This is a genomic window from Salipiger sp. 1_MG-2023, assembly GCF_030547555.1.
Classification (GTDB): domain Bacteria; phylum Pseudomonadota; class Alphaproteobacteria; order Rhodobacterales; family Rhodobacteraceae; genus Salipiger.
In genome coordinates, this window is record NZ_JAUOQN010000012.1 from 1 (window position 1) to 96,026 (window position 96,026).

The 96,026-nt window shown below is 64.1% G+C and carries 97 protein-coding genes, 1 tRNA gene and 1 pseudogene; 52 read left to right on the forward strand and 47 right to left on the reverse strand.

The genetic code is table 11. The features are described from left to right. Nucleotides 1-127 precede the first annotated feature (127 nt). Nucleotides 128-232, reverse strand: a pseudogene (locus Q4543_RS07905) (IS5/IS1182 family transposase); the annotation flags it as partial. Nucleotides 233-404: 172 nt separating this feature from the next. Here Q4543_RS07905 and Q4543_RS07910 point away from each other — a divergent pair. Together Q4543_RS07910 and gap (Q4543_RS07915) are read left to right on the forward strand one after the other, a co-directional pair. Continuing rightward, nucleotides 405-548: a hypothetical protein gene (locus Q4543_RS07910; protein WP_303437289.1), complete on the forward strand. Its 144-nt coding sequence runs from the start codon at nt 405-407 to the stop codon at nt 546-548. 93 nt (nt 549-641) lie between these two features. Continuing rightward, nucleotides 642-1,643 (forward strand): type I glyceraldehyde-3-phosphate dehydrogenase, encoded by a 1,002-nt coding sequence (gap, locus tag Q4543_RS07915; protein WP_216004686.1) that lies wholly within the window; start codon nt 642-644, stop codon nt 1,641-1,643. A 67-nt stretch (nt 1,644-1,710) separates the two neighbouring features. Here the strand turns inward: gap (Q4543_RS07915) and Q4543_RS07920 are convergent, their stop codons facing one another. Next, the gene (locus tag Q4543_RS07920; RefSeq protein WP_303437291.1) at nt 1,711-1,926 is read right to left on the reverse strand and encodes a hypothetical protein; all 216 of its coding nucleotides are present in this window, start codon (nt 1,924-1,926) and stop codon (nt 1,711-1,713) included. A gap of 262 nt (nt 1,927-2,188) precedes the next feature. On the opposite strand from Q4543_RS07920, the gene Q4543_RS07925 reads away from it, so the two are divergent. Further along, nucleotides 2,189-2,356 carry a hypothetical protein gene (locus Q4543_RS07925; RefSeq protein ID WP_216004684.1) on the forward strand — a complete coding sequence of 56 codons (168 nt, stop codon included), beginning with the start codon at nt 2,189-2,191 and terminating at the stop codon, nt 2,354-2,356. Between the two features lie 59 nt (nt 2,357-2,415). Beyond that, nucleotides 2,416-2,562, forward strand: coding sequence for a glyceraldehyde-3-phosphate dehydrogenase (locus tag Q4543_RS07930; RefSeq protein WP_216004683.1), 147 nt, complete (start codon nt 2,416-2,418; stop codon nt 2,560-2,562). On the opposite strand, the gene coaD is transcribed toward Q4543_RS07930, so the two are convergent. The 3 genes from coaD to Q4543_RS07945 form a co-directional block, all read right to left on the reverse strand. Next, nucleotides 2,563-3,054: a pantetheine-phosphate adenylyltransferase gene (gene coaD, locus Q4543_RS07935; RefSeq protein ID WP_216004682.1), complete on the reverse strand. Its 492-nt coding sequence runs from the start codon at nt 3,052-3,054 to the stop codon at nt 2,563-2,565. It abuts the gene before it with no gap. 78 nt (nt 3,055-3,132) lie between these two features. Then, on the reverse strand, nt 3,133-3,567 hold the full coding sequence (locus Q4543_RS07940; RefSeq protein WP_303437294.1) for a CBS domain-containing protein: 435 nt from the start codon (nt 3,565-3,567) through the stop codon (nt 3,133-3,135). A 57-nt stretch (nt 3,568-3,624) separates the two neighbouring features. Further along, the gene (locus Q4543_RS07945; protein ID WP_303437296.1) at nt 3,625-4,521 is read right to left on the reverse strand and encodes a LysR family transcriptional regulator; all 897 of its coding nucleotides are present in this window, start codon (nt 4,519-4,521) and stop codon (nt 3,625-3,627) included. A gap of 124 nt (nt 4,522-4,645) precedes the next feature. On the opposite strand from Q4543_RS07945, the gene Q4543_RS07950 reads away from it, so the two are divergent. The 12 genes from Q4543_RS07950 (at nt 4,646) to Q4543_RS08005 (ending at nt 17,186) form a co-directional block, all read left to right on the forward strand. After that, nucleotides 4,646-6,145, forward strand: a complete 1,500-nt coding sequence (locus Q4543_RS07950; RefSeq protein WP_303437398.1) for a CoA-acylating methylmalonate-semialdehyde dehydrogenase — start codon at nt 4,646-4,648, stop codon at nt 6,143-6,145. A 238-nt stretch (nt 6,146-6,383) separates the two neighbouring features. Further along, nucleotides 6,384-6,821: a hypothetical protein gene (locus Q4543_RS07955; RefSeq protein WP_303437298.1), complete on the forward strand. Its 438-nt coding sequence runs from the start codon at nt 6,384-6,386 to the stop codon at nt 6,819-6,821. Between the two features lie 95 nt (nt 6,822-6,916). Further along, nucleotides 6,917-7,336 carry a hypothetical protein gene (locus Q4543_RS07960; protein WP_303437300.1) on the forward strand — a complete coding sequence of 140 codons (420 nt, stop codon included), beginning with the start codon at nt 6,917-6,919 and terminating at the stop codon, nt 7,334-7,336. A gap of 49 nt (nt 7,337-7,385) precedes the next feature. Continuing rightward, nucleotides 7,386-8,516, forward strand: a complete 1,131-nt coding sequence (locus Q4543_RS07965; RefSeq protein WP_303437302.1) for a carboxylate-amine ligase — start codon at nt 7,386-7,388, stop codon at nt 8,514-8,516. 60 nt (nt 8,517-8,576) lie between these two features. Then, the gene (locus Q4543_RS07970; protein WP_303437303.1) at nt 8,577-9,707 is read left to right on the forward strand and encodes a glycosyltransferase; all 1,131 of its coding nucleotides are present in this window, start codon (nt 8,577-8,579) and stop codon (nt 9,705-9,707) included. A 109-nt stretch (nt 9,708-9,816) separates the two neighbouring features. Further along, nucleotides 9,817-10,956 (forward strand): acyl-CoA dehydrogenase family protein, encoded by a 1,140-nt coding sequence (locus Q4543_RS07975; RefSeq protein ID WP_303437304.1) that lies wholly within the window; start codon nt 9,817-9,819, stop codon nt 10,954-10,956. A gap of 19 nt (nt 10,957-10,975) precedes the next feature. Continuing rightward, nucleotides 10,976-12,007 carry an enoyl-CoA hydratase/isomerase family protein gene (locus Q4543_RS07980; RefSeq protein ID WP_303437306.1) on the forward strand — a complete coding sequence of 344 codons (1,032 nt, stop codon included), beginning with the start codon at nt 10,976-10,978 and terminating at the stop codon, nt 12,005-12,007. A 22-nt stretch (nt 12,008-12,029) separates the two neighbouring features. Next, on the forward strand, nt 12,030-12,899 hold the full coding sequence (gene mmsB, locus Q4543_RS07985) for a 3-hydroxyisobutyrate dehydrogenase (protein ID WP_303437308.1): 870 nt from the start codon (nt 12,030-12,032) through the stop codon (nt 12,897-12,899). 174 nt (nt 12,900-13,073) lie between these two features. After that, nucleotides 13,074-13,715 carry a Crp/Fnr family transcriptional regulator gene (locus Q4543_RS07990; RefSeq protein WP_303437309.1) on the forward strand — a complete coding sequence of 214 codons (642 nt, stop codon included), beginning with the start codon at nt 13,074-13,076 and terminating at the stop codon, nt 13,713-13,715. A 60-nt stretch (nt 13,716-13,775) separates the two neighbouring features. Continuing rightward, nucleotides 13,776-14,411: a DsbA family protein gene (locus tag Q4543_RS07995; protein ID WP_303437310.1), complete on the forward strand. Its 636-nt coding sequence runs from the start codon at nt 13,776-13,778 to the stop codon at nt 14,409-14,411. A 173-nt stretch (nt 14,412-14,584) separates the two neighbouring features. Continuing rightward, nucleotides 14,585-15,793, forward strand: coding sequence for a multidrug effflux MFS transporter (locus Q4543_RS08000; RefSeq protein ID WP_303437311.1), 1,209 nt, complete (start codon nt 14,585-14,587; stop codon nt 15,791-15,793). A gap of 178 nt (nt 15,794-15,971) precedes the next feature. Further along, entirely contained in the window at nt 15,972-17,186 is a 1,215-nt protein-coding gene (locus Q4543_RS08005) for an NADP-dependent isocitrate dehydrogenase (RefSeq protein WP_216004669.1), read from the forward strand. Between the two features lie 96 nt (nt 17,187-17,282). Here the strand turns inward: Q4543_RS08005 and Q4543_RS08010 are convergent, their stop codons facing one another. Further along, nucleotides 17,283-18,398 carry a Ppx/GppA phosphatase family protein gene (locus Q4543_RS08010; RefSeq protein ID WP_216004935.1) on the reverse strand — a complete coding sequence of 372 codons (1,116 nt, stop codon included), beginning with the start codon at nt 18,396-18,398 and terminating at the stop codon, nt 17,283-17,285. Between the two features lie 32 nt (nt 18,399-18,430). Continuing rightward, complete coding sequence (locus Q4543_RS08015) at nt 18,431-19,129, reverse strand: sulfotransferase family 2 domain-containing protein (protein WP_303437312.1); 699 nt, start codon at nt 19,127-19,129, stop codon at nt 18,431-18,433. 212 nt (nt 19,130-19,341) lie between these two features. Here Q4543_RS08015 and Q4543_RS08020 point away from each other — a divergent pair, with 212 nt between their 5' ends. Continuing rightward, complete coding sequence (locus Q4543_RS08020; protein ID WP_303437314.1) at nt 19,342-20,004, forward strand: HAD family phosphatase; 663 nt, start codon at nt 19,342-19,344, stop codon at nt 20,002-20,004. Here Q4543_RS08020 and Q4543_RS08025 read toward each other — a convergent pair. Beyond that, nucleotides 20,001-21,083: a PA0069 family radical SAM protein gene (locus Q4543_RS08025; protein WP_303437315.1), complete on the reverse strand. Its 1,083-nt coding sequence runs from the start codon at nt 21,081-21,083 to the stop codon at nt 20,001-20,003. The two genes, Q4543_RS08020 and Q4543_RS08025, sit on opposite strands and share 4 nt — an antisense overlap. Before the next feature lie 145 nt (nt 21,084-21,228). Between Q4543_RS08025 and Q4543_RS08030 the strand changes: the two genes are divergently transcribed. Continuing rightward, the gene (locus tag Q4543_RS08030) at nt 21,229-21,402 is read left to right on the forward strand and encodes a hypothetical protein (RefSeq protein WP_216004665.1); all 174 of its coding nucleotides are present in this window, start codon (nt 21,229-21,231) and stop codon (nt 21,400-21,402) included. 9 nt (nt 21,403-21,411) lie between these two features. Here Q4543_RS08030 and Q4543_RS08035 read toward each other — a convergent pair whose 3' ends face one another. Continuing rightward, on the reverse strand, nt 21,412-22,881 hold the full coding sequence (locus Q4543_RS08035) for a polysaccharide deacteylase family 2 protein (RefSeq protein ID WP_303437316.1): 1,470 nt from the start codon (nt 22,879-22,881) through the stop codon (nt 21,412-21,414). Nucleotides 22,882-23,067: 186 nt separating this feature from the next. Between Q4543_RS08035 and Q4543_RS08040 the strand changes: the two genes are divergently transcribed. The 7 genes from Q4543_RS08040 (at nt 23,068) to lexA (ending at nt 28,525) form a co-directional block, all read left to right on the forward strand. Then, nucleotides 23,068-23,649, forward strand: coding sequence for an aminodeoxychorismate/anthranilate synthase component II (locus Q4543_RS08040; RefSeq protein ID WP_303437317.1), 582 nt, complete (start codon nt 23,068-23,070; stop codon nt 23,647-23,649). Then, nucleotides 23,646-24,668: an anthranilate phosphoribosyltransferase gene (gene trpD, locus Q4543_RS08045; RefSeq protein WP_303437318.1), complete on the forward strand. Its 1,023-nt coding sequence runs from the start codon at nt 23,646-23,648 to the stop codon at nt 24,666-24,668. Before Q4543_RS08040 ends, trpD begins: the two co-directional genes overlap by 4 nt. After that, entirely contained in the window at nt 24,665-25,315 is a 651-nt protein-coding gene (locus Q4543_RS08050) for a uracil-DNA glycosylase (RefSeq protein WP_303437319.1), read from the forward strand. Before trpD ends, Q4543_RS08050 begins: the two co-directional genes overlap by 4 nt. Next, nucleotides 25,312-26,115 (forward strand): indole-3-glycerol phosphate synthase TrpC, encoded by an 804-nt coding sequence (gene trpC, locus Q4543_RS08055; RefSeq protein ID WP_303437320.1) that lies wholly within the window; start codon nt 25,312-25,314, stop codon nt 26,113-26,115. Before Q4543_RS08050 ends, trpC begins: the two co-directional genes overlap by 4 nt. Further along, nucleotides 26,112-26,588: a cyclic pyranopterin monophosphate synthase MoaC gene (gene moaC / locus Q4543_RS08060; RefSeq protein ID WP_303437321.1), complete on the forward strand. Its 477-nt coding sequence runs from the start codon at nt 26,112-26,114 to the stop codon at nt 26,586-26,588. The genes trpC and moaC overlap by 4 nt, the downstream gene beginning before the upstream one ends. Next, on the forward strand, nt 26,585-27,751 hold the full coding sequence (gene glp, locus Q4543_RS08065; RefSeq protein ID WP_303437322.1) for a gephyrin-like molybdotransferase Glp: 1,167 nt from the start codon (nt 26,585-26,587) through the stop codon (nt 27,749-27,751). The genes moaC and glp overlap by 4 nt, the downstream gene beginning before the upstream one ends. A 78-nt stretch (nt 27,752-27,829) precedes the next feature. Continuing rightward, nucleotides 27,830-28,525 (forward strand): transcriptional repressor LexA, encoded by a 696-nt coding sequence (lexA, locus tag Q4543_RS08070; protein ID WP_216004657.1) that lies wholly within the window; start codon nt 27,830-27,832, stop codon nt 28,523-28,525. On the opposite strand, the gene Q4543_RS08075 is transcribed toward lexA, so the two are convergent. Continuing rightward, nucleotides 28,519-30,561, reverse strand: a complete 2,043-nt coding sequence (locus Q4543_RS08075) for a ComEC/Rec2 family competence protein (protein ID WP_303437324.1) — start codon at nt 30,559-30,561, stop codon at nt 28,519-28,521. The genes lexA and Q4543_RS08075 overlap by 7 nt on opposite strands. 81 nt (nt 30,562-30,642) lie before the next feature. Here Q4543_RS08075 and gltX point away from each other — a divergent pair, with 81 nt between their 5' ends. Together gltX and gltA are read left to right on the forward strand one after the other, a co-directional pair. Next, on the forward strand, nt 30,643-32,049 hold the full coding sequence (gene gltX, locus Q4543_RS08080) for a glutamate--tRNA ligase (RefSeq protein ID WP_303437325.1): 1,407 nt from the start codon (nt 30,643-30,645) through the stop codon (nt 32,047-32,049). Nucleotides 32,050-32,154: 105 nt separating this feature from the next. Then, nucleotides 32,155-33,453: a citrate synthase gene (gene gltA / locus Q4543_RS08085; RefSeq protein WP_303437326.1), complete on the forward strand. Its 1,299-nt coding sequence runs from the start codon at nt 32,155-32,157 to the stop codon at nt 33,451-33,453. 320 nt (nt 33,454-33,773) lie between these two features. Here gltA and Q4543_RS08090 read toward each other — a convergent pair whose 3' ends face one another. From Q4543_RS08090 to Q4543_RS08110, 5 genes are all read right to left on the reverse strand, one after another. Beyond that, nucleotides 33,774-34,550, reverse strand: coding sequence for an enoyl-CoA hydratase-related protein (locus Q4543_RS08090; protein ID WP_303437327.1), 777 nt, complete (start codon nt 34,548-34,550; stop codon nt 33,774-33,776). An 84-nt stretch (nt 34,551-34,634) separates the two neighbouring features. Beyond that, nucleotides 34,635-35,093, reverse strand: a complete 459-nt coding sequence (locus Q4543_RS08095) for a cytochrome c-type biogenesis protein (protein ID WP_303437328.1) — start codon at nt 35,091-35,093, stop codon at nt 34,635-34,637. Beyond that, nucleotides 35,090-37,057, reverse strand: a complete 1,968-nt coding sequence (locus Q4543_RS08100; RefSeq protein WP_303437330.1) for a heme lyase CcmF/NrfE family subunit — start codon at nt 37,055-37,057, stop codon at nt 35,090-35,092. The genes Q4543_RS08095 and Q4543_RS08100 overlap by 4 nt, the downstream gene beginning before the upstream one ends. A 175-nt stretch (nt 37,058-37,232) precedes the next feature. Next, nucleotides 37,233-37,799, reverse strand: a complete 567-nt coding sequence (locus Q4543_RS08105; protein ID WP_303437332.1) for a holin family protein — start codon at nt 37,797-37,799, stop codon at nt 37,233-37,235. Further along, nucleotides 37,790-38,407, reverse strand: coding sequence for a holin-associated N-acetylmuramidase (locus tag Q4543_RS08110; protein ID WP_252737631.1), 618 nt, complete (start codon nt 38,405-38,407; stop codon nt 37,790-37,792). Before Q4543_RS08110 ends, Q4543_RS08105 begins: the two co-directional genes overlap by 10 nt. 123 nt (nt 38,408-38,530) lie before the next feature. On the opposite strand from Q4543_RS08110, the gene Q4543_RS08115 reads away from it, so the two are divergent. Then, nucleotides 38,531-38,959 (forward strand): cupin domain-containing protein, encoded by a 429-nt coding sequence (locus Q4543_RS08115; protein WP_303437333.1) that lies wholly within the window; start codon nt 38,531-38,533, stop codon nt 38,957-38,959. Between the two features lie 76 nt (nt 38,960-39,035). Here Q4543_RS08115 and Q4543_RS08120 read toward each other — a convergent pair whose 3' ends face one another. From Q4543_RS08120 to zwf, 4 genes are all read right to left on the reverse strand, one after another. After that, a complete protein-coding gene (locus Q4543_RS08120) occupies nt 39,036-39,761 on the reverse strand; it encodes a PRC-barrel domain-containing protein (RefSeq protein ID WP_303437334.1) in 726 nt (241 codons plus the stop codon). A 116-nt stretch (nt 39,762-39,877) separates the two neighbouring features. Continuing rightward, the gene (pgi, locus tag Q4543_RS08125) at nt 39,878-41,458 is read right to left on the reverse strand and encodes a glucose-6-phosphate isomerase (protein WP_303437335.1); all 1,581 of its coding nucleotides are present in this window, start codon (nt 41,456-41,458) and stop codon (nt 39,878-39,880) included. Between the two features lie 33 nt (nt 41,459-41,491). After that, the gene (pgl, locus tag Q4543_RS08130; RefSeq protein ID WP_303437336.1) at nt 41,492-42,169 is read right to left on the reverse strand and encodes a 6-phosphogluconolactonase; all 678 of its coding nucleotides are present in this window, start codon (nt 42,167-42,169) and stop codon (nt 41,492-41,494) included. Beyond that, nucleotides 42,166-43,629 carry a glucose-6-phosphate dehydrogenase gene (gene zwf / locus Q4543_RS08135; protein ID WP_216004645.1) on the reverse strand — a complete coding sequence of 488 codons (1,464 nt, stop codon included), beginning with the start codon at nt 43,627-43,629 and terminating at the stop codon, nt 42,166-42,168. The genes pgl and zwf overlap by 4 nt, the downstream gene beginning before the upstream one ends. 221 nt (nt 43,630-43,850) lie before the next feature. On the opposite strand from zwf, the gene Q4543_RS08140 reads away from it, so the two are divergent. The 3 genes from Q4543_RS08140 to Q4543_RS08150 all read left to right on the forward strand — a co-directional run bounded on the left by Q4543_RS08140 (nt 43,851) and on the right by Q4543_RS08150 (nt 46,767). Continuing rightward, on the forward strand, nt 43,851-44,786 hold the full coding sequence (locus Q4543_RS08140) for a nucleoside hydrolase (protein ID WP_303437338.1): 936 nt from the start codon (nt 43,851-43,853) through the stop codon (nt 44,784-44,786). Continuing rightward, nucleotides 44,783-45,229, forward strand: coding sequence for an N-acetyltransferase (locus Q4543_RS08145; protein WP_303437340.1), 447 nt, complete (start codon nt 44,783-44,785; stop codon nt 45,227-45,229). Before Q4543_RS08140 ends, Q4543_RS08145 begins: the two co-directional genes overlap by 4 nt. A gap of 119 nt (nt 45,230-45,348) precedes the next feature. After that, a complete protein-coding gene (locus Q4543_RS08150) occupies nt 45,349-46,767 on the forward strand; it encodes a YdiU family protein (protein WP_303437342.1) in 1,419 nt (472 codons plus the stop codon). On the opposite strand, the gene Q4543_RS08155 is transcribed toward Q4543_RS08150, so the two are convergent. After that, a complete protein-coding gene (locus Q4543_RS08155) occupies nt 46,764-46,946 on the reverse strand; it encodes a hypothetical protein (RefSeq protein ID WP_303437343.1) in 183 nt (60 codons plus the stop codon). The two genes, Q4543_RS08150 and Q4543_RS08155, sit on opposite strands and share 4 nt — an antisense overlap. Before the next feature lie 97 nt (nt 46,947-47,043). Here Q4543_RS08155 and Q4543_RS08160 point away from each other — a divergent pair, with 97 nt between their 5' ends. Then, a complete protein-coding gene (locus Q4543_RS08160) occupies nt 47,044-47,742 on the forward strand; it encodes a DUF533 domain-containing protein (protein WP_303437344.1) in 699 nt (232 codons plus the stop codon). Between the two features lie 38 nt (nt 47,743-47,780). Next, nucleotides 47,781-48,701: a DMT family transporter gene (locus Q4543_RS08165; protein WP_303437345.1), complete on the forward strand. Its 921-nt coding sequence runs from the start codon at nt 47,781-47,783 to the stop codon at nt 48,699-48,701. Between the two features lie 14 nt (nt 48,702-48,715). Here Q4543_RS08165 and Q4543_RS08170 read toward each other — a convergent pair whose 3' ends face one another. The 11 genes from Q4543_RS08170 to Q4543_RS08220 all read right to left on the reverse strand — a co-directional run bounded on the left by Q4543_RS08170 (nt 48,716) and on the right by Q4543_RS08220 (nt 61,623). Further along, on the reverse strand, nt 48,716-49,432 hold the full coding sequence (locus Q4543_RS08170) for an alanyl-tRNA editing protein (RefSeq protein ID WP_303437347.1): 717 nt from the start codon (nt 49,430-49,432) through the stop codon (nt 48,716-48,718). Beyond that, nucleotides 49,429-51,867, reverse strand: a complete 2,439-nt coding sequence (locus Q4543_RS08175; RefSeq protein ID WP_303437348.1) for a DUF3772 domain-containing protein — start codon at nt 51,865-51,867, stop codon at nt 49,429-49,431. The genes Q4543_RS08170 and Q4543_RS08175 overlap by 4 nt, the downstream gene beginning before the upstream one ends. Next, complete coding sequence (locus Q4543_RS08180; protein WP_216004637.1) at nt 51,867-52,892, reverse strand: cysteine synthase A; 1,026 nt, start codon at nt 52,890-52,892, stop codon at nt 51,867-51,869. Before Q4543_RS08180 ends, Q4543_RS08175 begins: the two co-directional genes overlap by 1 nt. 94 nt (nt 52,893-52,986) lie before the next feature. After that, a complete protein-coding gene (locus tag Q4543_RS08185) occupies nt 52,987-54,102 on the reverse strand; it encodes an NUDIX domain-containing protein (protein WP_303437349.1) in 1,116 nt (371 codons plus the stop codon). A 36-nt stretch (nt 54,103-54,138) separates the two neighbouring features. Continuing rightward, nucleotides 54,139-54,579, reverse strand: coding sequence for a TrgA family protein (locus tag Q4543_RS08190; protein ID WP_303437350.1), 441 nt, complete (start codon nt 54,577-54,579; stop codon nt 54,139-54,141). A 121-nt stretch (nt 54,580-54,700) separates the two neighbouring features. After that, nucleotides 54,701-56,119 (reverse strand): deoxyribodipyrimidine photo-lyase, encoded by a 1,419-nt coding sequence (locus tag Q4543_RS08195; protein WP_303437352.1) that lies wholly within the window; start codon nt 56,117-56,119, stop codon nt 54,701-54,703. A 53-nt stretch (nt 56,120-56,172) separates the two neighbouring features. Then, nucleotides 56,173-57,372 carry an aminotransferase class V-fold PLP-dependent enzyme gene (locus Q4543_RS08200; protein WP_303437353.1) on the reverse strand — a complete coding sequence of 400 codons (1,200 nt, stop codon included), beginning with the start codon at nt 57,370-57,372 and terminating at the stop codon, nt 56,173-56,175. Nucleotides 57,373-57,496: 124 nt separating this feature from the next. After that, entirely contained in the window at nt 57,497-59,140 is a 1,644-nt protein-coding gene (locus Q4543_RS08205; protein ID WP_303437355.1) for a BCCT family transporter, read from the reverse strand. Nucleotides 59,141-59,233: 93 nt separating this feature from the next. Then, nucleotides 59,234-59,647 carry a universal stress protein gene (locus Q4543_RS08210; RefSeq protein ID WP_303437357.1) on the reverse strand — a complete coding sequence of 138 codons (414 nt, stop codon included), beginning with the start codon at nt 59,645-59,647 and terminating at the stop codon, nt 59,234-59,236. A 415-nt stretch (nt 59,648-60,062) separates the two neighbouring features. Further along, nucleotides 60,063-61,052, reverse strand: coding sequence for an acryloyl-CoA reductase (gene acuI, locus Q4543_RS08215; RefSeq protein ID WP_303437400.1), 990 nt, complete (start codon nt 61,050-61,052; stop codon nt 60,063-60,065). A gap of 55 nt (nt 61,053-61,107) precedes the next feature. Continuing rightward, nucleotides 61,108-61,623, reverse strand: a complete 516-nt coding sequence (locus tag Q4543_RS08220; RefSeq protein WP_303437358.1) for a DinB family protein — start codon at nt 61,621-61,623, stop codon at nt 61,108-61,110. A gap of 75 nt (nt 61,624-61,698) precedes the next feature. Between Q4543_RS08220 and Q4543_RS08225 the strand changes: the two genes are divergently transcribed. From Q4543_RS08225 to Q4543_RS08240, 4 genes are all read left to right on the forward strand, one after another. Beyond that, nucleotides 61,699-62,439 (forward strand): FadR/GntR family transcriptional regulator, encoded by a 741-nt coding sequence (locus Q4543_RS08225; protein WP_303437359.1) that lies wholly within the window; start codon nt 61,699-61,701, stop codon nt 62,437-62,439. A 190-nt stretch (nt 62,440-62,629) separates the two neighbouring features. Continuing rightward, nucleotides 62,630-63,691, forward strand: a complete 1,062-nt coding sequence (locus Q4543_RS08230; protein WP_303437360.1) for a TRAP transporter substrate-binding protein — start codon at nt 62,630-62,632, stop codon at nt 63,689-63,691. 78 nt (nt 63,692-63,769) lie between these two features. Further along, nucleotides 63,770-64,567, forward strand: coding sequence for a TRAP transporter small permease subunit (locus Q4543_RS08235; protein ID WP_303437361.1), 798 nt, complete (start codon nt 63,770-63,772; stop codon nt 64,565-64,567). A gap of 1 nt (nt 64,568) precedes the next feature. Further along, nucleotides 64,569-65,996 carry a TRAP transporter large permease subunit gene (locus Q4543_RS08240; protein WP_303437362.1) on the forward strand — a complete coding sequence of 476 codons (1,428 nt, stop codon included), beginning with the start codon at nt 64,569-64,571 and terminating at the stop codon, nt 65,994-65,996. A gap of 32 nt (nt 65,997-66,028) precedes the next feature. Here Q4543_RS08240 and Q4543_RS08245 read toward each other — a convergent pair whose 3' ends face one another. Next, nucleotides 66,029-67,627 carry an NAD(P)H-hydrate dehydratase gene (locus Q4543_RS08245; protein WP_303437364.1) on the reverse strand — a complete coding sequence of 533 codons (1,599 nt, stop codon included), beginning with the start codon at nt 67,625-67,627 and terminating at the stop codon, nt 66,029-66,031. A gap of 174 nt (nt 67,628-67,801) precedes the next feature. Here Q4543_RS08245 and Q4543_RS08250 point away from each other — a divergent pair, with 174 nt between their 5' ends. The 3 genes from Q4543_RS08250 to Q4543_RS08260 all read left to right on the forward strand — a co-directional run bounded on the left by Q4543_RS08250 (nt 67,802) and on the right by Q4543_RS08260 (nt 70,590). Then, nucleotides 67,802-68,140 (forward strand): P-II family nitrogen regulator, encoded by a 339-nt coding sequence (locus Q4543_RS08250; RefSeq protein WP_216004623.1) that lies wholly within the window; start codon nt 67,802-67,804, stop codon nt 68,138-68,140. Nucleotides 68,141-68,194: 54 nt separating this feature from the next. Then, the gene (gene glnA / locus Q4543_RS08255; RefSeq protein ID WP_216004622.1) at nt 68,195-69,601 is read left to right on the forward strand and encodes a type I glutamate--ammonia ligase; all 1,407 of its coding nucleotides are present in this window, start codon (nt 68,195-68,197) and stop codon (nt 69,599-69,601) included. A 179-nt stretch (nt 69,602-69,780) separates the two neighbouring features. Further along, nucleotides 69,781-70,590, forward strand: a complete 810-nt coding sequence (locus Q4543_RS08260; protein ID WP_303437366.1) for a lytic transglycosylase domain-containing protein — start codon at nt 69,781-69,783, stop codon at nt 70,588-70,590. A gap of 173 nt (nt 70,591-70,763) precedes the next feature. Here the strand turns inward: Q4543_RS08260 and Q4543_RS08265 are convergent, their stop codons facing one another. Next, nucleotides 70,764-71,519 (reverse strand): DUF3445 domain-containing protein, encoded by a 756-nt coding sequence (locus Q4543_RS08265; RefSeq protein WP_303437368.1) that lies wholly within the window; start codon nt 71,517-71,519, stop codon nt 70,764-70,766. 703 nt (nt 71,520-72,222) lie between these two features. Between Q4543_RS08265 and Q4543_RS08270 the strand changes: the two genes are divergently transcribed. The 4 genes from Q4543_RS08270 to Q4543_RS08285 all read left to right on the forward strand — a co-directional run bounded on the left by Q4543_RS08270 (nt 72,223) and on the right by Q4543_RS08285 (nt 73,395). Then, nucleotides 72,223-72,414 (forward strand): hypothetical protein, encoded by a 192-nt coding sequence (locus Q4543_RS08270; RefSeq protein ID WP_303437369.1) that lies wholly within the window; start codon nt 72,223-72,225, stop codon nt 72,412-72,414. Next, nucleotides 72,411-72,749, forward strand: a complete 339-nt coding sequence (locus Q4543_RS08275; RefSeq protein WP_216004619.1) for a TfoX/Sxy family DNA transformation protein — start codon at nt 72,411-72,413, stop codon at nt 72,747-72,749. The genes Q4543_RS08270 and Q4543_RS08275 overlap by 4 nt, the downstream gene beginning before the upstream one ends. 65 nt (nt 72,750-72,814) lie before the next feature. Next, complete coding sequence (locus tag Q4543_RS08280) at nt 72,815-72,985, forward strand: YqaE/Pmp3 family membrane protein (protein WP_216004618.1); 171 nt, start codon at nt 72,815-72,817, stop codon at nt 72,983-72,985. Further along, nucleotides 72,982-73,395: a DUF4112 domain-containing protein gene (locus Q4543_RS08285; RefSeq protein ID WP_303437372.1), complete on the forward strand. Its 414-nt coding sequence runs from the start codon at nt 72,982-72,984 to the stop codon at nt 73,393-73,395. Before Q4543_RS08280 ends, Q4543_RS08285 begins: the two co-directional genes overlap by 4 nt. A 643-nt stretch (nt 73,396-74,038) precedes the next feature. Here the strand turns inward: Q4543_RS08285 and ndk are convergent. Then, nucleotides 74,039-74,461, reverse strand: a complete 423-nt coding sequence (gene ndk / locus Q4543_RS08290) for a nucleoside-diphosphate kinase (protein WP_216004615.1) — start codon at nt 74,459-74,461, stop codon at nt 74,039-74,041. 251 nt (nt 74,462-74,712) lie between these two features. On the opposite strand from ndk, the gene abc-f reads away from it, so the two are divergent. Beyond that, complete coding sequence (gene abc-f, locus Q4543_RS08295; protein WP_303437374.1) at nt 74,713-76,563, forward strand: ribosomal protection-like ABC-F family protein; 1,851 nt, start codon at nt 74,713-74,715, stop codon at nt 76,561-76,563. 171 nt (nt 76,564-76,734) lie between these two features. Here abc-f and Q4543_RS08300 read toward each other — a convergent pair whose 3' ends face one another. After that, nucleotides 76,735-77,895 (reverse strand): mechanosensitive ion channel family protein, encoded by a 1,161-nt coding sequence (locus Q4543_RS08300; RefSeq protein ID WP_303437375.1) that lies wholly within the window; start codon nt 77,893-77,895, stop codon nt 76,735-76,737. Between the two features lie 198 nt (nt 77,896-78,093). On the opposite strand from Q4543_RS08300, the gene eno reads away from it, so the two are divergent. Next, complete coding sequence (gene eno / locus Q4543_RS08305) at nt 78,094-79,368, forward strand: phosphopyruvate hydratase (RefSeq protein WP_303437376.1); 1,275 nt, start codon at nt 78,094-78,096, stop codon at nt 79,366-79,368. Between the two features lie 123 nt (nt 79,369-79,491). Here the strand turns inward: eno and Q4543_RS08310 are convergent, their stop codons facing one another. Both Q4543_RS08310 and Q4543_RS08315 read right to left on the reverse strand, forming a co-directional pair. After that, nucleotides 79,492-79,965, reverse strand: a complete 474-nt coding sequence (locus Q4543_RS08310) for a cell division protein ZapA (protein ID WP_303437377.1) — start codon at nt 79,963-79,965, stop codon at nt 79,492-79,494. Then, complete coding sequence (locus Q4543_RS08315) at nt 79,962-80,537, reverse strand: hypothetical protein (RefSeq protein WP_303437378.1); 576 nt, start codon at nt 80,535-80,537, stop codon at nt 79,962-79,964. Before Q4543_RS08315 ends, Q4543_RS08310 begins: the two co-directional genes overlap by 4 nt. Nucleotides 80,538-80,795: 258 nt before the next feature. Here Q4543_RS08315 and tkt point away from each other — a divergent pair, with 258 nt between their 5' ends. Further along, entirely contained in the window at nt 80,796-82,814 is a 2,019-nt protein-coding gene (gene tkt, locus Q4543_RS08320; RefSeq protein WP_303437379.1) for a transketolase, read from the forward strand. A 97-nt stretch (nt 82,815-82,911) separates the two neighbouring features. Here the strand turns inward: tkt and Q4543_RS08325 are convergent, their stop codons facing one another. Beyond that, nucleotides 82,912-83,886 carry a DUF808 domain-containing protein gene (locus Q4543_RS08325; RefSeq protein ID WP_303437380.1) on the reverse strand — a complete coding sequence of 325 codons (975 nt, stop codon included), beginning with the start codon at nt 83,884-83,886 and terminating at the stop codon, nt 82,912-82,914. Between the two features lie 216 nt (nt 83,887-84,102). Here Q4543_RS08325 and gap (Q4543_RS08330) point away from each other — a divergent pair, with 216 nt between their 5' ends. Then, nucleotides 84,103-85,110, forward strand: a complete 1,008-nt coding sequence (gene gap / locus Q4543_RS08330; protein ID WP_303437382.1) for a type I glyceraldehyde-3-phosphate dehydrogenase — start codon at nt 84,103-84,105, stop codon at nt 85,108-85,110. A gap of 86 nt (nt 85,111-85,196) precedes the next feature. Here gap (Q4543_RS08330) and Q4543_RS08335 read toward each other — a convergent pair whose 3' ends face one another. Next, nucleotides 85,197-85,748 carry an NADPH-dependent FMN reductase gene (locus Q4543_RS08335; RefSeq protein ID WP_303437384.1) on the reverse strand — a complete coding sequence of 184 codons (552 nt, stop codon included), beginning with the start codon at nt 85,746-85,748 and terminating at the stop codon, nt 85,197-85,199. Between the two features lie 203 nt (nt 85,749-85,951). Here Q4543_RS08335 and Q4543_RS08340 point away from each other — a divergent pair, with 203 nt between their 5' ends. Further along, nucleotides 85,952-86,506, forward strand: a complete 555-nt coding sequence (locus tag Q4543_RS08340; protein WP_303437386.1) for a hypothetical protein — start codon at nt 85,952-85,954, stop codon at nt 86,504-86,506. Here the strand turns inward: Q4543_RS08340 and Q4543_RS08345 are convergent. Genes Q4543_RS08345 through Q4543_RS08360 form a run of 4 tightly spaced genes read right to left on the reverse strand, consistent with a single transcriptional unit; the run spans nt 86,503 to nt 90,760 of the window. Then, the gene (locus Q4543_RS08345; protein WP_303437387.1) at nt 86,503-87,714 is read right to left on the reverse strand and encodes a beta-ketoacyl synthase; all 1,212 of its coding nucleotides are present in this window, start codon (nt 87,712-87,714) and stop codon (nt 86,503-86,505) included. The two genes, Q4543_RS08340 and Q4543_RS08345, sit on opposite strands and share 4 nt — an antisense overlap. Beyond that, complete coding sequence (locus tag Q4543_RS08350; protein WP_216004603.1) at nt 87,711-87,971, reverse strand: acyl carrier protein; 261 nt, start codon at nt 87,969-87,971, stop codon at nt 87,711-87,713. The genes Q4543_RS08345 and Q4543_RS08350 overlap by 4 nt, the downstream gene beginning before the upstream one ends. Nucleotides 87,972-88,012: 41 nt before the next feature. Further along, entirely contained in the window at nt 88,013-89,104 is a 1,092-nt protein-coding gene (gene lpxD / locus Q4543_RS08355) for a UDP-3-O-(3-hydroxymyristoyl)glucosamine N-acyltransferase (RefSeq protein ID WP_303437389.1), read from the reverse strand. A 30-nt stretch (nt 89,105-89,134) separates the two neighbouring features. Beyond that, nucleotides 89,135-90,760, reverse strand: a complete 1,626-nt coding sequence (locus Q4543_RS08360; RefSeq protein WP_303437391.1) for a murein L,D-transpeptidase — start codon at nt 90,758-90,760, stop codon at nt 89,135-89,137. Nucleotides 90,761-91,093: 333 nt separating this feature from the next. Between Q4543_RS08360 and Q4543_RS08365 the strand changes: the two genes are divergently transcribed. After that, nucleotides 91,094-91,663: a DUF882 domain-containing protein gene (locus Q4543_RS08365; protein ID WP_303437392.1), complete on the forward strand. Its 570-nt coding sequence runs from the start codon at nt 91,094-91,096 to the stop codon at nt 91,661-91,663. A gap of 68 nt (nt 91,664-91,731) precedes the next feature. On the opposite strand, the gene Q4543_RS08370 is transcribed toward Q4543_RS08365, so the two are convergent. The 4 genes from Q4543_RS08370 to Q4543_RS08385 form a co-directional block, all read right to left on the reverse strand. Continuing rightward, complete coding sequence (locus Q4543_RS08370; protein ID WP_216004599.1) at nt 91,732-92,301, reverse strand: GNAT family N-acetyltransferase; 570 nt, start codon at nt 92,299-92,301, stop codon at nt 91,732-91,734. Between the two features lie 114 nt (nt 92,302-92,415). Then, a complete protein-coding gene (rpmA, locus tag Q4543_RS08375) occupies nt 92,416-92,685 on the reverse strand; it encodes a 50S ribosomal protein L27 (protein WP_303437393.1) in 270 nt (89 codons plus the stop codon). A gap of 19 nt (nt 92,686-92,704) precedes the next feature. Then, nucleotides 92,705-93,250 carry a 50S ribosomal protein L21 gene (rplU, locus tag Q4543_RS08380; protein ID WP_303437394.1) on the reverse strand — a complete coding sequence of 182 codons (546 nt, stop codon included), beginning with the start codon at nt 93,248-93,250 and terminating at the stop codon, nt 92,705-92,707. A gap of 230 nt (nt 93,251-93,480) precedes the next feature. Beyond that, the gene (locus tag Q4543_RS08385; protein WP_303437395.1) at nt 93,481-94,302 is read right to left on the reverse strand and encodes a DUF2059 domain-containing protein; all 822 of its coding nucleotides are present in this window, start codon (nt 94,300-94,302) and stop codon (nt 93,481-93,483) included. A gap of 167 nt (nt 94,303-94,469) precedes the next feature. Between Q4543_RS08385 and Q4543_RS08390 the strand changes: the two genes are divergently transcribed. Both Q4543_RS08390 and Q4543_RS08395 read left to right on the forward strand, forming a co-directional pair. Then, a tRNA-Ser gene (locus Q4543_RS08390) sits at nt 94,470-94,559 on the forward strand. Nucleotides 94,560-94,727: 168 nt separating this feature from the next. Then, entirely contained in the window at nt 94,728-95,888 is a 1,161-nt protein-coding gene (locus Q4543_RS08395; protein WP_303437396.1) for a site-specific integrase, read from the forward strand. Nucleotides 95,889-96,026: the final 138 nt, after the last annotated feature.

The window sequence follows — 96,026 nt, forward strand, 5'->3', positions numbered from 1 at the left end:
TCACACCCGGCCGCGCGCTGCGCTACGCCGGGGGCTCCGCGCGCGGCCTCCTACACCAAGCGTTGGGACACTACCTGCCATGCAAATCGCCCGCCGGGCGGTGGACAGTCCGAACCTCAAGCGTTTATTCATCGTTTCCTATGTATATCTTTCGCCAGCTGCGCGGTTTGGAGCCGCCATGCTTGCGGGCATGCCACTCGCCTTCACCCACGGATGTGATGCCCGTGCGGTCATTGTAAGACGAGCTGTGCGTGATCTTGTATGTTGCGGGGGACCAACTGCGCATGCCTTCCAGCTATCTTGCTGGATTTACGCAGTGAATCCCTGACGGGATTTGGGCAACAAAGCCTCCGGGCGCTGCACAAGGCGCGTGACAGCCCCCGCGGGCTCTGGCATCAGGGGGCATGACCAATCGGATCGCCATCTGGCTTGCCCTGCTGATCGTCGCGCTGCTGGCGCTGGACACGTGGTTTTTTGGATCGGATCACTTGCTGTTCCTTGGCCGCAAGTTGTTTGCCCTGCTCGATTGGGTTGCGTTCTGGCGCTAGCCCGCGCCGCGTCGATACGGCAGGTTGACTTGTCACCGCGAACCTGATGACTTGCCCGCAAACACCAAATTCACCATAGCGAGGAGTCTCCCAATGACCGTCAAAGTCGCCATCAACGGCTTCGGGCGCATCGGCCGTAACGTGCTGCGCGCCATCATCGAGTCGGGCCGTACCGATATCGAGGTCATCGCCATCAACGATCTGGGGCCGGTCGAGACCAACGCCCACCTGCTGCAATTCGACAGCGTCCATGGCCGTTTCCCGCAGACCGTGACGGTTTCGGGCGATACCATCGACGCCGGGCGCGGCCCGATCAAGGTCACCGCCGAGCGCAACCCCGCCGACCTGCCCTGGGGCGACGTCGACGTGGTGCTGGAATGCACGGGGATTTTCACGGCCCGCGACAAGGCTGCGCTGCATCTTCAGAACGGCTCGAAGCGCGTGCTGGTATCGGCCCCTGCCTCGGGTGCGGACAAGACCATCGTCTTTGGTGTGAACCACGACACGCTGACCGCGGACGACATCATCGTGTCGAACGCCTCTTGCACCACCAACTGCCTGTCGCCCGTTGCCAAGACCCTGAACGACACGGTCGGCATCATCAAGGGCTTCATGACCACGATCCACAGCTACACCGGCGACCAGCCGACGCTGGACACGATGCACAAGGATCTCTACCGCGGACGCGCTGCGGCGATGTCGATGATCCCGACCTCGACCGGCGCGGCCAAGGCCGTCGGCCTCGTGCTGCCCGAGCTGAACGGCAAGCTTGACGGTGTCGCCATCCGCGTGCCGACGCCGAATGTGTCTGTTGTCGATCTGGTGTTCGAAGCCAGCAAGCCGACCACCGTCGAAGAGATCAACGCCGCGATCAAGGCCGCCGCAGACGGCCCGCTCAAAGGCGTTCTGGGCTATACCGAAAAGCCGAATGTCTCGATCGACTTCAACCACGATGCGCATTCGTCGATCTTCCACATGGATCAGACCAAGGTCATGGACGGCACCATGGTCCGCATCCTGACATGGTATGACAACGAGTGGGGGTTCTCGAACCGCATGAGCGACACTGCTGTCGCCATGGGCAAGCTGATCTGATCCCTCGCCGGGCGCGCGCCCGGCAAATTGGATGCTTTCAGGGGCGGGGCCGGCAGCGGCCTCGCCCTTACTCGTCTTGCATCAAGGTCCTTGCAAGGACATAGCCGCGCGTTGCGCCATGATCTCGCGCGCGCGCCGCTTTCCACGATGGCAGCATATCGGTGGTGACGGGCGCCGGTGGCGGCAGCCTGCGGTGCACGGTAACGGCGCTTGGCGGCGCGGCGGCGGGCACGGCATGAATGGCGTGACGGCGCAGCGATGGTGTTCCCGAACGAATTTCCATGAATTGTCTCCTTGAGCGGCACCCTACTCCTGTCTTTCATGGGCGTAAGGTTAACGCCGAAGGATGAACAATTCCCTTACGCCCTTGCATACAAGGGCGATCCGGCCGTGTGCGGCAAAAACGTCTTAACCAGAGCCCGCGAAACCCCGTCGTGCCATGCAGTTTTTGCAAGGCGGGAAGACCTTCTCGGAAGTTGTGCTGCACCGCAGCAAACCCTAAGTTAGCGCCAACAGCAACGAGGGAGGAGCCACGGAGCAATACCATGAACCACCTCTTGAAAACCCTCGGATCCCGTCTGGAACGTCGAGTCAAATACCTGCGCACCCTGCGAGAGCTTCGCAGCATGCCGCTGGATGTGGCGCTCGATCTGGACATCAACCCGGGCGATGCACGCCGCATCGCCGCATTGGCCGTCTACGGCCGCGCCTGACACATAGGCACCCGGCCGGTGCCCGATGCATCGGCCATTGGACTTAAAGGAAAACACCCATGTCCGTACTGAACGCACTTTTTCGCCGCTATGCCTACCACCGCACGCTGCACACGCTCAACACCCTGCCGGCCAAGACCCGGTTCGATTGCGACATCGTCGGCCACGAGGCCGAACTGGCGCATCGCGCCGTCTACGGCAACTGATCAGGCAAACCGCTCCTGCAGCGCGGCATAGACCGGCGGCGTCACGAATTTGCTGACGTCGCCACCCAGCCGGGCGATTTCCTTGACCAGCTTCGAGGCAATCGCCTGGTGACGGGCTTCGGCCATCAGGAACACGGTCTCGACGCTGCTGTCGAGCACCCGGTTCATCCCCACCATCTGGAATTCATATTCGAAATCCGCGACCGCTCGCAGGCCGCGAATGATGATCTGTGCGCCGACATCGCGCGCACAATCGATCAACAGGTTCTCGAACGGGTGGACCACGATCTCGGTTCCGGTCCGCTCTGACAGAACGGCGCATTCCGCCTCGATCATCGCGACCCGTTCTTCCAGCGAGAACAGCGGCCCCTTGTCGCGGTTGATCGCGCAACCAATCACCAGCCGGTCGACCAGAACGGTGGCCCGGCTGATGATGTCGATATGACCGATCGTGATCGGATCGAAAGTGCCGGGATAAAGACCGATACGCATGGGGTGACCCTCCGCCGTTTTGCGGCACGCAACAATATTGCGTCAAAGATTGCAACCCCTTCCGGGTGCCTTCGCCGTTCAGTGGCCCATGATCATTCCCTGAAGCGCGTCCTTCTCCATCGACAGTTCGGAGATCTGCGCCGCAACCACGTCGCCGATGGTGATGATCCCGACCATCACCCCGTCTTCGACCACCGGCATGTGGCGGAACCGCCCTTCGGTCATGCGCCGCAGCACCTCGTCGCTGTCATCCGTGCGGGTGCAGCTCTTGAGCTCTTTCGTCATCAGCGACTCGACCGACTGTCCCAACACAGCCGCACCTTCGGCTGCAAGGCGGCGCACGATGTCGCGTTCCGACAGGATGCCAAGCGGGGTCAGACCGTCTTCGGAGATCACGACGCCGCCGATACGCCGCTCGGCGAGCACCTGCGCCGCGTCGGCCACGGTGGCCTTGGGGCCAACCGTGAACACGCCATCCTCGCGCTTGTCCTTGAGAATCTGCTGAACCTGCATGAGCACTCCTCCATCGCTCTGGTATTGATGGAAGGCTCGGCTCCCGGGGGAAGTTTGTCAACTCAGACCTTCAAGCCGGGTCAACTCGCGGCGCACGCCATGCAGCAAAGCCTTGGCAAATCTATCGAGCCGCCCCAGCCTCTGGTCATCAGCGTGGCGCACGAGGTAAAAGCTGCGGCTGAGCGAGATGTCCTCTGCCAGGATCTTTCGCAGCCCCGGCGCCGCGGGCAGCGCGAAGTCATGCACCATGCCGATCCCTGCCCCAAGGCGCAGCCAGTGAAACTGCACCGACACCGAATTCGATGCGAGACCGACCCGGTCGATGCCGATTTCCGACAGGTAATCCAGTTCCTTGTCGAAAATCATATCGGGGATGTAGCCGATGATCCGATGCGCGCTCAGATCCGCCTTGCTGCGGATCGGCGGGTGCTGGGCAAGGTAGTCTTCGGACGCCGCGAGATGCAGGCGGTAATCGGTCAGCTTCTGCACCACCAGCCGGCCTGCGGTGGGGGCCGACACGCCGATGGCCAGATCCGCCTCGCGGCGCGACAGGTTGACGATGCGCGGCAGCGCGACGATCTGAATTTCCAGATCGGGATTTTCGACGCCGATCTGCGCGCAGACCTGCGGCAAAAGGAAATTCGCCAGCCCGTCCGGGGCCCCGATGCGAATCTGCCCCGACATGCCGGTCCCGGCCCCGCGCACGGCTTGCGTGCCCTGCCCCAGCGCCGCCTCCGCGCTTTCGGCATGGCTCAACAGGCGCGCTCCGGCTTCGCTCAGCGCATAGCCCTGCGGGCCTTTCACGAACAGCGGCTGGCCCAGCGTTTCCTCGAGCCGCGCCACCCGCCGCCCCACGGTCGCCGGGTCCATCCGCAGCACCCGGCCCGCGCCCGAAAGCCCGCCCCCGCGCGCCACGGCAAGGAAAATCCGCAAATCGTCCCAGTTGTCCCGCATTGCCTCACCTTTGCAAAAACGCAAAACCCTTTTGCCTGATTACCCCTGTACGCTGCAATTTCGCAAGACTAGTCTATGGCCAGATCCAATACCGCAGGAGCCGACCATGAAAGACCATCAGGACGTGAAAGAGCTTACCCATTTCATCAACGGCCAGCATGTAAAGGGCACCTCGGGCCGCTTTACCGACGTGTTCAACCCCGCCACCGGGGAAGTCATCGCCAAGGTGCCGCTGGCCACGGTCGAAGAACTCAACGATGCCGTCGCCAAGGCCGCCGAGGCGCAGAAGGCATGGGGCGCGACCAACCCGCAGCGCCGGGCCCGCGTGATGATGAAATTCGGCGCCCTGATCAACGAGCACATGGACGAACTTGCCGAGCTGGTGTCGATGGAGCACGGCAAGACCCTGCCCGACGCGCGCGGCGATGTGCAGCGCGGGCTTGAAGTGGTCGAGGTCTGCATGGGCGCGCCGAGCCTGCTCAAGGGCGAATACACCGACAATGGCGGGCCGGGCATCGACCTGTATTCCATGCGCCAGCCGCTGGGCGTGGTCGCGGGCATCACCCCGTTCAATTTCCCCGCGATGATCCCGCTGTGGAAAATGGCCCCGGCACTGGCCTCGGGCAATGCGATGATCCTCAAGCCGTCCGAGCGCGTGCCCTCGACCGCGCTGCGCCTTGCCGAGCTGATCATCGAAGCGGGCCTTCCCGAAGGCGTGCTGCAGGTGGTCAACGGCGACAAGGAAACCGTCGATGCGATCCTCGACAATGACACCGTGCAGGCGGTGGGCTTTGTCGGCTCGACTCCGATCGCGCAGTACATCTATGGCCGCGCCGCCAACAACGGCAAGCGCGCCCAGTGCTTTGGCGGCGCCAAGAACCACATGATCATCATGCCCGACGCCGATCTTGACAAGGCCGCCGATGCGCTGGTCGGGGCCAGCTTTGGCGCGGCGGGCGAGCGTTGCATGGCGATTTCGGTCGCGGTTCCTGTCGGCAAGGAAACCGCCGACAAGCTGGTCGAAAAGCTGCTGCCGCGCATCGACAAGCTGAAGGTCGGCCCCTACACCGGCGGCGAAGACGTCGATTACGGCCCCGTCATCACCGCCGCGTCGAAGTCGCGGATCGAAGGGCTGATCGCCTCGGGCGTCGATGCCGGCGCGACGCTGGTGGTCGATGGACGCGACTTCACGCTTCAGGGCTATGAAAACGGCTTCTTCGTCGGCCCGTCGCTGTTCGACAATGTCACCCCCGACATGGAGATCTACAAACAGGAGATCTTTGGCCCGGTGCTGACGCAGGTGCGCGCCGAAACCTACGAAGATGCGCTCGAGCTGGTGATCGACAATGAATACGGCAACGGCACGGCGATCTACACCGCCGATGGCGACACCGCGCGCGATTTCGCTCATCGGGTGAACGTCGGCATGGTCGGTATCAACTTCCCGATCCCGGTGCCGCTGAGCTACCACACCTTCGGTGGCTGGAAGAAATCGGCCTTTGGCGATCTCAACCAGTACGGCCCCGACGCGTTCCGTTTCTACACCAAGACCAAGACCGTCACGGCGCGCTGGTTCTCGGGGATCAAGGAAGGCGGCGAGTTCAACTTCAAGGCGATGGACTGACCGCGCTGCGCGCCTGATCGACAAGACATTCAAAGGGGCGGCCGGTCGGTCGCCCCTTTTTGCGTTGCCCCGGCCAGACAGCGCAGTGCGCATCGGCAACGCCCGGAACTTTCCGTAAGTCCTTCAAACGAAACACTTGCAAATTACGAAACCCGCGCCAAAGCTTTGGCCATCGGATGCACCGGAGCATGATGCCCTGGCCACCGACTTACCTGTGTTCACCGGTGCGATTTCACATATGTCGATCGACTTTCACATCCTCGCCGACCGGGGACTGGTCTATGTTCGTTACGAAGGCTTCGCGCTGATCGACGATACGATGAAGGCGTTCGGCCGCTACATGCAGCACCCGCAGGCGCGCCCGGGGCAAAAGCAATTCGTCGATCTGTCCGGCGTCACCGGATATGAACGTGACTTCACCCGGCTGATGGCCATTCAGGCCCGCAAGGCCGACCAGTTCGGCAGCGGCGGCACCCAGACATTGATGGTGTACTATGCGCCGTCGCGCCTTGGCCTTGAACTGGCGCAGCTGGTCCTGAGATCCTGGGAGGGGTTCGATGCCGTTGTCGCGCTGATCCAGCAATCCGAGCAAGAGGCACTGTCGCTGCTCGGACTGCCCGAAACCTGTGTCGCAGACCTTCTGGAAAACACCGGGCGCAGTCGGCCCGACAGCTGAACCTCTTGACTTTCGCTAGGCGCCACACAGCTTGGGCGAGTGTGAAATACCAACAAATACCACCTTAGCGTGCTATAGAGATCTCAAGACCACATATGTCAATTGAACTCACCCTCTATCCACGACGAAACCTCGCCTACCTTCGTTTCGCCGGGATCGCGACCCCGTCCGAATATATCTCGGTGGTCGAGCGCCTTCAGGGTGCCGGCGAAGTGCACCCCGGCACGGCAATCCTTGCCGACCTGTCGCGGGTCGAGGACATGGTTTTGGATTTCCTTCAAACGCTGTCGATGGTCGGGGTTGAATCGCGGCTGTGCAGCCGCGTGCTTCCGGGAACGCGCTATGCCTGCTATGCGCCCGACGATCTCGCCTATGGTGCGTCGCGCATGTATCACCAGATCGCCGACAACGCGCTGCCCTACCAGATGGATGTGTTCCGCCTAGAGGGTCCGGCGCTTGAATATATCGAACAGCCCGAGCGCACCATCGCCGAATTCCTGCGCGCCGCGCGCTAGGCTTGCCGCAACGGCTCCCGGATGGTCTTCTGACACCGGGAGGACCGCCATGCCACAAAAAACCCGAGACCCCGCCTTCAGGATCGGCATCGAGGAAGAATACCTGCTGGTCAATGCCGAGACGCTGGCGCTGGCCGAAGCGCCCGAGGCGCTGCTGGATGCCTGCCGGGCCGATCTGGGCGCTCAGGTCAGCCGCGAATACCTGCAATGTCAGGTCGAGATCGGCACCCTGCCCTGCGCCAACGTGGCCGAGGCCCGCAGCGATTTGCAAAACCTGCGCCGCACCGTCTCCCGTCATGCGCAAAGCTTTGGCCTGGCCCCGATTGCCGCCTCCTGCCATCCGCTGGCCGACTGGAAGCAACAATCGCACACCGACAAGGACCGCTACAACGATCTGCGCCGCGCGCTGGCGGCGGTGGTGCGCCGGATGCTGATCTGCGGCATGCATGTGCATGTCGAGATCGACGACGACTCCCTGCGCGCCGACCTGATGCGGCAGGCGGTGTATTTCCTGCCGCATCTGCTGGCGCTCTCGACCTCCTCGCCGTTCTGGCAGGGGCAGGACACCGGGCTGGCCAGCTATCGCCTGACGGTGTTCGACAACCTCCCACGCACCGGTCTGCCGCCGCATTTCTCTGGCTGGCAGGATTACGAACGCTCGGTGCAGACGCTGATCGACCTCGGGCTGATCGAGGACAGCTCGAAGATCTGGTGGGACATGCGCCCCTCGTCGCGCTTTCCCACGCTGGAAACCCGGATCATGGATGTGCAGCCGCGCATCGAGGATACGCTGATGCTGGCGGCGCTGGTGCAATGCATTCTGCGGATGCTCTGGCGGTTGCGGCGGCGCAACCAGCGCTGGCGGATCTACGAGAATTTCCTTGTTGCAGAGAACCGCTGGCGGGCGCAGCGCTATGGTGTCACCGAGGGGCTGATCGATTTTGGCGCCGGGGCGATCGTGCCCTTTGCCCAGCTTGCCGAGGAACTGCTGGCGCTGATCGGCGAAGATGCCGAGGCGCTTGGCTGCACCGCCGAAGTGCAGCGCATCCACAGCGTCGTGCAGAATGGAACCTCGGCCAGCCGACAGCGCGCCGTCGCCGCGCCCTATCCCGAAGGCAGCGAAGCGCGGATGCGCGCGGTGGTCGCCCATCTTGTCGCGGAATTCCACGACGGGCTCTGACCCTTGCGCGCCCCGCCCTGGCACGGCATGAACGGGGCGCGCCAGACAGGGGACAACCACATGAAGACCTGCATCGTCACCTCGGATTTTCACGTCCCCGGCGAGACCTTCATCAACCGCCATATCGAACATGCCTTCGGCGGCAATACCTGCGTGCTGACCGGGCGGTTCAATGGCGCCGACCCGTTCGGCAAGCCGCTGTTCGTGCGCCGCGCACCGCTCAGCACCGCCGACAAGCTGCGCGCGCCCTTTGCCATGGGCTGGAACGCCGCAATCGAAGGCACGGGCCGCCTGCCCTTTGGCGACAATCGCCAGCGCCTTGCCGATTGGCTGCACGCGCAGCAGGTTCAGGTGATCCTTGCGGAATTCGGCACGCAGGCGCTGGTGGTGGCCAAGCTCGGGGCCGCACTGAACATCCCGGTCTTTACCTATTTTCGCGGCACCGATGCCAGCTTTGCCCTGCGCTCAAAGCAGATCGTGCGGGCCTACAAGCGGATGATGCCGCGCCTCGCGGGGGTGTTTTCGGTCAGCCAGTTCCTGCTCGACAATCTGGCCGCCCATGGGGTGACGCACCCCAACGCCCATGTGGTGCCCTCGGGGGTCGATATCCGCCGCTTCACCCCGGGGCCAAAGACGCCCGGCTCGTTCCTTGCCGTCGGGCGCATGGTGGAAAAAAAGGCGCCGCAGGTGACGCTGCGAGCCTTTGCCAGCGCCGCGAGGGGCCGCGAGGCGCATCTGACCTTCATCGGCGGTGGCCCCTTGCTCGAAAGCTGCAAGGCCATGGCCGCCGATCTTGGCATCGCCGCGCAAGTGACCTTTACCGGCGCTTTGCCGCATGATCAGGTGCGCGCGCATCTGACCACCACCGAGACCTTCCTTCAGCATTCGGTCACCGCCAAAAACGGCAACACCGAAGGCCTGCCCACAGCCATTCAAGAGGCGCTCGCCTGCGGCTGCATCACCCTGTCGACTTGGCACGCCGGCATCCCCGAGGCGGTCGAGCACGGCATCAACGGCCTGCTGGTCGATGAATGGGACGAGCAGGGCTTTGCCAGCGGCATCACGCAACTGCTGAACATGAGCGATCGCAGCGCCATGACCGCCGCCGCCCGCGCCACCGCCGTGGCGAAATTCGACAATGCGGTTCTGCTCGCCAAGGTCGAAACCGTGATCCGCGACACCATCGCCTGAGGAGCGCAAATTTCGCAGCGTCCGCCGCCGCATCGCCGCTTGCATTCCGCCGCAACTGCCGACATGATCTGAACAAACGTTCAATTTCCATGAGAAAGGGAGGAGTCCCATGGATTTTGCGCTGAGCGAAGAGCAATCGGCGATCTTCGACATGGCCCATGCCTTTGGGCAGGAGCACATCGCCCCCCATGCGCGCACGTGGGAATCCGACGGCACCATTCCCCGCGAGCTGTGGCCAAAACTGGCCGAGCTTGGGCTTGGCGGCATCTATGTCAGCGAAGACTCCGGCGGCTCGGGCCTTGGGCGGCTGGACGCGACGCTGGTGTTCGAGGCGCTGTCGATGGCCTGCCCCGCCGTCGCCGCCTTTCTGTCGATCCACAACATGTGCGCCCGGATGATCGACAGCTATGGCTCGGAGGATCTCAAGGCGCGCTACCTGCCCGGCGCGCTGAGCATGGAAACCGTGCTGTCCTATTGCCTGACCGAGCCCGGCTCTGGCTCGGACGCCGCCGCGCTGCGCACCAAGGCGCAGACCACCGCAACCGGCTACAGCCTGACCGGCACCAAGGCGTTCATCTCGGGCGGCGGCTATTCCGACGCCTATGTCGTGATGGCACGCACCGGCGCGGATGGCCCGCGCGGCATTTCGGCGGTTCTGATCGATGACGGCACGCCGGGGCTGTCCTTTGGCGGGCTGGAACAAAAGATGGGCTGGAAGGCCCAGCCCACCCGGCAGGTGCAGATGGACGGCGCTGAAATTCCCGCAGCCAACCTGCTGGGCAAGGAAGGCAAGGGCTTTCGCTACGCCATGGCGGGGCTGGATGGCGGGCGGCTGAACATCTCGGCCTGCTCGCTTGGCGCGGCGCAGGCGGCGCTGGATGCGACGCTGCAATACATGTCGGAACGCCGCGCCTTCGGGCAAAGCATCGACCAGTTTCAGGCGCTGCAATTCCGCCTTGCCGATATGGAGATCGAATTGCAGGCCGCCCGCGTGTTCCTGCGTCAGGCGGCGTGGAAGCTCGATCAGGGCGCGCCGGATGCGCCGAAATACTGCGCCATGGCCAAGAAATTCGTCACCGAGGCCGGATCGAAGGTGGCCGATCAATGCCTGCAACTGCACGGCGGCTATGGCTATCTTGCGGATTATGGCATCGAAAAGATTGTCCGGGATCTACGCGTGCACCAGATCCTCGAGGGGACCAACGAAATCATGCGCCTGATCGTGGCGCGCGGCCTCGTCTCCGCCTGAACCTCACAAGGGAACCACCATGCCCGACATCCACGCCCGCATCGAAGGTTGCGCCGGCCGCATCACCCTGACGCGGCCCAAGGCGCTGAATGCGCTGACCCACCAGATGTGCCTTGAGATCGAAGCCGCGCTGATCGCCTGGGCGCAGGACGATGCCGTGGCGCTGATTATCCTTGATGCCGAGGGCGAGCGCGCCTTTTGCGCTGGCGGCGACATCGCCGATGTCTGGCGCGCTGGCAAGGCGGGCGACTTCGATCTGGGTCGCAGGTTCTGGGCCGATGAATACCGCATGAACGCCCTGCTGGCAGAATTCCCCAAGCCGATCGTCGCCTTCCTGCATGGCTTTGTCATGGGCGGCGGTGTCGGGCTGGCGGGGCATGTCTCGCACCGGGTGGTCGGGCAAAGCGCCCAGATAGCCATGCCCGAATGTGGCATCGGCTTTGTACCCGACGTTGGCGGCTCGCTGCTGCTGTCGCGCGCGCCGGGGCGGGTTGGCGACTATCTTGGCCTGACCGCCGCGCGCATGGGGCCGGGCGATGCGCTCTACGCAGGCTTCGCCGATCTGTTCATCCCCGAATCCGACTGGCCCGCGCTCAAGGCCGCGCTGTGCGACAGCGGCGACACCGCAGCACTTGGCGCGGCGGCGGCTTCGGCCCCGGAAAGCCCGCTGGCCGCATCGCAGGCCGAGATCACCGCGCTGTTCGGAGGCGAGAGCGTGGCTGCGATCCTGTCCGCACTCGAGTCGGCAAGCAGCGATCTTGCCGCCACCGCACTCAAGGCGCTGCGCCGCAACGCGCCGCTGTCTATGGCGCTGACCATCGAAATGCTGCGCCGCCTGCGCGCCGATCCCAGCGACATTCGCGCCGCGCTGGTTCAGGAATACCGCGTCTCGCACCGCGCCGTCGAAGAGGGCGATTTCCTCGAAGGCGTGCGCGCGCAGATCATCGAAAAGGATCGCGACCCGCACTGGCGGTTCCAGCCAGCGGACGTGACGCCGGACCAGATCGCAGCGATGCTCGCCCCGCTGGGCGCGGCCGAGCTGGCGCTGTGACATCCAAGCGGAGGAGAAACCCATGAAAATCGCCTTTATCGGGCTTGGCAACATGGGCGCGCCCATGGCCGCCAACCTTGCCGCAGCCGGGCATGACATCGCCGGCTTTGACGTTGCCGGCGCCAGCGCGCCGGGGGTTGCCCCCGCGCCATCGGCGGTGGAGGCCGTGCGCGGCGCCGAGGTGGTGATCACCATGCTGCCCAATGGCGCCATCCTGCGCGCCGTCGCCGCCGAGGTCATTCCCGCGATGAGCAGCGGCGCGGTGCTGCTCGATTGCTCAACCGTCGATGTGCAAAGCGCCCGCGAGGTCGCCGAACAAGCGCAGGCGGCGGGGCTTGGCGCGCTGGATGCGCCGGTTTCGGGCGGGATTGGCGGCGCGGCGGCAGGCACACTGACCTTCATGGTCGGGGGCGGTGATGCGGCCTTTGCCACTGCCAGACCGCTGTTCGAGATCATGGGCCAGAAGGCCGTGCATTGCGGCCCCTCGGGCAATGGTCAGGCGGCCAAGATCTGCAACAACATGATCCTTGGCGTGACGATGATCGCCACCTGCGAAGCCTTTGCGCTGGCCGACAAGCTGGGCCTGTCGCGCGCCGCGATGTTCGATGTGGTGTCGACGTCCTCGGGCTATTCTTGGTCGATGAACGCCTATTGCCCCGCGCCCGGCGTCGGCCCGACCTCGCCCGCTGACAACGGCTACAAGCCGGGATTTGCCGCCGAGCTGATGCTGAAGGATCTCGGCCTCGCGCAGCAGGCTGCCGAGGCTGCCGACGCCGACACCCCGATGGGCGCGCGCGCGCTGGAGCTTTACCGGACCTTCGTCGAAGATGAATCCGGCCGCGGCAAGGATTTCTCGGCCATGCTGCCAAGGTTCGAAACGCGCGGACGTTGATCAGGGCGCTACGGACGCTTTGTGCCGCATCGCTGGCCGCGCATGGTGCCCACGAGAGCTGCGAGAAATTGGCGCAGGTCGCGTCATATGGATGGCAATGGGCGGCAGCGTCGTGGCAGATGATGTGGGCAGACCGCAATCGGGCGTTTTGCGGCCAAGCTTCGAAAGGCCCGCATGAGCTGGACACAGACCGCCGCCTTTACCGCCGCCACCCGCAGCGCGCTGAACGCGCTGACGCCGTTCGATGCGCCGCGCGGCACCGTGCTGTTTCGTCCCGGTGATGCGGTGCAGGGGTTTGTCATCATCCTGTCGGGGCAGATCGATGTTTTCCTGACCGGCCCCACCGGGCGCGAGATCCTGCTTTACGCGGTCGAGCCGGGGCAAAGCTGCGTGCAGACCACGCTGGGCCTGCTCGGCGACGAACCCTACAGCGGCGAGGCGATCACCCGCGATGATGCCCGCCTCGTGCTGATCCCGCGCGGGCTGTTCCTGCGCCTGATGGACGAAGACGCGGGTTTTCGCAGCTTTGTCTTTACCGCCTTCGGGCAGCGCATGCAGGGGATGATGCACCTGCTTGAGCGCGTGGCCTTTCAGCGCATCGAATGCCGCCTTGCCGAAACCCTGCTGAACCGCGCCGAAGGCGGCAGCCTGCACGCCACCCACGCCGAAATCGCCAGCATGATCGGCTCTGCGCGCGAGGTCGTCTCGCGCCGGCTTGACGCGCTGGCCCGGCGTGGCATCGTCGGGCTGGACCGCGGAACCGTGCGTATTCTCGACGCTGCCGCGCTGCAAAGCCTTGCCGAGGCCGATCGCTGACATCCGCTGTCGCATCCGGCGAGCAGCCCTGCTAGAACGCTTGTAAAAAGGACGTTTGCCATGGTTACGCTCGATATATTCTCGGATCCTATCTGCCCTTGGTGTTACATCGGCAAGGCCCGGCTTGACGCCGCGCTGCTGGCCACGCCCGGGCACCCGTTCACCCTGCGCTGGCGCCCGTTCATGCTGAACCCCGACATGCCGGCAGAGGGCATGGATCGGCGCACCTATCTCGAAACGAAATTCGGCGGACGGCAGGGCGCGATCAACGCCTACATGCCCGTCGCGCAGGAAGCCGAGGCCAGCGGCCTGACGATGCACCTCGATGCGATCAAGCGCACGCCCTCGACGGTGGATGCGCATCGCCTGATCCTCTGGGCCGGGATCGAAGGCGTGCAGACCGCGGTGATCTCTTCCCTGTTCGCCGCCTATTTCACCGAAGGGCGCGACATCGGCGACCGCGAGGTTCTGGGCGATATCGCCGATGCCTGCGGGCTGGACGCCAGCGTGGTGATGCGTCTGCTGAACAGCGATGCCGACAAGCGCGAGATCTTCGAGATGGACGCGGCAGCGCGCGGCATGGGGGTGACCTCGGTGCCGACCTTCGTCGTTGCGGGCAAGCACGCGGTGCCCGGTGCCCAGCCGACCGAACTGTGGATGAAGGTGCTTTCCGAAATCGCCGCGCAAGAGGCCTGAGCGGCCCCTCCTGCCATCTCCGATCACGGGGATGTGAGGCCGGCGGGGAGGTTGCGACTTGTTTGTATACATATTTTTCCGTTAGCCCGGAGCAGTCTTTTCCCGTCGCCCGTCAGGGCGGTCTGCCCGGCGGCGGGGATCCTCCCTAAAGCACCCGAATCCCGAGGCCCCCCTTGCGCACCATATCTGCCCCCGGACGCGTGGAGTTCATCGCCCTGTTAGCGACGCTGTTCGCCACCATCGCCTTTTCCATCGACGCCATGCTGCCCGCGCTGCCGGACATCGGGGCCGAACTGACACCGGATGATCTCAACCGGGCGCAGCTGGTGGTGACCAGTTTCGTTCTGGGCATGGGCATCGGCACGTTGTTCACCGGGCCGCTGTCGGACAGTTTCGGGCGCAAGCCGGTGATCGTGTGCGGCGCGGCGCTGTATATCGCGATGTCGCTGCTGGCGGCATCAGAAGATTCACTTGAAGGCCTGCTGTTCGCGCGCATGCTTCAGGGGCTGGGCGGAGCCGCGCCGCGGGTTGTGGCGCTTGCCATCGTGCGTGACCTGCATTCAGGCCGGTCCATGGCGCGGATCATGTCCTTTGTCATGATGGTCTTCACCCTGTTCCCGGCGGTTGCGCCGTCGATCGGGGCGCTGATCATCGACCTGAGCGGCTGGCGGGCGATCTTCTGGGCCTTCGTGCTGCTGGCGACGGTCTCGTCACTCTGGCTGATCCTGCGCCTTCCCGAGACGCTGCCGCGCGAAAAACGCCGACCGTTCAGCATTGCCTCTCTGAGGGCGGCGGTGAAGGAACTGCTCGGCAACCCGGTGGTGCGCATCGCCATCCTGATTCAGGCGCTGATCTTCGGGATGATGTTCGCGATGATCTCGTCGGTGCAGCAAGTCTACGACGTCAGCTTCGGCATGGGCGAGAGCTTTCCAATCTGGTTTGCAGTGGTCGCCCTGTGTGCCGCGTCGGGCAGCCTGCTGAACGCGTCGATCGTGATGCGCTTTGGGATGCGCTCGGTGATCCGCTCCATGTTGTGCGCTGGCGTCATCATGTCTGCGTTGGCGCTGACCGCCTTTCTGGTGGGCTTGCCGCGGTACTGGGGCTTCGGGATCTTCCTGTTCTGGCAGTGGTCGGTGTTCTTCCAGTTGGGGCTGACCGTCGGCAACATCAACGCCATCGCGATGGAGCCGGTCGGCCATATCGCCGGGCTTGCCGCCTCGCTGATCGGCGCGATTGCAACGGTTATCGCGGTGATCATCGCGGCGCCGGTCGGGCTGCTGTTCAACGGCACGCCCCTGCCCCTCGCCGCCGCGATCCTCATTCTCGAATGTCTGGCCCTTTCCGGCATGCTCTGGCTGCTTCGGGTCGAAGCTCGGCAATAAAAAGCAGCATTCATCGACTTCATCTAGCCCCGGTTTCCTTTCCAAATGGTTACATCGTGACCATGAATATCACCGCCGCGTGATAATTCGGTATGCAAATGCATACAGAGCTTTTTCTTCACTTGATTCTGCTCTACAGCGCGCAACATGCCCCGCATGCAAAAGGAAAGGATTCCGCATGTCGAAGATCAAGGTCGACAATCCGATCGTCGAGATGGACGGCGACGAGATGACCCGTATCATCTGGGATTTCATCAAGAAAAAACTGATCCTGCCCTATCTCGACATCGACTTGCTTTATTACGATCTCGGTATCGAAAGCCGCGATGCGACGAATGACCAGATCACCATCGACGCCGCCGAAAAGACGCTCGAGGTCGGCTGCGCAGTGAAATGCGCCACGATCACGCCGGACGAAGCGCGGGTCGAAGAATTTGGCCTCAAGAAAATGTGGAAATCCCCCAACGGGACCATCCGCAACATCATCGGCGGCGTGGTCTTCCGCCAACCGATCATCTGCCGCAACGTGCCGCGCCTCGTCCCCGGCTGGACCCGCCCGATCGTGATCGGCCGCCATGCCTTTGGCGACCAGTACAAGGCGACGGATTTCGCTTTCCCGGGCGCTGGCAAGCTGACGATGAAATTCGTCGGCGAAGATGGCACGGTGATCGAGAAAGACGTCTACGATGCCCCGTCCGCCGGCGTCTATCAGGCGATGTACAACCTCGACGCCTCGATCATCGATTTTGCGCGGGCCTCGCTGAACTACGGCCTGTCGCTGGGCTGGCCGGTGTATCTGTCGACCAAGAACACCATCCTCAAGGCCTATGACGGGCGTTTCAAGGATCTCTTCCAGCAGGTCTTCGAAGAGGAATTCGAAGAGAAATTCAAGGCCAAGAAGATCTGGTACGAACACCGCCTGATCGACGATATGGTCGCCTGCTGCATGAAGTGGAACGGCGGTTTTGTCTGGGCTTGCAAGAACTACGACGGCGACGTTCAGTCCGACACCGTGGCGCAGGGCTTTGGCTCGCTCGGGCTGATGACCTCGCAGCTGATGACCCCCGATGGCATGATTGTCGAGGCCGAGGCAGCGCATGGCACCGTCACCCGCCACTATCGCCAGCATCAGGAGGGCAAATCGACCTCGACCAATTCCATCGCGTCGATCTACGCTTGGACGGGCGGGCTCAAGCACCGCGCCAAGCTCGATAACAACACCGCGCTGATGGCCTTTGCCAGCACGCTGGAAAAGGTGATCGTCGAAACCGTCGAAGATGGCTGGATGACCAAGGATCTTGCCCTGCTTGTCGGCCCCGATCAGAAATGGCTGACCACGATGGGCTTCCTTGAGAAGATCGACGAAAACCTGAACAAGGCGCTGCACGGCTGAGCCTCTGCGCATCGCATAGATCTTTCATAGCAAAGATCTATGCGCCACCTGTCCCGGGATGTTTTGATTAAGACTTCCCGGGGCAGGCTTGCCGCATCAGAGCGGGCCGTCCTCCAGAACGCCATCCGCCGACATTTGCGCGTAAAGCAAACCTTCGCGCAACCCGCGATCCGCGACCGACAGCCGGTCGGTCGGCCACAGCCGCAGCAAGGCCTGAAGGATCGCCGCGCCGGACATGATCAGCGCCTGACGGTCCTGCCCGATGCGTGGATCCTTGCGCCGCCCCACCGGTCCCATTTCAAGATACCTGCGGATCACCGCCTCGATCTGATCAGACGACATACGCAGCCCGTCAACCTTGGTGCGATCATAGCGCCGCAGCCCCAGATGCGACGCGGCCACGGTGGTCACCGTTCCCGAGGTGCCGACGATCTGAAAGCCCTCACGCGATTGCGCATCCTTGTAAGGCGCAAATTCCGAAAGGTTTTCCTCGAAGAACCAGCTCATCAACGCATAGCGGGCGGCGTCGTCCTCGACATCGGAAAACTGATCCCGCAGCGTCGCGACGCCCAGAGGAACCGAAATCCAGTCAACCACCTTGGCAGCCGGGAATGGGCTTTCGGGCGGGTGGAACCCGGCGTGCAGCCGCATGATCGCCCGTGGCCGCTCGCGCGCGGGCACAGAGCTGAGGTCGATCCAGACCAGCTCGGTCGAGCCGCCCCCGATGTCCACGACCAGCAATTGCTCGGTGCGGGTCGAGACCAGCGGCGCGCAGGAAATCACCGCCAGCCGCGCTTCTTCCTCGGGCTGGATGATCTCGAGCGTCAGCCCGGTCTCGCGTCGAACCTGACGGATGAAATCCCGGGCGTTCTTGGCGCGTCGACAGGCCTCGGTCGCGACGAGACGCATCCGCAACACCTCATGGCGGCGGATCTTCTGCTGACAGACGCGCAGCGCGCCGATGGTGCGCGTCATCGAGGCACGCGAAAGCCTCCCGGTCCGTTCCAGCCCGTGACCGAGCTGGACGGATTTCGAGAAAGAATCAACCACATGAAACTGGCTGCCCTTGGGATGGGCAATCAGCATGCGACAACTGTTCGTGCCCAGATCCAGCGCTGCATACAACGCATTTGGATCGGGCGAGTGCGGCTCGGGGCTCTCGACCGGTTTCGGGAATGCTGCGCCCGTGCCGTCTGGACGCGTTGGCGCCATTTCCATGCGCCTTTCCGAATATCAACTTGGTGTCAGGATACGCGGCGCAACGCCGCCACGCAAGCGCGTTCCCGCCCGGTCACAAAGGGATTATCGAACATACCCGAGAAATACAGGTATTCAGGCGCAAGCCTCTCGCGCAGGGCCGCCTGCGTGTCGGGGCGCAGATCGTCAAGGCCAAGCCGCAGGCACGAGCTGTTCTCATGTCGTATATCGACTCGCAGCCCGGTGCGCGCCGACAGATCCCGCCCGAGCTGCGCCAGTTCGGCGGTTCGGTAGATCTGATCGTAGCGCGCCAGATCCGGCCCGAGAAACAGCCACGCCGGCAGCATGTGATGCCGGATCGCCGACGCCGCATCCATGTAGGCCGCGATATTGCAAAAGAAGAAATCCGGGTCCGGGTCCATCGGCAGATCGACCCGGCCACGCAAGAGCTTGCGGGAATTGCGTAATTCACCCAGTTCGACCACGCGGTTGACATAAGCCGACAGCATCCGCCGCAACGGGTCGCGCACCACGCAAAAGCGCCACCAGCCATGATCATAGGCTTCCCAGCGATGCGGGCGAAAGCGCCGGGTGGGGTAGATCTGATGCCACTGCATCACCTCGGCAGGCTCGGGCGGCAGCGCGACGGCTGGATCAATCTGCGCCAGCGCCGCCTTGACGGTGGAACACCCCGCCTTCGGCAGCGCCATGTAGGCGATCCTGTGCGCGTCTATCGCGATGACCATCGGCTGCCCTGCCCCTTGCTGTCTGCCATTCGCCCGACGCCCGACGCCCGACGCCCAAGGCACACTCGCAGCACATCCCTAAGCAACGGTAAACACTTCCCCAAAAGCGGTCGGGCAGCCGTGCGGGAAACGGGTGCATCCGAGCCGTTTTGCCGCTATCAGTGCCACGAAAGGGCCGCGCGACGCGCCCTCAAGACGCACAAGGACCAACCATGGCGATTGCTGGCAGCAAGGCACTTCTGTTTGATCTCGATGGCACGCTTTTGCTGTCGGACCCGCTTCATTACGAGGTCTTCGCCGAGATGTTTGCCGAGCGCGGCAAGACCCTGACCCAGCAGATCTACGAGACGCAGATTCACGGCAACCACAACCTCGACAGCTTTCCCAAGCTGTTTCCGGGCGAAGACCCGCAGGCGCTCTCTGACGAAAAAGAGGCGCGGTTTCGCGACCGCCTTGGCCTTGGGACACCGCCGATGCCAGGGGCCGAGGCGCTGCTTGACCGGGCGGACCGCGAGGGCTGGCGGCTGGCGGTGGTGACCAATGCGCCGCGCGAAAACGGCGAATACATGCTGGAAGCCATTGGCCTGCGTATGCGGTTCGAGCTGCTGATCATCGGGGATGAATGCGCCCGCGCCAAGCCCGACCCCGAACCTTATCTGCTGGCCATGCGCGAGCTGGGCGTGCGCCCGCAGGATTGTATCGTCTTCGAGGACAGCCCGAGCGGCATGCGCGCCGCCGCACGGTCCGGGGGCTATGCGGTCGGCATCCGGTCTGGCCTTCCCGAGGATCGCCTACGCGAAGCCGGTGCCAAGATCACCATCGCCGATTACGAAGATCCGGCGCTGGAGGGCATTCTAGCCCGGCTGAGCGCCTAGAACAGGCTCAACTGGTCGCCCGCCCGTGCGGGGGGCGCGAACAGGTCGGTGCGCAGCGGCGGCAGTTTGCGGTCCAGCCCCAGCTTGCGGCTTGCCAGCGCGAAACGGCGGGCGATCAGCTCCGCGTAAGGACCTTCGCCGCGCATCCGGTGGCCCCAGTCGGCGCTGTAATCCTGACCTCCGTGCATCTCGCGCAAGCGCGCCATGACGCGCGCGGCGCGATCCGGGTAATGCTCGGCCAGCCATGCCTGCCACAGCGGCGAGACCTCGCGCGGCAGGCGCAGCATGATCCAGCTCGCCGCCACCGCACCGGCCTTTGCCCCGGCCTCGAGAATGCGTTCCAGTTCCGGATCGGTCAACGCCGGAACCACCGGCGAAGCCATCACCCGCACCTCGATCCCGGCGGCGCTCAGCCGCTGGATCGTCGCCAGTCTGCGCCTCGGAGACGGCACCCGCGGCTCCATCCGCCGTGCCAGAGTCGCGTCCAGCGTGGTAACCGAGATCCCGACCCGCGCCAACCCTCGCCGCGCCATATCCGCAAGAATGTCGATGTCGCGCTCGATCAGCGTGCCCTTGGTGACGATGGCGACCGGGTGATTGAAATCGCGCAGCACCTCGAGACAGGCGCGCATGATGCCGCGATCACGCTCGATGGGCTGATACGGATCGGTGTTGGTGCCGATGGCGATGGTCTGCGGACGATAGCGCCGCGCCCGCAATTCGCGCGCCAGCACCTCGGGCGCGTCCGGCCGCGCCACCAGTTTCGTCTCGAAATCGAGGCCCGGCGACAGGCCAAGATAGGCGTGGCTCGGGCGGGCAAAGCAATAGATGCAGCCATGCTCGCAGCCGCGATAGGGATTGATGGTGCGATCAAACGGCACATCCGGCGAGCGCACATAGTTGATCAGGCTGCGCGGCCGCTCTTGCGCGACCTCGGTGCGCAAGGGCGGCAGCTCTTCGGGCAGATCCCAGCCATCATGTGCATCTTCATAGCGGTGGCGTTCGAACCGCCCGCAATCGCGGCTGGAGGCGCCGCGCCCGGCGCGGCGCTCTGCGTTGATGGATCTTTCTGCACTCATGCCGCAAGAATAGGAACGTTATACGAACATTCGCAAGGCTGAACATGACAGGCGGCGCGTTTGCAAAGAATTCACCGATCCTGAAGAAATCTGCTTTATTCCCAAGGGTGCGAGACCTATCTTTAACAGTAGATAGGAGGCGAACATGCCGGTGACCCACCTGGTTTTCCTGATCATAACCGTTCTCGCCCTTGGCGGGCTGACGGTCTGGGCCGTTCTGTCCTGGGGCGCGGGAACCGTGATTCCGCTGCTTTTGGGGCTGGGACTGCTGGCGCGATGGGGCATGGCCCCGGTCGGGCGCGATGATCGCTCGGCCTGATCTTTCGGCTCAGCCCGGCGCCTCGCCCTGCGTCATGATGGCCGATACCGGCACCAGCGCGACGCTGCTCGCGCGGTCCTGAATGCCCCAGATCACCAGCGCCGTCAGCGTATCGGCGCGCAGCCGTCCAAGCATGACGACCGATCCCTCCTGACGGGCGCGGAACGCCGCCTGATCGAGGAAACGGCGCATGACGCGCGGGTCCTGTCCGGCGCCGTCGAAATCGCGGAACACCTGCGCCGTCGGCACCCCCACTCGCTGCGCCAGCGCCTCGCCGGTGCCCATGCCCTTGGGCATCATCAGCAACCCATGTCCGGTGTCGCGCAGGAATTGCGCCGCCTGTTCGGAGACGGAGCGCGTCTCCTGAAGACCGCTCGCCGGATCTTCGAGCACGCCGATGGCCTCGGGCACCGCCCCAAGCGCACCTTCGAGGCTGACCTCGACATCGCTCGCCTGCGCGCCCTTCGGCACACCGGCCATCGCCAGCACTTCGAAGCCAGCGGCGCGATAGGCGTGCGCCGCCGCAGCGGCATTCGGATGCGAGGACGAGACCGCAAAGCTGACCGGGAACGGCAGATCCCCGACCATATCGGGGCCGAGCGGTCCAGCGCCGTCATCGATGAGCACCACCGACATCAACGGCTCTCCCTCGGCAATGTCAGCGGCGGCGGCATAGCGCACAAGCGGTGGCAACGGACCGGTTTCGGTATCTTTCGTATCGGCAAGCGGCGCGCTGCCAATGCTAGGCAAGCGCCGCTTCGGCACGGGACCATCGCGGTGAACAAGCGATTGCGCCGGGGCGCCGATCGACGGCGCGCCCGTGTCAGGGCTGACCTGCGGGGCGGTTTCTGCGGTTCCGACAGGGGCGGCGCCAATGGTCGGAAGATCGACGGGGGACGGCATCGGCGCGGGCATCGGCAAGGGCGGCTCGGGCGTTGCGGTGGAAAGCTCGGCCCCCGGCTCGGCCTGCGCCTCGTCTGTCGCCGACACCATCTGCTCAGGTGCCGCAGGACGCGTTGCCACCGGCGCGGGAACCGCCAGCTCGGGCCGTGGCGCAGACGGGATTTCGGGGCCGGTGTCATCGACGGCGGGCGCCGACATATCAAGCGCAAGGGCGTCGTCTATGGGCTTTGCCACCGGGTCTGGCTGGATCGGCGCGGCCGGAGCGCTGGATTCGGCGCTCATCTGCGGGCCAGTCTCTGGCTCGGGGGTGTCGAGGACCGGCTCGGATGGCAGCTCTGGCGCGGCCACACTTGCGGGCGGCGTCTGCGCGGTTTCGGGCGCAGCGAGCCCGGGTTCGCCGACATCAGGCTGGCCGGGCTCGATGCTCTGCGGCGCAACCGAAGGCAGCTCCGAGATCTCGACATCCGGTCGGGGCGTCACGGCTTGCGGCGGACCGATCAGCAAAGACAGCGCCGCAGCCCCGGCCCCCGACACCACCAACCCGACCATCGCCCCTGCGACAAAGCTCTTCGCCATCGCCAATCGTCCCCTGACCTGCCTGTCCCCGCGTCGCCGATCCCGGGCGCGGGCTGTCCTTGCCCATCCATCAATGCCATCCGTTCGCCGGACGGTCGCTTGCGGCGCATGCCCTTGACGCTGCACCTTCTCCGGGCGCATGTATACCCCGGACCAACCCAATCCTACCAGCCCGAGATTGCCCCAATGCTTCTGCTCATCGACAACTACGACAGCTTCACCTGGAACCTTGTTCACTATGTGGGCGAGCTTGGGGTCGAAACGCAGGTCTGGCGGAACGATGCGCTGAACGTGCAAGAGGCGATGGCGCTGAAGCCTTCGGGCATCCTGCTCAGCCCCGGCCCCTGCGATCCCGATCAGGCGGGCATCTGCCTTGCGCTGACCGAGGCGGCGGCGGAAACCGGCATTCCGCTGTTCGGCGTCTGCCTTGGCCATCAGACCATCGGGCAGGCCTTTGGCGGCAAGGTCGTGCAGCATTCCGAAATCGTGCATGGCAAGATGGGCACGATGCATCACGACGACACCGGCGTGTTCCACGGGCTGCCCGACCCGTTCGAGGCCACACGCTATCATTCGCTGGTGGTCGATCGCGCCACCCTGCCCGACTGCCTGATCGCCAATGCCTGGCTCGAGGATGGCACCATCATGGGCCTGCGTCACCGCGATCTGCCGATCCACGGCGTACAGTTCCACCCCGAGAGCATCGCATCGGAACATGGCCACGCGCTGATCAAGAATTTCCTGGATACGATGAAAGTCCCTGCATGAGCGACCGCCTCAAGCCGTTGATCGGCACCGCCGCCACCCGCCCCCTGACCCGCGCAGAGGCCGGCGCGGCCTTCGAGGTCCTGTTCGAAGGCGAAGCGACCCCGGCGCAGATGGGCGGCTTTCTCATGGCGCTGCGCACCCGCGGCGAGACGGTGGATGAATACGCCGCCGCCGCCGGGGTGATGCGGGCGAAATGCAACGCGGTGGCCGCCCCCGAAGGCGCCATCGACATCGTCGGCACTGGCGGCGATGGCAAGGGCACGCTGAACATCTCGACCGCCGCGGCCTTTGTCGTCGCGGGCGCCGGTGTGGTGGTGGCCAAGCACGGCAACCGCAACCTGTCGTCGAAATCCGGCTCTGCCGATGCGCTGTCGGAAATGGGCGTGCAGGTGATGCTGCCAGCGTCGGCCATCGCACCGATCCTGTCACAGGTCGGCATCTGCTTCATGATGGCGCCGATGCATCACCCCGCGATGAAGCACGTCATGCCGGTGCGCACCGAACTGGGCACCCGCACGATCTTCAACATCCTCGGGCCGCTGACCAACCCCGCCGCGGTCAAGCGCCAGCTCACCGGCGCCTTCTCGCGCGAGATGATCCGCCCGATGGCCGAAACGCTGGGCCAGCTTGGGTCCGAGCGGGCATGGCTGGTGCATGGCTCTGATGGCACTGATGAGTTGGCGATTTCCGGCATCAGCTGGCTGGCCGCGCTTGAAGAAGACGGCACAGTGCGCGAGGCCGAAATTCACCCCGAAGACGCCGGACTGCCCGTGCACCCATTCGAGGACATCATTGGCGGCACCCCTGCCCAGAACGCGGTCGCCTTCCGCGCCCTGCTGAACGGGGCAAAGACCGCCTATCGCGATGCGGTGCTGCTGAACGCGGCGGCGGCGATCGTGGTCGCGGGCAAGGCCGCCGATCTGCGCGCCGGGGTGGAGCTGGCGCGCGAGAGCATCGACAGCGGCGCCGCGCTTGGCAAGGTGACAGCGCTGGCCGAGGCCACGCAAGCCGCCGCATGACGCCCAAGGCATGGGCCTCGCTGGCCTTTTTCACCGAGGATCTGCCGCGCATCGCCGCGCTGACCGCTGCCGATGACATCCTGCCCCCGGTCGCGCAGCGCTTTGCCGCGCTCGATGCGGTTGCGCCCGAAGAGGTGCGCGTGGTGATCCTTGGGCAGGATCCCTACCCGACGCCGGGCCATGCGCATGGCTTTGCCTTTTCGGTCGAACCAGATGTGCGGCCGCTGCCGCGCTCGCTGGGCAACATCTACAAGGAGCTTCAAGCGGAATTCGGCGCCTGCCCGCCCAATGGCGATCTGCGGTTCTGGGCCGATCAGGGCGTTCTGCTGCTCAACAGTGCGCTGAGCGTTCCGGCGGGAAATGCTGGCGCGCACGCCAAGCTTGGCTGGTCAAAACTGACCACCCAAGTTCTTGAAACGCTTGGGGACCATCCGCGCGCCTTCATTCTGTGGGGCAACCATGCACAGGGGTTTGCCTCTGCCATTCAGGGCGACGACCATCTGATCCTGCGCTCGGCGCATCCCTCGCCGCTATCGGCGCGCCGGGGATTTTTCGGCTCGCGCCCCTTTTCCCGCGTCAATGACTGGCTTATTGCAAGGGGCGAAAGCCCCATCAACTGGACAACGCCGCAGGGAGGCCGCCCGTGACCCAGACGATCCTCGACAAGATCAAGGCCTATAAACTCGAGGAAGTGGCCGCCGACAAAGCCGCCCGCCCTCTGGCTGAAATCGAGGCACAGGCGCGCGATGCATCGCCCGTGCGCCCCTTCGCCAAGGCGCTGCGCAAGGCCAGCGAGACGGGCTATGGCCTGATTGCCGAAGTCAAGAAAGCCTCTCCCTCCAAGGGCTTGATCCGCGAAGATTTCCATCCCGCGACATTGGCCGCCGCTTACGAGCGTGGCGGCGCGACCTGCCTGTCGGTCCTGACCGACACACCGTCTTTTCAGGGCGCCAAGCAGTTCCTTGTCGAAGCCCGCGCTGCAACGTCTTTGCCGGCGCTGCGCAAGGATTTCATGTATGACACCTATCAGGTCGCCGAGGCCCGCGCCCTCGGGGCCGATTGCATCCTGATCATCATGGCCAGCGTCTCGGATGCTCAGGCCGCCGAACTTGAAGACGCGGCGACCTCCTGGGGCATGGATGCACTGATCGAGGTGCACAACGCCGCAGAACTCGACCGGGCGCTGCTGCTGAAGTCACCGCTGATCGGCATAAACAATCGCAATCTCAATACCTTCGAGACCAGTCTTGCGACAACGCGCCTGCTGTCGAAAACCGTGCCGCCCGAGCGTCTTCTGGTCTCGGAGAGCGGCCTGAACAGCCCTGCGGACCTTGCGGACATGGCTGCCTATGGCGCGCGGAGCTTTCTCATCGGCGAAAGCCTGATGCGCCAGCCCGATGTCGAAACCGCAACACGGCAGCTGCTGCGCGATCCGGTGGCAGCATGAGCGGGCTGACCCATTTCGACGCCAGCGGCAATGCCCATATGGTGGATGTCTCTGACAAGCCGGAAACCGCGCGCGTCGCCACCGCCGAGGGCTGGGTGAAGATGGAGCGCGAAACCTTTGAGATCATTACCGAAGGACGCGCTGCCAAAGGCGATGTGATCGGCATCGCCCGGCTTGCCGGGATCATGGGGGCCAAGAAGACCCCGGATCTGATCCCGCTGTGTCACCCGCTTCCGGTCAGCAAGGTGTCGGTCGATCTGCGGCCCGATCCGTCACTGCCGGGTCTTCGCATCGAGGCGACGGTCAAGACCACCGGGCGCACCGGTGTCGAGATGGAGGCGCTGACAGCGGTCTCGACCGCAGCGCTCACCGTCTATGACATGGCCAAGGCGGTTGACCGCGGCATGCAGATCGGCGGCATCCGCGTGATCCTCAAAGATGGCGGAAAATCAGGCCTCTACGAGGCACCATGATCACTGTATCCGACGCGCTCGACCGGCTTTTTTCCCTTGCCGGACAGATGCCCTGCGAAGAGGTGCCACTGCTTGAGGCGAACGGACGGGTACTGGCCCAGACGGTCTATGCCCGCCGTGAGCAGCCGCCCTTTTCCGCCTCGGCAATGGATGGCTACGCCGCATGTGCCGCTGCGCCGGGGATGCGCTTGAAGGTGATCGGGGAATCTGCCGCCGGGCTGGGCTTTGACGGCTCTGTCGGGCCGGGTGAAGCGGTTCGGATCTTTACCGGCGCGCCGGTACCGACAGGCGCAAATACCGTTATCATTCAAGAAGATGTAGATCGTTCCGGAGACGAAATCCTTGTCACCGACAGGCTTGGAGTTGGCGATAACATCCGCCCCGCGGGCTGCGATTTTCATATCGGAGACACCATACAGGCACCGCGCCGCCTGACCCCGCAGGATATCGCGCTGCTGGCCTCGATGAACATCGCGATGGTGCCGGTTGCGAGGCGTCCGAAGGTCGCGCTGATCTCGACCGGCGACGAGCTGGTCATGCCGGGCGAAAACCCCGGCCCTGACCAGATCATCGCCTCGAACACCTTTGCGTTGCATGCGATGCTGCTCGCCGCCGGAGCCGAGCCGCGCCTGCTGCCGATCGCCCGTGACAGCGACAGCGCCCTGCGCACGGTTTTCGGCCTGATCGACGACGCCGATATGGTGGTGACCATCGGCGGCGCCTCGGTTGGCGATCACGATCTGGTCGCGAAAGTCGCCGCAGATCTTGGCCTTGAGCGCGCCTTTCACAAGGTCGCAATGCGCCCCGGAAAGCCTTTGATGTCGGGCCGTCTTGGCGGCAGCATGATGATCGGCCTGCCGGGAAATCCCGTTTCGGCAATCATTTGCGGGCATATCTTCCTGCTTCCAGTGATCCGCGCGATGCTTGGCCTTCCACGCGCCGCCGCGCCGCGCAAACAGGCGCCGCTGGCCAGTAATCTGGGCGCGAACGGTCCGCGAGAGCATTATATGCGGGCGCGGTTGGGGCCGGATGGGGTGCGCGTGTTCGACCGTCAGGACAGTTCTCTTCTCAGCATTCTGGGCGAGGCAAACGCACTGGTGGTCCGCCCGCCGCACGACCCCGCTCGCCCTGCGCGAGACATCGTGGAGTACGTTCCTCTCTGACGAGAAGTGGCCCGCAGGCCATTGACACAAATAGGGAACATGGCTAGAACAAAGGGGCATCAGGCAGGGAAACCAAGAATGCTGACCAAGAAACAGCTCGACCTTCTCGATTTCATCAACAAGCGGCTGCAACGCGATGGTGTGCCGCCCAGTTTCGACGAGATGAAAGAGGCGCTCGATCTGCGCAGCAAGTCCGGTATCCATCGCCTGATCACCGCTCTGGAAGAGCGCGGTTTCATCCGTCGCCTGCCCCATCGCGCCCGCGCTATCGAGATCGTGAAACTGCCCGAAACGCTGGGCGGGGCGTCAACGACCTTCACCCCCGAAGTGATCGATGGCGACCGTCCCGACAAATTGCCAAGCGGCGCGCGCCCGGTTGCCAGCATTGATGCGGTCGAATTGCCCGTCATGGGCCGGATCGCGGCCGGTGTGCCGATCCAGTCGATTTCCGACAATCCCGCTGGCATTGCCGTACCCGGAGCGATGCTGGCGTCGAATTCACATCATTACGCGCTTGAGGTGAAGGGCGACTCAATGATCGACGCCGGGATCAATGACGGAGATGTCGTCATCATCCGAGAGACATCGGCGGCCGAAAATGGCGATATCGTTGTTGCTCAGGTCGATGGCTACGAGGCAACGTTGAAGCGCTTCCGTCGCAAGGGCGAGGTGATCGTTCTCGAAGCCGCGAACCCTGCCTATGAACCGCGGGTCTTGCCGATTGGATCGGTCAAGGTTCAGGGCAAACTTGTGGGATTGATCCGCAGCTATTGACGCCTGCGCGGCGGTGCGTGCCACAGGCGCGCACCGCGCGACGTGACGATACGCGGCCCGGCTGACCCGAGCCAGACCGCAATGGTGCCCGTGGTTCTCAACCGCTTGGGATCATAGACTTCGCAGCCGGGCAGATCGGGCAGATCGACGCTGGACACCACGATCTCGCGAACTTCGCAGCCGGTATAGGCCGATGCAGCCCGTTTTCCCTGAAGATGGGTGATGCGCAGCCCGGCCAGCTCGATCCGGGCGACATTGCCGGGGGCTCCGCCGGGCCAAAGCGCCGCCGCCTGTTCCTGCGTGCGCGCAGCGCCGTCGTTTTCCAGCCAGATCCCGGCGAGGAACCCCGCGCCCCTCGGGCGCGACAAGGCCCGCCCGTCGTCCGTCATCGCGCCGACAAGCGCACCGGTATCGGCGATCAGCAGGTCCGGGCGCTGTGACAGCGGCCAAAGCGTTGTCGCAATCGCCAACGGCAGCACGCCAAGCCAGCGCCCGCGCCCCCGCCAGAGGCTGAGCGTCAAGCCGCCGAGCGCGAGCAACGGCAAAACCGCAGGCCCCGGCGCGACGATATGGCCAAGCGAGCCTTCCCACCCCGACACGGTGCGCGCGACAAGCAAGATCCAGTCAAGCCCAAGCCGCATCACCCACATTGCCAGCGCTTCCAGCCCCAGCGGCATCAGCAAGGCCGCGACCACCGCCATCGGCATCACCAGCACCCCCATCACCGGCACGGCGACAAGATTGGCGACCAGCCCGTAATGCGACAACAGGTTGAAATGCGCCATGGCGATCGGCGCGGTGGCCATGGAGGCCGTTGCCGAGGACACCACAAGGGTCAGAACCGGTCGTGCCCAGCCCGGTGCCCCGCGTTCCGTGCCGCGATCCCGCAACACTGCGAAGACGGCGACAAGCGCCACCGTCGCAGCGAAGGACATCTGGAACCCCGGACCCAACAACGCCTCGGGGCGCAGCAGCAGCACGATCATCGCCGCCAGCGCCACGGCGCGCAGCGACAACGCCCGCCGATCAAAGATCACCGCCAGCAGCATCACCGCCACCATGATGAAGGCGCGCTCCGTCGCCACGTTGCCCCCGGACAGCGCCAGGTAGCCCGCCGAGGCGACAAGCGCGATGCCTGCGGCAATTTTCTTGCCGGGCCAATGATGCCGTGCCCGAGGTGGCAGCAGAAAGGCAATCCGCGCCGAACCAAAAACGAATCCCGCCAGCAACCCCATGTGCAGGCCCGAAATTGCCAACAGATGCGCTAGGTTGCTGTGGCGCAGCGCCTCGATGCTTTGTTGCGACATGGCAGAGCGATCGCCGGTCATCAGTGCGGCGGCAAAGGCCCCGGTCTCATCCGGCAGAGCCGCCTGCACCCGCGCCGACAGCACCATCCGCGCCCGTGAAATCCATTGCCCGCCGGTCGCAGGTTCGAGCAGCAGCACGGGGGTGCGAGTATAGCCGACCGCGCCCAGCTTCAGGAACCATGCATGGCGGCGAAAATCAAAGCCGCCGGGTTCGGCAGCGCCGCCGGGCGCGCTGAGATGCCCGGTCATCATCACCCGCATACCGGGGCGCGGCTCAAGAAACCCCTGCTCGCCGTGCAGCGACACCCGCACCCGGTAGGGCGTGCGCGCCGGGTCCATCCGGGCCAGCATCACCCGGTCAAGCGTCAGCCGCAGCGCATCCGAGGCAGAGCGGTCGATGGCGACGACCCGCCCTTCGATCGGGCCGTAGTAGCGGAACCACAGCTGCGGCGCGGCGACCATATGCGCCCGTGCACCGGCCAGCGCAAAGCCGCAGGCCATAAGACCCATCGCGACGACAAGGGGTGCGTGCCCCACCCCAAGCCGTCGCGACAGCACCAGCAGCCCGACCCCGGCAAGGGCCGCCAGCGATAGCATCTCGACTGCCGGCTCGAAGCCAGGGAGGAAGTACAGCCCGATGCCAATGCCCAGTGCAACCGGCACCCAAGGGAACAGATGCCCGCGCTGCCCGATCAATACACCCTCAAGCCCAGAGAGGATCTGCCGCATGACTTGCCCCGACCCTGTCCGCTGGTTAGAGGGATGACTGAAACCCTACGCCATTTTTGGTTACCGAGAGGTTAAGATCCCATGTCCGCTGTCGTCACCCGTTTCGCGCCGTCTCCCACCGGATACCTGCATATCGGGGGCGCGCGCACGGCTCTGTTCAACTGGCTGTACGCCCGTGGCCGCGGCGGCAAGTTCCTGCTGCGCATCGAAGACACCGACCGTGCCCGCTCGACCCCCGAAGCCACTGCGGCGATCCTGACCGGGCTCGACTGGCTGGGGCTCGATCATGACGGCGAGGTGGTCAGCCAGTTCGACCGCGCGCCGCGTCACGCCGAGGTCGCGCATCAACTGCTGGCGCAAGGCGCTGCCTATAAGTGCTTTGCCACGCAAGAGGAAATCGCCGCCTTCCGCGACAAGGCCAAGGAAGACGGCCGCTCGACCCTGTTCCGCAGCCCGTGGCGCGATGCCGATGCCTCAGCCCACCCCGACGCGCCCTTCGTGATCCGTCTGCGCACCCCCGAAGACGGCGAGACCGTCATCGAGGACGAGGTGCAGGGCCGTGTCACCATCCGCAACGATCAGCTCGACGACATGATCCTGCTGCGCTCGGATGGCACGCCGGTCTATATGCTCGCCGTGGTGGTCGATGATCACGACATGGGGGTGACCCATGTCATTCGCGGCGACGATCACCTTAATAACGCCGCGCGGCAGATGGGGATCTATACCGCGATGGGCTGGCCACTGCCGGTCTATGCCCATATTCCGCTGATCCACGGCCCCGATGGCAAGAAATTGTCCAAGCGCCACGGCGCGCTTGGCGTCGATGAATATCAAAAGCTTGGTTATCCGGCGGCAGGCATGCGCAACTATCTGGCGCGGCTTGGCTGGAGCCATGGCGACGACGAATTCTTCGACGATGCGCAGGCGCAGGCGTGGTTCGATCTGTCGGGAATCAACAAGGCCCCGGCGCGGCTCGACTTCAAGAAGCTGGAAAATCTGTGTGGCCAGCATATCGCGGCCGCGGACGATGCTGCGCTGCTGCATGAAATAGAGGCTTATCTGGCCGCGGCAGCGCTTCCGGCTCTGTCGGACGCACAAAAAGACGGCCTGAAGCGCGGCATGTACTGCTTGAAAGAACGGGCGAAGACTCTTCCAGAACTCCTTGATAAGGCTCATTTTATCCTGGCAGAGGCTCCGCTGGAGCCTGACGCCAAGGCGCGATCCGCGCTTGACCCTGTATCCCGTGGTATACTGGCCACGTTGACGCCGCAGCTGCAAGGTGCTAGCTGGTCGCGGGAAGAGCTCGAGGGGACAATGGCCGAGTTCGCGGAGGCACAAGGGACAAAATTCGGCAAGCTTGCCGCCCCCTTGCGCGCTGCGCTCGCAGGACGCGCCGTAACCCCGAGCGTATTCGACATGATGCTGGTGCTCGGCAAGGAAGAAGCTATTCTCCGGATCGAGCAGGCAGCGGCCTCCGAGACGTGATCGCACCCCTTCGGGGCCGGGCTCACCTTTCGACCGAGGCCATGTGATTGATTGCCAGGGCACCGGACGGTGCCCGAGGGCCCTTTCGAAAGGAACGAGACTAGCATGGCTGACACTCCGACGAAGACCGCGACGCTGTCGATCGACGATCAGACCTTTGACCTGCCGATTTATTCGCCGACCGCAGGGCCGGACGTTCTTGATATCCGCAAGCTGTACGCGCAGGCGGGTGTCTTCACCTACGATCCCGGCTTTACCTCGACCGCAAGCTGCGACAGCACCATCACCTTCATCGACGGTGACAAGGGCGAGCTGCTGCACCGCGGCTATCCCATCGACCAGCTGGCCGAAAAGTCGCATTATCTCGAGGTCTGCTACCTGCTGCTGTACGGCGAGTTGCCCTCGGCGACCGAGCTTGAAACCTTCGAGAACACCATCACCCGCCACACCATGCTGCACGAACAGATGCAGTATTTCTTCCGGGGCTTCCGCCGCGATGCCCACCCGATGGCAACCATGGTGGGCGTGGTTGGCGCCATGTCGGCGTTCTATCACGACAGCACCGACATTTCCGACAACAAGCAGCGCGAGATCGCCTCGCACCGCCTGATCGCCAAGATGCCGACCATCGCGGCTTGGGCCTACAAGTACTCGATCGGCCAGCCCTTTGTGTATCCGCGTAACGATCTGAGCTATGCGGCGAACTTCCTGCACATGTGCTTCAGCGTGCCGGCAGAGCCCTATCATGTGGACCCGATCCTGAGCCGCGCCATGGACCGGATCTTTACCCTGCACGCGGACCACGAGCAGAACGCGTCGACCTCGACCGTGCGGCTTGCGTCCTCCTCGGGGGCGAACCCGTTTGCCTGCATCGCGGCGGGCATCGCCTGCCTGTGGGGCCCGGCCCATGGCGGCGCCAACCAGGCCTGCCTCGAGATGCTCAAGGAAATCGGCACGCCCGACTGCATCCCCGAGTACATCGCCCGCGCCAAGGACAAGAGCGACCCGTTCCGCCTGATGGGCTTCGGTCACCGCGTCTACAAGAACTTCGATCCCCGCGCGACGGTGATGAAGCAGTCGGCGGACGAAGTGCTCGACCTGCTCGGCGTCGAGAACAACCCGATCCTAGCCACCGCGAAGGAGCTGGAAAAGCAGGCACTTGCCGATCCCTACTTCGCCGAGAAGAAGCTGTTCCCGAACGTCGACTTCTATTCGGGCATCATTCTCGAAGCGATGGGCTTCCCGACCTCGATGTTCACCCCGATCTTCGCGCTGTCGCGGACCGTCGGCTGGGTGTCGCAGTGGAAAGAGCAGCTTGCCGACCCGCAGCACAAGATCGGCCGCCCGCGTCAGCTCTATCTCGGCAGCACCGCGCGCGACTACACGGATATCGAAAACCGCTGATCGCGTGATCGCCGACGCATGACCAGGACCGGCTCCCCGCACGGGGGCCGGTCTTTTTCCTTGTGGCCTTGCAGCCAGCCCCGACAGGCGATCAACAGAGGTCCACGGGCAGGCCGCCGAAGTCGGACGGCGATGATCCGCCGGGCGTTCCGGTGGCCCCGAGCGACAGCAACCTGATGCGCCAATCCCGACTGTCCTCGAAGCCGGCAACCTGCCCGACCCGCAGCAATGCGACGCCGGCACGGGCGCAAAGGACGAGGGAAAGGACGGGGGCGATCCCGAAACGGCTGCGGTCAGGCCGCGCCGCAGCGATCCGCGCTTCAGCGCCCTTCGAAACGTGGCGCGCGCTTTTCAAGAAACGCCACCACGCCTTCCTTGAAATCGCGGGTCTTGCCGCATTCGCCTTGCAGGCGGGATTCCAGCCGCAGCTGCCCTTCAAGATCGGTTTCGAACGCGCCGCGCAGCGCGGTCTTGATGCGCCCGAAAGCGGCCGTCGGCCCCTTGGCCAGATGCTCGGCCCGCGCCCGCCAGCGGGCGGCAAACTCGGCGTCCGGCACAGCTTCCCAGATCATCCCCCAGTCGTCGGCCTGCCGCGCGCTGATCCGATCTGCAAACAGCGCCGCGCCCATTGCCTTGGCCAGCCCCACCTGCCGGGGCAGCGCCCATGTGCCGCCCGCATCCGGGATCAGCCCGATCCGGGTAAAGGCCTGCATGAAGAAGGCGCTTTCGGCCGCGATCACCACGTCATGCGCCAGCGCCAGATTGGCCCCCGCGCCCGCGGCCGCCCCGTTGACAGCAGCGATGGTGGGCACCGGGCATTGGGTGATGGCGTTGAGCATCGGCTCGTATTCGTCGCGCAGCACCCGTTCAAGATCGAGATTGGCCGCCGTCTCGCGATCCCCCAGGTCCTGCCCCGAACAAAAGGCCCGCCCCGCGCCGGTAAGCACGACGACGCGCGCCGCGCGCTCGCCCTGCTGCACGGCATGGGTGATTTCCGCCCGCATCTGGGTGTCGAGCGCGTTCATCACCTGCGGGCGTGACAGGGTGATCAGCGCGATGCCATCTGTCAGCTCGTAGCGGATGGTTTCATAGATCACGGCGGGCCTCCCTCTGGCTTGCTAGGCGCCATCAAACATGGCGCGGCGCGGAAAGGCAAAGCAAGACGCGGCGTCACATGCCGGTCAGCCGTCACCCTCGAGGATCTGCTTCAGCCTTGCCTGCTCTTCGGGGCTGAGCTGCGCTTCGCTCAAGGCCTCGGCCTTGGAGCGGGCGCGGATGTAAAGCCCGCCCAGCCCCAGCGCAAACAGGAACAGCAGCGGACCCGCCGCCCAGAGCAGCCAGTTCCAGCCCCCGGTCGTCGGCCGCAGCAGCACGAATTCGCCATAGCGATCCACGAGATAGTCGATCACCTCGGCATCGCTGTCGCCCGCGGTGATCCGCTCGCGCACCAGCAGGCGCAGATCGCGCGCCAGCGAGGCGTTGGAATCGTCGATGTTCTCGTTCTGGCAGACAAGGCAGCGCAGGCCCTGGCTGATCTCGCGGGCACGGGCCTCCTGCGCGGGGTCGGCGAGGATTTCGTCGGGCTGCACCGCAAGCGCCGGCCCGCAAAACAGCAGCAAGATCAAGGCAAGGCGTTTCATTCGGCGGGCACTCCGCTGGGCTGCGTCGCTTTGCGCGCTCCAGCAGCAACGCGGAAACGCCGGTCGGACAGGCTGAGCGCGCCGCCAAGCGCCATCAGCAGCGCCCCGCCCCAGATCCAGTTCGCCAGCGGCTTGAGATACACTCGGACCGTCCAGCCTCCGCCCTGCTGGGCATCGCCGATCACCACGTAGATATCGCCGCGAAAGGCGTTGTGAATCGCCGCCTCGGTGGTCGGCATCTTGGCGACGGGATAGCTGCGTTTTTGCGGATAAAGATGCGCCACCTCGTCCCCGTCCTTGCGCACCGAGACTTCGCCCTGATCGGCGAACCAGTTCGGTCCCTGCACCCGCTCGACGTTCAGCAGCTCGAACTCATAGGCCCCGACGGTCCACGGGGTGTTCAGCTTTGCCGCACGGATGTCTTCTTGTTGCCACGCCATCAGCCCGGCGATCCCCGCCATGGTCACACCCATGCCAGCATGAGCCACCGCCTTGCCCCAATCGGCGCGCGGCAGTCGCAGCAGGCGGCCATAATCGCGCCCCTGCCCGATGCGCGTCAGCAGATCGGTCACAGAGCCCGCCACCAGCCATGCACCAAGGAACATGCCCACCGGCCCCATCAGGCTGCGCCCGCTCTGCATCGCCCAAGCCAGCCCGGCCAGCGCCACCGCCAGCACAAAGGCCGGAACCAGCTGGCGCAAGGCCCGCCCCATCTTGCCACGCTTCCAGCCCAGCAGCGCGCCAACGGGCAGGATCACCCCGAGCAGCACCATGAACGGCGTGAAGGCCATGTTGAAGAACGGCGCCCCAACCGACAGCTTGCGGCCAAACAGCATCTCGGCCACCAGCGGCCACAGCGTGCCAACGAAGACCACGAAGCAGGCCACCGCCAACAGGATATTGTTGGCCACCAGTGCCGATTCACGGCTGACCACGCCAAACACGCCCTTGGCCTGCATCGTCCCCGCTCGCGCCGCAAACAGCGTCAGCGCACCGCCGGTAAACACCACGAGAATCGCCAGAATGAACAAACCGCGTTCGGGGTCCGTGGCAAAGGCATGCACCGATGTCAGCAAGCCCGACCGCACGATGAACGTGCCAACCAGCGAAAACCCAAAGGCCAGAATCGCCAACAGGATCGTCCAGCTTTTCAACGCCTCGCGCTTTTCAACCACGATGGCGCTATGCAACAGCGCGGCGGCCAGCAGCCACGGCATGAACGAGGCGTTCTCGACCGGATCCCAGAACCAGAAACCGCCCCAGCCAAGTTCGTAATAGGCCCACCACGATCCCAGCGCGATGCCGATGGTCAGGAACAGCCAGCTCAGCAGCGTCCAAGGCCGCACCCAGCGCCCCCATGCCGCATCCACCCGCCCCTCGATCAGCGCGGCAGTGGCAAAGCTGAAACACAGCGACAGCCCGACGTAGCCGAGGTACAAGAACGGCGGATGAAACGCGAGCCCCGGGTCCTGAAGCAGCGGGTTGAGATCCTGTCCGTCGAACGGCGGCACCGCAAGGCGCAGGAACGGGTTTGAGGTGAACAGGATAAAGGCAAAGAACGCCACGCCCACCATCGCCTGAACGCCCAGCACCCGCGCCCGCAGCGTCGGCGGCAGATTGCCCCCGAACCACGCGGCCATGGCTCCGAACAGCGACAGGATCAACACCCACAACAGCATCGATCCCTCGTGATTGCCCCAAACCCCGGAAATCTTATAGATCAACGGCTTGGCGGAATGGCTGTTTTCGACCACCAGCTTCAGCGAAAAATCCGAAACGATGAAGGCGTGCATCAGGGCGGCGAAACTGATCGCCGTCAGCAGAAATTGCGCGGTGGCAGCAGGCTCGGCAACGGCCATCCAGCCGGGCCAGCGTTTCGACGCACCGATCATCGGCACCACTGCCTGAACGCAGGCGATCAGCGCGGCAAGGATGAGGGCGAAATGTCCAAGCTCGTTTATCATGCGCCCATCTATAGGGCACGGGCGCAGACCCGGCCAACGAAAACCGCGCCGCGCGCCTCATCACATTGTCGCAACCCGAAACGACAAACAGGCGCGATCCAAAGACCGCGCCCGCGCTTCATCTTGCCAGATAAACTCCGGGGGTGAGGCCGCAAGGCCGAGGGGGCTGGCCCCCTTACCCCTGCCGTGCCTGCCACGCCGCCAGCGCCGGGTTGCCACCGGCATCGGCCTCGCGCCGGTCGGGCGCAGGCAGGCTGGCACTCGGTGCGGCCACCGCGTCAATGTCGCGGATCTGCTGCACCACCCCCGGCACCTCGGCCATGCTCGCGGCGATTTCGCGGCGGAACTGGTGGCCCTTCACCTGATGGCGCGCGCCGAAATAGAACCCAACGATCGCGGTCAGCAGCCACCACATCGGATCAGGCACCAGCGCGATGCCCGCCATGCGCTCGGCAAACCACACCGGATCGACCATCGCCGCCACAAACAGCGCCAGCGTGCCAAGCGCCAGTGCCGGGCGCGGGATGCGGTTCAGCCCGTCGATGAACCGGTCGAACCACGACGAGCGATTCGAGGTGAATTCCGTTCCGAACTGCTGCAAGGCGCTGGTCTGCATGCCCGCCTCGCGCGTGGCTTGCGCCTCGGCGTTCTCGCGAAACACTTCCGCCGTCTCGGCGATCACGTTACGGCCCGAGCCAAACAGCAGTCCGAGCAGCGAGCCGACGATTCCGCTCATCCCCATGCTGCCACCCTCTGGCTGAATTCCGCATCGCTCATCCGAAACCGCGGCGAGATGAACTCCTCGGCGCGCTTGATCCAGCCGCCCTTGCCGCCCGCGCGGGTGCGGGCATATTTGCGCGAGGCCGGACGCCGGTCGGCAATGTCGAAATAATAATTGCGCCGCTCGATGCCATAAGCATCGCCGATCACGCCCGGGGCCTGCGCATAGGCGCGATGGGTCGCGGCAATGGTCATCGGCCCGATAAGCCCGTCGACCGACACCGTCTCGCCCATCTTCAGCAAAAGGCGCTGCAGGATCTTCACCGCATTCGACCCGGCGTTGACATACATGTCGAACACCGTGGCGTGCAGCACCTCCGGCAGCTCGGCAATACGCGGCCCGCTGAAGTAATGGGTCAGGAAGATATCCACGGCCTGCGCCCGGCTCAGCGCCTGAACGTCGCGCACATCCACGTCACCGTCGCGGTCAAGGTCGATGCCAAGCCGCCGCATGGTGTGGATGGTGACGCCGTATTTGGTAGCCCCGCCCGGATCGTCGGGGTCGTTCACGTACCCGCCCTCGCGGGCGACAATGTCTTCGGCCATGCGCCGAACGTCGATGCTGGTCATGGTATATACTCGCTCGATGTGTCCGTTGAGCGGGCCGCCTCTTGCAAGGGACGCTTTCCCGCAGGAACAAATCTCGCCAATATTTCTTAACCAGACCCGACAGCAGCGTACGGAGCCCTCCCGATGAGTTTGACCGCAGACGAGATCATCGCCCTGCTCGAGCTGTCCCCGCACCCCGAGGGCGGCCATTACCGGCAGACATGGGCTGCCGACTGCGCGCCCGGCGAACGGGCAGCGGGCACCTGCATCTATTTCCTGCTGAAGGCGGGCGAGCGCAGCCACTGGCACCGCGTCGATGCCGCCGAGATCTGGCTCTGGCATGCGGGCGCGCCGCTGGTGCTGTCGTTGGCGCCGTCAGACAGCGGCCCGCGCGAGGAGCTTGTGCTTGGCCCAGACCTTGCCGCCGGGGCGCGCCCGCAGCGCATCGTTCCGGCGCATCACTGGCAGGCGGCGGTCTCGACCGGGGCGTGGACGCTGGTCAGCTGCACCGTCTCGCCGGGCTTTTGCTTCGACGGATTCACCCTCGCCCCGGCCGGGTTCGACATCTCATGACTCGCCCTATTCATCTGATTGCAAAAGAAAAGGCCGGAGCAATGCTCCGGCCGATCCTTGAGAGAGACGTGATTGATCAGTTCGAGAACGATTCATCAACGTCCGGCATCTCCATCATCTGGTCCTTGGTGTAGGGAACCACGATGGCGTAGGACGCATCGTCCACCGGCACCAGATTCATGTCACCAAGCGAGACATGGATATGCTTGTCGCCAAGCCCGAGGAAGCCGCCAACTTCGGCGACGACGCCTTCAAGCGAGCCATCCGCATTGAACACGAGATCTTCGATTTCGCCGACGCTGTTCCAGTTCTCGTCGATGGCGGAGTTACCGGTTGCCGCCATGTCGGTGCCAGCCTCGGTGCCCTCCGTGGTGAGGGTCGCAGTGCCGGATTCGGGCATCGCGGTGCTGTCGGTTGCCGCGCTGTCCATGGTCGCCTCGTCGCCTTCCATGTCTTCGGCTTCAGCATAGACGGTGCCGCCAAGGATATCGCGTGCGCGGATCAGGCCGTCGGCATCATTGGCAAACAAAGCCTGCGTATCGTTCCCGGCCTCGTCCATTTCACCTTCGAGATTATTGGCGGCATTGTGCATCGCATCGCCGGTCTGCTCGGCGGAATGTTCGATGGCATTGCCGGCATCCTCGGCGGCCTGCTCCAGATTTTCGCCAGCCTGAGAAAGATTAGTCTCGGCCTGTTCCATGTTGTCATGCGTTTGCGGCGCGGTGTCGTCAGCGCTCTGGGCAAAAGCGGCACCACCGGCGGTCAGGGCAATCGCGGCAACGGTCATGGTGAGATGTTTCATAGCGTGTTCCTCCATTTCGTGTCGTCGTAGATGACGTATGCAGACACAACACGGAGATCCGGGGGCATGTTCCGCCCCCGGGAGAGAATTTATAAGCTCAATGTCAGGGAACTTTTTCAGACATTCTGCGACAGGAATGTCAGCAGCTGGCGGGTCGACCCATCCTTGCCCTCGGCGCTTTGCGCACCGCTGACCATCGGCCCCAGCGCCGTTGCCAGCTCTTTGCCCAGCTCGACACCCCATTGATCGTAAGAGTTGATGTTCAGGATCACCCCTTCGACAAACACCCGGTGTTCGTACAGCGCCACGATGCGCCCCAGCGTCTGTGGATCAAGGCTGGCATAGACCAGCGTGGTCGACGGCCGGTTGCCCGGAAACACCCGATGGCGGGCCTGACGCTCAAGCTCGTCGCCCTCGAACATGCCTGCGACCTTGCCGCGCGCCTCGTCAAGGCTGCGCCCTCGCATCAGCGCTTCGGATTGCGCAAGGCAGTTGGCGACCAGCAATTCGTGATGGTGGCGCAGCTCTGGCTCGTGTCCGCGTGCGGCGACCATGAATTCGCAGGGAACGACGCGGGTGCCCTGATGGATCAGCTGATAGAATGCGTGCTGACCATTGGTGCCCGGCTCGCCCCAGACCACGGGGCCGGAAGTCACCGTCAGATCGGCGCCATCCATGCTGACGCCCTTGCCGTTGCTCTCCATCTCGAGCTGCTGAAGATAGGCGGGCAGACGGGCAAGGCGGTTGTCATAAGGCAGCACGGCGCGGGTCGTGTAACCCAACACCTGATTGTGCCACATCCCCACCAGCGCCAGCATCACCGGCATGTTCTGCGCCAGCGGCGCATCGCGGAAATGCGCATCCATCTCCATGCCGCCGCGCAGGAAGGCGCGGAAATCATCCGGCCCGATGGCAATCATCATCGACAGGCCGATCGGCCCCCACATCGAATAGCGCCCGCCGACCCAGTCTTCGAAGCCAAAGACGCGGGCTTCCGGAATGCCCCATTCCGCCGCCTTCGCCTGATTGGACGACAGGGCGATGAACTTGCCCTCGGTGGTCTGGCCCTTGGCTTCCAGCCAGTCCCACGCGGTCTTGGCGTTGGTCATGGTCTCGATGGTGGTAAAGGTCTTGGACGCGATGATGAACAGCGTGCTCGCCGGGTTGCACAGCTTGAGCGTGTCGGCAATGTCGGCCCCGTCGACGTTCGACACGAAATGGCAGCGCGGCCCGTCGTGGAACGGCGCCAGTGCGATGGTGCCCATCTTGGGGCCAAGGTCCGACCCGCCGATACCGATGTTCACCACGTCGGTCACACCCGATGCGCGGATTTCCTCGGCCAGCACCTCCATGCGCCCCAGCGTCGCTAGCACCTCGGGCATCACGTCAGTGCCATCGACCAGCACCGGCGCGCCATCAAGGTTGCGCAGCGCCGTGTGCAGGACGGCCCGCCCTTCGGTCTCGTTGATCTTTGCACCGGCAAACATCGCCTCACGCCGAGGCGCGACCTGCGCAGCCTCGGCCAGTGCCAGCAGCGCCTCCAGCACTTCGTCGTCAAGCTGGGTTTTCGAGAAATCCAGCAGCATCCCGCCTGCTTCGACCGAAAAGCGCGCCGCCCGGTCGGCATCTTCGGCAAACAGCGCTTCAATGCGCCGCCCTTCACGCGCAGCGGCCAAGCGTTTCAGATCATCCCACATATCTCTTCCCTTCTGAAAGCACAGCGCGGCGGCTCATTGCGCCCAGTGCACCACCGCATCGCCGAGAATGGCATTCACCGGCGCCTCGCTCGGCGGTTTCCCTCGCAGCGCTTTAAGCACTTCCAGCTTTGCGGCGCCATAGATCACGACATGCTTGGCCATCGCACCATCCAGCACATGCGCGCTTAGCGTGATGCGCGGCTCCGGCGCGCCGGGCGCGCGCATCGGCAACAGGATCGGGGCATCCGGGGCCAGCGCCTCGGCGAGCTTGTCGGCGCCGGGAAAGATCGAGGCGGTGTGCATGTCCTCGCCCATCCCCAGCAGCGCCACCGCCAGCGGCAGCGACGGGGCGATGGCTTCGGCCAGTTCCCCCAGCTTTTCCTCTGGCGTTTCGGCATCGGCATAAAGCGGCAGGTACCGCGCCGCCGCCGCGCGATCCGTCAACAACCGGCGCCGCAGCAGCGCGGTGTTGGACCGCTCCGAGCTTTCGGGCACCCAGCGTTCATCGGTGAGCAGCACGTCGACACGGCTCCAGTCGAGATCGGCGGCGCAGAGCGTGTCGAACACCGGGCCGGGCGAGGTGCCGCCCGGCACTGCCAGCGCCGCCCGCTCGCGATGCCCCAGCGCCGCGCGCAATTCCCCGGCAATCAGATTGGCAAGATCCATCGCCAGCATCTCGCGGTCGGGATAGGTGCGCAGTTCGTAGGTCATGACTTGATCGCCCGCCAGCGGCGGCCGTCCCTGTTGATGAGAAAGGCGGCATCGTCCGGCCCGACGCTGCCGGCGTCATAGGGCTTGGGATTGTCGCCGCGCCGTTCCCAGCCCTCGATCAGCGGATCGGTCCAGGCCCATGCCGCCTCGACCTCGTCGCCGCGCATGAACAGCGTCTGGTTGCCGCGGATCACATCCATGATCAGGCGCTCATAGGCATCGGTGACCTCTTCGGCCTCCGGCCCCAGCGCATCGGCAAAGCTCATGTCGAGCGGCACGTCCAGCAGGCGCATGCCCCCCGGCCCCGGCTCCTTGATGGTAACGCCCAGCGTCATGCCCTCGTCCGGTTGTAGCCGGATCGACAGCACATTGCGATGCCGACCCGAATCGATGCCAAAAATCGAATGCGGCGTTTCCTTGAACACCACGGCGATTTCCGACGCCCGCGCGTTCAGCCGCTTGCCGGTGCGCAGATAGAACGGCGTGTTGGCCCACCGCCAGTTGGAAATATACGCCTTGAGCGCGATATAGCTTTCGGTCTTCGAGGCGGGGTTCTCGGCATCTTCGCGATACGACGCCACCTCGCCATCCGAGGTATACTGCCCGCGCACGATCTGATCGGGATCGATCGGATCCAGCGCACGGATCACCTTGAGCTTTTCATCGCGCACGGCATCGGCGTCGAACTTGGCGGGCGGCTCCATCGCGATCAGGCACAAGAGCTGCATCAGGTGGTTTTGCACCATATCGCGCATCGCGCCCGAATGGTCATAGTAGGAACCACGCCCGCCCACGCCCACGGTTTCGGCCACGGTGATCTGGATATGATCGACGTATTGCGCGTTCCACAGCGGTTCGAACAGCATGTTGCCAAAGCGCACCGCCATCAGGTTCTGCACGGTTTCCTTGCCGAGGTAATGGTCGATCCGATAGATCTGATCCTCGGCGAAATGCTGCGCCAGCTCTTCGTTCAGCGCGCGGGCGCTTTCCAGATCGTGGCCGAACGGTTTTTCCACCACGATGCGGGTTTCGCGATGGGCCAGCCCGTGCGTGCGCAGCCGCTCGGCCAGCGGTCCGAACAGGCTTGGCCCGACCGAGAAATAGAAGGCCCGGACAATGCCTTCGTCATCCGGGCGCAGCAAACCCTTGAGTTGCTCCCAGCCGCGATCACCGGTGGCGTCCACCGCAACATAGAACAGGTGGTCAAGGAAATCCTGCACCGCCGCGGCATCTTCGGCCTTGCGACCGGCGAATTCCTGCAACGCAGCGCGGATTTCCTCGCGAAAGCCCTCCTCGTCCATCTCGGACCGTGCAGCCCCGATGATGCGGCTCTCGGGAGGGATCTGCCCGCTGCAATAGCGGCGGAACAATCCGGGAAGGATCTTGCGCCGGGCAAGATCGCCAGTGCCGCCGAAGATGACGAGATCAAAGGGGGCGACGGGAATGACGCGGGAAACCATGTCGGGCGTACTCCGATTCTGAACGTGTGGCCGGAACTCGGCGCTGTTAGCGTTAACGCCAGCCCGCGCCGAGGGCAAGTCCAGTCCCGAGTGTAGCATCTCGCTCCAATGCGGCAATCACCCGTCGCGAAAAAGCGCCAGCAGCGGCCCGCTCCGGCTTGTAGCTTGAATGCGGGCGCGGCCCGTGGCACCCCTTGGCGGTCAGAACAAAAGGGGCAAACATGGCCGAGCGCATCATCATCGACACAGATCCCGGCCAGGATGACGCCGTTGCAATCCTGCTGGCGCTCGGCTCCCCCGAACTCGAGGTGCTGGGCATCACCGCCGTCGCGGGCAACGTGCCGCTGGCGCTGACAGCGCTGAACGCGCGCAAGATCTGCGAGCTGGCCGGGCGGCCCGATATAAAGGTCTTTGCCGGCTGCGACCGCCCGCTGCGCCAGCCGCTGGTGACGGCAGAACACGTGCATGGCAAGACCGGGCTCGACGGACCGTCCCTGCCCGATCCGCAGATGCCGCTGCAACCGGGCCATGCGGTGGATTTCATCATCGACACGCTGCGCGCCGAACCGCCGGGCACGGTGACGCTGTGCCCGCTCGGCCCGCTCACCAACATCGCAACCGCCTTTGAAAAGGCCCCCGACATCGCGGCGCGGGTCAAGCAGATCGTCCTGATGGGCGGCGCCTATTTCGAAGTCGGCAACATCACCCCCGCCGCAGAATTCAACATCTACGTCGACCCCGAAGCCGCCGAGATCGTGTTCCGCGCCGGCGCGCCGCTGGTGGTGATCCCGCTCGATGTGACCCACAAGGCGCTGGTCACCAAGCCGCGCAACGATGCCTTCCGCGCCATCGGCACCCCGGTCGGCACCGCCGTGGCGGAGATGACCGATTTCTTCGAACGCTTCGACCGCGAGAAATACGGCTCCGACGGGGCCCCCCTGCACGATCCGTGCGTCACGGCATGGCTGCTGAATCCGGCGCTGTTCACCGGCCGCCGGATCAACGTGGAAATCGAGGTGCACTCCCCCCTGACCCGCGGCATGACCGTCGCCGACTGGTGGGGCGTGACCGACCGCGTGCCCAATGCGCTGTTCATCGGCGATCTCGACGCCGATGGCCTCTTCGCGCTGATCACCGAAAGGCTGGCCCGCCTGTGAAGTCGCTGCATCTCGCCGATCCCTCCGATCTGCAAAAGCTCGCCGCCATGGTGCTGTCCTTTCATGCCGAACGTGGCTACGGCTCCGATCAGGCCCATGTCGAGGGCGCGCTCGCGCCCATCCTCGACGGCATGCCGCACGGCGCCATCTGGCTGATCGGGCCGCGCAAGGCCCCGGTCGGCTACGTCATGGTCAGCTTTGGCTGGAGCCTCGAATACGGCGGCCTCGACGCCATCGTCGATGAAATCTACGTGCGCCCCGCCGTGCGCCGCCGCGGCATGGGCGGCGATGCGCTTCACCAGCTCTCGGTTGGCCTGCGAGAGGCGGGCGTCTGCGCCATGCACCTCGAAGTCGACCGCTCCGACGATCGCGCCCAGCAATTCTATCGCCGCAACCGCTTCAAGATGCGCGATGGCTACGCCCTGATGACGCGCGAACTCTGATCCGCCGCGCCCCCTCTTCATCTTGCCCCTAAACTCCGGGGGTGTGGGGGCTGGCCCCCACGGCTACCCTCGCCGCAAGCGCCCCTTTCAACCTCTTTCAGGCCGCCTATATCCAGATCATGACCCTGCATATTCCCTTCGACAACAGCTTCGCCCGCCTGCCCGCCAGCTTCCACAGCAAGCTGAAGCCGCAGCCCGTCAGCGCCCCAAAGCTGATCGCATGGAACGCGGCCCTCGCCGAAACGCTGAACATCACCGGCAGCGATGATCCCCGCCTCGCCCCGATCTTCGCCGGCAACGTGATCCCGGACGGCGCCGACCCGCTGGCACAGATCTACGCCGGCCACCAGTTCGGAGGTTTCTCGCCCCAGCTCGGCGACGGGCGCGCCCTTCTGCTGGGCGAAGTCATCGACCACGCCGGCATCCGGCGCGACATCCAGCTCAAGGGCTCCGGCCCAACCCCCTATTCCCGCCGCGGCGACGGGCGCGCCTGGCTCGGGCCAGTGCTGCGCGAATACGTCGTCTCCGAGGCGATGCACGCGCTAGGCGTGCCCACCACCCGCGCCCTTGCCGCCGTGCGCACCGGCGAGACCGTCCTGCGCGAACGCCCGCTGCCCGGCGCCATCCTCACCCGTGTCGCCGCCAGCCACATCCGGGTCGGACATTTCGAACTGTTCTCGTCGCGCGGCATGATTGCAGAGTTGCAACAGCTCTTCGACTATACCGTCGATCGTCATTACCTCGGCACCACCGATCCCACCGAGTTGCTGCAGCAGGTCTGCGACCGGCAGGCGGCGCTTGTGGCGCAATGGATGAGCCTCGGCTTCATCCACGGCGTGATGAACACCGACAATTGCACGCTGTCGGGGGAAACCATCGACTATGGCCCCTGCGCCTTCATGGATGTCTACGACCCGCATCAGGTGTTCAGCTCGATCGATCGCAATGGCCGCTACGCCTACGCCGCGCAGGCAGAAATCATCGTCTGGAACATGGCCCAACTCGCCACCGCGCTGATCCCGCTGATGCCCGATCAGGACGCCGCCGTCGAAAGCTTCACCAGGATCGTGCATGGCATGGCCGATACGATGCAACGTGAATGGCTCACCCGGTTTGCCGCCAAGCTTGGCATCAATGCCCCAACCCCAGAAGACGGTCGGCTGATCGGCAGCTTCCTGCGGCTCATGCACGACAATCAGGCGGATTTCACCAACGCCTTCCGCGCCCTGCTGACCGATAACGCCCGCGACCAGTTCGCCGACCCTTCGGCATTTGACGCTTGGGAAACCGGCTGGCGCAAGCGGATCGACACCGAGGCCGATCCCGAAGCCCTGATGCGCCGCAGCAACCCGGCCTTCATCCCGCGCAACCACCGCATCGAACAGATGATCTCGGCGGCGGTCAATGGCGACGAGCGCGCCTTTCATCACCTGAACACCGTGCTCTCGCACCCCTTTGACGATCAGCCCGAAGCCGAAGAGCTGAGCCGCCCGCCGCTTCCAGCCGAAATCGTCCCCGCGACCTTCTGCGGCACCTAACGGCGGTTGATCAGCACCCACCCCAGTACCACCAACAGCGCCGAGCGCAGCCCCGCTGCAAACACCGGAGAGATCCCGGCATTGGTCAGCTTGACCACCACCTGATTCACCGCCAGCAGCAAGGCAAAGCCGGTCAGCCCCGCCGCCGCGGCCAGATCCATTTGCCTGCGAACGTTCATGCCTCGCCGGACCACGCGGCGATCCGCTGGTCAAGCCTTGGCGCTATGCAGTGCGGCTCCTATCTGACATGCTGACACCATCGGATGGAGGACCGACATGAGCCTTATGAACACCCTTACCAAGCTGGCCCTCGGCTATGCCGCGGCGCGCGGCGTCGACAAGCTTTCCAAAGGTCAGGGCCTTGCCGGCCTGCTCGGCGGCGGCGCGCAGCTCAAGGGCTCCGAACCGGGCACGGCCGAGCAGGCGCAAGCGGCCAAGGCGCTGACCGGCCCCGCCGCCAATCCGATGCAGAACATTATGTCACAGATCCAGCAAGGCGGGCTTGGCGCTCTGTTCAAGGATCAGGGCGGGTTGATGGCGATGGCTGGCAGCGTCATGGGCGCCGCCGGCGTCAGTGGTATGATCGACAAGGCCAACGCCGCCGCCGCCCAACCACAGACCGAAGAGGCGGCACATCTGATGCTGCGCGCGATGATTCAGGCCGCCCGCGCCGACGGGCATATCGACGAGGCCGAACGCAAGCGCATCATCGACACCGTCGGCGAAGATGCCCCGCCCGAAGATCTTGCCACCCTGCGCGCGCTTCTCGACGCCCCAAGCGACCCCGAAGCCCTCGCCCGCGACACGCCAGAACCTCTACGCGCACAGGTCTACGGCGCGGCGCTGCTGACCATCACCGTCGACACCGACGAAGAGGCAGAATTCCTCGACCGGCTCGGCAAGGCGATGGAGCTGCCGGAAATCGCGATCAACCAGATCCACATGCAGATGGGCTTGCAGCCGCTCTACCACTAGGCCACGTTGCGCCGACCCTCGCCGCAGCGGAATTTCCCATGCCCCAGACCTCTTCCCGAGGCATCCTTCTTGCCGCCTTCGGTGCGCTTGCCCTGACCCCCGACGCGCTGCTGATGCGGCTGTCGGGAATGGACGGGCTTCAGATGCTGGGCTGGCGCGGCCTGTGCACCGGGCTGGTATTCTGGGCCGCATGGCTGCTGACAACGCAAGACCGGTCCAGCCTGCGCCGGCTCGCCAGCCCCGCCGGGCTGGTCCTCGTGTTGGCGCATTTCAGCAACGCGCTGCTGTTCCCGCTCGGCATCGCCCTTGCGCCGGTCGCCATCGTCCTGATCGCGGTCGCCTGCATGCCGGTTTCCGCCGCTCTGCTCTCGCGGCTCGTTCTGGGCGAGCCGACCAGCCGCGCCACATGGCGCACCATCGCAGCGGTGCTGACAGGCATTGCAATCGCTGTAACCGGCAGCGACGGCATGACCCTCAATGATGATGCGCTCATCGGGGCGGCTTGCGGCCTCGGTGTCGCGATGAGCCTCGCCACGACCTTCGTCACCCTGCGCCGCACCCCCGAGCTGCCACTGCTGCCGGGTCTCGGCACCGGCGCTCTGCTTGCCGGGCTCGCCGGTCTCTACGTCACCGGCCCCGCGCGGATGACCGACGGCAACGTCTCCGCCATCGTGCTGACCGGGCTGGTGATCCTGCCCGTCTCGTTCTTCGCGCTCTCCTCTGCCTCGCGCCACACTCAGGCCGCCAATGTCAGCCTGATGATGCTTCTGGAAACAGTGCTCGGCCCGATCTGGGTCTGGGCGTTTCTGGATGAAACCCCAACCGCCCGCACCCTAGCCGGGGCCGCCCTCGTGCTCAGCGCGCTTGCGATCTATCTCGCGAGGCCCCTGGTTTCTTCTGGCGTCAAATATCCCGGGGGGAGCCGAAGGCGGGGGGCAGCGCCCCCCTCTGCCCCCTGAGCAAGGCGCAAGACTCACTCCAGCGCGATGCTCACCCGCCGGTTCATCTTGCCCTTGTTTTCGATCTTGCCGATCCGAATGCGCCCGATCTCGCCAGTGCGCGCCACATGCGTGCCACCGCAGGGCTGAAGATCGACCTGATCGCGCCCCGACCCGATGCGCACCAGCCGAACCCGGCCCTGCCCACGCGGCGGCTGCACGGTCATCGTCTTGACCAGTCCCGGATTGGCGTCGAGCACCTCGTCATCAACCCAGTCACTGCTGACCACCAGATCCGCATCGACCATCTCGTTGAGCGCCCGCTGCAGCGCGTCCTTGTCGGTCGGTGGCTCGGGCATGGCGAAATCCAGCCGCCCGGTGCCCGCCGAAATCGAGCCGCCGGTCACCGGCAGTGGAATCACCACCGACAGCAGATGCAGCGCCGTATGCACCCGCATATGCCGATGCCGCCGATCCCAATCGAGATGCTGCTCGACCCGCAGCCCCACCGGCGGCAACGGCAGCGGCTCTGCCGGAACCAGCGCTACCGCACCATCCTCGGTCTTGAGCGCCGTGGCGATCTTGATCGAGCCGCCGCGCCAGTCGAGCCGCCCGCTGTCGCCCGGCTGCCCGCCGCCCTTGGCGTAGAAAATCACCCGGTCGAGCACGATGCCACCCTCGGGCGTATGCGCCACGATCTCGGCTGGCGCATCGCGCAGATAGGCATCGTCATTGTACAATAGCCGCGTCATCGTCCGCCATCTCCGTCTGCTGTGACAGCCTCGCCGCCATCGTCTCCATCGCGCCATGCCGGCATGGTGTCTTCATCCGGTCGCTGCGTCTCGGGCTCGGGTGTCCGGGCCTTCGGGGCTTGGTCTTCCGGGCGCAGCACCTCGGGATTGCGCAACCAGACATCGCGCTGCGCAAAGGGAATCTCGATCCCCTCCTCGGCGAAGCGCCGGGCAATCTCATGGCGGAACTCCGAGGCCACGATGACCTTGCGCCCGACATCCCGGATCACCGCCCGAATGACGAAATCCAGAGAGCTTTCACCGAACCCCTCAAGCGTGATGCCCGGCTCGGGGTTCAGCAGCACCATGTCATGCTGGCGTACGATGCTGCGCAGGATGTCTTCGACCCTGCGGGTGTCGGTGCCATAGGCGACGCCGACATTCACCACCACGCGTCCGATCACGTTGCCCTTGGTGAAGTTCACCACCCGTCCGGACACGAAATCCGAATTCGGCACGATCAGGTCGGTGCGGTCAAAGGTCTCGATCCGGGTCGAGCGCACCGAGATCGACTTCACGATGCCCTGCGTGCCGCCAACCTCGATCCAGTCCCCTTCGGAGATCGGGCGCTCGATCAGCAGGATGATGCCTGAGACAAAATTCGACACGATGTTCTGCAAGCCAAAACCGATGCCGACCGACAGCGCCCCAGCAACGATGGCAAGCGATGACAGATCCAGCCCCGCCGCAGTGATCGCCACCAGCGCCGCCACAAAGATCCCGACATATCCCAGCCCCGAGACGATCGCCGTCTGCCCGCCGGGATCGATCTTGGTCTTGGGCAGGATGGTGCTGCGCAGCCCGCCCTGAACCAGCCGCGTCAGCGCATAGCCGATGGCAAACACCAACACGAAGCTCAGGAAATCTCCCGGCGAAATCCGCGTCTCGCCAAAGACGAAGCCTTCGCGGAACCGCGTCCACAGTTCGGTCAGATCGGTGATGCGCGCGCCCCAGACCAGAGCCAGCAGCGGCAGCGCGCACAGACTCAGAACAAGCCCCGCCAGCACCGGCAGAAGGCTGTCGGCGCCCTGCGCGCTCTTGCCGGTGATCAATTCGTACAGATCGTTGATGAAGCGTTGCAAGACCAGCACGGCGGCAAGGATCGCCAGCGTCTGAATCGCCGGATACACCAGCGCCTTGCCGACCGCATCATAGCCGATCGCGGACATCACCGGGCCGATCAGCGCAATGGCAATGACGATCCGTCCCAGCACCCGCGCAAGCATCAGCCGGAAATGCGACTCATCCTGCATCGCCTCCTCGCCGACCCGGTCCGGGGTCATCCGGGACAGGATCTGGCCAAGCCGCGACAGCATGAGCGCGCAGAGCACCAACACCGGAAATTCAAGGATCACCTGCGTCGTGGGCGCCAGCCCGAACACCTCTCCGAGCTTTTCATGGGCGGATCGCAACACCAGAAGAACCGCGAGAATGTTGGCGTAATAACGCCCCTCGCGCCGTTGGGCCGGGCGCAGAGGCAGCGTCGCGACGTCCTCGGAATGATGAAAGGTCTGCTCAGCCAGCCAGCGCACCGTCAGCAGCGTGATGCCCCAGACCGGCAGAAGCTCGAGAATGCGTTGCCCGTTCATCCCGACGAAGCCCGTCGCACCAAGCGCGACGGTCAGCGCGATCAACCCCGCTCCCGGCAGGATGATCCCGGCGAGCGATGCCAGAAAGCCCCAGACGCCGGTGCCGCGCGCGGTGCGCTGGCGCAGCCACTCGACCAGCCGCCGGACCCAGACCGGGCCCCGGATCACCAGAAGCGCCGCCAATGCCAGCAGCAACGCGATGATCGGCAAACTGTTTCTTGCCTCGCGCTGCTTGACGTCCGAGGCGAAATTCACCCGTGTCTCGGCCCAGAGCGAGGCCATCGCGGCATTGAATTCGTGCAGCGCCCCGCCCCAGAGCGCCGGGTTCAATGGCGATGGCCCGAGTTCCAGATATTGCTGGGCCTGTCGGTTGCGCACGATCTGGTCGATCTCGCCGATCAACCCGTCGGCTTGGGTATAGGCCTCTTGCGCCCTGCGCACCGGGACCTGCAAACGCTCCAGTTCGGCCGCCAGAGAAGCGCGGCGTTCAGCGATGTCTGCCGCTTCGCTTTCGCCTTCAGCTGGTGCAGGACCCAGCGCGGCAATCTGGGATTGCAACGTCTGGATCCGCGCCGCATTGGTGCTTTCGGCCTGAAGGAAGGTGTCGCGCCAGCCTGCGACATCGCTGCGCAACGCCCCGAAGGCTTCGCTCGAGGCTTGCGCCCGTTCGATCACCTGCTCGGCGCGGTTGGCCAGCGCATTCCAGCTGTCGTAATCCAGCGTTGTGGTCTGCGCCCGCAACGCCGCGCCCGCCAGAATGGTAAGCGCGACACAAGCGGCAACCAGCCAGCGGAAAGCGACGGACATCAGTCTTCGAAGACGCCGGGGATTGAGGCGGGTGCCCGGTCAAGCCAAGGCGGAACCGGCAAGCCCTTGCCCTTGAGGAACTCGGGGTTGAACAGCTTGGACTGATAGCGGTTGCCGAAATCGCACAGGATGGTGACGATGGTGTGGCCCGGCCCCATTTCCTGCGCCATGCGGATCGCCCCGGCGACGTTGACGCCGGACGAGCCGCCAAGGCAAAGCCCCTCGTGCGAGAGCAGATCGTAGACGATGGGCAGCGCCTCGGCATCGGGGATGCGATAGTTGAAATCCGGCGTGAAGCCTTCGAGATTTGCGGTGATCCGCCCTTGCCCGATGCCCTCGGTGATCGAATCGCCGGGGTTGTCATGGCCGGTGTAGATCTTGTACAGCCCGGCGCCTTCGGGATCGGCCAGCCCGACCTTCACGCCCTTGGGTTGCAGAGCCATGCCGACGCCCGCCAGCGTGCCGCCCGAGCCCACCGCGCAGATAAAGCCATCGACCTTGCCGCCGGTCTGCTCCCAGATCTCGGGGCCGGTGGTTTCGATATGGGCCTGTCGGTTGGCGATGTTGTCGAACTGGTTGGCCCAGATCGCGCCATGCGCTTCGGTTTTCGCCAGCTCTTCGGCGAGGCGACCGGAATAGCGCACATAATTGTTGGGGTTGGCATAGGGCGCGGCGGGCACCTGCACCAGCTCGGCCCCGGCAAGGCGCAGCATGTCCTTCTTTTCCTGGCTCTGCGTTTCGGGGATGACGATGACCGTCTTGAATCCCATCGACGCGCCAACCAGCGCCAGCCCGATGCCGGTGTTGCCCGCGGTGCCCTCGACAATGGTGCCGCCGGGTTCCAGCAGGCCTTTTTCCATCGCATCGCGAATGATGAACAGCGCAGCCCGGTCCTTGACCGACTGGCCGGGATTGGCGAACTCGGCCTTGCCGAGGATGGTGCAGCCGGTCATCTCGCTGGCCTTGCGCAGCTTGATGAGCGGTGTGTTCCCGATGGCCTCGGCCAGATCCTGTGCAACCCGCATGGGTTCCCCTTCCTCTTCGCTTCGAAGCACAGGTTTAGGCGGCGCGCAGGGCAAACTCAAGCGCCGCTTGGGGCAAACCCGCGCGACGCGCCGCTCACGATTGCGCGCGGATCGCGTCGCGGTGGCGGGCCAGCCACAGCAGCATGCCCGCCAGAGGCACCACGTTGATCTCGCCGCTGTCGACCAGCGCCATGGCATGATCGAAGCTGATCACGTGGTTGCGGATATCCTCATGTTCCTCGTCAAGCCCGGACAGGCCGTTATCGGCTGCGGACAGCGAACAGATGCCAAGAAAGCAGTGATAGAATTCGGTGGTGTAACCGGGCGAGGCATAGCCGCCCATGATCGGGCGCAGCTCGCGGATGTCTAGCCCGGCCTCTTCGCGCGCCTCGCGCAGGGCGCAGGTTTCGGGTGTCTCGCCCGCATCGACCAGCCCGGCGGGCGGCTCGAGCACCGACGGGAACGGATCGCCGCGCATATAAGTGCCATAGCGCAGCTGCTCGACAAGCAGCACCCGGTCCGTCTCCGGATCATAAGGCAACACCAGCGCCGCGTCATAGGTGACAAAGCTTTCGCGGCCGAAGGTTTCCGACATGGCACCGTCAAAGCGCTGGTGGCGCAGATCGAACGCCCGCATCCTGAAAAAGCCTTCGAATCCGGGCCGCTCGCGCACCAGTTCGACGGTATCGCGCCCGCGCCCCGAGCGCAGCGTGTGAGGCGCGCTGTTCTGCGCAAGGATCTGCGCCCATGCACGGGCGGCGATGAAGCTGCGCAGCGCTGCGGTCTCGTCGCGCGGAGCCTTGCCAAAGCGCGCCATGACCTCGCGCGCGGTGGCGCAGGCCAGCTTGCCCCACTCGGCGGTCCAGCCCTCTAGCGAAAAGGGCGCGGCCTCCGGCGCCGGCTCCGTCACCGCGACCAGCGCGCGCAGCGTGCCCTTGCCAAGGCGCACGTCCAGTTCGCGAAAGCCATCCGCCGTTCCGGCAAGCCAGTAATCGAGCCGCGCCAGCTCCTCTTCGGGAACATCCGGGATCAGCAGCCCCTCGGCCTTTGCCCTCGCTTCGGGGCGCAGCACGGTTTCTGCCGGGGCGCCAGAATCGCAACCTACGGCGAAGCCATCCAGCGTCGCGGGCAGGCACACCGGATCGCGCCCTAGCACGATCGACAACAGCGGAGAGTGGCACAGGGTGCCGAAAACGAACAGATCGGGCAAGACTGGATCCTTCTTGGTGCCGTGCGGGCCCCGGTCTCAGCGCCAGTGGCGCGAGGCGATCTCGGGCAGGAAGCCGGTCACCACCGCCCCGATCACCATCAACATGATGAACCCGGTATTGAGCAGCAGCGCGCCATATTCAACCGCGATTTCAAAGATCGCGGCAAAGGCATCCAGCGCGCCACTATAGCGATGCTTCATCGCCAGATCGACCATTTCGACGGTGGAATGCAGCAGCAGCACCCAGATCAGCGCCGCCACAACGCCGGTAAACCCATGCGAGATGGCAGCGGCGGTGCCCCGCCCGGCCCGCGGCCCGACGATGATCCAGCCGCACAGAAACCCGATGAGGGTGTTGATATACGGGAACATGCCGAAATGCTCGCGCTCGGGCATCAGGCCCATCACGTAATCCGACCCCAGCCATGCCAGCCCCGACAGACACAGGGCAGCGATCATGCGAGCGGCAGTGAACATGTGAAATGGCTTTCGAAAAACGCGCGATGTGGTAGCGTAAACGTCTGAGAAAAAACCCGCAACCACATGCAATTCCCGCAGGAATGATCCGCGCACCTTGTGTCCTGCGGGCGACAGCCGCCTAGAAGTCGCGGTTCTCGTAGGCGTCGAGCGCCGCCTTGCGGCCATCCTCGGCCGTGACCACCGGAGGGGGGTAGTCGTCTTGCGCGCGCATCGCCCAGCGTTCGGGAATCGCGTCGAAATAGCTTTGCGCCGTGGCGGGCGGGTTGCGCTGGCCCTCGGCGATCCAGCGGTTGACGTAGGCGCAATCGGGGTCGAATTTCTCGCGCTGGGTGATCGGGTTGAACACCCGGAAATACGGCGCGGCGTCGGGGCCACAGCCAGCGGTCCATTGCCAGCCAAGCGCGTTCGAAGCCGGATCCCAGTCGGTGAGGCAGTCATCGAACCACGCCTGCCCGATCCTCCAGTGGCACATCAGATGCTTGGTGAGGTAGCTGGCAACGATCATCCGGGCGCGGTTGTGCATGCGCCCGGTGACATACATCTCGCGCATCGCCGCATCGACAAAGGGAATACCGGTGCGCGCGCGTTTCCACGCGATGACCTCGACGCGACGCTCGTCCTCGTTCCAGGGGAAGGCCCGCCAGTCCTCGCGCCAGTTGCTGTCGAGGATATGCGGCGTGTGCCACAGCAGGTGCCAGGCAAAATCGCGCCAGACCAGCTCCTTGACCCATGTTTCAGCGCCATCCTTGCCGGCCTGCATGGCGCGCTGCCCGGCGTGCCAGCATTGCGCCGGGCTGATTTCGCCCAGCGACAGGTTTTCCGACAGCATCGAACAACCATCGATCGCCACCATATTGCGTCCGGTCTTGTAATCGGCAATGGCATCGCGCGCGAAACTGGCCAGCCGTTGCTGCGCTGCGGCCTCGCCGACCTGCTGATAGGGCGCGCAGATCGCCGCCCCCCGCCGCATCTCCGCGCCAAGCTGCCAATCCTCCAGCGTGTCGCTGCCCGGCCATGTCTCGGGAGATTTGAGCGAGGACGGCGCCGTAAGGGGCTGCGCCACCTCGCGGCCCTGCACCGCGCGCCAATAGGGCGAATAGACCTTGTAATAGCCGCCCTGCTTGGTCTCGACCGTCCACGGTTCGAACAACAGATGACCCAGAAAGCTTTCAACCTTCAGGCCGCGGTCCTTCAGCGCCCCCTTTACGGCAGTGTCACGCTCAACCGAGGCCGGATCATAGGCGCGCTGCCACAGCACGGTGTCGGCGCCGGTCTCATCCACCAGCGCCTCGAGCACCTCGCGCGCCGGGCCAGCGCGCAGGATCAGGCGGCTGCCCTTGTCCTTCAGCGCCTGCGCATAGGCATCAAGGCCGAGGCCCAGCCGCCATTTCGGCGCGGCGCCCAGTGCATCGACCGTATGATCGCGGATGAACACCGGGATCACCGGGCGCCCGGTGCCTGCCGCCTGCGTTAGCGCAGCGTGATCGGTCAGCCGCAGATCGCGGCGGATCCAGACGAGGATGGGGGCTTGGGACATGACGCTCTCCTTGGGCTGTGCTGCCAGATAGCGCGCGCCCTGCCCCGTCAAGCTCAGAGCACGGCGTCCAGCGCCTTGAGCAGCTTTTCCACCTCGTCCGGCGCGGTGTAATGCACAAAGGACAGCCGCAGCACGCCCTTGTCCAGATCGACGCCCATCCCCGACAGCGGGCGCACCGCGTAGAAATCGCCGCCCCCCGCCATGATGCCATGCTGCGCCAACCCGCGCGCGACCTCTTCGGCGGGGCGTTGCAGCGCCACGGCGATGGTGGGCGCACGGTTTTCCGCCTGCGCCGGCCCAAGCAGCCGCACCGAATTCTTTGCATCGAGGTAATCGAGCAGCGGCTGCATCAGCGCCACCTCGTGGGCGTGCATCAGCCCGGCGACCTCGCGCGGGGACACGCCCTGATGCGCGGCCAGCCCTTCGATGTAATCGACCATTCCCGCGCAGGCAGCGATTTGCGCGTGATCCGGCCCGGCGGGGGTGAATTTCTTGTAAAGCGTGTCGCCGTTGAAGCTGTGCCCCTGATTGGGCAGCAATTCTGCCAGCGCCCGGCGGATCGCCATGATGCCCTGATGCGGGCCGTAGGTCTTGTAGGCGGAAAACAGGTAGATGTCGCAGCCCAGCACATCCAGATCGGGCAGCCCGTGCGGCGCATAGCTGACCCCGTCAACGCAAACCCAGGCCCCGGCAGCATGGGCCAGCGCGGTGATCTCGGCCACCGGGTTGATCTCGCCCACCACGTTGGAGCAATGTGGAAAGCACACGAGGCGCACGCTTTCATCCAGCAGGTTTTCCAGCGCGGCCGGGTCGAGATGCCCGGTCTGCGGGTCGATCTTCCATTCGCGCACCTCGATGCCGTGATCGGCAAGGCGGCGCCACGGGCCGGAATTGGCCTCGTGGTCCTGATTGGTGACGATGATCGCCTCGCCGGGCTGCATTGCCTGCCGCACCGCCTGCGCCAGAACATAGGTATTCTGCGTGGTCGAAGGGCCAAAGCTCAGCTCATCGGGGGCGATGTTCATCAGCGCCGACAGGCGGGTGCGCGCCTCGTCCATCTCGGCGCCACCCGCTTCCGAGGCCGGGTATGGCGCATAGGGCTGCACCTTGCGCTGCTGGTAAAACCGCGTCAGCCGGTCGATCACCGGCTGGCAGGCATAAGAGCCACCCGCGTTCTCGAAGAACGCCCAGCCTTGCAGCGAAGGTTCGGAAAAGGCGGGGAATTGCCCGCGCACATAGGTCAGGTCCAGCATGGTGCCTCCGCTCGATTTGCGCCGTACAAGAGCGGTGATCGGCAGGGGCGTCAAGCGCCGCCACATAGAAAAACGCGCGGGCCAGATAGCCCGCGCGTCGGTGTTTCGCAAAATGCCGAACCGCTTACAGCCGGCGTTCCGCCTGCAGGCCGCGCCAGATGGCGTAGCACATCATCAGCAGCACCACGGTGAACGGCAATCCGGTCGAGATCACCATCGCCTGTAGCGCCCCAAGGCCACCGCCGATCAGCAGCACGATGGCAACGGCGCCCTCGAAGATGCACCAGAATACCCGCTGCGGCACCGGCGCGTCGACCTTGCCGCCAGCGGTGATCGTATCGATCACCAGCGAGCCGGAATCCGACGAGGTGACGAAGAACACGATCACCAGCACGATGGCGATCACCGAGGTGATCGACGACAGCGGCAGCCCTTCGAGCATCGCGAACAGCGAGATCGGCGGGTTGTAGCTATCGATGACCTGCGCCTTGACCAAGCTGTTTGCCGGGTCGGCCAGCACCTGCTCGATGGCAGCGCCGCCAAAGGTCGCCATCCACAGAATGCAGACCAGCGAGGGGATCAGCAGCACGCAGGTGACGAATTCACGCACCGTGCGCCCGCGCGACACCCGCGCGATGAACATGCCGACGAAGGGCGACCAGCTGATCCACCACGCCCAGTAGAAGGTGGTCCAGCCGTGCATGTAGCCGGTGTCGTCGCGGCCGAACGGATTCGACAATGGAACAATGTCCTGAACATAGCCCAAAAGCCCCTCGAGGAACTCGCGGAAGATCACCCCGGCGCCCGCAGCGAACAACACGAAGATCAGCAGCAAGGCGGCGATGCCCATGTTGATCTCGGACAGCACCTTGACGCCGCCATCAAGCCCGCGCAGCACCGAGACCAGCGCAACGGCGGTGATGCCGGTGATCAGGATCACCTGAACCGTGGTGTTGACCGGAATGCCGAAGACATGTTCAAGCCCCGCATTGGCCTGCTGCGCGCCAAAGCCCAGCGACGTGGCCAGACCGAAGAGCGTGGCAAACACCGCGATGATGTCGATGACATGCCCGACCCAGCCCCAGACGCGCTCGCCGAAGATCGGGTAAAAGGCCGAGCGGATAGTCAGCGGCAGACCCTTGTTGTAGGAAAACAGCGCCAGCGCCAGCGCCACCACGGCGTAGATCGCCCAAGGGTGCAAGCCCCAGTGATAGATCGTCGCCGCAAGGCCCATCTTGCGCGCCGCATCGACGTTCTCCGGGATCAGCGTGCCATCTTCGGCAAAGGGCGAAGGCACCCCAAGCGGGGACGAGATCGCCATGTGATAGACCGGCTCCAGCACACCAAAGAACATCAGGCCGATGCCCATACCGGCGGCAAACAGCATCGCGAACCAGCCAAGATAGGTGTAATCCGGCTGCGCATCGGCGCCGCCCAGCCGCACCTTGCCCACCGGCAACACGATCAGCGCAAGGCAGAACAGCACAAAGATGTTCGCCGCGCCCATGAAGAACCAGTCGAAGGTCGAGGTCAGGGCCGGCCGCAGCCAGCCGAAAAAGGCGTTTGCCTGCTCGGGCAGCGCCAATGCGTAAAACACGAAGGCGATGACCGCCACCGCCGAAATCGCAAAGACCGGATTGTGGATATCCAGTCCGATCGGCCCGATCTGGGCCTCGTAATTGTCCTGACCGATCTCGTAATCCGTATCGATCAGGCCGGACGGGCCATCCGGTTCCGGTATGCCCTGTCCCCCAGAAGTGTCAGCCATTGCGGCGTCCCCTTTTTTGCTTGTTGTTTTGGTTTCATCGGGCGTCATGCAGCGCCCGGTCTGCCGCCGTTCCAAGACCGGCGGATGTTGTCTTCAGCGCACCACCATGACCGTGACTTTGGCATGGCTGGCGATGCTGCCGCCATTTGACGGCCAGATGTAATCCGACACGTTGGGCACATGGCTGGCCATGACCACCAGATCCGCGTCAGTGTCAGCGACAGCCTTCAGCAAGGTCGGATCCAGATCGATCGTGGGATCGTGGCTGATCACGGCATGAGATTCCGCCGTGATCCCCTGCGCCGCGCCTTGGCTTTCGGCAAACTCTGCCAGCTTTGCAGCGAATTCTTCGGGATTATGCGCCAGCGCGCTTGGCGTGGCACTGCTCACGGCGACATAGACAACCGTCGCGCCGTGCAGTTTGGCCATGTCGGCTGCGCATGTCAGGGCCTTGTCCAGGCGATCCACATGCGACAGGTCGACCGGCACCATGATGCGTTTGAACACTGTCCACTCCCTGTTTGTTTGCGACGCCCTCATCCGGGAAGGGTCTGCTCCCGCGACGTGTCGGGTTGTCGTCTGGGCTGGCGCTTTACCTGTGGCAAAGCTCGAGAGAGGCAAGCCTAACCCGAAATGGGGGGTGACTTCAAACCGGCCGGACAGAACTGACTGGAAGACGACGGGAAATGCTGCGGTTCAGCGGCGCATCCGCGACTGGTCTGACGCAACACCGGGGGTTGGGTTCGCGAGCAGGCCGGCCTCGCACTGGCCTTGCGCCATCGCGCGATGCGCTCCCGGCACCGCGCTGCGCGTGCAGCAGGCGGCAACCCCGGTAACGCAGCAGGCGCGCACGGGATACGCGCCTGCTCATGGGCCGCTGGTCGGCAGGAAAGCCACCAGCCCGGTTTATTCCGGCATCCAGTCAGGCGTTGACGTCGACGACAACGCGCCCCTTGATCTGCCCCTTGAGAATCTGCGCCCCGAGGTCTGGAAGATCCCCAAGCCCGGCAGGATGCACCATCGCCTCGAGCTTCTCCATCGGCAGATCCAAGGCAATCCGCGTCCAGGCCCGCTGCCGGTTCTCGAATGGCTGCATGACGCTGTCGATGCCCAGAAGGTTCACCCCGCGCAGCAGGAACGGCACCACGCTCGCGGGCAGTTGTGCGCCGCCCGCAAGCCCCACCGCCGACACCGAGCCGCCATACATCATCTGCCCCAGCACCCGTGCCAGCATCGCGCCGCCCACCGCATCAACACAGCCCGCCCATGTTTCGCTTTCCAGCGGGCGCTTGACCGTCTCGGCCAGATCGGCGCGCGGCACGATCTGCGTAGCGCCAAGCCCGCGCAAATAGTCTTCCTGCTCGGGACGTCCGGTCACAGCGGCGACCTCGTAGCCAAGCGCCGCCAGCAGCGCCGTCGCCACCGAGCCCACGCCGCCCGCCGCTCCGGTCACCAGCACCGGGCCCTTGCCGGGCACCAGCCCATGATCCTCTAGCGCCATCACCGCCAGCATCGCGGTGAACCCCGCCGTGCCCACCGCCATCGCGGCGCGGGTGCCCAGCCCCTCGGGCAGCGGCACCAGCCAGTCCGCCTTGACCCGCGCCTTTTGCGCATAGCCGCCCCAGCGCACCTCGCCAACGCGCCAGCCGGTCAGCACCACCTTGTCGCCCGGCTTGAAGCGCGCATCCGACGACGACTCGACCGTGCCGGCAAAGTCGACGCCCGGCACATGCGGATAGGTGCGCACCAGACCGCCGCCCGGCCCAAGGCATAGCCCATCCTTGTAATTCAGCGTCGAATATTCGACCGCGACGGTCACGTCGCCTTCGGGCAGATCATCCAGCCCGATCTCGCGCAGACTGGCCGAGGTCTCTCCGTCCTCGGTCTTCTCCACCATAAGCGCCTTGAACATGGTCATCTCGCAACCCTCCCTTTCATGGTTCCAACGTTCAGCAATCAGCCCGGCTTCAAAGCCAGGGCCCGTCTTCGGGCATGAAGACCAGATCGGTGACCCAGCCTTTGCCCCCCGCCGCTGTCAGCATCGCGTGGACCTGCCCGCGATGATGCGCCTGATGGTTGAACATATGCAGCACGCATTGCGCCATCGGCCGGACCTGCTCGCGCCCCGTCGCCCCCGAATACCAGCGCAAATCGCCGCGCAGCGACACCGATCGCAGCCCTTCGACCCAAAGCACCAGCCGCGCATCGGTCCGGAAGCGCTCGGCGCTCCACGCCGACAGGGTGGGCATCATCTGCGTGCTCTCAGGGATGCCACCCTCGGGCTTTGGCCAGCCCGCAAAGCGGCTCATCCAGAGTTGATCGGCCCAAAGCATATGGTTCACCGTGGCAAGGATCGAACCGAAATGCGCGCCCCGGTCGACATGCAGGGCCGCAACGGGCAGCGCCTCGAGCGCCGTCTTCATTTCGCGGTTCTGCCAGCCGTTGTAGCGGGCCAGCATCGTCACGTCTTCCAGATTTGGCATCTGGCCACCTCCGCTTTGGGCACCAAGCAAGCTTGGCGCTGGACAACCAATTGTCCGACAATTAAACAGGCCCTCATGCCGCCTGCAACCCCAAGCAAACCAGACCGCTCCAGTACGATCGCCTCTGCCCTTCGAAATGCCATTGTCGAGGGCAGGCTGGTGGTCGGCGACCGCCTGCCGTCCGAGGCCGAACTGGCCGAACAATTCGCTGTCTCGCGCTCGACGGTGCGCGAGGCGCTCAAGCGGCTTGCGGCGCAATCGCTGATCCGCACCCAGCGCGGCGCCACCGGCGGGGCGTTTGTAAACCACCTATCCTATGACGCCGCCCACGCCCAGCAGATCACCACCGGGGTGCTGCTGCTGTCGATGAACACCATTGGCTTTGATGTCGCCTGCGAAGCGCGCTTTGCGATGGAGCGCGCCTGCGCCCCGCTGGCTTGCGCACGGCGCAGCGAGGACCACCTGCAAGCGATGCAGGCCGAGATCGCCCGCCAATCCGACCCGGCGCTCAGCGACGAGGCGTTCTGTGCCTCGGACGTGGCGTTTCACCGGGCGCTGGTGGATGCGGCCGGCAATCCGGTGCTGTCATGGCAACTGGCGGGCGCCATCGAGGCGATGCAGCCCTTGATGAACATGATCACGTTTACCGCGCGTGACCGGGCACGCATCGTTGCCCTGCACAGCCGCATCGCAGCGGCCGTGCGGTCGATGGAGGCCGCCGCCTGTGACGCCGCTCTGCGCGATCTTGAAACCTACACCGTCGAGGTCCACGCGGCAGTGATGGCGCGCCGCGCCTTGATGGCCCGTGCCACCTGACAAACCCGGACCATCACCGCCCCGCCGCCTGAGCGGATCTTCGGCGCGCCAACCACCGCCACCCCTTACGCAGTATTGGGTATTCACAGCGGTGTGATCCGCCGGTAGCGTATCACACCGGCGGCAAAAACCCGCCAGTCGCGCCCTTGGGAGGGGGAGCGTCATCCAGGGGATCAGAGGGAGGAGACCCATGAAAAACCTTTTTGCAGCCGCCGCAGCGGCGTCTTTTGTCGTGGCCGGATCGGCTGGCGCGCAAGAAACCTTTGAAATGACCAGCGGTTATGCCGAGAACCTGCCGATCCTCGGCACGGCCTCCGTCACCTTCGTAGAAAAGATCAACTCGATCTCGACCGAGGTCGAATTCGAGCATTTCAACCCCGGCGAGCTGGTACCCGCGCTTGAAATGCTCGACGCCACCTCGAACGGATCGGTCGATGCGGCCTATTCGACCTCCGGCTACTGGCAGGGCAAGATGCCTGCCGCGGGCCTGTTCGCCGCCGTGCCCTTTGGGCCGGAGCCGGGCGAGATGCTGGCGTGGATGCTTTATGACGACGGTCTGAAATATTTCCAGCAGATGTACGACGACAACGGCTACAACGTGAAGGTGCTGCTCTGTGGCATGTACGCGCCGGAGACCTCGGGTTGGTTCAAGAAAGAGATCAACTCGATGGACGATCTCAAGGGCCTCAACATGCGTTTCTTCGGCCTTGGCGCCGAGGTGATGGCCAAGCTTGGCGTGTCGACCTCGCTGCTGGCAGGGGGCGATATCTTCCCGGCGCTGGAACGCGGCGCGATTGATGCGACTGAATTTTCCATGCCACTGGTCGATGCCAACCTCGGCTTCTACAACATCGCGAAATACAACTACTTCCCCGGCTGGCACCAGCCCTCGACCATGTTCGAGCTGTTGATCAACAAGGACAAGTGGGAAGACCTCGACGAGATCGCGCAGAACCAGATAGAAGTCGCCTGTATGGCCAACCTCGCCGACAATTTCGCCGAGGGCGAGGCCAAGAACTTCCCCGCGATGAAGTCCAACGTCGAAGAGCACGGCGTGCAGATCAAGCAATGGAACGAGGAACAGCTTCAGGCCTTTGAAACCGCATGGCTCGAAGTCGCCGGCGAGCTGGCGGCCGAGGATGCGTTCTTCGCCGAGGTCTGGGACGATCTTCAGGAATTCCGCGAGGGCTACAAGCTCTGGGGCAACAACATCTACCTGCCGCGCCCCTATACCTCGGTCGCTGACAAGTAATTCCTACCCGAACAATCGATCAAACCGGGGCAGCGACGTTGCCCCGGTCTTCAGTCTGCGCAGGGGGAGGCGCACACGATGAGCGAGCAGACAGAGGTGGTGGCCGCGATCAGCGACCCCGGAGAAATCGGACGCGCCGAGCATAACCGGGGCGATCGTTTCGTGATCACCGTCGGCAACGCGGCGGCGCTGCTGTTTCCCATCCTGATGACGGTGATCTGCGCCCAGGTGATCCTGCGGCAGGCCGGGCACAATCAGGCGTGGATGGACGATCTGCAATGGTGGCTTTACGGCGCGGCGGTGCTGATGGGCATCGCCTATGCGGTGGTGACCAACAGCCATGTGCGGGTCGATATCCTTTATGACAATTTCGAAAAGAAAAAGCGCATCCGCATCGATATTTTCGGGCTGGTCTGGCTGTTCCTGCCGTTCATCCTCCTGTGCTGGGACGTGACGCTGGATTACGCGCTGACCTCGATCCGCGCCCGCGAGGGCTCTGACAGCCCCAACGGTCTGCACAATCTGTGGCTGCTCAAGAGCTTCATGAATATCGCGTTCATCTTCATCGCTATCGCGGTGTGGTCGGTCTATGTGCGGCTGCTCGGGCAGCTGACCCGCCCGGCGCTGTGGAAACAGCTGTTCTGGGCGTTTCCATCGGTGGCCTATGCGGTCAATCTTGCGCTGTATTACGCCCTTTTCGGCGTGCTTTATGCCACGCGCGATCCCGAGATGAGCGCCCGTGACGTCGGCCGCCTGCCCGCCTTTGGTGAGATCGAATTCGGCCCGCACGAGATGCGATACACCGTGCTAGCCGCATTGCTGCTGACGGCGCTGCTGATCGTGCTGGCCCGCGCGCTTGCGAAAAAGGACGCCTGACATGGACTGGCTGACCATCAACGAAATCGCCGTCGCGGCGATGTTCGTCACCTTCATCTGGATGCTGTTCCGGGGCATTCCCGTGGCGTTTGCGCTGGTCGGGGTGTCGCTGGTGTTTGTGCTGATCGCCGAGATCTTCCTTGACCCCTATCGCAGCGTGTTTCGCGGCATCATCGAATTCGACCGCACCGGCATTGATTATCGCAAGCTGCAGGCGCTATCGGGGCGGATCTTTGGCAACACCATCAAGAACCCGGTGCTCGTGGCGCTGCCGATGTTCATCTACATGGGGCTGATGCTCGACCAGTCCGGCGTGGCGCAGCGGATGATGCACGCGATGCAAAAGCTGTTTGGCGGGCTGCGCGGCGGGCTATCGCTGACGGTGCTGCTGATCGGCATCATCCTTGCCGCCTCGACCGGGGTGATCGGCGCATCGGTAACGCTGCTCGGGGTGATGGCGCTGCCCGCGATGATGGCGCAGAATTATTCCAAGCCCATCGCCACCGGCACCATCGCCAGCGCCGGCACGCTTGGCATTCTGATCCCGCCGTCGATCATGCTGGTGATCATGTCGGACCAGCTGGCGATCAGCTTGGGCGATCTGTTCATGGGGGCGCTGTTTCCGGGGCTGATCCTTGGGGCGCTTTATATCCTGTTCATTGTGATCTACGGCCTCGTCTCGCCCGACTCCATGCCTGCGCCCGCCGCCGCGCAGCGCGCCGGGGCCGCCGAGCTGAAGGAGGTGGCTGTGGCGGTAGTGCCGCCAATGTTCCTGATCCTGTTGGTGCTGGGCTCGATCTTTGTCGGCCTTGCCACGCCGACCGAAGCCTCGGGCCTTGGCGCAATGGGCGCAACCCTTCTGGCGCTGGCCAATCGCAAGCTGAACTGGAAGGTGTTCCGCGAGGTGGCGCGCTCGACCCTCAACACATCGGGCTATATCGTCGGCATCTTCCTTGCCGCGAATTTCTTTGCCTATGTGCTGCGCCGCTATGGCGGTGACGAGATCGTGCAGGAGCTGGTGCTCTCGGCCTTCGACAGCCCCTACATGACCGTGGGGTTCATCCTGTTCATCGTGTTCTGCCTTGGCTTCCTGCTGGACTGGATCGAGATCACCATCATCATCATGCCGCTGATGCTGCCGATCATTCAGGGGCTGGAACTGGCGGTGCCCGGCTTTGATCAGGTGCGCGATCCGCAGGTGGTGTGGTTCGCTATCCTTGTGGCGGTGACCTTGCAGACCTCGTTCCTGACGCCGCCTGTGGGCTTTGCGCTGTTCTACCTCAAGGGGGTGTGCCCGCCGGGGGTGTCGCTGGCGCATATCTACCGGGGCATCATCCCCTTCGTGATGCTTCAGCTTCTGGGCCTGTTCATCGTCTTCGAGTTCCCGGCGCTGACCACGTGGCTGCCGTCGGTGGCCTACGGCAACTGACGCACCAAGGGGGGGGGCCGCGCGGCCCCCCATTACATCTGGCGAAACACCTGCGGCAGCATTTCGGGCAGATCCTCGGCGATCAGGCCGGGACCAAAGGCGCGGGCGGCCTCGACATGCAGCCACGCCCCGGCGCAGGCGGCGCGAAATGGCGGCAGGCCGCGCGCCATCAGCCCGGTGATCATCCCCGCCAGCACATCGCCAGACCCTGCCGTCGCCAGCCACGGCGCGGCGCGCTCGCGCACCGCCGCGCTCACCGAGACCCGCCCGTCCGGCCCTGCGATCACCGTATCGGGCCCCTTGAGCAGCAGCGTGCAGCCCGCCCGCCGCGCCGCCTCGCGCGCGGCATCGACGCGGCCAAAGGCAGGCCCGGTGTCGGGCGTCGCCGCCAGCCTATCGCCAAGATCGGGAAACAGCCGCGCGAATTCGCCGCCATGCGGGGTCAGCACCACATCGTCATGCAGCAGATCGAACAGTTCTTCGGGATCGCCCGCAAAGGCGCTGAGCGCATCGGCGTCCAGCACCGTGGTCCGCGCCGCATCAAGCGCCACCGGCACGAGGGTTCGCGCACGCTCTGCCCCCAGCCCCGGCCCGAGACACAGCGCGTTCAGACGGGGGTCCTGCAACAGCGCCTCCAGCGCCGCGTCATCGTCGACCCGGCGCAGCATCAGCGCGGAAATCTGCGCCGCGATCTCGCTCTGCGCTGCGCCGGGTGCGGCCAGCGTCACCAGTCCCGCGCCGATGCGCAGCGCCGCCCGCGCCGCCAGCCGCGCCGCGCCAGTGCGGCCAAAGCCGCCCGTCACCACCAGCGCGTGACCATAGCCGTATTTATGCCCGGACAGCTTGAGCAAGCCCGCAGGGGCGCTCACCTGTTCCACCCGCTCGGCGCGGGGCGGACGTTTGCGGCGCTCTTCCAGACCGATGGGGCAAATCACCACCTCGCCGCAATGATCCGGGCCGTCGGCCAGCACATGGCCCAGCTTCATCGCGTGAAAGGTGACGGTCAGGTCGGCCTTCGCTGCCGCCGCCTCGATCCGACCGGGCAGACCGATATAGCCCTCATCATGCAGCGCCCGTCCGCTGTCGCTGCAAATGCCACTCGGCAGGTCGATGGCCACGATCAGCGGCGTCCAGTCGGGGCGCGCGTCAGGGGGCATCGAGGCGCCCTGCCCGCGCATTTCCGCAAGGTCCAGTAGCACCGACTCCAGCCCCCGGATCGGGCGGCGCAGCCCGGTGCCGAACAGCGCATCGACCACCAGCGCCGCGCCGCACCGCGACGGCTCGAACCCGGCCTCCAGCGGGCGCACATCGCCAAGCGCACGCCAACGCTCGTACATTGCCCGCGCATCGGGCGGCAGGCGGGCCGCCTCGCCATAGAGATACAGCTCGATCTGCCAGCCCAGATCCGCCAGCAACCGCGCCACCACGAATCCGTCTCCGCCATTGTTTCCCGGCCCGCACAGCACCACGGCGCGATGCCCCGGCACCGCCAGTTCGGGCCAGCGCGCCAGAACCGCCCGCACCACGCCCGCCCCCGCACGCTCCATCAGGTCCAGCCCCGACACCTCCCCCGAGGTCATCGCGGCGGTCTCGATTGCCCGCATCCGGGCCGCCGTCAGCAGGTCTGCCATGAAGCCTCCAAAAGTGTTTTCATTTTGCCCACCTTTTAATCTGGTTGCACATAATTGATGCAGAGCCTAGAAATCGCCCTATGCACCCCCTGCCCCCTTTCGCTATCACATTGTAGCGGCTCGGCATAAATGATCTGGCAGGGTCCGACACGGGAACACGAGGAGAGAGAGACCATGAAAAAGGTCGAGGCGATCATCAAGCCGTTCAAGCTCGACGAGGTCAAAGAAGCCTTGCAAGACGCAGGTATTCAGGGACTCTCGGTCCTCGAGGTGAAGGGTTTCGGCCGGCAGAAGGGCCACACCGAGCTGTATCGCGGCGCGGAATATGTGGTTGATTTCCTTCCCAAGGTGAAGATCGAAGTCGTACTTGACGACGACCAGGTCGATGCCGCCGTAGAGGCGATCATCGGCGCGGCAAAAACCGACAAAATCGGCGATGGCAAGATCTTTGTCAGCCCCGTGGAACAGGCGATCCGTATCCGCACCGGCGAATCCGGATCTGACGCGCTCTGAGCGCGCAGCACCAACACACCGGACCCTAATAATTCAACGAAAGGGAAGATGGGAATGAGCACCAAGGATGTCATCAAGCTGATGAAAGACGAAGAGGTCGCGTACCTCGACGTCCGCTTTACCGACCCGCGCGGCAAGCTTCAGCACGTGACCGTCATTGCCGACGAAGTCGACGAGGATTTCCTCGAAGAGGGCTTCATGTTCGACGGCTCGTCCATCGCGGGCTGGAAGTCGATCGAAGCGTCCGACATGAAACTGATGTTCGATCTCGACAGCGTCTACATCGACCCGTTCTATGCCGAGAAAACGCTGTGCGTGCATTGCTCGGTCGTCGAGCCCGACACCGGCGAAGCCTATGACCGCGACCCGCGCGGCACCGCGCAGAAGGCCGAGGCTTATCTGATCTCCTCCGGGATCGGTGATGTGGCCTACATGGGCCCCGAAGCCGAATTCTTCCTGTTCGACGACGTGAAATATTCCGTTTCGCCGAACAAGGTCTCCTACGAGGTCGATGCCGATCACGCCGCGTGGAACACCGGCGCCGAATTCGAGATGGGCAACCTGGGCCACCGCCCGACCTACAAGGGCGGCTATTTCCCGGTGAACCCGATGGACGACGGCCAGGACATCCGCTCCGAAATGCTGTCGACCATGAAGCGCATCGGCATGAAGGTCGACAAGCATCACCACGAGGTGGCAACCTCGCAGCACGAGCTGGGTATGATCTTCGGCTCGCTGACCAAGCAGGCCGACGAGCTGCAGAAGTACAAGTACATCATCCACAACGTCGCACAGGCCTATGGCCGCTCGGCCACGTTCATGCCCAAGCCGATCGCTGGCGACAACGGGTCGGGGATGCACGTGAACATGTCGATCTGGAAGGACGGCAAGCCGCTCTTCGCAGGCGACAAATACGCCGACCTGTCGCAGGAAGCGCTGTACTACATCGGCGGCATCCTGAAGCACGCCAAGACGCTGAACGCCTTCACCAACCCGTCGACCAACAGCTACAAGCGCCTGATCCCCGGCTTCGAAGCCCCGGTTCTGCGCGCCTATTCGGCCCGCAACCGGTCGGGCTGCGTCCGGATCCCGTGGAGCGAGTCGCCCAAGGCCAAGCGCGTCGAAGCGCGTTTCCCCGATCCCGCTGCGAACCCCTACCTGTGCTTCGCAGCGCTTCTGATGGCCGGTCTTGACGGCATCAAGAACAAGATCGATCCGGGCGAGGCGATGGATAAGAACCTGTACGACCTGCCCCCCGAAGAGCTGGCCGACATCCCGACCGTCTGCGGCTCGCTGCGCGAGGCACTCGAGGCGCTCAAGGCCGATCACGAGTTCCTGCTTGCAGGCGACGTATTCACCAAGAGCCAGATCGAGGGCTACATCGAGCTCAAGATGGAAGAGCTGATCGCCTACGAGCACACGCCGCACCCGGTGGAATACAGCATGTACTACAGCTGCTGATCCGGTATCCGGACCAGCAACGTGAAGGGGCGCCCCATCCGGGCGCCCCTTTTGCATGGGATGCCTCTGGCAAGGGTCGCCATTGCGCTCCACACACCGCGCATGGGATGAAAACCTTTTTGACGCCGCCCGTTCCCGCGCTACCGTCGAGCCAGTTCATTCTGACCGGAGACCACCGAATGCCCCGTCCCCTGTTGCGCGCCGCCGCTGTCTTGTTCGCCCTTGCGGCCACCGGCCCGGCCCTTGCCGCGGGCTGCGGCAATACCTCGGGCGGGTTCAACGCCTGGAAGCAGGAGTTCGCCGCCGAGGCGCAGCGCGCCGGGGTGGGCCAGCGCGGCATTCAGGCGCTGATGGGGGCAAGCTATTCTCAGGGCACGATCAACGCTGATCGCAACCAGAAGGGCGTGAAATATGCCCTGAGCGATTTCATCCGCATCAGGCTTGGGTCTGTCGACGGCTTCGCTGCGCAAGGGCGCAAGCGGCTGGCGGCGGATCGCGACTTTTACCGGGCGATCGAACAGCGCTACGGTGTGCCCGCGGGCATCCTCATCGCCATTCACGGCATGGAAACCGGGTTCGGGCGCAACATGGGATCGACCCCGGTTGTGTCGTCGATCACCACCGTCGCCTATGATTGCCGTCGCTCCGCCTTCTTCACGCCTCATGCCATCGCAGCCCTGCAGATGGTCGATCGCGGCATGCTGTCGGCGTCACAGAAAGGCGCGTTTCACGGCGAGCTGGGCCACACCCAGTTCCTGCCCGGCAACGCCATGCGCTACGGCGTCGACGGCAATGGCGACGGGCGGGTGAATTTCTACGACCAGCACGACGCGCTGGCCTCGACCGCCAATTACCTGCGCGCCATGGGTTGGAAACCGGGTCAGCCGTTTCAGGAAGGCACGGCGAATTTCCGCGTTCTGAACGAATGGAACGCCGCCACCGTCTACCAGCAGGCCATCGCGCTGGTCGCGGTCAGGATCGGCGGCTGACGCCTGCCTCAAGGCTTGGGGCCGCCCACACGCCATCTTCGATGATCATCCCTGCCCAAGCCCCGGTCTGGAATGCGGAACCGCCGGAATGCAGGGTCTTATTGAACTGTCTTGAAGGCGAACAGCCGCTTGGCGGCTGCGCCCTGCCCGTCGCCAAGATCCGTTCGGAACCGCTATGCGGTTTCGACTGCGCTGAGTTGCAGGGCGCGCTCGCGGGGCAGCACATAGGTGTGGATCGAAAACACCGCCGCGCCGCTCAGGGGCAATTTCAGGATCACCTGCCGCTCGGTGCGAAAGAACCGTGCCGATCTCGGGTCTGCGCGATGGCTATTGTGCAGCCTCGGCCCGGGCTGAAACAGCGTTGGATCATCATGCCAGAGCCGGTTGAACCGCATCAGCGGCCGCCCCGGCTGCACCCCGTCGAACAGGCGCTGCACCCGTTTGGCAAGCCCGTCGTCATATTCCGGAATCGGGACATGGATCGCGGTGAGCGGCCTCATCACCTTCAGCGACAGCTTCCACCCCGCCGGAAAGCACAGCGCGGCCCCGGTCAATACGTGCTCGTCCGTGCCGCGCTTTTCCAAAAGGCACAGATCGTCCTGCACCAGCCGCCCGGCCGTCAGCAACGGATCGTCCCGGTCGATCGGCACGCTCACCCCGTCGGGGCGCGTCACGCTGCCCTCAGAGCGCAGGAAGCTGTCCGGCAGCCACGTCAGCAGCAGGTCCAGCAGCTCTTCGGCGGCGGGCCGTGCGGCATCGTCAAGTGCAAGCACATCGTCACGATGGCCCAGCAACAGCCGGTCCCGTTCCGCCATCTGTGCGGCATAGGCCTCGTCGATGTGCAGCCAGCTCTCCATCGGCAATGGAGAGATGTTCGGCATGGGCCGCGAGGTCGTCAGATCGAAGGGAAGCGAGTCCTGCAATATCATGCCCAATGGCTAGCGCGCCGCCCTGTCGCAATCAATCGTACGAAAATGAAAACACAGCGCAACGCAGACGCCCGCGCAGCAAGTGATCGTTTCGAAGGCGATTGCCCCGCGTCGCCAATGAGTTTCCAGAACTGTCCAAGCCTCACGAGTTGGTATCTCGCTTGACGACCGGCCTCTGGCGGCGGAAGGCCTGTTTACAGGCATGACAGGGGGCCGCTGTTTCGCCGCAAAGCCGGTCGGTCCCGCCGCAGCTTGCGCAGTGATGGGTACCTTTCCGTCCTCAGACGCCATCCGTCGGCGGACATCATCGGCCGTGGTATCCGCTACAGAGCATTTCGCTTGCCGGTCGACCCGAGGACAGGCACTCTTTGAATGTGCCGAATGGTCCTTTCCGAGGGGCGCGGCCTGTTTGCACAACGCAACGCGATCGCAGCCCGCACCGTCGCGCTGTTCAATGATCATTGCGGCTAGCAGCGGCCCACATCGCTCCTCGGGAGCAATCGCCCAACGCCAGCGCCCGGCGCGGCAGCGGGCGACGCGCCAAAGCGAATACAGGGCGGATCACCGCCCTCGTGCAGCAAACGGGCGGCATCGGTCCCATCCGCCGCAAAGGTCTCTGATCTGGCCAAACCTTGGTCACTTGCCCTTGCCCCTTGCGGTGCAGCCTGTCAGAATTTCAAGGTACGTACAGGGAACACCCGCGATGCCTAGCCTCTCGATCCGACTGACGACGCTCGACCAGAGCGATCCAGCGGGAGGGGAGCTGCGCTACGCCGCGTGCAGGCTCCAAGCGCAGGGCAACGCCCTTGTTCGCATCGGCGGTCAGGTGGCGCTATCTGCGGCGGATATGGCCACCCGCTACGTTGCCGATCTGCGCATGAAGGCCGCGTCATGAGCGGCACTCCGATCTCGTCGATCCGCAACCTTGGCCCGGCGGTCGAAGCCGCCTGCGCCCGCGCGGGCATCGCCGATGCCGAAACCCTGCGCGAAATCGGCGCAGACGCAGCCTATGCGCGGATGCTGAAGGCGGGAACGAAACCGCATTTCGTTGGCTATTTCGTGCTGCACATGGCGCTTCAGGGGCGGCCATGGAACGACTGCGTCGGCGCGGAAAAGGCGGCGCTGCGCCTGCGCTTCGATGCGCTCAAGGCAGACCGGGGCAGGACGGGTCTTCCACCGGGGCTCGAGACGATCCTCGACCAGATCGGCGTGCGCGCTCCGATGCCGTGACGGAACCGATCGGGCTCTTGTGTGGTTGTCTTGTCGAACCACAACGCAACACGGAGGCCTGACCCATGGACCTGATCCGCATCATCGCCGCTATCATCCTGCCGCCGCTTGGCGTGTTTCTTCAGGTTGGCATCGGCAAGCATTTCTGGCTGAACATCCTTCTGACCCTTCTGGGTTACATTCCGGGCATCGTTCACGCTGTCTGGATCATCGCTCGCGAACCGCAGCACGCATGAGTGCCATCGCCGAAGACCCTTTCCGACGGCTAGAGCGTGTCGAATCGGTTGCTCGCCGTATGGACCGGGCCTTTCGCCTGCCGTTCACACGGATTCGGCTGGGATGGGATTCGATCATCGGCCTTGTACCGGGCGTTGGCGATACGCTGGCGCTGGTGCCTTCGGTCTGGATCCTGTCCGAGGCCCAATCCATGGGCGCCCCCAAGCGGCTCGTCGGTCAGATGGGCGTGAACATCGGTATCGATTGTGTCATCGGCCTGCTGCCGCTGATCGGTGACCTTCTTGACGTTGGCTACAAATCCAACTCGAAAAACGCTGCGCTGCTGCGTACTTGGGTTGAATCGCGGCACGCCGCCCCCGGTGGCGGCGGCACGGATCCGGTGGATTACCACAGCGCAGGTGTTGCCTGACAGTACAGGCAGCAATCATGACTGGACAAAGCCGCGCGGAGGGCCGCGCGGCTTTTTTATCAAGACTTTGCGGGCAGGCGCGCTTGCGACAGCGCAGCAGGGCCGAAAGCGGCCAGTAAAAGCAGACCTTACGCCGGAAGCCGCACGGCTACTATCCTATGGCAGCCGATGCGCACGGCGATATTGAGATAATCAAAGGTCTCCAGATCGTCACTTTCGTACTAGCTGCCGCGGGAATTTTGCGCATAGGCTGAGAACCGCGTCACCGAGGCCGAGGACATCGTTCCGCCAAACCTCTCCGACGGGGTGACGGTAGCCCAGTCATTGCCCGCTACCAGAGCACAGCTCAACCTGCTGACCCCACACTAGTCTTCATCAAGGGTTTGTGAATAGGTCTGGGTGGTCTCTTCCGGTGTAAACATGCCGCCAAAATTTTGAACGGAGACAGGGGCCATAACGTACTGATGCGACCATTAGCTGTATCGACCACCACCGCCGCATTGCCCCCCCCGCGACGCCGCTCAACCCCATCTGTGGATTTGAACAGACGGGAAAGAAAGAAGAAACAAACCGAAATGAAACGAAAAAGGGCCCCGGTTTCCCGAGGCCCTGATTCAAAGATTCGCGCTGCGTCTGCGTCGGCTTAGCCGACCAGTTCGAGGCCCGAGAAATAGTAAGCGATCTCCTCAGCGGCGGTTTCCGGTGCGTCGGACCCGTGAACCGAGTTCTCGCCAACCGACTCGGCGAATTCGGCGCGGATGGTACCCTCGGCCGCGTCGGCCGGGTTGGTTGCGCCCATCACTTCGCGGTTCTTTGCGATGGCGCCTTCGCCTTCGAGAACCTGCACGACGACCGGTTCGGACGCCATGAATTCGCACAGTTCGTCGTAGAAGGGACGCTCGGCGTGAACCTTGTAGAACTCACCGGCCTGCGCCTTGGTGAGCTGAATGCGCTTTTGCGCGACGATGCGCAGGCCCGCTTCCTCGAACTTGGCGTTGATCTTGCCAGTCAGGTTGCGGCGGGTGGCATCGGGCTTGATGATCGAAAGAGTGCGTTCGACGGCCATGATAGGTCTCCATTAGCGAAAGGCCGGGCATCGGGCCCGGCCAGTAGTCCTGCAGGGCGTTAGCATGGCGTACAGCAATTGGGAAGGCTTGATGGTTGCCAGCCGGTTCGTTGGCGCGGTCTGTTCGGATCACTGCCAGGCTGCATGGTTGCACCAGCGAGGGGCCAGCCCCTCGCGCTCCCCGGGATATTTCCGGCCAGAAGAAGAGGATGGGGATTTCCGCCGGTAGCGGGCTCTGCTAAGGGCCGCATATGCTCAGGATCGACGATATATCTTTTTCCATTGAGGGCCGGCCCCTCTTCGAAGGCGCAAGCGCCACCATTCCTGCAGGCCACAAGGTTGGCCTCGTGGGACCGAACGGCGCGGGCAAGACCACGCTGTTCCGGCTGATCCGGGGGCAGCTGACGCTGGACGGTGGCGAGATCACCAAGCCGGAACGCGCCCGCATCGGCGGCGTTGCGCAAGAAGCGCCCGCGTCGTCGAAGACGCTGATCGAGACGGTGCTCGAGGCGGATCAGGAACGCGCCGCGCTGATGGTCGAGGCCGAAACAGCGACCGACGCCCACCGCATCGCCGAGGTGCAGACTCGTCTGGCCGATATCGATGCATGGTCCGCCGAGGGCCGCGCTTCGTCGATCCTCAAGGGGCTCGGATTTTCCGAGACGGACCAGCAGCGCCCGAGCTCGGATTTTTCGGGTGGCTGGCGGATGCGGCTGGCTCTGGCCGGGGTGCTGTTCGCGCAGCCTGACCTGCTGCTGCTGGACGAACCGACCAACTATCTCGACCTTGAAGGCGCGCTGTGGCTGGAAACCTATCTGGCGAAATATCCCCATACGGTGATCGTGATCTCGCACGACCGTGGGCTGCTGAACCGGGCCGTCGGTGCGATCCTGCATCTGGAAGCGCGACAACTGACGCTATACCAGGGCGGCTACGATACCTTTGCGCGCACCCGCGCCGAACGCCGCGCGGTGCAGGCAGCGGCAGCGCGCAAGCAGGACGACCGGCGCGCTCACTTGCAGAGCTTTGTCGACCGGTTCCGGGCCAAGGCATCGAAGGCCAAGCAGGCTCAGGCACGCCTGAAAATGATCGAGAAGATGGAGACGATCACCGCGCCCGAGGATGCGGCGCAGCAGGTGTTCAGCTTTCCGCAGCCCGATCAGCTGTCCCCGCCCATCGTAGCGCTGGAAGGTGGCGTGACGGGATATGACGACCGGGCCGTTTTGAAACGGCTGACCCTGCGCATCGATCAGGATGACCGGATTGCTTTGCTGGGGCGCAACGGTCAGGGCAAGTCGACGTTGTCGAAGCTGCTGGCGGGCCGCCTGCCCCTGATGGACGGCAAGCAGACCGTATCCTCGAAGCTGCGCATCGGCTATTTCGCCCAGCATCAGGTCGACGAGCTGCATCTTGACGAGACGCCGCTTCAGCATCTGCAACGCGAGCGCCCCGGCGTGATGCAATCGAAGCTGCGCGCCCAGCTTGCTGGGTTCGGGTTGATGGCGGCGCAGGCTGAAACCGAAGTCGGACGGCTGTCGGGCGGGCAGAAGGCGCGGTTGTCGCTGCTTCTGGCGACACTGGACGCGCCGCACATGCTGATCCTCGACGAGCCGACCAACCACCTCGACATCGAAAGCCGCGAGGCGCTGATCCAGGCGCTGGCCGCCTATTCCGGCGCGGTGATCCTTGTCAGCCACGACATGCACCTGCTCAGCCTCGTGGCCGACCGGCTCTGGCTGGTCAAGGACGGCACCGTCACGCCCTATGACGACGATCTCGACGCATATCGCGCCATGCTGCTGATCTCGGAGAAACCGGCAAAGGCCGAAAAGCCCAAGCCCAAGATCGCCCGCCCATCCCGCGACGAGGTTCAGGCCCTGCGATCGGATCTGCGCAAATGCGAAGCCCGCATCGAGAAGATCGAGGAAATGCGCGAGAAGCTTGCGAAGAAGCTCGCCGATCCGGCGCTTTACGAGACCGAGCGCGCCGGCGAACTGGCGACCTGGAATCGCAAATACGCCGAGGTCATGGAAGGGCTTCGCAAGGCCGAAGCGCTTTGGGAAGCCGCAGCGGAAAAGCTGGAGACCGCAGAAAGCACCTGATCCGCAACGCAGCGCCCGGTCGCAAGGGCCGGCCAGCCTCCGGCGGGAGTTTAACTGGCAAGATGAAGATGAAGCGCCGCGCCCCAGCTTCTTCTGGCCCTAAATATCCCGGGGGGAGCGCGACGCGCGGGGGGCAGCGCCCCCCTTCGCCATTTGACACGGGTACATGCTTTAGGAAAAAGGCGCGCGGTTGACGACTTCGATTTCGGGATGCATCTGCCGGGCCCGGGCGTCGACCGATACGGTCTCGCGGGTGCGCGGCAGCGCGGTGGGCATGTCTTTCTGGATCCAAGTTACCAGTTTCTCGCGGATTTCGCAGCGCAGGTCATATGTACGCGGCGCGTTGCGCGCCGAGGCCAGCACCCGCACCTCCATCACGCGCTCGCGGAAATCGTTCACCTGCACCGCAAAGACGTTGCCGTCCCAAAGCGCCGAGCCCTCGACCACCGTCTTCGCCTGCGCCCGCAGGGCCTCGATGTCGGTCGTATGATCCAGATATAACAAGACCGTACCGATCAGCGAGGCGGTCTCGCGGGTCCAGTTCTGGAACGGCTGTTCGATGAAATAGCTCAACGGCACCACGAGCCGGCGCCAGTCCCAGATCTTGATCACAACATAGGTGCCGGTGATTTCTTCGACCTGCCCCCATTCGCCCTCGACGATCACCGCATCGTCGATACGGATCGGTTGGGTGATCGCCAGCTGGATGCCCGCGATCATGTTCTTCAGCACCGGCTGAAAGGCCAGACCAACGACGATACCAGCCGCCCCGCCAGCCGCAAGCAGCGAGACGCCCCACTGCCGGACGCTTTCAAAGGTCATCAGGATTGCCGCCACCGCAACGATGACGATCACCCAGGTGGCGACCCGCACGAGAATCCGGCTTTGCGTTACATGCTTGCGGGCGAGGTAGTTGTCCTCGCTATCCAGCGTGAACTTGCGCAGATGCACCGTCGTCCAGATGTGCAGCGCAGTGTAGATCAGCCAGGCAACAAGCACCATGAAAGCGATCAACAATCCATGCTGTGCCACCGCTGTGCCCCGGGGTGATAGCGGCGCCACCGAAACGCCAACCGACAGCACCGCCACCAGCACCGCCAAGCGCATCGGCCGGCGCGTTCGCGCAACGAGGCTGCGCCAGAACAGATCCTTTTTCGCCACCGCGCGGTTCAGAAGCGCAAATATCACCCGGTGGAACAACAATCCGAGGAGAAACGCCACGCCGAGCACCGCGATCGGCATCACCCAGTCCGGCAGCACCGGGATCAGCTGTTCGACCTCTTGCGTGATCGTGTCGACCTGTTCTTCGAGGTGTCCCAGTTCTTCTTCCATGCTTGCTCCTGCCCGGTTGGCGCGCCTCCTCCTCGCCCCTCCCGATCCTTGGTGAATTTCTGTGCCTGCCGGTGCATCTAGCCGCGATGCGGCATTTGGCAAAAGTCTCGGGAAGGGTGTGTCTGCGGTGCAAGTTTACATCCTCTGTGTCGGTGCTATAGCTCGTGCGAACCCATCAGGAGGCGGAAGGGACATCCCATGAGCACCATCATCGACATCCACGCGCGCGAAATCATCGACAGCCGCGGCAATCCCACCGTCGAGGTCGACGTGACCCTCGAAGACGGCTCGATGGGCCGCGCCGCCGTGCCCTCGGGCGCATCGACCGGCATTCACGAGGCGCATGAGCGCCGCGATGGCGACAAGAGCCGCTACATGGGCAAGGGCGTGCTCGAGGCGGTTGCCGCGGTCAACGGCGAGATTGCCGAGGCCATCATCGGCTTTGACGCGACCGAGCAGGAAGCCATCGATGGCGCGATGATCGAATTGGACGGCACCGACAACAAGGGCCGCCTTGGCGCCAATGCCATCCTTGGTGTCTCGCTTGCCACCGCAAAGGCCGCCGCCGAATACCTTGGTCAGCCGCTGTTCCGCTACGTTGGCGGCACCTCGGCCCGCACCCTGCCAGTGCCGATGATGAACATCATCAACGGCGGCGAACACGCCGACAACCCGATCGACATTCAGGAATTCATGATCATGCCGGTGGCCGCCACCAGCATCGCCGAAGCGGTGCGCATGGGCTCCGAAGTGTTCCACACGCTCAAGAAAGAGCTGTCGGCGGCAGGCATGTCGACTGGCCTTGGCGACGAGGGCGGCTTTGCCCCCGAGCTGGGCAGCACTCGCGATGCGTTGGATTTCATCCTGAAATCCATCGAAAAGGCCGGCTACAAGCCCGGTGACGACATCATGCTGGCGCTCGATGCCGCCTCGACCGAGTATTACAAGGACGGCAAATACGAGATGAAGGGCGAAGGGCTGTCCCTGACCTCGGAAGAAAACGTCGAATACCTTGCCAAGCTGTGCGCCGACTACCCGATCCTGTCGATCGAGGATGGCTGCGCCGAGGATGACTGGGACGGCTGGAAGATGCTGACCGAAAAGCTGGGCGCAACGGTGCAGCTGGTGGGCGACGATCTGTTCGTGACCAACCCTGCCCGCCTGTCGATGGGCATCGAAAAAGGCGTGGCGAATTCCATGCTGGTCAAGGTGAACCAGATCGGCTCGTTGTCGGAAACCCTGCGGGCGGTCGAAATGGGCCACCGGGCGCGTTACACCAACGTGATGTCGCACCGCTCGGGCGAAACCGAAGATGCGACCATCGCCGACCTCGCCGTCGCCACCAACTGCGGTCAGATCAAGACCGGCTCGCTGGCGCGTTCTGACCGGCTCGCCAAGTACAACCAGCTGATCCGCATCGAGGAAATGCTGGGCGATACCGCGATTTTCGCGGGCAAGTCGATCCTGCGCTGACCCATCGCCTGAGTGGCCTGGAATTTTAGCTGAAAATTTCAGGCCCGGCAGGCAGGTCCGGACAAAGAAAGGGGGCGGTCGCCGGGTGGCGCCGCCCCTTGCCTGTTCAGCCACGCGCCCCGATCACGAGGCCAGCTTTTCCTCGACATCCCCCGCGATGCCCTCGGCCAGCTCCGCCAATTCGGCCAGCGCTTCCACCAGACCTTCGGGCATCACCTCGACCGGCACCTCCACGCGTACCTCGACCGGTACTTCCACCGGAACCTCGACCGGCACTTCGATCCGCTCTGGTTCGGGCGCTGCGGCGGGGACCGCGCCCCCCTTCGACTTGAGATAGCCGATCTCGTCGTTCAGCTCGCCAATGCGGTCCTCGGCAGCGCGCAAGCGGTCTTCGAGCCCCGCGGTCTTGTCTGCCAGCATCAGCCCCGCCATCAGCAGCATCCGCCCTTCGGGCATCCGACCGATCTGGCTCACCAGAACATCTGCCTCGTTGTCGAGCATGCGCGCGGCGGTCAGCAAGAATTGCTCTTCGCCCGACTGGCAGGCAACGTCGAACACCCGCCCGCCGATCTTGATCTGCACTTCGATCTGGCTCATTGCACCGTCTCCTGCTGTGCGGCAAGGCCCGAGGACTCGGAGAGCACCGGCTCGATCGCGCCCAGAACGGCGCGCAGCTCGGCCTGTTCGACCGCCCGCGCCGAGCGCAGCGATTCCAGCTCGGCCAGCATTGCCTGATTGATCAGATGCGGCTCGCCCAGACCATCCTGAAGCGCGACCCGCATGTCCTCGCAGGACTTGCGCAGCATTTCATTCGACAGGCGCAGGCGCTGCAATTCGCTGTCCAGCTCGGCCAAGCTTTCGCGCTGCGCTGCGAACTGCTCTTGCAACGCCGCATCCGCAGGCGCGGGCGCGGGCGCGGGCGCAGGTGTTTCGCTCAGCCGCGCGTTCAGGGCGCGGTTGCGCTCTTCGAGCTGGGAATTGGCGATCTTCTCTTCGTCGAGAAGCTCTGTCAGCCGGGCGATTTCCGCCGCCGACACGCCATCCGCCGCCGGCTCGGCGGGAAGATCTTCTTCGGATACGGGCAGCGGCGCCGAAAGCTGCGTCACTCCCTGTGCAATGCGGTCAAGGGCTCGGGTCAACCGCCCCTGCAACTCGTCGATTTCGGTCATGTCGCCCTCGTCTGTCTTTGCTCTCGCGGCCTGTTGCGTCCTGCCGTCGCGAATCGCATCCGCCGCATTTGATCATAGTTTAGCAAGCGGGCACGGAAATTGCGCCCCTCTGATCCATCAACGGCTTGCACCCCGTCCTTCACCCCGAAAACCCCGAAAACCCCGAAAACCGCCAAGGATTGCGCCAACACTTGCCATTCTACGGCGCTCTGCCTATTCCCGACACGCAAAGCTCCGAGGAGAGAGAGGACGCCCCCCGTGGACATCAAGGCCCTATCCGAAGCCCATCCCGATCACTGGATGCGGGCTGCCGCCATCCGCGCCCTGACGCTCGACGCCGTCGCGGCTGCAAACAGCGGTCATTCCGGCATGCCCATCGGCATGGCCGACGTCGCCACCGTGCTGTGGTCAAAGCACATGAAATTCGATGCCGCCAACCCAACATGGCCCGATCGCGACCGGTTCATCCTGTCAGCGGGCCACGGCTCGATGCTGCTTTATGCGCTGCTGTATCTTGCGGGCGATGCGCAGATCACGCTGGACGAGGTGAAGAACTTCCGCCAGTGGGGCGCGCGCACCGCTGGCCACCCCGAGAATTTCCACGCCGACGGCATCGAGATGACCACCGGCCCGCTGGGTCAGGGGCTGGCACATTCGGTCGGTTTTGCCATGGCCGAGGAAATCCTGCGCGCCCGTTTCGGCAAACAGGCGCAGGATCACCGCACCTGGGTCATTGCCGGGGACGGCTGCCTGATGGAAGGCATCAGCCAGGAAGCCATCGGACTGGCGGGCCGCTACGGACTTGGGCGCCTGACGGTGTTCTGGGACAACAACGACATCACCATCGACGGCAAGGTCTCGCTGTCGGACCGCACCGATCAGGTCGCGCGCTTCAAGGCGTCGGGCTGGCATGTGCAGGAAATCGACGGCCATGATCCGGAGGCGATCGACGCCGCCATCGTCGCGGCGAAGAAGGTCACCGATCAACCCTCGATGATCGCCTGCAAGACGCATATCGCGCTTGGTCACGCAGCGCAGGACACATCGAAAGGTCACGGCGCGCTGACCAACGCCGAGCAGAACACCGCCGCCAAGGCGGCATGGGGCTGGAAATCCGGCCCGTTCGAGGTGCCCGCCGAAATCAAAAGCTGGTGGGAAGAAGCCGGCGCGCGCGGTGCCTCCGAGCGCACGGCATGGGAGAGCCGCGTTGCTAGCATGTCCGAGCGCAAGCAGGCCGAGCTGACCCGCGTCTACGCGGGCGATGTGCCCAAGAAGCTGTCGTCGGTGATCCGCGCCCTGAAGAAGCAGAATTCGGAAGCGGCGCCCAGCCTTGCGACCCGCAAGGCCTCTGAAATGGTGCTTGAGGTCGTCAACCCGGTGCTGGGCGAAACCGTTGGCGGCTCTGCCGACCTGACGGGGTCGAACAACACCAAAACGGGTGATCTGGGCGTGTTCGACATCGACAACCGTGGCGGGCGCTACGTGTACTGGGGCATCCGCGAGCACGGCATGGCCTCGGCGATGAACGGCATGGCGCTGCATGGCGGCATCCGCCCCTATGGCGGCACCTTCATGGCCTTCACCGACTATGCCCGCCCGGCGATGCGTCTTGCGGCGCTTCAGCGCATCCCGACCGTGTTTGTCATGACCCATGACAGCATCGGTCTTGGCGAGGATGGCCCGACGCACCAGCCGATCGAGCATCTCGCGATTTCGCGTGCCACGCCGAACACGCTGGTGTTCCGCCCCGCCGACATCGTCGAGACCGCCGAAGCTTGGGAAATCGCGCTGTCACAGAAGGCAACGCCGTCGGTGCTGTCGCTGACGCGTCAGAACCTGCCGACGCTGCGCACCGATCACAAGAACAGCAACCTGACGGAAAAGGGTGCCTATGTGATGGCCGATGCCGAGGGCAAGCGGCAGGTCATCCTGCTGGCCACCGGCTCGGAGGTCGAGATTGCCATGGCGGCCCGCGAAACCTTGCAGGCCGAGGGGATCGGCACGCGGGTAGTGTCGATGCCTTGCTGGGAGCTGTTCGAGGCACAGGACGAAGCCTACCGCCGCAAGATCCTGCCGCCGGGCCCGGTGCGTGTGGGCATCGAGGCCGCGACCCGCTTTGGCTGGGACAAGTGGCTGTGCGGCGAGCGCGGCAAGGAAGCCAAGGCGGCATTCGTGGGGATGGATGGCTTTGGCGCCTCTGCCCCGGCGGAAACGCTCTACGAGAAGTTCGGCATCACCGCCGAGGGTGTTGTCGCGGCGGCCAAAGGTCTTCTTTGATCCAAGCTTCCAAGGCGGGGGCCAGCCCCCGCACCCCCGGAGTTTAGGGGCAAGATGAAGGAAAACGGCGGCTCTGCGGAGGCCGCCGTTTTCTTTTTTATGCGGGCGTTTTCTTGGTGAAGAGTCCGAACAGCGGGATGAGGATCTTTACCGCGACTGGTACGAGGATCAGCCCCCAGATCAGCCCGAGCACGAAGTCGATGGTGGCGGTCGTCAGCCAGAGAGTCGCTGCGGCGAGGTTTTCCGGCACCGCATCCGAGGCGGCCTGTGCGATGTGGTGGATGCTGTCCTCGGGCATGTGCCAGCCCATCTGGGCCACGGAGTGTACCAGGATCGACCCTCCGACCCAGAGCATTGCCGCCGTGCCGACCACGGTGAGGAGTTTCATCACCCAAGGCATGGCCTTGACGATAAAGCGACCGGTGGCGCGGGTGGCGGAGAGCTTGCCCACCTCTGTCAGCCACAGCCCGACATCGTCGGCCTTCACGATCAGTGCCACAGCACCGTAGACCAGCACGGTGATGCCAAGGCCGACCAACGCCAGAACAACCGCCTGAATCCACAATTCGGGCGACTCGATGGTCGAAAGCGCCAGCGTCATGATTTCAGCCGACAGGATGAAGTCGGTCTTGATGGCGCCCTTGACCTTTTCTTCCTCGAGATGGGCCGGATCCTTGATGTCGTGGCTGCCATCCGGGCCGCCGGAGTGATCGTCATGCGGCATCACCGCGTGCAGGATTTTTTCCGCGCCTTCAAAGCACAGATACGAGCCGCCGAGAATCAGCAGCGGCGGTATCGCCCAGGATGCAAAGCTGGCGAGCAGCAATGCCAGCGGCAGCAGGACCACCAGCTTGTTGAAGATCGAGCCGCGCGCGATCTTCCAGATGATCGGCAATTCGCGCGCCGCGGAAAAGCCATGCACGTATTTCGGGGTGACCGCGGCATCATCGACCACCACCCCGATCGCCTTGCTGCCCGCCTTGGCGGCATTGCTTGCGATGTCGTCGACCGAGGCCGCCGCGATCTTGGCAATGCCCGCAACGTCATCCAGTAGCGCCAGTAGCCCGCTCATGTCTCACCTCGAATTCTGCGTTCTGCCAAACAGTAGCGGTGCGCGGCGCGCAATCAAGCCACTGTGATCGCCGCGAGCTGCGCAAGCCGCACGCCAATGTTAGCGCAACCTGAACTTTTATCGCTAACATACTGTCAATATTGGGTTTTCAGGCTTGGATTGGCTGCATACATCAGTATGCACGAATGAAACATTGCTTGTACAGGAGAGCGTTTCATGACCGTTACCGTGGGGATCAACGGCTTTGGCCGTATCGGCCGCTGCACCCTTGCCCATATTGCTGAAAGCGCCCGCAACGATGTGCAGGTCGTCAAGATCAACGCCACGGGCCCGATCGAGACATCGGCCCACCTGCTGCGCTATGACAGCGTGCATGGGCGGTTTGGCGGGCCGGTCACGGTGGTGGGGAACGCTGCGCTTGATCTGGGACGCGGGCCGATCGAGGTGATGTCGACCTATGACATGGCCGAGCTGGACTGGACCGGTTGCGACGTGGTGCTGGAATGCACCGGCCAGTTCAATGACGGCGAAAAGGCGGTGCAGCACATCCATCAGGGGGCCAGATCGGTGCTGATCTCGGCACCGGCGAAGAACGTGCAGAAGACCATCGTCTACGGCGTCAACCACCGTGATCTGGTGCAGGGTGACGTGATGATCTCGAACGGGTCCTGCACCACCAACGGGCTTGCTCCGCTGGCCAAGGTGCTTGACGAGGCGATCGGCATCGAGAGCGGCATCATGACCACCATTCACAGCTATACCGGCGATCAGCCGACGCTGGACCGGCGGCACAAGGATCTGTATCGCGCCCGCGCCGCGGCCATGGCGATGATCCCGACCTCGACCGGGGCTGCGGCTGCGATCGGCGAGGTGCTGCCAAATCTCAAGGGCAAGCTGGATGGCTCTGCGATGCGTGTTCCGACCCCGAATGTGTCGGCCGTTGACCTGACATTCCAGGCTTCGAAAGATGTTACGGTCGATGACGTAAATGAGATCGTACGTGAAGCAGCGGCTGGACGGATGGGCAGCGTTCTTGTATATGACCCAGAGCCGAAGGTCTCCGTCGACTTCAACCACACGACGGCAAGCTCTATCTTTGCACCAGAGCAGACCAAAGTGGTTGGCAAACGCACAGTTCGTGTGCTTGCGTGGTACGATAACGAGTGGGGCTTTTCCGCCCGCATGGCCGACGTTGCTGGAGCAATGGGCCGCCTGCATCACTGACCCTACAGGGGAAGGTGCACCCGGCACCGGGTATACCCCACACGGAGAGGCGGCGGAGGGGAGACCGCCGCCTCTCGATTTTTGGCTCAGGTCAATTTACCGATCCACGTCGCGAATGCCGCCATGAAGCTGGCGAGAAACGCCTTGGTGTCGGCATTCTTGAGCGTGCCCTGCTCGTCGAACAGCGTATGGATCGCGCCGATGTAGGCCTCGGGCTGCTGCATTGGGGCTGCGTTCAGGGCCACCAGCGTCTGGCGCAGATGGTGGTTGGCGCCAAAACCCGCGATTGCGCCCATCGAGCCGGACACCACCGCCGTCGGCTTGCCATCCCAGACACTATTTCCGATGGGGCGCGAGCCCACATCCAGCGCATTCTTGAGATTCGCGGGCACCGAACGGTTGTATTCCGGGGTTACGAACATCACCGCATCCGCGCGGCCGACGGCCCTGCGAAAGGCGGTCCAGGCCTCGGGGGGCGTGCCCTCATCTAGATCAGGATTGTAAAGCGGCAGCTCGCCGGTTCGCACGAAGCTGAATTCCAGCCCGTCCGGGGCAAGGCGCGCCATTTCGCACGCCAGCTTGCGGTTGAAGGACCCTTCCCTGAGCGAGCCCACGAGCACTGCGACATGTTTGGACATTGTTGCCTCCTGTCTGTGTTGCAACAGACATAGGCTGCGACGTGACAACATGGGAGGCCAGCCAGCGCACCGGCTCTGCGCGTAGAAGAACCAAGGCTTTATAGGGCAACTGGAATACCAGTCTATAGGTAATCCTACCAATAGACGCAAAACGACTATGAGCCTAAATGCAGCGCTCATAGATATGCTGGAGATTCAAGAAGATGCGCCTGTTTGCTCTTACCGCCCTTGCCTTTTTTGCCGCCCTGCCTGCACAGGCGCTGACCGTTGTATCGATGGTTGATGAGGATGAGGATGAGGATGAGTATCACTACTCACTCACGGATGTGTCAAGTACCACATTGACCTTCGACGTGGCCGATGGCGAGAAAAAATTTGAAGGCTACATTTACTGGTCGATCTATGAGACCGGGCAAAAGGTTGGCAAGGAAGACAAGTCGAGCTGTACGGATTGCGGTTACAAAGAGAAATGGAAGGTGGAATCGAAAGACGACGCGACCGAAACGGTCACGATCGACTTTAGCGACGAGGTTGATTTCGCCGACACACTGGACTCGGTGTATCTCTGGCTTGAGGTGAAGAATGGCGCCGGCATCCTTAGCTATGAATCTTCGATGGTGTCTCCCGACACCGGGTCCGGCACTGTCGGGGTTCCGGGCAGCGACACCAGCGCGGTGGTCTCTGCCGTGCCGCTGCCCGGTGCGGGCCTGCTGCTGCTTGGTGCGCTTGGCTTCCTGGGCTTTCGCCGCCGCGCCTAACTTGCGCGGCGCAGCGCCAGCACGGCGTTGAGCCCGCCAAAGGCAAAGGCATTCGACAACACCGTCGAGACCTGTACCTCACGTGCGACGTTGGGCACCACGTCCAGCGCGCACTCGGCGTCCGGCTCCTCATAGCCGATGGTTGGTGCCACGATGCCGTCGCGCAGCGCCATGATGCAGGCCAGCAATTCGATGGCGCCAGTGCCGCCGATGCAATGGCCATGCATCGCCTTGGTGGACGAGATCATCACCCGGTCGGCCTGCGCCCCAAGCGCATCGGCCACCGCGGCGCATTCGGTTTTGTCGTTGGCCGCGGTGCCGGTGCCATGGGCGTTGATATAGCCCACCTCTTCAGCGGCGATTCGCCCGTCGCGCAGCGCGCCGGTGATCGCCCGCGCCGCCCCCTGCTTCGAGGGCATCACGATGTCCGAAGCATCCGAGGTCATGGCGAAGCCGACCACTTCGGCCAGAATCTCGGCCCCGCGGTCGCGCGCGTGCTCGTAATCCTCGAAGACATAGACGCCGGCGCCCTCGCCCTGCACCATGCCGTTGCGGTTGGCGGAGAACGGGCGGCAGGCGTCCTTGGACATCACGCGCAGCCCTTCCCAGGCCTTGACCCCGCCAAAACACAGCATCGATTCCGACCCGCCGGTGACCATCACCGTCGAGGCGCCCGAGCGCACCATCTGAAAGGCCAGCCCCATCGCGTGGTTTGACGATGCGCAGGCGGTGGCGACGGTAAAGGCCGGGCCGCGCAGGTTCATTTCCATGCTGACATGGCTGGCGGCGGCGTTGTTCATCAGCTTGGGCACCACAAAGGGATGAACGCGGTTCTTGCCCTCTTCGTAGACCGAGCGGTAATTCTCGTCCTGCGTGATCAGCCCGCCCCCCGACGTGCCCAGCACCACGCCGGCACGGTCGGCCAGTTCGCCGTGAAACTCCAGCCCCGATTGCGCCACAGCCTCGCGCGCCGCCAGCAGCGCGAACTGGGTGAAGCGGTCGTACAGAACCATCTGCTGGCGGTTGAACACCTCTTCGGGCTGATAGCCCTTGATCTGCCCGCCGATGCGGATGGCAAGCCGCTCGACATCGCGGAATTCCAGATCCGAGATGCCGCAGCGCCCCTCGCGCATCGCCTCGAGCGTTTCCGAGACGTTCCGACCCAGTGCGTTGATGGTTCCCGCGCCGGTGATGACGACTCGTTTCACGACACCTGCTCGGAGATCAGCTTTTCGATGCCCGCGATGATGCTGCCGACGCTCGAAATATCGAAATCGCTCTGGTCAGGCGCGTTGGCGTTGAAGGGAACGGTGATGTCGAAGGCTTCCTCGATGGCGAAGATGCTTTCGACGAGACCAAGGCTGTCGATGCCCAGATCCTCCAGCGTGCTGTCCATCGTGACGTCTGACGGCTCCAGCACCGCCTGTTCCGCGATGATCGCGATGACCCGGTCCTTGACACTCATGGCGGCGGCACTCCCTGTTCGTCGCATGTAGCAGCGCCCGTTTACCGGCCCTCGGTCAGCTTGGAAACCGCTTTCTTCAGCTCGGCGAACTCGCGGGCCAGACGCGGCAGACGGCGCAGCGCCTTGTAGCTTTCGACGTTGCTGTCCATCTTCGTCGCGGGATAGCCCAGCATGGCGCGCCCCGCGGGCACATTGGCCATCAGCTTGGTGCCTGCGCCGGTGATGACGCGGTCGCCGACGGTGATGTTGTCGACCACCCCGGTCTGCCCGCCGAGCACCACGTTGTCGCCCAGCCGGGTCGAGCCCGCGATGCCGACCTGCCCGCACAGCAGGCAATTGCGCCCGATCACCACGTTATGGCCAACCTGCACGAGATTGTCGATCTTGCTGCCGCTGCCGATGAGCGTGTCACGCACGGTGCCCCGGTCGACGCAGGCATTGGCGCCGATCTCGACATCATCGCCGATGCTGACCCCTCCCAGCGAATGGATGCGCGCCCAGTCCTGCGCCACAGCGTCGCTGTCGCGGCCAAGCGTCTCGCGCACCTTTTCAACGCCCGAAGGCTCTGGCGTCACGTAGGAAAACCCGTCGCCGCCGATCACCGCACCGGGCTGTGCGATGAAGCGCGCGCCGATGCTGATGCGCGCGCCGATCCGGACCCCGGCATGCAACAGCGCCTGCGGCCCGATGACGCTGCCCTGCCCGATGTGACACTGCGGCCCAATGCAAGACCCCGCGCCAATCCGCGCCCCGGCGCCGATTACCGTAAACGGGCCGACGCTGACGCCCGCCCCCAGCTCGGCGCCGGGCTCGATCACCGCAAGCGGATGGATGCCATCATGATAGCCTTGCCCCGGATCCATCATCGCCGACAGCCCAGACAGCGCATGGCGTGGCCGATGTGCCAGAATCGCCGCTTTCAGGCCATAGGCTTGCCAATCGGCGCCCTGCCACAGCATCCCCGCCTGCGCCTTGCCCTGACGGATCTGCGCCGCGAATGCCGGTTTCATCGCAAGGGCAAGCTCATCGGCACTGGCGAGCGCCGGTTCGTTGACGCCGCTGACGCGCAGCGACAGGTCTCCGGCAGCCTCCAGCCCGAGGGCCTTGGCGAGATCGGCGATGGTAAACGACATGGCAGCCTCCGGGATTGCTCCCAAAGCGGTTTAGCTTTGCGCGTCCAGCAGCGCCACCCCCGCCGCCGACAGGGCGTTCCACAATTTTGCGTCCCGCCCGTAGATGTCGGCGCGATAGTTGACATGGCCCTTCGCGGTGGTGAACGCTGTTCGATAGACCAGATGCACCGGAACCGGCTCTTCAAGGTTGACCCGGCTTTCCGCCCCGCTGCGCAACCGCGCGTCGAACAACCCGCGCGGATCATCGGTCTGTTTCGCCAGCAACGCATAGGCGAAATCCTTGGGATCGCTCAGCCGGATGCAGCCGTGGGAGAACGCGCGCTCGTTGCGGGCAAACAGATGTTTTGACGGCGTGTCATGCAGATAGATGTTGTACTTGTTGGGGAACATGAACTTCACTTCCCCCAGCGCATTCTGCGGCCCCGGCGGCTGGCGCATGGAAAACGGAAAGCTCGCGGCGCTGTATTGCGAAAACCCGCTGGCCCGGTTGACCGTACGGCCGCGGCTGTCGGTGATCTGCAGATGGCTCACCGCAGCCGGATTGCGCCGCAGCAGCGGCAGGTATTCATTCACCACGATCGATCGCGGAACATACCATGACGGGTTGATCACCATGAATTCCATCACATCCGAGAATTCCGGCGTGGCGCGGTCGGGGGCTTGCGCACCGACAACCGAGCGTGTCTCGAAGGTGACCTTGCCATCGTCGATGATGTTGGCGTGATAATCGGTCAGGTTGACGTAGACATGGCGCTTACCCCGCCCTTCGGGCAGGTTCAGCCAGCGCTCGCGCTCCATCGCGACCACCACCGACTTGAGCCGTTCCTCCGGCGCGACATTGATCGCAGAGAGCGTTGCAGATCCGGCCACGCCGTCGGCCTCAAGCCCGTGATCTTCCTGAAATTCAAGCACGGCGGCCCGAAGCGGCCCGTCATAGCTGGCCGACAGAGTCGGTGCGAGGTAGCCCATGCGCAGCAGCCGGTCGCGCAGCGCGACAACCTCCGCGCCGCTCTGCCCGGGGTCAAGTTTGCCGGCCCTGATCGTTGCGCCCCAGCCGCCACGACCGATGACCTGTTGCAGCTCAAGCTTCGCGCGCATCAGCCGGGCGTATTCCGGGGTTTGCGGCGCAAGCGATGCCAGAACATGGCGCGGATCTTCGCGGCTCATCCGGTCGAGCAAGCCGCGCGCCGACAGCCTTTGCGGTCCGCGCTTGATGCCGCTGTCGATGCGCCGACCATCCAGCAGACCGCCGTTGAGCGCGTGCGCATAGGCCAGAAACATCTCGCTCAGCGCGATTTCGACCTGTCCGCGCGCATGATCGGTCCGGGCGGCACGCATTTGTGCCAGCAAGGTCTGCGCATTGAAACGCGAGGCCGGAAGCCCGTGCGCCGATGCCGAGGCCAGCGCCTCTAGCAAGGCCGCGCGGCGGGTCGCTGACGCCTCGTCCGGGGCAGTCCAAAGCGGGTCGAAGCCACGTTCGCGGTAGAATGCAGCCATCTCTGCATCGCCAGACAGTGATTCGGCGACGGCCTGCTTGTAGGCTGTCAAAGACAGCGTCTGCGCCTGCACGGGTGCACTGCACAACACGCCAGCGGCCACGATCAGCGCGACCCCGGCGTTCAGCATCCCACGTTGCGGATTAGGTGTCTTGGGCATATCCACTCCGAAACTCTTCTCAACGATCAGGAAACAGTGTTCTTATTCAGCACCCTGCCCTGTCCATCCACTTTTTCCCGCGCTCCGGGATCTTCGCACGCAGGCGCGGTGTCACTGCCCCTGCCATTTAGAAGTTGGCACAAATGCGCCACATCAAAAGGAGCATTTGCGCGAAACTTTGCCGAAACTTCTTGAGTGTAACATGGATGCCGAATTGCCGCCTTCCGCGATTGGGCTCGATATGCGATACACGGGGTGCATCTGGGGAGATGGCAGAGCCGCCCAACGAGGTGGCTGAACAGGCACAGAGACTAACGGGACAGGCGCTTCAACATGACTGGAACTACCGCAGGCGGCCTCACGCGTCGCGGCCTTCTTGGCGCATTTGCAGCTACAATCGTCACCTCAGCTCCGACCTACGGCAACGCCGCCGGGTTCTTGCGTGGTGCGGGTGATATCAGACGGATCAGGATGTATTCCGGACGAACCGGTGAAAAGATCGACATGATCTACTGGATCGAAGGCCAGTACATCGCTGAATCGCTCAATCAGGTGTCGTATTTCATGCGCGACTGGCGCACGAACGACATGAAAACCATTGATCCGCGCACCATCGACATCATGACGGCAGCGCATAACCTGATGGATACGAGCGAACCCTACATGCTGATTTCGGGTTATCGCTGCCCGAAGACCAACGCGATGCTCAGCGCGCGCAGCTCGGGCGTGGCAAAGAACTCGCGCCACCTAAAGGGCGAGGCGGCGGATCTTCGCCTCAATTCCCGCTCGGTCAATCAGATCGCCAAGGCGGCGGCGGCTTGCCGGGCTGGCGGTGTCGGGCGCTACACCAGCTCGAGCTTTGTTCATATGGACTGCGGTCCGGTGCGCAGCTGGGGAAGCTAACGGCGCCACATGCAAGACTAACACGCAAAAAGGCGATCGGTTCCCGATCGCCTTTGTTTTTTTTGGGGTCAGTTCATCCGGCGCAAATAAGTCCAGGTGGGAACCTTGGCATTGCGAGCCACGGAAAACGCTTCGGCGTCGCCGATGTATTCAAAGCCAGCATTTGTCAGCACCCGCGCCGATGCCGGATTGTCCTGAAACACGCTGGCGAATAGCGTTTCCGCCTGCCCCGGATTGGCCACGACCAGCGCCCGCAATGCTTCGGAGCCAAGCCCCGTGTTCCAATACGGCGGCGCCACCCAATAGGCGATTTCGCTTTGCCGCTCATCCACGGTCTTGAGCGAGATCAACCCCATGATCTCGGCCCCCTCCTGCGCCGATCCGTCAATCACCCACACATCCTCCTCGCGCTGCGGATCAGCGGCGCGGGCGATCAGGCTTTCGGCCGTGCCCGGCGGAAACGGATGGGGAATCGAGGTCGTCATGCGCGCAAGTCGCTCATCTCCGGCATACAGCGAAATCAGCCCGGCGTCGGAGCGACGCATCGGCCGCAGCACAAACCGCTCTGCCTCGATGACGGGCTGGGAGCGCGCAACCGGCACCGGCCGGCTTGGCATCTTCAGGTTGTCTAAGCTCATGCGTACACTCCTCTGATGCACTCTGACCGAAGGTTCGGCGCGTCCCCCTCAGAAACGCCGAAGGGGACCGGCTTTGAACCGATCCCCCCGATATTATCGTTCCGCGAGATCGGCTTACTCGGCGGCCTTCGCCGTCGGGACAACGGATACAAAGGTGCGGCCCTTGAGGCCCTTGTGGAAGGACACCGCGCCTTCTTCGGTCGCGAAGATGGTGTGGTCCTTGCCAAGGCCAACGCCGTTGCCCGGCCAGAACTTGGTGCCGCGCTGACGGATGATGATGTTGCCCGGGATGGCCGCCTGGCCACCGTAGAGCTTTACGCCGAGCCGGCGGCCAGCGGAGTCGCGGCCGTTACGGGACGAACCACCTGCTTTTTTATGTGCCATAGGTCAGTCTCCTTCAATCTCAGGCGAGGGTTTTGGCTTGTTCGACCCACTCGGGCTTCACCTTGACGGCCTCGAATGCTTCGGGGTCGACAGCGGCGAGCGCGGCGTAGGTCGTGATGCCAGCCTCGTTCAGCTTCTTGGCGGCGGCGGGGCCGACACCGGTGATCTGCGTCAGGTCATCGCCAGCGGCAACGGCCGGTGCGGAAACAGAGCCCGAACCCACGGCAGCCTTGACGCCGGTCGCATCCGCGCCCGAAGCAAGAATATCGGTCACGCGCACAAGCGTCAGCTTCTGGCGGTGGCCCTTGGTGCGCTGCGAGCTGTGCTTGCGGCGACGCTTGACGAAATGGATGACCTTGTCACCCTTGATCTGGTCGACAACCTCGGCCTGCACGGCGGCGCCAGCCACCATCGGGGCACCAAGCGTGACAGAGTCGCCGCCCAGCATGAGGATCTCGTTGAACTGCACGGTTTCACCCGCGTCTGCGGCCAGCTTTTCCACGCGCAGGATGTCACCTGCCTGGACTTTATACTGCTTGCCGCCGGTCTTCATCACCGCGAACATATGCGCTTTTCCTTCGTTTGCCGCGTCCTGTGGCGCCTTGCCGGGATATCCGGGTCGGGCTTGCTAGGTTTCCCCGCCGTCGAACAGCGCGCCCATCATGGGCTGTCGTTGTCACTGTGCCCGCAAAACCTTTCGGACACGTCAATAATCGCGATCGGGGCTACAAAAGCTCCGCTCGAAGCGCGCTTATGCGAGAGCAAGCCCATATTGTCAACCCGTGGCGACGCGCCCTAGAGTTCCTGCGCAATCATCTGCTTGGCCGCCGCGCGCCCCAGCGCATAGGATATCTGATCGTACATCCCGTTGAACCCAGCGAACAGCGCCCGGTTCATCGCCCTGCCCTCTGGCGTCGATGATATCTCGACGTAATCGCCAAGCGCCGCATCGCTCATCGGCGCATAGGCCATCAACAGATAAGCATAGAGCCATTCGCGGGAATCGGCGCGGGTGTCGGGTTCCTGCGACCAGACCTCGGCAAGGATCTCGTCTTCGCTCATGGTGATCGCGCCGCCGTCGGCAAGCCCGAGGTAGAATTCATAACTGGCGTTCAGCGCCCCAACGACATTCGATTCCAGCAGATCGTTGGCATCGACGAACGCATCGAGCAGCCCCAGCCGCGGGTCGGCGGACCCGTCGAGCCCCTGAAATGCCTCTCGCGCGGCGCTTTCGACGGCATCATCGATCATCTCGCGCCGGGCCGCCAGTTCCATCGCGACGACGCTCTCGCCCTCCGGGCTGCCGAAATAGGCCAGAAGCGGCGCCGGATCGGCCGCGCCAAAGCTCTCGGCGAATCCGGCCCGAACCATCGCGGACATCACCTCAGTGTCATAAATCATGCTCACCGCCTGATTCCAGGCCGCGTTGGCACCGCCGGGCAACAGGTCTGCGGCCATTTCGCTGCCGTAGGCCAGCCCTTCGGCGCGCATGATCTGCACGATTTCGCTGAGGCCGATACGGTCGAGCAGCTCGTTCAGCGGATCAACGGGATCGGCACGAAGCGGCAGGGCGACAAATGCGGCAACAATTGCAGGCGCGACGAGGCGCAGAGACATGCGTTGGCTCCTGAGGGGCGGCGACTGTTCCAAGCCTATGCCGTGGCGGAGGTTTTTCCAAGCACTCCGGCGCCTGCCGACGCGTTTGAGGATCTTCTTTCGAATTTTTCAAATTCCCTGTTGCACCCGCACGCTCCGCCCGCTAAATGCCGCCCCACGATCCCCGCGGAGAGGTGCCGGAGTGGTCGAACGGGGCGGTCTCGAAAACCGTTGAGCCTTCACGGGTTCCCAGGGTTCGAATCCCTGTCTCTCCGCCACTTACCATTTTCATACAGTTACGTTCAGACCTATTCAGCGCCACATGGCGCTGTTTTTGTTTTACTATCTGCATTCGTCGTTGATCTTTGGCTTTCTTCGATTACACTCATTTCCGTTCATTGGGTGGTATGAAGTGTGGTATATTCATGGCTTTGCATAGCGGCAAGTTGACCAAGAATCTGGTGCGAGCATTTGGTCCCGGTCGGCATGGCGACGGGAACGGTCTCTATCTCGTGGTGGACCCGAGCGGCGCGCGGCGCTGGATTGTGCGCGTCACAGTTAAAGGGCAGCGGAACCGGGAAGGCAAACCCCTGCGCACCGATTTTGGCTTGGGCGGCGCAGATATCGTGACACTGAACCAAGCGCGTGACCGCGCTCTTGAATATCGCCGGATGGCGAAGCAAGGCGTTAACCCGCGCTTCAACGTCCGCCAAGAGGTGCCTTGTTTCGAAGAAGTTGCTCAGCAGGTTCACATCGAGCGGCTGCCCATATGGAAGAACCCTAAGCACGGGCAGCAATGGATCAACACGCTCGCGGAGTATGCCTTTCCGAAAATCGGGCGTTTACCGGTGTCGGAAGTAGGACAGCCCGAGGTGCTGCAGGTATTGCTCCCTATCTGGACCGAGAAGCACGAAACGGCCAAGCGCGTGGCGCAGCGGATCAAGGCTGTACTGGACGTCGCGAAGTCGAAGGGCTTCTATATTGGCGAGAACCCGGTCAACACAATCCGTGATGCCAAGGTATTGCCGCGCGTGAAGCAGAAGGTGCAGCACCACAAGGCGATGCGCTGGAAAGATGTACCCGCCTTCTACGCCGACCTTGCCACGCGGGACGCCATGGCGGCTAAAGCTTTGATGTTCACCTGCCTGACCGCAAGCCGGACCAGCGAAGTCCTGCAGGCTCGCTGGGACGAATTCGATTTCGATGCGATGCTGTGGACTATCCCCCATGAACGAATGAAAGGCGGAGTGGAACACCGAGTGCCGCTGACACCCCAGATGGTCGCTATATTGGAACCATTGAAAACGCTGCGAGCAGAGGCGGTGTTCGAGGGACAGAAGCGCCATAAGCCTTTGTCGAACATGGCCATGCTGATGCTTCTGCGGCGCATGAAGATCGAGGGGATCACCGTGCATGGTTTCCGTTCGACTTTCCGTGACTGGGCTTCTGAGCAGCCAGGTATTGCGCGAGAAGTGGCTGAAATGAGCCTTGCGCATACGGTCGGCTCCGAGGTTGAACGGGCCTACGCTCGGTCTGATCTTCTGGAAAAGCGGCGGGGGTTGATGGCTGCATGGTCTGTTTTCGTGATCAGCAACGTCAATGCCTGATAAGGAAGCCCTCGCCATTCACAACGAACGTCGCCCACACGCGCGGCGCAACGAGGCTAGCTGTTCCATCCCGGATGATCACATAAACCCTCGGCGGTCTGCCCTTTTCATGGCAAGATCGGTTCTGAGGGAAGTTCG

Bases quoted from the DNA above. Each gene is read 5' to 3' on its own strand.
- Q4543_RS07910 (WP_303437289.1), top strand. From the start codon at position 405: ATGACCAATCGGATCGCCATCTGGCTTGCCCTGCTGATCGTCGCGCTG.
- gap (WP_216004686.1), top strand. From the start codon at position 642: ATGACCGTCAAAGTCGCCATCAACGGCTTCGGGCGCATCGGCCGTAAC.
- Q4543_RS07920 (WP_303437291.1), bottom strand. From the start codon at position 1,926: ATGGAAATTCGTTCGGGAACACCATCGCTGCGCCGTCACGCCATTCAT.
- Q4543_RS07925 (WP_216004684.1), top strand. From the start codon at position 2,189: ATGAACCACCTCTTGAAAACCCTCGGATCCCGTCTGGAACGTCGAGTC.
- Q4543_RS07930 (WP_216004683.1), top strand. From the start codon at position 2,416: ATGTCCGTACTGAACGCACTTTTTCGCCGCTATGCCTACCACCGCACG.
- coaD (WP_216004682.1), bottom strand. From the start codon at position 3,054: ATGCGTATCGGTCTTTATCCCGGCACTTTCGATCCGATCACGATCGGT.
- Q4543_RS07940 (WP_303437294.1), bottom strand. From the start codon at position 3,567: ATGCAGGTTCAGCAGATTCTCAAGGACAAGCGCGAGGATGGCGTGTTC.
- Q4543_RS07945 (WP_303437296.1), bottom strand. From the start codon at position 4,521: ATGCGGGACAACTGGGACGATTTGCGGATTTTCCTTGCCGTGGCGCGC.
- Q4543_RS07955 (WP_303437298.1), top strand. From the start codon at position 6,384: ATGTCGATCGACTTTCACATCCTCGCCGACCGGGGACTGGTCTATGTT.
- Q4543_RS07960 (WP_303437300.1), top strand. From the start codon at position 6,917: ATGTCAATTGAACTCACCCTCTATCCACGACGAAACCTCGCCTACCTT.
- Q4543_RS07965 (WP_303437302.1), top strand. From the start codon at position 7,386: ATGCCACAAAAAACCCGAGACCCCGCCTTCAGGATCGGCATCGAGGAA.
- Q4543_RS07970 (WP_303437303.1), top strand. From the start codon at position 8,577: ATGAAGACCTGCATCGTCACCTCGGATTTTCACGTCCCCGGCGAGACC.
- Q4543_RS07975 (WP_303437304.1), top strand. From the start codon at position 9,817: ATGGATTTTGCGCTGAGCGAAGAGCAATCGGCGATCTTCGACATGGCC.
- Q4543_RS07980 (WP_303437306.1), top strand. From the start codon at position 10,976: ATGCCCGACATCCACGCCCGCATCGAAGGTTGCGCCGGCCGCATCACC.
- mmsB (WP_303437308.1), top strand. From the start codon at position 12,030: ATGAAAATCGCCTTTATCGGGCTTGGCAACATGGGCGCGCCCATGGCC.
- Q4543_RS07990 (WP_303437309.1), top strand. From the start codon at position 13,074: ATGAGCTGGACACAGACCGCCGCCTTTACCGCCGCCACCCGCAGCGCG.
- Q4543_RS07995 (WP_303437310.1), top strand. From the start codon at position 13,776: ATGGTTACGCTCGATATATTCTCGGATCCTATCTGCCCTTGGTGTTAC.
- Q4543_RS08005 (WP_216004669.1), top strand. From the start codon at position 15,972: ATGTCGAAGATCAAGGTCGACAATCCGATCGTCGAGATGGACGGCGAC.
- Q4543_RS08010 (WP_216004935.1), bottom strand. From the start codon at position 18,398: ATGGCGCCAACGCGTCCAGACGGCACGGGCGCAGCATTCCCGAAACCG.
- Q4543_RS08015 (WP_303437312.1), bottom strand. From the start codon at position 19,129: ATGGTCATCGCGATAGACGCGCACAGGATCGCCTACATGGCGCTGCCG.
- Q4543_RS08020 (WP_303437314.1), top strand. From the start codon at position 19,342: ATGGCGATTGCTGGCAGCAAGGCACTTCTGTTTGATCTCGATGGCACG.
- Q4543_RS08025 (WP_303437315.1), bottom strand. From the start codon at position 21,083: ATGAGTGCAGAAAGATCCATCAACGCAGAGCGCCGCGCCGGGCGCGGC.
- Q4543_RS08030 (WP_216004665.1), top strand. From the start codon at position 21,229: ATGCCGGTGACCCACCTGGTTTTCCTGATCATAACCGTTCTCGCCCTT.
- Q4543_RS08035 (WP_303437316.1), bottom strand. From the start codon at position 22,881: ATGGCGAAGAGCTTTGTCGCAGGGGCGATGGTCGGGTTGGTGGTGTCG.
- Q4543_RS08040 (WP_303437317.1), top strand. From the start codon at position 23,068: ATGCTTCTGCTCATCGACAACTACGACAGCTTCACCTGGAACCTTGTT.
- trpD (WP_303437318.1), top strand. From the start codon at position 23,646: ATGAGCGACCGCCTCAAGCCGTTGATCGGCACCGCCGCCACCCGCCCC.
- Q4543_RS08050 (WP_303437319.1), top strand. From the start codon at position 24,665: ATGACGCCCAAGGCATGGGCCTCGCTGGCCTTTTTCACCGAGGATCTG.
- moaC (WP_303437321.1), top strand. From the start codon at position 26,112: ATGAGCGGGCTGACCCATTTCGACGCCAGCGGCAATGCCCATATGGTG.
- glp (WP_303437322.1), top strand. From the start codon at position 26,585: ATGATCACTGTATCCGACGCGCTCGACCGGCTTTTTTCCCTTGCCGGA.
- lexA (WP_216004657.1), top strand. From the start codon at position 27,830: ATGCTGACCAAGAAACAGCTCGACCTTCTCGATTTCATCAACAAGCGG.
- Q4543_RS08075 (WP_303437324.1), bottom strand. From the start codon at position 30,561: ATGCGGCAGATCCTCTCTGGGCTTGAGGGTGTATTGATCGGGCAGCGC.
- gltX (WP_303437325.1), top strand. From the start codon at position 30,643: ATGTCCGCTGTCGTCACCCGTTTCGCGCCGTCTCCCACCGGATACCTG.
- gltA (WP_303437326.1), top strand. From the start codon at position 32,155: ATGGCTGACACTCCGACGAAGACCGCGACGCTGTCGATCGACGATCAG.
- Q4543_RS08095 (WP_303437328.1), bottom strand. From the start codon at position 35,093: ATGAAACGCCTTGCCTTGATCTTGCTGCTGTTTTGCGGGCCGGCGCTT.
- Q4543_RS08100 (WP_303437330.1), bottom strand. From the start codon at position 37,057: ATGATAAACGAGCTTGGACATTTCGCCCTCATCCTTGCCGCGCTGATC.
- Q4543_RS08105 (WP_303437332.1), bottom strand. From the start codon at position 37,799: ATGGGGATGAGCGGAATCGTCGGCTCGCTGCTCGGACTGCTGTTTGGC.
- Q4543_RS08110 (WP_252737631.1), bottom strand. From the start codon at position 38,407: ATGACCAGCATCGACGTTCGGCGCATGGCCGAAGACATTGTCGCCCGC.
- Q4543_RS08115 (WP_303437333.1), top strand. From the start codon at position 38,531: ATGAGTTTGACCGCAGACGAGATCATCGCCCTGCTCGAGCTGTCCCCG.
- Q4543_RS08120 (WP_303437334.1), bottom strand. From the start codon at position 39,761: ATGAAACATCTCACCATGACCGTTGCCGCGATTGCCCTGACCGCCGGT.
- pgi (WP_303437335.1), bottom strand. From the start codon at position 41,458: ATGTGGGATGATCTGAAACGCTTGGCCGCTGCGCGTGAAGGGCGGCGC.
- pgl (WP_303437336.1), bottom strand. From the start codon at position 42,169: ATGACCTACGAACTGCGCACCTATCCCGACCGCGAGATGCTGGCGATG.
- zwf (WP_216004645.1), bottom strand. From the start codon at position 43,629: ATGGTTTCCCGCGTCATTCCCGTCGCCCCCTTTGATCTCGTCATCTTC.
- Q4543_RS08140 (WP_303437338.1), top strand. From the start codon at position 43,851: ATGGCCGAGCGCATCATCATCGACACAGATCCCGGCCAGGATGACGCC.
- Q4543_RS08150 (WP_303437342.1), top strand. From the start codon at position 45,349: ATGACCCTGCATATTCCCTTCGACAACAGCTTCGCCCGCCTGCCCGCC.
- Q4543_RS08155 (WP_303437343.1), bottom strand. From the start codon at position 46,946: ATGAACGTTCGCAGGCAAATGGATCTGGCCGCGGCGGCGGGGCTGACC.
- Q4543_RS08160 (WP_303437344.1), top strand. From the start codon at position 47,044: ATGAGCCTTATGAACACCCTTACCAAGCTGGCCCTCGGCTATGCCGCG.
- Q4543_RS08165 (WP_303437345.1), top strand. From the start codon at position 47,781: ATGCCCCAGACCTCTTCCCGAGGCATCCTTCTTGCCGCCTTCGGTGCG.
- Q4543_RS08170 (WP_303437347.1), bottom strand. From the start codon at position 49,432: ATGACGCGGCTATTGTACAATGACGATGCCTATCTGCGCGATGCGCCA.
- Q4543_RS08175 (WP_303437348.1), bottom strand. From the start codon at position 51,867: ATGTCCGTCGCTTTCCGCTGGCTGGTTGCCGCTTGTGTCGCGCTTACC.
- Q4543_RS08180 (WP_216004637.1), bottom strand. From the start codon at position 52,892: ATGCGGGTTGCACAGGATCTGGCCGAGGCCATCGGGAACACACCGCTC.
- Q4543_RS08190 (WP_303437350.1), bottom strand. From the start codon at position 54,579: ATGTTCACTGCCGCTCGCATGATCGCTGCCCTGTGTCTGTCGGGGCTG.
- Q4543_RS08195 (WP_303437352.1), bottom strand. From the start codon at position 56,119: ATGTCCCAAGCCCCCATCCTCGTCTGGATCCGCCGCGATCTGCGGCTG.
- Q4543_RS08200 (WP_303437353.1), bottom strand. From the start codon at position 57,372: ATGCTGGACCTGACCTATGTGCGCGGGCAATTCCCCGCCTTTTCCGAA.
- Q4543_RS08205 (WP_303437355.1), bottom strand. From the start codon at position 59,140: ATGGCTGACACTTCTGGGGGACAGGGCATACCGGAACCGGATGGCCCG.
- acuI (WP_303437400.1), bottom strand. From the start codon at position 61,052: ATGTTCAAGGCGCTTATGGTGGAGAAGACCGAGGACGGAGAGACCTCG.
- Q4543_RS08220 (WP_303437358.1), bottom strand. From the start codon at position 61,623: ATGCCAAATCTGGAAGACGTGACGATGCTGGCCCGCTACAACGGCTGG.
- Q4543_RS08225 (WP_303437359.1), top strand. From the start codon at position 61,699: ATGCCGCCTGCAACCCCAAGCAAACCAGACCGCTCCAGTACGATCGCC.
- Q4543_RS08230 (WP_303437360.1), top strand. From the start codon at position 62,630: ATGAAAAACCTTTTTGCAGCCGCCGCAGCGGCGTCTTTTGTCGTGGCC.
- Q4543_RS08235 (WP_303437361.1), top strand. From the start codon at position 63,770: ATGAGCGAGCAGACAGAGGTGGTGGCCGCGATCAGCGACCCCGGAGAA.
- Q4543_RS08240 (WP_303437362.1), top strand. From the start codon at position 64,569: ATGGACTGGCTGACCATCAACGAAATCGCCGTCGCGGCGATGTTCGTC.
- Q4543_RS08245 (WP_303437364.1), bottom strand. From the start codon at position 67,627: ATGGCAGACCTGCTGACGGCGGCCCGGATGCGGGCAATCGAGACCGCC.
- Q4543_RS08250 (WP_216004623.1), top strand. From the start codon at position 67,802: ATGAAAAAGGTCGAGGCGATCATCAAGCCGTTCAAGCTCGACGAGGTC.
- glnA (WP_216004622.1), top strand. From the start codon at position 68,195: ATGAGCACCAAGGATGTCATCAAGCTGATGAAAGACGAAGAGGTCGCG.
- Q4543_RS08260 (WP_303437366.1), top strand. From the start codon at position 69,781: ATGCCCCGTCCCCTGTTGCGCGCCGCCGCTGTCTTGTTCGCCCTTGCG.
- Q4543_RS08265 (WP_303437368.1), bottom strand. From the start codon at position 71,519: ATGATATTGCAGGACTCGCTTCCCTTCGATCTGACGACCTCGCGGCCC.
- Q4543_RS08270 (WP_303437369.1), top strand. From the start codon at position 72,223: ATGCCTAGCCTCTCGATCCGACTGACGACGCTCGACCAGAGCGATCCA.
- Q4543_RS08275 (WP_216004619.1), top strand. From the start codon at position 72,411: ATGAGCGGCACTCCGATCTCGTCGATCCGCAACCTTGGCCCGGCGGTC.
- Q4543_RS08280 (WP_216004618.1), top strand. From the start codon at position 72,815: ATGGACCTGATCCGCATCATCGCCGCTATCATCCTGCCGCCGCTTGGC.
- Q4543_RS08285 (WP_303437372.1), top strand. From the start codon at position 72,982: ATGAGTGCCATCGCCGAAGACCCTTTCCGACGGCTAGAGCGTGTCGAA.
- ndk (WP_216004615.1), bottom strand. From the start codon at position 74,461: ATGGCCGTCGAACGCACTCTTTCGATCATCAAGCCCGATGCCACCCGC.
- abc-f (WP_303437374.1), top strand. From the start codon at position 74,713: ATGCTCAGGATCGACGATATATCTTTTTCCATTGAGGGCCGGCCCCTC.
- Q4543_RS08300 (WP_303437375.1), bottom strand. From the start codon at position 77,895: ATGGAAGAAGAACTGGGACACCTCGAAGAACAGGTCGACACGATCACG.
- eno (WP_303437376.1), top strand. From the start codon at position 78,094: ATGAGCACCATCATCGACATCCACGCGCGCGAAATCATCGACAGCCGC.
- Q4543_RS08310 (WP_303437377.1), bottom strand. From the start codon at position 79,965: ATGAGCCAGATCGAAGTGCAGATCAAGATCGGCGGGCGGGTGTTCGAC.
- Q4543_RS08315 (WP_303437378.1), bottom strand. From the start codon at position 80,537: ATGACCGAAATCGACGAGTTGCAGGGGCGGTTGACCCGAGCCCTTGAC.
- Q4543_RS08325 (WP_303437380.1), bottom strand. From the start codon at position 83,886: ATGAGCGGGCTACTGGCGCTACTGGATGACGTTGCGGGCATTGCCAAG.
- gap (WP_303437382.1), top strand. From the start codon at position 84,103: ATGACCGTTACCGTGGGGATCAACGGCTTTGGCCGTATCGGCCGCTGC.
- Q4543_RS08335 (WP_303437384.1), bottom strand. From the start codon at position 85,748: ATGTCCAAACATGTCGCAGTGCTCGTGGGCTCGCTCAGGGAAGGGTCC.
- Q4543_RS08340 (WP_303437386.1), top strand. From the start codon at position 85,952: ATGCGCCTGTTTGCTCTTACCGCCCTTGCCTTTTTTGCCGCCCTGCCT.
- Q4543_RS08350 (WP_216004603.1), bottom strand. From the start codon at position 87,971: ATGAGTGTCAAGGACCGGGTCATCGCGATCATCGCGGAACAGGCGGTG.
- lpxD (WP_303437389.1), bottom strand. From the start codon at position 89,104: ATGTCGTTTACCATCGCCGATCTCGCCAAGGCCCTCGGGCTGGAGGCT.
- Q4543_RS08360 (WP_303437391.1), bottom strand. From the start codon at position 90,760: ATGCCCAAGACACCTAATCCGCAACGTGGGATGCTGAACGCCGGGGTC.
- Q4543_RS08365 (WP_303437392.1), top strand. From the start codon at position 91,094: ATGACTGGAACTACCGCAGGCGGCCTCACGCGTCGCGGCCTTCTTGGC.
- Q4543_RS08370 (WP_216004599.1), bottom strand. From the start codon at position 92,301: ATGAGCTTAGACAACCTGAAGATGCCAAGCCGGCCGGTGCCGGTTGCG.
- rpmA (WP_303437393.1), bottom strand. From the start codon at position 92,685: ATGGCACATAAAAAAGCAGGTGGTTCGTCCCGTAACGGCCGCGACTCC.
- rplU (WP_303437394.1), bottom strand. From the start codon at position 93,250: ATGTTCGCGGTGATGAAGACCGGCGGCAAGCAGTATAAAGTCCAGGCA.
- Q4543_RS08385 (WP_303437395.1), bottom strand. From the start codon at position 94,302: ATGTCTCTGCGCCTCGTCGCGCCTGCAATTGTTGCCGCATTTGTCGCC.